The sequence below is a fragment of the Mycolicibacterium rutilum genome (assembly GCF_900108565.1).
GTDB lineage: Bacteria > Actinomycetota > Actinomycetes > Mycobacteriales > Mycobacteriaceae > Mycobacterium > Mycobacterium rutilum.
Map to the genome: position 1 here is coordinate 2,041,593 of NZ_LT629971.1, position 112,837 is coordinate 2,154,429.

The window sequence follows — 112,837 nt, forward strand, 5'->3', positions numbered from 1 at the left end:
AGGAGATGCGTCGCGGCATCAGCGGTGCTGGCGGTGGCGATGGCCGGCTGCGGCGGTAGTGGGGACCAGCCCGAGGGTCAAGGCGCACCGGCAGAGATCAACGTCAGCGAACCTGTCGTCACGACGTATGACGGCGGTGTGCTGGTGATCGACGGGGAAACTCTCGAGGTCAAGGCCGACATCTCGAAAGACGGTTTCCTGCGGGTGAATCCGGCGGGAGACACCGAACACGTGCTGGTGTCGACCCGCGACGGCTTCCAGGTTCTCGACGCAGCGGGCGGCCGATTGACCGATACCGTATTCACCGCCGACGAGCCCGGACATGTCGTTGCTCATGGGGAGAACACCGTGCTCTTCGCCGACGGCAGCGGTGAGATCACCGTCTTCGACCCGCACCAGTTGGCCGACGGCCCGCCGGAAGTGCAGACTGCGAAGACGCCGGAACCCCATCACGGTGTCGCTGTCGTGCTCAGTGACGGGACGCAGGTCCGTAGCGAGGGTAACGAGGAGACCCGCACGGGCGCAGCGGCTTTCGATGCCGGTGGTAAAGAGATCGCAAGGAGTGCAGAGTGCCCCGGCATCCACGGCGAAGCAGTGGTCGCCGGGGAGACCGCGCTGTTCGGCTGCGAGAACGGGGTACTGGCGTTCAGCGGCGGCGGGTTCCGCAAAATCGCGAGCCCGGGTGACTACGGCCGCGTCGGCACGATCAAGGCCCATCCCGACTCCACCGTCGGCCTGGGCGACTTCAAGGTCGACTCGGAGGCTGAAGTGGAACGGACAGAACAATTCTCGTTGATCAACGCCGAGACCAACCAACTGACTATCGGCCGGTTACCCGCCTCGGTGAGCTACTCGTGGCGCTCGCTGGCCCGGGGGCCGCACGCCGAGGCGCTGATCCTGGGCACCGACGGGAACCTCTACGTGATCAACCCGGATACCGGCGCGACGGTGAAGACGATCGCGGTCACGGAAAAATGGACCGAGCCGGACGACTGGCAGCAGCCACGGCCGGCGGTGTTCGCCCGCGACCACGATGTGTATGTGACCGAACCGGCGAGCAACGAGGTGCACATCGTCGACATCGACGCCGTCGAGGTGACCAAGTCGGTCACCTTGGAGCAGACGCCCAACGAGATCAGCGGTTCGGTCGGGCACGAGCACTGACGCAGGCGGACGATGTGCGAGACATAGGTGAAAACGGTTATCGTTATCGCCATGCTGCAGCAGTCCGGAACCGCCCGCGCCCTCGCCGCCTGCGCCGTGCTCGCGGTCCCGCTCGGTCTCGCCGCGTGTTCGGGCGACGCCGAGCGGGCCGCACCGCAGGGCGCGTGCCCGGTGCCGCCGGTGGACGTCGTCGTCAGCGTCGACCAGTGGGGTGACCTGGTCTCCCAGCTCGGGGGCGACTGCGCGCACGTCACCACCGTGCTCGCCAGCTCCGCGGTCGATCCGCACGACTACGAGCCGACCCCGGCGGACGCGGCGGAGTTCCAGGGCGCCCAGCTGGTCGTGATCAACGGCGGCCACTACGACGAGTGGGCGGCCAAGCTGGCGGCCAGCACCGCACCGGACGCCCCGGTCGTCGAAGCACTGGGCACCGAAGCACATGGCACCGAAGAGCATGGCACCGAAGAACACGGGGACCACGACCACGGAGACCATGACCACGGGACCAATCCCCACGCCTGGTACGACCCCGCCGCGGTGAGGGCCGTCGCCGACGCCGTGCGCGACCGGCTGCGCACGCTGGCGCCGGACGCGGCGGGCTACTTCGACGAGCGCCGCAGCGCGCTGACCACGGCCCTCGAGCCGTACGATGACCTCATCGAATCCATCCGCGCGGGCGCAGCCCAGAAGACCTACGCGGCCACCGAAACCGTCTTCGACGACATGGCCGCGGCACTCGGGCTGACCAACCGCACCCCGCCGGGATACCAGGTCGCCTCGGCCAACGAGTCCGAGCCCTCGCCCGCCGATCTCGACGCGTTCATCCGGCTGCTCGGCGACCGCGGTGTCGACGTGCTGATCTACAACGTTCAAACCGAAGGCTCTGTGCCGCAACAGATCCGGGCTGCTGCCGAGCAAGCCGGGGTGCCGGTGGTCGAGGTCACCGAAACCGTGCCGCCCGGCACCGACTCGTTCGTCACCTGGCAGGTGGACCAGTTGACCGCACTCGCCGAGGCGCTCGGTGTCCGAACCTGACACCGCGGCGCTGGCCTTCGACGACGTCAGCGCCGCCCGCGGCGGCCGCCTGATCTGGTCGGAGGCGACGTTCGAGGTCCCACCGGGCGGCATCGTCGCCGTCATCGGGTCGAATGGGGCGGGCAAGACCACCCTGCTGCAGATCATGCTCGGGCTCATCCCGCCGGCCTCCGGTCACGTCAAGGTCTTCGGGCAGCCGCCGGGAGCGCTGAACAAGGCGATCGGCTACGTGCCGCAGAACTACGCCGCGATCTCCGGCGAGGCGATCCGCGCCCGCGACGCCGTCATGCTCGGGCTGACCGGTCACCGGTGGGGGTTCGGCCGCCCGAGCCGCGAGGACAACCGGCGCGTCGACGAGGCGCTGGCCGCGGTCGACGCCACCGCTGTGGCCTGCAAACGGCTCTCGCAATTGTCCGGCGGTCAGCGGCAGCGGGTCGCGCTCGCCGAGGCGCTGGTCTCCAAGCCGCAGCTGCTGGTGCTCGACGAACCGCTCGCCGCCCTCGATCTGCGCAGCCAACGGGAGATCGTGGCCATGCTCGAGCGGATCAACACCGAGTTCGGGGTGACGATCTTCGTCGTCGCACACGACCTCAACCCGCTGCTGGGCGTACTGACAAGTGCCATCTACCTGCTCGACGGTCACGCGCACTTCGACACGCTCGACGGCGTCGTCGACGAGGAGCTGCTGAGCCACCTGTACGGCACCCGCGTGGAGGTCGTGCACACGCCGCAGGGCGAGCTGTACATGCGGAGGGCGTGATGACCACCTCCGTCGTCGCGCTGGGCTATCAGGAGAACTGGTTCGACATCCTCACATCGGTCTTCATGCGCAACGCCCTGATCGGCGGCACCATCGTCGCGCTGGCAGCAGGTCTCATCGGCTACTTCGTCATCGTGCGCAACACCGCGTTCGCCGCGCACGCGCTGGCCCACATCGGGCTGCCGGGCGCGACCGGCGCCGTGCTGGTCGGCGTGCCGGTGGCACTCGGGCTCGGCGTGTTCTGCATCGGCGGGGCGCTGGTGATCGGCGCGCTGGGACGCCGCGCGGCCGACCGGGAGGTCGCCACCGGCACGGTCCTGGCCATGGCCACCGGTCTCGGCCTGTTCTTCAACTCCCTGGCCACCAGGAGCTCGAGCACGATGACCAACGTGCTGTTCGGCAACCTGCTGGCGATCTCGCACCAGCAGATCGTGATGTTCGCGGTTCTGCTGATCGTGCTGGCGCTGTCGGTCGGGTTCATCTACCGGCCGCTGCTGTTCAGCTCGGTCAACGCCCAGGTGGCCGACGCCAAGGGAGTTCCGGTGCGGGCCCTGTCGGTGGCGTTCATGGCGCTGCTGGGGCTGGCGGTCACCATGGCCGTGCAGGCCGTCGGCACGCTGCTGTTGTTCGCGCTCGTCGTCACGCCCGCCGCGGCCGCGATCATGCTGACCCCGCGACCGTCGACCGCGATCGCGTTGTCGACGGGTTTCAGCCTGGCGTCGGTGTGGGCGGGGCTGAGCCTGTCGGCGATGTTCAACGCGCCGCCCAGTTTCGTGATCGTCACCGTCGCGTGCAGCATCTGGGCGGTGGTGTGGGCGGCCGAGCGCGGGCTGCGGCAAACCGCCGATCAGGTGCTCATCACCTGAGGGCCGCGGCGCGTCCACTACGCTGCGGGAGCATGCCGAGGAGTCCCACGCCACGACGGCGTGCCACCCTGGCCTCACTGGCCGCTGAGCTCAAGGTCTCGCGGACCACGATCTCCAACGCCTACAACCGGCCCGACCAGCTGTCGGCCGATCTGCGGGAGCGGGTGCTGGCCACCGCCAAGCGGCTCGGCTACCCCGGACCCGACCCGGTCGCGCGGTCGCTGCGCACCCGCAAGGCCGGTGCGGTCGGGCTGATGATCACCGAACCGCTGAACTACTCGTTCAGTGATCCGGCGGCGCTCGATTTCGTTGCCGGGCTGGCCGAATCGTGCGAGGAGGCCGGTCAGGGCCTGCTGCTCGTGGCCGTCGGCCCCAATCGCGACGTGAACGACGGCACGGCCGCCGTGCTGGCAGCGGGCGTGGACGGGTTCGTGGTGTACTCCGCCTCCGACGACGATCCGTATCTCGCGGTCGTCCGGCAGCGTCACCTGCCGGTGGTGGTGGTCGACCAGCCGATGGACGTGACGGGTGCGTCGCGGGTGTGCATCGACGACCGCGACGCGATGCGCCGGCTCGCCGAACACGTTGTGGGACTAGGACATCGCGAGATCGGGTTGCTGACGATGCGACTGGGCCGGGACCGCCCGGCCGGTGATGTCGGGGCCGCGGTCGCCGACCCGGAGCGGCTGCAGACACCGCACTTCCACGTGCAACGGGAACGCATCGCCGGGGTGGTCGACGCGATGACCGCGGCCGGGCTCGGTCCCGACGCGCTGACCGTGGTGGAGAGTTACGACCATTTGCCGACGTCGGGTGGCGCGGCGGCCGAGGTGGCGCTCGCCGCGAATCCGCGGTTGACCGCGCTGATGTGCACGGCCGACGTGCTGGCGCTGTCGGCGATGGACTATCTGCGGGCCCGGGGCATCTACGTGCCGGGGCAGATGACGGTCACCGGCTTCGACGGCGTGCCCGAGGCGCTGCGGCGCGGGCTGACGACGGTCGCGCAACCGAGCGTCGAGAAGGGCCGTCGCGCGGGCCGCCTGCTGCACCAGCCGCCGCGGTCGGGGTTGCCGGTCGTCGACGTGCTCGACACCGAGGTGGTCCGCGGCCGCACATCCGGACCGCCCGCCTGAGTCAGATCCGGGTGATCGGCGCGGTGTCGCGCCAGAGGTCGCGCACCGGCGCGATGCCCTCGACGAGCATCGGCAGTTCGGGGGCCATCGCCAGCGCGGCGATCGCGCCGAGCCTGCCCGCCGCCTCGGTGACCGCCAGCACCCGCGGGTCGGTCGGGCGCAGGCCCAATTCGACCGCCGCCGCGTCATAGGCGGCGATCGCCTCGGAACCGGTCATCGCGAGATCGGATTCCACCGCGCCCGTCGTCACCAACTCGAAGTCCGACCACAGCTCGCCGTCGGGGGTGGCGATCATGTTGTGGTACGGCGCGTCGCCGTGGATGGGTTGGACGCCGGCGCCGGGGAACGCTGCCTCGAAGGTCGCGCGGGACGTGAGCACCGGCGAGATGACGTTCCATTCACGTTGTGCGCGTTCGAGATCCGCTGGCGGCAACAGTTCGGGTGAGTGGCGCAGTTGCGCGAGGCCGTCGGGGATGTAGGTGCCGAACGGTACCCAGAAGCCGAGCTCGCCCCGGTACTCGCGCAGGGCGGCGTGCAGCTGTGCCACCCGGCTCATGCGGGCGATGATGTCCGGTTCGGCCGCGGGTGTCTCGTCGACGAACTGCCAAAACGTCATCGAAAACCCGTCGCGGCGAACGGGTTCGCGCGGGAGCAGCGGGCTGGGCGCGACGACCGGGAATCCGCGGTCCGCCAGCCAGGCGGTGACCGCGAGTTCCGCACGCTGCTGCGCGGTCTGGGCGTGCGGGTCGATGCGGTAGGACGGCGGTAGGACGGTGGGCACCCGCGCAACGACCGGGGCGGGGGACAGGTGCACGATGACCGAGAACACGTCATAGAGCACGCGCGGATCATCCACGCGCAGACCGAGATCGGTGCCGGCGGCGACGGCGGCCGCGACCGCGCGGTCGGTTCGCGCGCTCACGCCGACGCGCGCGCCCGCAACAGGTACTCCAGCGCGGCGGCGACGTCCTCGGGGCTGTCGACGCGGTACCCGGCCAGCGTGTCGCCCGGCCCGACCTTAACGCCGACATCAGCTTCACGCAGCCGGCGAAACGCCTTCTCGTCGGTCACGTCGTCGCCGAAAAACACGACTGCCGTGGCGTTTTCCTGCTCGCGCAGAATCTCGACGGCTTCGCCCTTGTCGGTCTGGATCACGGCGAACTCGAGCACCGCCTTGCCGGCCGTGGCCTGTGCACCCCAGGAGGCCGACGCGTCCTTCGCGGCCGCGAGCGCGGTCTCGCCGTCGGCGGGTGAGGCGTTGCGCACGTGCAATGCGACGCTGGCCGGCTTGGTCTCCACGGTGACGCCCGGTTTGCCGGCGGCGATCTCCTCGAGTTCGGACGTGATCCGTTGCAGCAGAGCGGTATCCACCTCGTGGACGAAGCCCGACGTGAACTCCGCGCCGTGGCTCCCGACGAGGTGCACCGTCGGCGGCATCCCCGACAGCGCGCGCAACACCTCCAGCGCCCTGCCGGAGATCAGCGCGGTCGCGGTGTTCGGCAGATCGGCGAGCGCGACCAGGGCGTCGGCGGCGGCGGACAGCGGACGCGCGTCGGCCGGGTTGTTCACGATCGGCGCGAGCGTGCCGTCGAAGTCGGAGGTGATCAGCAGCCGCGGCGTAGCGGCGACCGAGGTGAGCGCGCGCTGAACGTCGGCCGGGAGCACGCCTAGATCTTAGGGTGCTCCCCGTCCCCGATCAGCAGTCGCACGGCCAGGTCGAGCCGCTTGCTGACGTCGGTGGCCGATGCGCGCCTGGTCAGCCAGGCCAGCAGGTTCGACAGCCAGACATCGGAGATGACCCGGGCGATGTGGTACTGGTCCTCGGTGGGTTCGCCGTCGCTCATCGCGCGGGCGAACATCGAATCCATCAGCTTCCCGACGTGGTCGACCTCGCCGGCCGCCGAGGCGTCGGCGAACACGAACGCGCGGGTCATGGCCTCGGTGAGCAGCGGATTGCGCTGCATCGCCCGGTTGAGCTTGCCGACCATGATGTTGAGCCGCTGGTAGGGCGTGCCGCCGGTGAGCGCGGCGCGGTCGGTCTTGGCGTCGATGCGCTCGAACTCGCGGCCCAGCGCGGAGACCAGCAGGTGCACCTTCGACGGAAAGTAGCGGTAGAGGGTGCCGACCGCGACGTCGGCGCGCTCGGCCACGGCGCGCATCTGGACGGCCTCGTAGCCGCCCTTGGAGGCGATGGCCAGCGTGGCGTCGAGGATCCGCTTGCGGCGCTCGCGCTGGGCCTCAGAGCCGAGTTCGGACTCCGAGAGCACGGCCACGTTCATCACCTGACGCGGTCGGGAGTCCGAACCCGCGTTCGGGTTGGTCGAGGCCGGGGACGGGCCAGACATGCGGCAGACAGCTCCTTCATCACGCGTTCTCGCTGAAAACGATACGCATGCCGATCCACTTTTTCCCACCTCGGCGGCTGCGGCGGCACCGATGTGTCCTGCTGTTACGGCGGTCGACTTGACGCTCGATCGCTGGCACTATTAGAACACGTTCTAGTGAGGAGCACCGCCTTCTCACCCAAACGCTAGGAGTGGACGGTGTCGGTCGCATCCCCGGGGACCATCGCTGACGAACAGTTTGCCGTGCGCGAGCTGATCCGTGACTGGGCCGCCGCGTCCAATGCCATCGCCGCCGCACGCGACGTGGAACAGGGGCAGCCCGACGCCTGGCGCAGCCCGTTCAACGGGTTAGCTCAGCTCGGCATCTTCGGAGTCGCGCTGGCCGAGGAGCACGGCGGGGCGGACGGCACCGTCGACGATCTGTGCGCGATGGTCGACGAGGCCGCGGCCGCGCTGGTGCCCGGTCCGGTCGCTACGACCGCACTGGCCACCCTGCTGGTGTCGGACCCCGGCGTGCTGGCCGCGCTGGCGGCCGGCGAGCGGGTCGCCGGGGTGGCGCTGACCGCGGACCTGCGGCTGGCCGACGGCGCGGTGACGGGCACGGCCGACTACGTGCTCGGCGCTGACGCGGCCGGCGTGCTGGTGCTGCCGGCAGGCGAGGGCTTCGTCCTGGTCGACGTGACCGCGCCCGGCGTGACGGTCGAGCCGCTGAAACCGACCGACTTCTCCCGCCCGCTGGCCCGGGTGGTGCTGGACTCCGCGCCTGCGCAGCCGGTCGGCGGATCGGCGCAGCGGGTCATCGACATCGCGGCGACGGTGATGGCCGCGGAGGCCGCCGGGTTGGCACGCTGGGCGCTGCAGACCGCCACCGAGTACGCGAAGGTGCGCGAGCAGTTCGGCAAGCCGATCGGCAGCTTCCAGGCGATCAAGCACATGTGTGCGGAGATGCTGCTGCGCTCGGAGCAGGCCTCGGTGGCGGCCGCCGATGCGGCCCGGGCCGTGTCCGAGGGCGACGACGCTCAGTTGTCGATCGCCGCCGCGGTCGCGGCCGCCGTCGGCATCGATGCCGCCAAGGCGAACGCCAAGGATTGCATCCAGGTGCTGGGCGGGATCGGGATCACCTGGGAACACGACGCGCATCTGTATCTGCGGCGCGCTTACGGTCTGGCGCGTTTCCTCGGCGGCGCAAATCGTTGGCTGCGTCGGGTGGCGGAGCTGACGCAGCAGGGCGTGCGACGCGAGCTGGGCATCGACCTGGGTTCGGTCGCCGAGCTGCGACCCGAAATCGCCTCGGCCGTCGCGGAAGTCGCGAAGTTGCCCGTCGAGCAGCGGCAGCCGGCGCTGGCCGACGCGGGGCTGCAGGCACCGCACTGGCCCAAGCCATACGGCCGAGGCGCCGGGCCCGCCGAACAGCTGCTGATCGACCAGGAACTGGCGGCCGCGGGCGTCACCCGGCCCGACCTGGTGATCGGATGGTGGGCCGCGCCGACGATCCTCGAGCACGGCACGCCCGAACAGATCGAACGGTTCGTGCCGGCGACACTGCGCGGCGAGTTGCTGTGGTGCCAGCTGTTCTCCGAGCCGGGCGCCGGTTCAGACCTGGCGGCGCTGCGGACGAAAGCCGTTCGCGTCGAAGGCGGTTGGAAGTTGACGGGCCAGAAGGTGTGGACGTCGGCGGCGCACAAGGCGCAGTGGGGGGTGTGCCTGGCGCGCACCGACGCCGACGCGCCGAAACACAAGGGCATCACGTACTTTCTGATCGACATGTCCTCGCCGGGGATCGACATCCGGCCGCTGCGCGAGATCACCGGCGACAACCTGTTCAACGAAGTGTTCTTCGACGACGTCTTCGTGCCCGACGAGATGGTCGTCGGTCAGGTCAACGACGGCTGGCGGTTGGCCCGCACCACGCTGGCCAACGAACGCGTCGCGATGGCCGCGGGCACCGCGCTGGGCAACCCGATGGAGGAGTTGCTCAAGCAGATCGCCACACTCGACTTCGACGTCGCGGGCCAGGACCAGTTGGGCGCGCTGATCGTGGCCGCCCAGGTCGGTTCGCTGCTGGACCAGAAGATCGCCGAACTCGCTGTCGGAGGCCAGGATCCGGGCCCGCAGGCCAGCGCGCGCAAGCTGATCGGGGTGCGGTACCGCCAGGCGCTCGCCGAGCTGCGCATGGAGCTGTCGGAGGGCAGCGGCGTCGTCGAGAACCAGACGGTGTTCGACTTCCTCAACACCCGGTGCCTGACGATCGCCGGCGGCACCGAGCAGATCCTGCTCACCCTCGCGGGCGAGAGGCTGCTCGGGCTGCCCCGCTAGCGCTCAGTCCTGGGTGCGGGGCTCTGGGACTCTGGGGTCCGAGCCGGCGCCGGGTGCGCTGTCGTCCTCCTCGGGGACGTCCTCGTCCCCGGCGGGCGTCTGCGGGCCGGAGCCCGAGCCACCGGAGCTGTCGCCTCCGCTGTCCGTGCCCGACGAGCCGTCGTCGGACCCAGCTCCACCGCTGCCGCCCGCGCCACCGTTTCCGCCCAATCCTCCGCTGCCACCCGCGCCGCCTCGGCTGCCGGTGAGGTCGACGACGGTCTGTTGCACGGAGCTGCCGTTGCCCGCATTCGCCAGAACGATCGCCCGGGTGCCGTCGAATCCTCCTGAGAAGGCGAATTTGTCGGAGATGATGGTGTCACCGATCTGCGCTCCGTTGTTCACATCCACGAACGCGGTCGCGCTCCCGGTTCCGCCCGCAGTACTGACGTACGAGGTGAACGTGATGAACCGGCCGTCGTCGCTGATGCCGACCTGCGGGTACTGCCCGGCGAGCGAATTGAGCGTCACGGTGGCGCCCACCTGATTGCCGGTGAGGCCGTCGAGGACCATCAGCCGCGAAGCGTTGCCCTGGTTGTAGGCGACGACGATTCGGTCACCGGTGCCGATCATGCGCACCTCCGACTCGTACGGGAGGGTGGTGCCTGGCACGATCGCGGCACCCGTCGCTGTGTTGAGCACGGTGAACTGCCTGCTCGAAGTCGCACCGGGGGCGGTGGTCTCGAACAGCAGCCGGGTACCGTCCTCGCTGAACACCGCAGGGTCATTGTGGAAGCCGGCCAGCGCGACGTCGGCGTTGAGCGCAGCACCGTTCGCCACGTCGACCAGCACCAGATGCGATGTCATGGTCACGTCGTCGTAGGTGGAGACGACCGCGCGGGTGCCGTCCTGACTGAACTGCGAGTCACGCCACCGACCCGACACGACAACGGGTGTGCCGACGAAAGCTCCGCTGTGAGTGTCGACGATCGAGACACTGATCGTGTTGCTGACCGTGTCCTGAGTGACGACGACTATCGCCGAGCCATCTGCTGTTGCCTCCGCGATACCGCTCATGTTCTGCGGACCGTTGTAACTGTCCCCGGCGACCTGCGTGCCGTCGGCGGTGTCGACGGTGACCACCCGCAATGTCCCGGTGCCGGAGGAACTGTCGAGTGGTGTGGTGACCACTGTCGCGCGTGTCCCATCCGGACTCAGGGCGACTGGGCCTGCGCGCCAACCGCTTACCACGATGTCGGCGCCCAGCTGACCGCCGGTGGCCCCGTCGATCACCTTCACCGTCGTGTCGGTGAACGTCGACCCGGTGAAGACTATCCGCGATCCGTCGGCGGTCAGCGCGATCGTCGTGTCACCCGGAACAGCGATGTCGGTGCCGATCTGCTGGCCGGTTGCGGTGTCGACGAGTGCGACAGCGGTGATGTCCGGATGCGGGCTACCCGGACGTGCCGAGATGACCGCGCGATTACCATTGGCGGAGAAGATGACCGGCTGAGGGTTTCCCCCTAGTGTGACAGTGTCACCGATCTGACCGCCATTGATCGGATCGATGAGGACCGTGCTGGTGACGCCGTAGCCCACTCCTTCGTACTCATCGTAGGAGTAGGAGTAGCCGCTCACCGCCAACCGGGTGCGGTCCGCGTTGAAGTACAGCGCCCGTTCCATCGAACCCTGCACGGCGACGGTCTCGCCCTGCTGCTCACCGGTTTCGGTGTTCACCACCACGATGCGCAGGGTGCGGTCGGTGCCGTTGTACGAGGTGACGACGTAGCGGGTCCCGTCGCCCGCGAACCGCTGCGGGTTCGGATCGTAGTAGGCCTGCGGGTCGACCGGAGCACCGGTCACATCGATTGTGGCGCCGAGCTGTTGACCGGTCTCGGTGTCGATCACGACAACGTGAGTGGTGGTCCTGCCCGCGCCCACGGTCGTCAGCACCGCGCGACTACCGTCGGCGTTGAGCCGCGCCGGTCGCTGCATGTACGGATCGGCGTAGCCGGCGACGGCGACGGTTTCGCCCACCTGCTGACCGGTCGTCGTGTCGATGACAGTGACCCACACCGTGTCGACATTGTTCGTCGTCGTGACGATCGCTCGGGTACCTTCCGGCGTGAGTTCTGTTCCGAGCTTGACGTCGTTGGTCAGACCACCGAATGTGACGGTTCCCGGCACGGTGACTGTCTCGCCGACCTGTCGTCCGGTCAGCGTGTCGGTCACGGTCACGTTGACGAACTCGACCCCGTCGACCCGGACAGTGGTGGTCACCACCGAGACGTGGGCGGATTCGGACACCGCCGGGGCGCCCCGGACGGTGCCGACGATGTCGGTCTCGGCCACGACACGGGTCGGGGCGACCTCGACGGTGACGTAGGCCTGGGTGATTCCGCCCTGCCCGTCCTCGACCGTCACGAGGAAGGTGTCGGTGTCGACTCCACTGGTGGCCGCTGCGGCCGACCGAGCGGCCGCCGTCGGGGTATAGACGAATACGCCGTTTCCGAGCGGTGAGACGGTGCCCTTGCTCGGCAAACCGGCGACGGTGTAAGTGAGTTCGTCGCCGTCCGGGTCTGCGGCTTGCAGATCGATGTTGACGACGCCGTTGACAGGCGCACTCGTGACGGGGTTGATCGACGGCGCCTCGTTGACCCGAATGACGTTGATCGTGACCGTGCCCACGGTCTGCGACGTCCCATCGGATATCACATACGTAAACGTGTCCGTGCCAACGTAATTCGTATCCGGCACGTAGGTCATGGTGCCGTCAGGGCTGTACGTGACAGTCCCGTTGAAGGGCATGGTGGTCGAGACGATGGTCAGCGGATCACCGTCGACGTCGAGGTCGTTGTCCAGGGGACTGAACGTAACCGAGTCGTTGCTGGCGACCTCGACAGCGTCTGCGACAGCTACCGGCGCGTCGTCGACGGGTGCGACGGTGATGTACACGAGCCTCATCTCGCCGGAGGCGAGGCCGTCGGTGGGTTGATAGGCGAACCCGTCCAGCCCGGAGAAGTTCGCGTTCGGGGTGTAGAGGAATCTGCCGTCGCCGAGCGGGACCAGGGTCCCGTTGGGCGGGTCGTTGTAGCCGATGTAGGTCAGGACGTCGCCGTCGGGGTCGCTGTCGTTGGCCAACGGGCTCACGATGATCGACCCGTCCTCGTCGACGGTGTAGAAGTCGTCGGCGGTGACCGGCGCCGCGTTGAACGCATCGATGGCGACGGTCACTGTGACCGGCACGATCTGCCCGCGGTTGTCGTCGACGGCGACGACGAACGTGTCGGTCAGCGAACCGGTACCGAACGCGGCGTCGTGGCGCGCCTGCGCGGTCGGCGTATAGGTGAACGTGCCGTCACCGTTGTTGGTCACCGTGCCGTGCACGGGATTCGTTGTGACGCTGTAGGAGACGACGTCGCCGTCGGGATCGGTCGCATCGAAGTCGACCACCGTCGCGCCGTCGGCGATGTCCGCGCCCCCGACGGTGTACACCACATCCGGTGCCGCGTTGCCGGTGAGCACGATGACCGTGACGGTGTTGTCCAGGCTGTTGGTGACCGTCGCCTGGGTGCCGTCGGCGTTGATCGCGACGTCCGTCGGGCCGTTGCCGACAGCGACGAAGGTGACCGTCCCGGTCGCGGTGTTGACGACCGCGACGTTGTCGGAGCCGTAGTTCGCGACGTAAAGTCGTCCGTCGCCGGTGATGTCGATGCCGCGGGGATCGTCACCGACATCGATGTAGGTCACGCTGTTGCCGTCGCTCAGATCGACGACCGCCACCCGGTCATCACCACTGACCGTGACATACACACGGTCACCGGTCGGGCTCACCACGACCCCGGAAGGCGTATCGCCGACGACGACGTCGACCTGATCGCCGGTCTGGCGGTCGATGATCGTCAGCGCGCTCTCGTCGGCGTTCGCGAGATAGACGAACCGGCCGTCGGCACTCGTGGCGATTCCCAGTGGATCGACCTCGATCGAAGTGGTCTCCCCGCTTGCCACGTCGATGATCGTCAGAGTGTCGTTGGTGTTGGTGGTGAACACGAACGCACCATCGGGGCTGACCGCGATGCCGGTCGGCTCGGCGCCGATCGCGATCGGTGCACCGACGGTCAGCGACGCGGTGTCGACCGCGACCACCGAACCGTCACCCGCGTTGGCCACGTAGAGCACCGAACCGGTCGAGTCCAGGGCGAGCGCGACCGGGCGATCCCCGACCGTGATTGTGCCGACGGTGGAATGGTCGGCGGTGTTCAGCACGGTGACCGAGTCACCGTCGGCGTTCGCGACATAGGCACGGGTGCCGTCCGGGCTGATGACCACAGCCTGCGGGCCCTCGCCCACCTCAGGCGTGGCGATGACGCTGTTCACCGCCAGTTCGGCGACCACGATATCCGAAACCGTCACGGTGACAGGGGCATTGAGGCCATCGCTGACTCGTACGGTGAACGTGTCGGTCTCGACGACGCCCGTGCTCAGCGCCGCCTGCAGTCGCGCAGCATCGGTCGGGGTGTAGGTGTACTGCCCGGTGCCGGCGTCGATCTGGACCGTGCCGCGGGTCGGGCCGGTGATCACCTGGTAGGTCAGCGCGGTGCCGTCGGGGTCGCTGACACCCAGCGAACCGGTGACGACGCCGTCGGTGGTGGGGCTGCCCACGGTGGGAGCGGTCACGACCGGTGCGCGGTCTTCCGGCGCGACAAGGACGTTGACCGGGATGCTGACGGTGGCGCCGCGGCCGTCGGTGGCAGTGACCGAGAAGGTGTCGATGTCGGTGTCCGGGGTGGTGCGTGCGTCGGCGCGGGCGTCATCGGTGGGGGTGTAGGTGAACTTGCCGTCCGAGTACACGACGACGTGGCCCTTCGGGGTGTCACCGGTGCCGCTGTACGTCACAGGGTCACGGTCGGGATCGGTGGCGGTGACGGAACCGGTCACCACGCCGGTCAGCGGATTCGGTTGCGGCGCATTGACGGTCCCGGCGACCGGCGCCCGATTGGGACTGATCGTCACCGTGACCGGCACCGCCAGGGTGCCGCCGTGTCCGTCGCTGACCGTGACCATGAAGGTGTCCTTGGCCGCCGCGCCGCCCGCGGCGGCGTTCTGCCGGGCCGGTTGCGTCGGGGTGTAGGTGAAGTCGCCGTTGCTCTGGACGACGACCGTGCCCTTGGTGGTGCTGGTCGACCCGCTGTAGGACAGGGTGTCGCGGTCGGCGTCAGTGGCGCGCACCGAGCCGGTGACGACACCGGTGATCGAGTTCGGTTGATACACCGTCGCTTTACCGGCCTGCGGCGCCTTGTTCGCCGACGCGATCGTGACCGTCACGGGGACGGCCAGCGTGCCGCCGTGCCCGTCGGTGACGGTCACGGTGAAGTTGTCGGTCACCGGGGTGCTGCTCGACGCCGCGGCGTGTCGGGCCGCGGCCGTGGGGGTGTAGGTTAAGGATCCGTTGCTCGCGACCGTCACCCTGCCCTTGGCGGTGGTGGTGGTGCCCTTGTAGGTCAGCCTGTCGTCGTCGGGATCGTCGGCGGACACGACTCCCTTGACCACGCCGGTGCTCGGGTTCGTCTGCGTGACAGCGAAACCGCCGCTGATCGGGGCGCTGTTGCTCGGGGTGATGGGAACGTTGCGGACCGTCACCACCCGCGTGCCGCCGCGGGCGTCGCGCAGCGTCACCGAGAACGACGTGACGTCCTCGCGCGCGGTGGCACTGGCGGCGTGCCGCGCCGCATCGGTGGGGGTGAAGGTGAACTGACCGGTCTCGCTGACCGTGACCCGGCCGCTGGCCGGCTGCCGCACCGTGTAGGTGATCGCGTCGCCGTTGGCGTCGGTGGCGTTGAGCCGGCCGGTCACCACGCCGGTCGAGGTGTCGACCGCCGTGATCTGCGGTGCCGCGTTGGGCGGTTTGTTGGTCAGGCCGGGCAGGATTCCGCGCAGGAAATTCCCGAGCGCGGACAACGGGTTGGGGGCCGCGGCGCGTGCGGTGGGTTCGACGCTCAAGCTGGTGAGGGTCTGTGCCTGCGGTGTGGCAGTAGGGGCCGCGACAGTCGGTTCGAGCTCGCGGCGCGCGAACGCGAGGACCGCCCACACCAGTGCGGGCGCCGCGGGGGTGCCTGGCGACGGAACCAGCAGCGGCGAGATCAGCGAGACGAGTTGTGATGCGACCGTGGTCGGTTGCGGGGGTTCCTCCACCGTGCGAGCGGCGCTGATGGTCTGAACGCTCGGGGAGTTTTCGAGCGAAGCGACCGGTTCGCTGAGTGATGCTGGCGGGGACGGCTCGGACACCGGCGGTTTCGGATCTGTTGTCGGTGGCGTGGCGGTCGGGTCGGGCGTCGGAGCGCTGCTCGTCGGCGCGGGCGGAGTCGGCGCAGCCGACGAGGGAGCCGGATCGTCGTTGCGCGGCAACGTCTCCGATGGCTTTTCGTCAACCGGTGCCGGTTCTTCTTCGGCTGGCTCGACATCTTCAGGCGAGGCGCCGTTGACGGTGGTGTTGGCGCCACCTGATCCGCTGACCGTGACGGGCGGTGAGGTGCCGTCGTTCACCGTGTCGGTCGTCTGGGACTCATTCGGCGTCTGCGCGGTGGGCGACGGCTCGACCTCGGCGGCCGGCTGCGGTTCAGGCGCGGCCTCGTTGGCGCCGGCGGGTGCATCCGTCGTATCCGCGGTGTTGGCGTCCGGAGTCGCCCACGCGGGCCCGGAGGTCACGCCGATCGCGGTGCCCACACCGAGTGCCACTGCCAGCGCACCGACGCGGCCGACGTAGCGGGCGTACGTGCCCGCGCCGATCATCTTGGTCGCCTGTGCGCGGTGCCTGCCGTGCTTTGCCCGCTGAATCATTGAAGGCCCTCTCGTGAGAATGCGTGGAGTCGACGCCGTGACTGACAGGGCGTTGGTTGGCTCGTCACACGCCGGGATGGCGTCACGAGAAGCGGTCGCGCGCAGACGCAGACCGGGTCAGCGGATGGGCGGCGGTGCCGAAGTGCGCCGACCCCTCGTGGGGCATACCTGCCCACTCGACGCACCCCATGCACTGCACGTGCCCCCCACCGCCTTTGCTGAAGCTTCCTTCAACGTACGGTTCGCAAAGAGTTGAGGAATCGGGGAAATCCCTATGTTTGACCCCCGGGGTCCCTCGAAAAGGGGTCGGATCAGCTGAAGGCGGCCTGCGCGCAGGCGTCGGGCGAGGTGATGTTCACGCCCGCGTACACCACCTGGATGTGGGAACAGACGATGAGTGGGACGTCGGTGCGCGGCGCGCCGGTGCGCGAGTCGACCGGCCAGCTGTTGCCCCGGAACTGGAACTTCTCCGGTGGCCCGCCCCCGAAGTAGATCGTCGCGAACTCGACGTCGGTCAGCGATTTGAACGACCGGGTGTTGGGCGCGTCGAACTGGAAGTTCAGGTACACGCTGCGGTCCATGGTGCGCAGCGTGGTGGTCTGGCGAGCCCACAGGTCGCCGGGAAAGCCGAGCACATCCGGGCCGCGACGCAGGTTGGCGGTCGTGTTGAACAGACAGTTCGCCTCGGCGGCAATGCAGTTCGCGGTGACGTGCATCTCGAGAAGGGTGCCGGGGTCGACCGGGACGGACGAGTCGGCGGTGTCGACCGCGGCCGTCGCCAACGGCAGGGAGACGGCGAGGGCCAGCGTCAGCCACACCGCCGAGACCGCGGCGGCGGCGCGGATCAACCGCTTTGCCATGTGTTCCCTTCCTGAGCCGGTCGTGCGGCGAATGTTAGCCCGCGCGTTATTCGTCGTAGGTGACTTCGACCGAATCCGACCGCGGGGTGGCCTGGCAGCCCAGGATCAGCCCCTCGTCGAGATCGGACTGTTCGAGCACGTCGTTGATGGCCATGTCGACGTCGCCACTCTTCTTGAGGACTGCGCAGGCGCCGCAGTGCCCCTCACGGCAGGAGAACGGCGCGTCGAGGCCCTTGTCGAGCAGCACGTCGAGCAGCTTGGCGTTGCGGGGCCAGCGCACCTCGTGCCGCTCGCCGTCGAGCGTGACGATCGCGGTGGCCGGGCCCTCGTCGCTGTCGTCCTCCTCGATCACCACGGCGGCGAACGGATCGGAGTCCAGCGACTTGAACACCTCGATGTGCAGTCGGTCGGCCGGCACCCCCGCGCCCTTGAGCGCCTCCTCGGCGGCCGCCATGAACGGACCCGGACCGCAGATGTAGGCGTCGTGGCCGGCGTACGGCGCCGCGAGCCCCGCCAGCGCCGCGGGGCCGGGCAGCCCTTGAACCGACACCAGCCAGTGCACGACGGTGAGCCGGTCGGGGTACTTGGCGGCCAACTCGCGCAGCGCCGCGCCGAAGATCACCGAGTTCTCGTCCTGGTTGGCGTAGACCAGCACCACCTTGCCGTTGCCTTCGGCCAGCGCCGACTTGCAGATCGACATCATCGGCGTGATCCCCGATCCGGCGGCCAGCAGCAGGAAGTCGGTGTCGAGGGTTTTGGGCACGAACGTGCCAGACGGTGCGAGCACGTGGACCCGCATGCCGGCGTGGGCGTTGTCGCACAGCCAGTTCGACGCGTAGCCGTCGGCGGTGCGTTTGACGGTGACGGTGAGCGGGTCGTCGGTGAACGGGGAACTGCACAGCGAGTAGCAGCGCGCCACCGAGCCGGTGCGGTCGCTGGGCACCCGCAGCGTCAGGAACTGACCGGGCGCATAGCGCAGCCGCTCGGCCGGGATCTCCGCACCGGCGGGCACCGTGAACACCAGCGACCGGGCGTCGTCGGTTTCGGTGATGACCTCGGCAAGTTCCAGCTCGAGGACGTGGCTGCCGAGCGGCTCGTCGGTCACTGTGGCGTCTACCCTTCGTGTGCAGCTTCAAAGCCGAGAATTAGAACAGGTTACAGAAATGCATGTCTGCAGGTCCAGCCGCTGCAGGAACGCGCTGCTCGACACGAATCGTAACGTGTTCTAATCTCTCACCAAGCGATCTGCGCATCGCGCAAGCGCTCATCGCTCGGTCCGTTCTCCCGGAAGGCAAAACAGTGACGTCCATTGAACAGCGTGACGCGCAGTCGGTCCTAGCCGGCATCGACGATCTGCTGCCGCTGATCGCCAAGCGCGCCCAGGCGACCGAAGATCTGCGCCGGCTGCCCGACGAGACCGTCAGCGAACTCAACGAGGTCGGCTTCTTCAAGCTGCTGCAACCCGAGCAGTGGGGCGGCCTGCAGTGCGACCCCACGCTGTTCTACGAAGCGGTGCGCCGCCTCGCCAGCGCGTGCGGATCGACCGGCTGGGTCAGCTCGATCATCGGCGTGCACAACTGGCACCTCGCCCTGTTCGACCAGCAGGCGCAGGAAGAGGTGTGGGGCGAGGATCCCTCGGTGCGGATCTCGTCGAGCTACGCGCCGATGGGCGCAGGCACCGTCGTCGACGGCGGCTACATCGTCAACGGCTCGTGGAACTGGTCGTCCGGATGTGACCACGCGACGTGGACCTTCGTCGGCGGTCCGGTGATCAAGGACGGCAAGCCGGTCGACTTCGGCAGCTTCCTGATCCCGCGCACCGAGTACGACATCGACGACGTCTGGCATGTGGTCGGGCTCAAGGGCACCGGCAGCAACACCCTGAAGGTCAAGGACGTGTTCGTGCCGCGGCACCGCTTCCTGTCGTACAAGGCGATGAACGACCGGACCGCGGGTGGCCTGCAGAACAACACCGCTGCGGTGTACAAGATGCCGTGGGGCACAGTGCATCCCACGACCATCTCGGCACCGATCGTCGGAATGGCCTACGGCGCCTACGACGCCCACGTCGAACACCAGGGCAAGCGGGTGCGTGCCGCGTTCGCCGGTGAGAAGGCCAAGGACGACCCGTTCGCCAAGATCCGCATCGCCGAGGCGGCCAGCGACATCGACGCCGCGTGGCGTCAGCTGATCGGCAACGTCGGCGACGAGTACGCGCTGCTGCAGGCGGGTCAGGAGATCCCGTTCGAGCTGCGCGCCCGCGCCCGCCGCGACCAGGTCCGGGCGACCGGCCGCGCGATCGCCTCGATCGACCGGCTGTTCGAGGCCTCCGGTGCCACCGCGTTGAACAACGACGCTCCGGTGCAGCGCTTCTGGCGTGACGCGCACGCCGGGCGGGTGCACGCCGCCAACGATCCTGAGCGGGCCTACCTGATCTTCGGCAACAACGAGTTCGGGCTGCCGCCGCAGGACACGATGGTTTAACCGGAAGGCCCGATGACCTCTTACATCCAGGAAACCGAGCAACAGGTCGAGATCACCTTCGAGTCGACCTCGCGTTACGCGCAGGTCCGCGAGGACATGCGGCTGCACTACCACGAGGCGGGCGTCGGGCACGCCGAGACCGTGGTGCTGCTGCACGGTGGCGGTCCGGGTGCGTCGAGCTGGTCGAACTTTTCGAAGAACATCGCGGTGCTGGCGCAGCGTTTTCACGTCATCGCGGTCGACCAGCCGGGCTACGGCCATTCGGACAAGCACACCGAGCACGAGCAGTACAACCGCTACAGCGCGACGGCGCTGCTCAACCTGTTCGACCATCTGGGCATCGAACGCGCTGCGCTGGTGGGCAATTCACTCGGTGGCGGAACCGCCGTGCGGTTCGCGCTGGACAACCCGAAGCGGGCGGGCCGGCTCGTGCTGATGGGCCCGGGCGGGCTGTCGGTGAACCTGTTCTCGCCGGACCCGACCGAGGGCGTCAAGCTGCTCGGGAAGTTCACCGGCGAGCCGACCCGCGAGAACATCGAGAAGTTCCTGCGGATCATGGTTTACGACCAGAGCCTGATCACCGAGGAGCTGATCGACGAGCGCTTCGCGATCGCCAGCCAGCCCGAGTCGTTGGCCGCCGCGAAGGCGATGGGCAAGTCATTCGCCGGCGCGGACTTCGAACTCGGCATGATGTGGCGCGAGGTGTACAAGCTGCGCCAGCCGGTGCTGCTGATCTGGGGCCGCGAGGACCGGGTCAACCCGTTGGACGGTGCGCTGGTCGCGCTCAAGCAGATCCCCCGGGTGCAGTTGCACGTCTTCGGGCAGTGTGGGCACTGGGCCCAGTTGGAGAAGTTCGACGAGTTCAACAAGCTCACCATCGATTTCCTGGGAGGCTCGCGATGAGCATCAAATCCCTTGGCTACCTTCGGATCGAAGCCACCGACGTCGCCGCCTGGCGCGAGTACGGCCTCAAGGTGCTCGGCATGGTCGAGGGGTCGGGGCAGACCGACGGCGCCCTGTATCTGCGCATGGACGAGTTCCCGGCGCGCCTGGTGATCGTGCCCGGTGAACACGACCGGCTGCTGCAGTCCGGCTGGGAGACGGCCAATGCCGCCGAGCTGCAGGACATCCGCAACCGGCTCGACATCGAAGGGGTGCCGTACAAGGAGGCGTCGGCTGCCGAACTGGCCGAGCGTCGCGTCGACGAGATGATCCGGTTCGATGACCCGTCGGGCAACACGCTGGAGGTGTTCCACGGCGTCGCGCTCGAGCATCGCCGCGTCGTGAGCCCCTACGGCCACAAGTTCGTCACCGAGGAACAGGGCCTGGGCCACGTGGTGCTGACCACCCGCGACGACGCCGAAACCCTGCACTTCTACCGCGACGTGCTCGGCTTCTACCTACGCGACTCGATGCGGTTGCCGCCGCAATTGGTGGGCCGACCCGCCGACGGTGCGCCGGCCTGGCTGCGCTTCCTCGGGGTGAACCCGCGTCACCACAGCCTGGCGTTCATGCCCGGTGAGACGCCGAGCGGGATCGTGCACCTGATGGTCGAGGTCGGTGAAGCAGACGACGTCGGGTTGTGCCTGGACCGCGCCCTGCGCCGCAAGGTGCCGATGTCGGCGACGCTGGGCCGCCACGTCAACGACAAGATGCTGTCGTTCTACATGAAGACGCCGGGCGGTTTCGACGTCGAATTCGGTTGCGAGGGACTGCAGGTCGAAGACGACGACTGGGTCGCGCGGGAGAGCACGGCGGTCAGCCTGTGGGGCCACGACTTCAGCGTGGGCTTCAAGTAGGTGTCTGCCGAACCCATCGACCCGCGCACCTTCCGCAGTGTGCTGGGACAGTTCTGTACCGGCATCACGGTGATCACCACGATGCACGACGACGCTCCGGTCGGGTTCGCCTGCCAGTCGTTTGCCGCGCTGTCACTGGACCCGCCGCTGGTGCTGTTCTGCCCGACGAAGATGTCGCGGTCCTGGCAGGCGATCGAGGCGAGCGGACACTTCTGCGTCAACGTGCTCCACGAGAAGCAGCAGGACGTTTCGGCCCGGTTCGGCTCACGCGAACCCGACAAGTTCGCCGGAATCCCCTGGCATGCATCGAAACTGGGCTCGCCGGTCATCGAGGGCTCGCTCGCCCACATCGACTGTTCGGTGCATTCGGTGCACGACGGCGGCGACCACTTCGTCGTGTTCGGCGCGGTGCATTCGCTGTCGGACGTGCCACACCGTAAGCCTCGGCCGCTGCTGTTCTACCGCGGCCAGTACACCGGCATCGAGCCGGACAAGAACACTCCCGCGCACTGGCGCGACGATCTCGAGGCGTTCCTCACCGCCACCACCGACGACACCTGGCTGTGACGCCGGCGCGTTAGATGCAGCCCACCGCCGCGCACGGGTCGACCGGCGGCAAGCTCTCCGGCAGCGGGGCATTCGGATCGACCGGCTGTTGCTCGGTCAGGTCGATGTTGTGGTCGAGTTCGGGTGCCATCGGGATGTATCGGCACAGGAAAGCCAGCGCCAGCTCGCAGGACGGGGGGCCGCCGGGCTGTGCGCCCGCCGGAACCGCCGCGAACAGCGTCGCACCGCACGCGACGAGCGCCGCACCCAAGAACCGCTTCACCATCACGCCGACCCTAGTGCCTTGCCTTGTACGAAGTCGATGATCGCGGCGGCCACCTCGCGGTGGGGCGAATCGTTGAGGATGTCGTGCCTGCCGCCGGGCACCTCGTAGAGCTCGAGCGCGTCGATCTGCTCGGCATAGGCGCGCACCGCGCCGATCTGCGCGATCGGATCGGCGCTCCCGTGTACGGCCAGCGTCGGCACGGTCAGTTTCGGCAGGTCGAAGCCGAACCGGTCCCAGGCCCGGTCGAGTTCACGGGTCAGCGCGGCGCCGTCGGCGTCGACGAACGCCAACGGGTCGTTGGCCATCAGGTCGAGGTAGAACGGGTCGTCGGACAGCCAGCCCGGGTCGAGTTCGAGTGAGGTGTCGTTGTCGAGCATGGCCGGGATCGGCACCAGCGGAGCTCCGGAGATGACGCCGGCGCGGTAGCGGTCCGGCTGCTCCAACAGTCGCACCAGCGTGACGATCGAGCCGAACGAGTGCCCCTGGGCGATCAGCGGAAGCTCCCCGTGCCGGCCGGCCAGGTCAGTGAGCGCCTCGGCCAGCGCGGAGCTGTCCTCGATCGAGCCGAAGTCGCCGCGTGTGCCGGGGCTGAGCCCGTGGCCGAACTGGTCGACCGCCCACAGGTCGATCCCGGCGGCGTTGAGGGTGAAGCCGTAGCGGTGGTAGACGCCGGTGTGCTCACCGAAGCCGTGCAGGAACACCACGGCGGCCCGCGGTTCGGCGGCGGGCCAGTGCCGGTAGTAGGCGCGACCCTTCGGGAGCTCGATGAACGGCATGCGACGACTGTGCCATTCCTGCCAACCGCCGATCAATTTCTGCCAGTGGAATTAATACGCTGACCTGCCGGTTTAGACAGTCAGACCGGCGCGAAGAACCACCGGCAAGACAGCAGAAGAGGACAGGAAAATGAAGAAGTTCGGAATCGCCGCCATCATCGCCAGCGCCCTGACCGCCCCCATGATCGCCCTGGCTAGCCCGGCGCAGGCGGGCGTTGACCACCACGACTGGCTGGACCGGGTTCACCCCACGGTGACCGTCCCGCAGGTCGACACCACGGTGCGCCAGAGCCGCTGAGCGAACGCGACACACACGAAGAAGGCACCCCGGCTGGGGTGCCTTTTTCGTGTGCTCTCAGCGTCGCCCCAGCAGCACGTCGTGCTGGTCCTGGACCCGCGCCCGGATCGCGTCGACGACCGCGGCGACCTCGGGCCTGCGCAGCGTCTCGGCGCGGGTGACGAGCCAGTACGTCAGCCGCACCGACACCTCGTCGGGTAACACGCGGACCAGGTCGTCGTGGCGGTCGGCCATGAAGCAAGGCAGCAGGCCGAGCCCCGCCGCCGCCCGCGTCGCCTCCACATGGACGAAAACGTTGGTGGAGGTGACCGATTCGCGCATGGCGGGGGTGTGGCTGGCGGCCACGTCGAGGTCGTCGACCTGCAGCATCGAGTCGATGAAGTACACCAGCGGGTAGCGCTCGAGTTCCGCGGTGCTGGTTGGGGTGCCCTGCTCCGCGAGGTAGGACCGGGCGCCGTAGAGGCCGAGGCAGTAGTCGCCCAGTCGGATGGCCTCGGCGCGGTGCACCTTCGGCTCGCCGACGACGATCTCCACGTCCAGGCCGGACCGCTGCTGAGTGGCGCGGCGGGTGGTGGCCACGATCTCGACGGCGACATTGGGGTGCTCACGCTGCACGCGCGCGGCGGCGGGTGCGGCGATGTAGGCCGAGAAGCCGTCGGTCGCGGAGATCCGCACGACACCTTCCAGGCTGCGCTCGCCCCCTGGGTTCAGCGACCGCACCGCCGACTCGATGGCTTCCGCGGCGGATAGCGCGTCGCGCCCGAGGTCGGTCAGTTCCCAGCCGCCGGCACCGCGCACCAGCACCCGCCCGCCGACCGCCTCTTCGAGAGCGGCGATGCGGCGCGAGATGGTGGTGTGGTTGAGGCCGAGCTCCTCGGCCGCGAGGTTGTACCGGCCGGTCCGACCGACCGCGAGCAACACGAGCAGGTCGTCGGCGCTGGGCCGCCGCCCGGTCGGAAACGACATATCTGCATTTTCGCAGACAGCCGGTGCGGTTTTGACCATTGCGGGCGTGGGGTATCTGCGTGAATACTCACAGCCGCCTGTGCCCGGCATCACAGCCGAAGGAGTTTCCGATGAGTGTCACCAACGACTCGACCGGTGGACCGATCTCGACCGGCCTCAAGCGCGTCGTGGTCGCGTCGATGGCCGGCACGGTCGTCGAATGGTACGAGTTCTTCCTCTACGCCACCGCCGCCACACTGGTCTTCAACAAGGTGTTCTTCGCCGAGGGCACCAGTGAGGCCAGCGGGCTGATCGCGGCCCTGCTGACCTACGCGGTCGGGTTCGTCGCGCGACCGCTCGGCGGGATCGTGTTCGGACACTTCGGCGACAAGTACGGCCGCAAGAAGCTGCTGCAGTTCGCGATCCTGCTCGTCGGCGCCGTCACCTTCCTGATGGGATGTCTGCCCACCTACAACCAGATCGGCGTGTGGGCGCCGATCCTGCTGGTGGTCCTGCGGTTCATGCAGGGCTTCGCGGTCGGCGGCGAGTGGGGCGGCGCGGTGCTGCTCGTCGCCGAGCACAGCCCCGACGATCGACGCGGATTCTGGGCGAGTTGGCCGCAGGCCGCGGTGCCGGTGGGCAACATGCTCGCGACCGTCGTGCTGCTGGTGCTGACCGGCGTGCTCCCCGAGGATGCGTTCATGTCCTGGGGCTGGCGCGTGGCGTTCTGGCTCTCCGCGGTCGTCGTGCTGATCGGCTACTACATCCGCACCAAGGTCACCGACGCCCCGATCTTCGTGGCGGCGCAGGAAGAGGTCGAACGCGTCAAGGCCGTGTCCTACGGCGTGTTCGAGGTGTTGCGGCGTTATCCCCGAGGCGTTTTCACCGCGATGGGGCTGCGGTTCGCCGAGAACATCATGTACTACCTCGTGGTCACGTTCTCGATCGTGTACCTCAAGACGCACGTCGGCGCCGACACCGGCGACATCCTGTGGTGGCTGCTGGCCGCGCATGCGGTGCACTTCGTGGTCATTCCGCAGGTGGGTCGCCTGTCGGATCACTTCGGTCGCAGGCCCGTCTACATCGTGGGCGCGATCCTGGCCGGCACGTGGGGGTTCTTCGCGTTCCCGATGATGAACAGCGGCTCCTACCTGCTCATCATGGCCGCGATCATCCTCGGCCTGATCATCCACGCGCTGATGTACTCGCCGCAGCCCGCGATCATGGCTGAGATGTTCCCGACGCGGATGCGTTATTCCGGTGTGTCGCTTGGCTATCAGGTGACCTCGATCGTCGCGGGGTCGCTGGCGCCCGCGATCGCGACGTGGCTGCTCGACAGGTTCGGTTCGTCGGTCCCGATTGCGCTGTACCTCGCGGGCGCTGCGGCGATCACGTTGGTGGCCGCGCTGTTCACCCGCGAGACCAAGGGACTGGACCTGGCGACCCTCGACGCCGCCGACCGTGAGCAGCTGTCCAGGGCCGGAGTCGTATGAGCGACCTCGCGGGCCGCGCGGCACTCGTCACCGGCGGCGCGAGCGGGATCGGTGCGGCCTGCGCCAGGACGCTGGCTGCGCGGGGTGCCACGGTCACCGTGGCCGACCTCGACGAGGCCGCCGCCAAGACGGTCGCCGAGGAGATCGGCGGAAAGCACTGGGCGATCGACCTTTCCGACGTGTCCGCGCTCGAGGAGCTGCGGCTCGACATCGACATCCTGGTCAACAACGCCGGCGTCCAGCACGTCAGCCCGATCGCCGAGTTCCCGCCCGAACGGTTCCGGTTCCTGCTCGCGCTGATGGTCGAGGCACCGTTCCTGTTGATCCGGGCGGCGTTACCGCACATGTACGAACAGGAGTTCGGCCGGATCGTCAACATCTCCTCGGTGCACGGCCTGCGAGCCTCGGAGTTCAAGAGCGCCTACGTCACCGCCAAGCACGGCCTCGAAGGATTGTCGAAGGTGACCGCGCTGGAGGGTGGGCCGCACGGGGTCACCAGCAACTGCGTCGACCCCGGTTATGTGCGCACTCCGCTGGTGACCAAGCAGATCGCCGATCAGGCCCGCACGCACGGCATCGACGAAGATAGGGTGATCGCGGACATCCTGCTGAAGGAGAGTGCGATCAAGCGACTTGTCGAACCCGATGAGGTGGCCTCGCTCGTCGCGTGGCTGGCCTCGCCGGCTGCCGCGATGGTCACCGGGGCGTCGTACACGATGGACGGCGGCTGGAGCGCCCGGTGAGCACCACCGCGCAGTGGACGCCGACCGACTCCGACGTCTCCGGCGCCAAGGTCACCGATTTCGCGCGGTTCGTCGGCGACCGGACCGGGCTGAGTTTCGCCGATTATCGGTCGCTGTGGCAGTGGTCGGTCGACGAGCCGGATGCGTTCTGGGCGGCGCTGTGGGACTACTTCGAGCTCGGCGACCGGCCGGACACCGTGCTCAGCTCCACCGAAATGCCCGGCGCGCAGTGGTTTCCGGGTACCCGGCTCAACTACGTCGACCAGGTGGTGCGTAACGCGCGCTCGGACCGTCCCGCCATCCTTTACGTCGCCGAGGGGGGTGCGACGACCGAGGTGTCGTGGGCAGACCTGCTCGGGCGCGCCGCCGCGTTCGCGGCCAGGCTGCGTTCGCTCGGCGTGGCCGCCGGTGACCGGGTGATCGGGTATCTGCCCAACATCCCCGAGGCGGTGATCGCGTTCCTCGGCGCCGCGAGCATCGGGGCGATTTGGAGTGCCTGCGGTCAGGACTACTCGGCCAAGGCCGCGCTCGACCGCCTCGGTCAGCTGGAGCCCACGGTGTTGGTGACTGCCGACGGCTACACCTATGGCGGAAAGTTCCGCGACAAGTCCGCCGACATCGCAGCACTGCAAGCCGGACTGCCCACACTGCGGGCGACCGTGATGGCCTCCGAGCTCGCCGAGTCGAGCACCGAGCCGCTTGCCACCACTGCCGTGGACTTCGCGCATCCGCTGTGGATCCTGTTCTCCTCGGGCACCACCGGACTGCCCAAGGGCATCATGCACGGCCACGGCGGCGTCCTGCTCGAGCATCTGAAAGCTGTTGCGCTGCAGTGCGACATCGGGTCTGACGACACCTTCTTCTGGTACACCAGCCCGAGCTGGATGATGTGGAACTTCCAAGTGGCCGGACTTCTGGTCGGCGCGACGATCGTCTGCTACGACGGCAGCCCCAACGCCCCCCAGCCGGACGCGCTGTGGGACATCGCCGCTCGTGTCAAGGCGACCGTCCTGGGCACCAGCCCCGGGTATGTGCTGGGCTGCGCGAAAGCCGGCGCGGTGCCGCGTAAAGAACACGATCTGTCGGCGCTGCGCACCGTCGGCATCACCGGTTCGTCGCTGCCGCCGTCCTCGTCGCTGTGGCTGCGGGACAACGTCGGCGAGCATGTGCAGGTCGCCTCGATCAGCGGCGGCACCGACGTGGTGTCGGCGTTCATCGGCGGCGTGCGCACCGTCCCGGTGTGGCCGGGCGAGTTGTCGGCGCCGTATCTCGGGTGCGCGCTCGACTCGTGGGACGAATCCGGCAATCCGGTCCGCGACGAGGTCGGCGAGTTGGTGGTGACCAAGCCGATGCCGTCGATGCCGGTCAGCTTCTGGAACGACGCCGACGGATCCCGATACCGCTCGGCGTATTTCGAGATGTTCGACGGAGTGTGGCGGCACGGCGACTGGATCACGATCACCGACCGCGGCAGCGTCGTCGTGCACGGCCGGTCCGATTCGACGCTGAACCGGCACGGCATCCGCATGGGCAGCGCCGACATCTATCAGGCCGTCGAACGACTGCCCGAGGTGGCCGAGGCGTTGATCATCGGCGCCGAGCAACCCGACGGCGGATACTGGATGCCGCTGTTCGTCGTGCTCGCCGACGGTGGCGAGTTGACCAACGACCTGCGTGACCGGATCAAGGACACAATCCGCACCGAGGTGTCGCCGCGGCATGTGCCCGACGAGATCATCGTCGCGCCCGGCGTACCGCACACCCGCACCGGCAAGAAGCTCGAGGTGCCGATCAAGAAGCTGTTCCAGGGCGCCGACCCCGGCAAGGTCGTCGAGCGCAGCGCCGTCGACGACCCGGCGCTGCTCGACTGGTACGTCACGCAGCGTCGAAGGTGATCAGGTCGATGCTCAGCCGGCCTTCGAGGCGGCTGACTTTGCGTACCGGCGGCCCGGGCAGTGGCGGAGCGGTGGATCGGTAGGTCGCTCGCGTGGGCGTGGTGAATTCGGCGTGGTGCACGCCGGCGCGTTCGCTGGTGACGACCGACCAGCCCGGCGCCTCTTTGGCGTAGTTGCACGCCGCGCATGCCCCGAGCCCGTTGCCGGCGCTGGTCGGCCCGCCGCGGCGCCGCGGGACGGCGTGGTCGCGGTGCCGAATCTCGGCGTCGCAGTAGGGCGTTCGACAGGTCTGATCGCGCAGGTCGATGAACGCCGCCAGTCCCTTCGGGAAGGCCCGGGCTTGTGACTCCATCGCCACCAACTGACCGCTGCCCGGATGGCGGTACAGCCGACGCAACATCGCCTTCGCCGCGGCGTCGCGCACCGCGTCACCGGTCAGCCCCCGCGCGATCGCACTGGGCAGCGGGCCGTAGCCCTGCAGCCACGCCGGCGCGTCATCGTCGCCCATCAGCGTGGTGTCGGCCATGACCACATTCAGCGTCACATCCACCGGCTGCTCAGCGGGCCGGCCGGTGACCCGCTGCACCAGCGTGTCGGCCATCACCTGCCCGCGCGAGCGGCCGTCAAAGGTGGTGTCAGCGGACCGTTTCAAGCTCGCATAGACAGCGACGCCCTGACCAACGGGCAGCAGCGCGGTCACATAGGTCATCGAGTCGGGCGCCGGGCGGATGGTGACCCGCCGATCCTCGGCCGCCTTGGCGGAACGGTCCACCACCGCGGCGACGTCGAGCTCACAGGCGATCTTTTTGGCCTCGGCCGCGATGCGTTTGTCACCCCACCCGTCGAGACGCGCGACGTCGCGGCACATCTCGGCGTCCAACCGGGCGCGGTGCTCGACACTCAAACACGCCGACTCGCGCACGATCAACGTCGCCCGCCACTCCGAAAGCGCTCCGCACTCCAGCGCGGCCAGCGTGTACGGCATCTCCTCGACCAGGGCCGTCGCGAACCCGAGATGGCGCCCGCCCGTGGCGGGGGCTTCGTGGCGCGCCAACGCCACCTCACTGGCCAACCCGCGGCCCCGCTTGCTCGCAGGCACCCCGGCCGCCTTCTCGGCGGCGTGGCGCTTGGCCCGCCACAAGGCGGTCGCCCTCGCCTGCGCCGCCGCGGCTTTCGACTTCAACCGCTCCAGGTCCTCGACCCGCTCCCGCAAGCATTCCTCGCTCGCGGACGGGTCGATCTCGAACACATGTTCGATCATGGGCCCAACGCTACACCGCGCTACCGACAAACCCTCAAAACCGACCCGGATCTGCGAGAACAGGTGCAAATGCCAACTCGGCGGCGCCGATCATCAGCGTGTCGGCGCCCAGTGTCGCCGGCACCACGCGCACCAGACCGGACGGCGCCGCCATGCTGTGCCGCCCTAACTCCTCGCGCAGCACCGGCGCCGCGAACGCGGGAAACACCCGCAGGAAACCGCCGAGCACGATCAGCTTCGGGTTCAGCATGTTCACGGCGTTGCCGAGGGCGATTGCCAACGCGCGCGCCTGCCGGGTGAGCACGTCGCGTTCGGCGGAGCTGGGCTGGGCCGGCGCATCGGTCTGGCCGTCCAGCTCGGCGAGCAGGCGCGCCAACGGCGCCTGGGTCACCTCCGTCTCGAGACAACCGATGCTGCCGCAGTGGCACTGCTCGCCACCCCCGACGAACGTGTGTCCGAGTTCGCCCGCATATCCCGCGACGCCCTCGAGCAGTCCGCCGGCGACCACGAAGCCCGCGCCGACGCCGCTGGGGCCACCGTTGACGTAGATGAGGTGGTCGGCGTCGGGATGGTTGCCGAACAGGTGCTCGGCCACGGCACCGGCGTTGGCGTCGTTGGTGGCGAACACCGTCAATCCTGTTGCTTCGCTGAGCATTTCGCCGATCTCGACATCGTGCCAATCCAAGTTGGGTGCCAGCTGCACTGCTGACTGCGGACCGTGCACCAGCCCTGGCACCGCAATGCCCACCGCGGTCACCGTCTGGTCGGGCCGCAAACTGCGCTGGATGCCGCCGATCGCCTCGGCAGCGATCGCCACGGTGTCGGCCGGTGTCGGCACCCGTTCCGTAGGGCGCCGGATCACCTCGCGCACGGCGCCGCCCATCGAGACCAGGCCGACGGTGACCGCGTCGACCTCGGGGGTGACGGCGACCGCCTGCATCCGATCGCCCGGGCGCACGATCGGGCTCGGCCGGCCGACCTGTGACACCGCGGGGCCGGGCGCCTCTTCGGCCAGCCCGCGTGCAACCAGTTCCTCGACGAGGTCCTTCGTCGTCGACCGTGACAGACCCGTGTGGCGGGTGAGCTCGGCGCGACTGATCGCCCGGTGCCGGTGAACCAATGTCAGCACGCTGGACAGGTTGCGCCGGCGGACGTCGTCGTTGCTGGTCCCCATCCGCACCGTTCGATGGTCCTGTGTGGCTTTCACCGGCGCGCGACCCCCTCCACATCCGAACCTTGACAGTGGCCCAGGCCACATCTTATGTTCGCCCGGAGAACAAATCTAAGGTATCGCAACCGGGAGCCCGCCATGACCGTGCTGGAATCCAGCCTTCCCGCCTCCGACGCACTGACCCCCAGGCGCGAGGACAAATTTTCGTTCGGACTCTGGACCATCGGATGGACGGGCATCGACCCGTTCGGTGTCGCCACCCGACCCGCGCTCGACGCCGTCGAGGCCGTCGACCGACTCGCCGACCTGGGCGCCTACGGACTGACCTTCCACGATGACGACCTGTTCGCGTTCGGCAGCACCGATGCCGAACGCCGGCGGGCGATCGACCGGCTGACCAATGCACTGGACGCGTCGGGCCTCGTAGTGCCCATGGTGACCACCAACCTGTTCTCCCAGCCGGTGTTCAAGGACGGCGGATTCACCAGCAACGACCGCGAGGTTCGCCGCTTCGCGCTGCGCAAGGTGCTGCGCAACCTCGACCTGGCATTCGAACTCGGCGCCCAGACGTTCGTGCTGTGGGGCGGCCGGGAAGGCAGCGAATACGACTCGGCCAAGGACGTCCAGGCGGCCCTGGAGCGGTACCGCGAGGCGTTGAACGTGTTGTGCCAGTATGCGATCGACCAGGGCAGCAGCATCCGCTTCGCGATCGAGCCGAAGCCCAACGAGCCGCGCGGCGACATCCTGCTACCGACCGTCGGGCACGCGCTGGCGTTCATCGAGACCCTGGCACACCCCGAGCTCGTGGGCGTCAATCCCGAGACCGGCCACGAGCAGATGTCGGGCCTGAACTTCATGCACGGAATCGCCCAAGCTCTCTACGGCGGCAAGCTCTTTCACATCGATCTGAACGGGCAGCGCGGCATCAAGTTCGACCAGGATCTCGTGTTCGGCCACGGCGACCTGATCAACGCGTTCTCCCTGGTGGACCTGCTCGAACACGGCGGGCCCGACGGCACGCCCGCCTACCAGGGGCCCCGCCACTTCGACTACAAGCCCAGTCGCACCGAGGATCTCGACGGGGTCTGGGCGTCTGCGGCGGCGAACATGCGCATGTATCTGCTGCTGCGCCAGCGGGCCGCGGCGTTCCGCGCCGACCCTCAGGTGCAGGAGGCGATGACGGCGGCCAAGGTGTCCGAACTGCGCACCCCGACGCTGGCCGACGGGGAGACGTACGCCGACCTGCTCGCGGACCGCGCCGCCTTCGAGGACTTCGACGCCGGTGCCTACTTCGGCGGGAAGGGCGGCGGCTTCGTCGCACTGCACCAACTGGCCGTGGAGCACCTGATGGGCGCCCGTTGACGATTCTCGGGCTGGCAGAGTGACCTGGATCACGTTATATGTATAAGCACGCAACAAATGCCGTAGGCGACATCTTCGGAAGGATCTCCGTGAAGCGAACCAGCAGCATGCTCATCACCGCCGTCGTCGGCGTCAGCCTGACCATGACCGCGTGCGGATCCAATTCGAGCTCGGACTCGGCGCCGAGTGCCTCCGGGACGGGCAAGGTCGGGGTCATCCTGCCGGACACCAAGTCGTCGGTGCGGTGGGAGACCAAGGACAGGCCCGCGCTCGAGCAGGCGTTCAAGAACGCCGGTGTCGACTACACCATCCAGAACGCCGAGGGTTCGGCGGACACGATGGCCACGATCGCCGACGGGATGATCGCCGACGGGGTCACGGTGCTGGCGATCGTGAACCTCGACTCCGACAGCGGCGCCTCGATCCAGGAGAAGGCCGCCGCCCAGGGCGTCAAGACCATCGACTACGACCGCCTGACGCTGGGCGGTTCCGCCGATGTCTACGTGTCGTTCGACAACACCAAGGTCGGCGAACTGCAAGGGCAGGGCCTCGTCGACTGCCTCGGCGGCCGTCCGGCGAATGTGGTGTTCCTCAACGGTTCTCCGACCGACAACAACGCGACGCTGTTCAGCACGGGCGCGCACTCGGTGGTCGACGCGACGCCGTCGGTCACCATCGTCGGTGAGCAGGCGGTGCCCGACTGGGACACCGACAAGGCGGTCACCATCTTCGAGCAGCTCTACACCGCCGCCGACGGTCGCGTCGACGGCGTATACGCCGCCAACGACGGCCTTGCCGGCTCGGTCATCTCGATCCTGGAGAAGAACAAGCGCGCCGGACAGGTCCCGGTCACCGGTCAGGACGCAACGGTCGAGGGGCTGCAGAACATCCTCGCGGGCACGCAGTGCATGACGGTCTACAAGTCGGCGACCGAGGAAGCCAACGCACTGGCGGAGGTGGCAATTGCACTCGCCAACGGCGAGCAGCCGAACACCACCAGCACGTCCCGCGATGACACCGGCGGCCGCGACGTGCCGTCGGTGCTGCTGACGCCGAAGTCGATCACCAAGGACAACATCAACGTCGTGTTCGACGACGGCGGCCAGGCCAAGGAAGAGGTGTGCTCGGGGCAGTTCGCGCAGATGTGCACAGCGGCGGGAGCCTGATGGACACCGGGGAACCGATCCTCGAACTGCGGGGCGTCAACAAGAGTTTCGGCGTCGTGCACGTCCTGCACGACGTCGACTTCCGCGTCTACCCCGGACAGGTGACGGCGCTTGTCGGCGACAACGGCGCGGGCAAGTCGACGCTGGTCAAGGCGATTGCCGGGATCCATCCCATCGACACCGGCACCTACCTCTTCGAGGGCAAACCGGTGACGGTGCGCAGCCCCAACGACGTGTCGGCCCTGGGCATCGAGGTGGTGTACCAGGACCTCGCGCTGTGCGACAACCTCGACATCGTCGAGAACATGTTCCTCGGCCGCGAACTCAAGTCCCGCGGCATGCTCGACGAGGCGCGGATGGAGACGATGGCGCGCGACGCGCTCACCTCGCTGTCGGTGCGGACGGTCAAGTCGGTGCGCCAGCCGGTGTCGAGTTTGTCAGGGGGACAACGTCAGACGGTGGCGATCGCGAAATCGGTGCTGTGGAACAGCAAGGTCGTCCTGCTCGACGAGCCCACCGCCGCGCTCGGGGTCGCGCAGACCCGTCAGGTGATCGAGTTGGTGCGCGGACTGGCGGACCGCGGCCTCGGCGTCGTGCTGATCTCGCACAACATGGTCGACGTGTTCGAGGTCGCCGACCGGATCTGCGCGCTGTACCTCGGCAGGGTAGCCGCCGACGTCAAGGCATCCGATGTCACGCACGGGCAGGTGGTGGAGCTGATCACCGCAGGCCGGTCGGGCAGCCTCGGGCTGGCGCCCGCGCAGGCCGCCGAGTCGATGTGAACGTCCGTCGTGTCTCCCCGGAACGCTGAAGAGGATCTCGAAATGACCGCTGTCCGACCAGAGTCCGACGTCACGCTGGCGGATGCGGACTTCTCCGGCGACGCACGCGCCGACGAAACATTCGGTGCTGCCGTGCGCGGTTACCTGCGCCGGGTGCGCGGCGGCGACATGGGTTCGCTACCCGCGGTGCTGGGTCTCGTCGTGCTGTTCATCGTGTTCGGCCTGGCCAACGACAGGTTCCTGTCCGCGCTGAACCTGGCCAACCTCATCACCCAGGCCGGTTCGATCTGCGTGCTGGCGATGGGTCTGGTCTTCGTGCTGCTGCTCGGTGACATCGACCTGTCCGCCGGCGTCGCAGGCGGGGTGGCGGCCTGTGCGATGGCGTTGGCCGTCGTCAACACGGGCTGGCCGTGGTGGATTGCGCTGGTGGCCGGAATTGCCTGCGGCGCAGTGATCGGCCTGGCGATCGGGCTGTTGCGCGCGAAGCTGGGTATCCCGTCGTTCGTCGTCACCCTCGCGTTCTTTCTCGGCTTGCAGGGTGTCACGCTCAAGCTCATCGGCGAGGGTGGCTCCGTGCGGGTCGATGACCCGGTGATCCGCGGCCTCACGATCGCAAACCTGCCCGTCACCATCGGCTGGGCGATCGCTGCAGCCGTCGTAATCGTGTTCGCTGCAATTGAATTCGGTCAGCACCGGCGTAAGAAGGCGCTGCAACTGGCACACCCGCCGCTGGGCGTCGTCGCCGCCCGGGTCGGCGGCGTGGGCGCGGTGGTTCTCGGCGTCACCTACATACTCAGCGTCAACCGGAGTGTCAACGTCAACGCCGAGATCCGCGGCATCCCCTATGTGTTGCCGTTGATCCTCGCGCTGCTGATCGCGATGACAGTGGTGCTCAAACGCACCTCCTACGGCAGGCACATCTACGCGGTCGGCGGCAACGCCGAGGCGGCGCGGCGGGCCGGCATCTCGGTGGACAGGATCCGGATCTCGGTGTTCGTGGTGTGTTCGTCGCTCGCGGCACTCAGCGGCATCATCGCGGCCTCCTACGCGGGCAAGGTGTCGGCGTCCTCGGGTGCGGGCAACACGTTGCTGTACGCGGTGGGGGCGGCCGTCATCGGCGGCACCAGCCTGTTCGGCGGCAAGGGCCGGGCCATCGACGCAGTGATCGGCGGTGTGGTGGTGGCGACGATCGCCAACGGGCTCGGCCTGCTCAACCAGTCGTCGTACATCAACTTCCTGGTGACCGGCGGGGTGCTGCTCCTGGCGGCCAGCGTCGACGCCATCTCGCGGCGCAGGCGCTCCTCGACGGGGCTGAGCTAGGAACGCTGAGAAGGCAGCCAGCCACCGATACGGCGCAGGGCTTCGGCGATGTCGCCTGTCGGTCCCGCGAACGACAGCCGGACGAACGAGCCGCCGCGGTGCGGATCGAAGTCAATTCCCGGTGCGATCGCGACACCGGTGTCGTTCAACAGCTTCGAGCAGAATGTCAGCGAATCTTCGGTCCAGTGTGAGACGTCGGCGTAGACGTAGAACGCGCCGTCGGTCGGGGCGAGCCGATCGATGCCGATACCGCGCAATCCGTCGAGTAGCAATCGGCGGTTGGCGGCGTAGTGGTGCAGCAGCGCGTCGGATTCGGCGATCGACTCGGGGCTGAAGGCCGCGACCGCCGCCAGTTGCGGCAGCGTCGGTGGACAGATGGTGAAGTTGCCGGTCAGCCGGTCCACTGCGCGCTGCAGCTCCTTGGGCACCAGAAGCCAACCCAGCCGCCAGCCAGTCATTGCGAAGTACTTCGAAAAGCTGTTCACCACAACGGAATCCCGCGACGTCGCCCAAGCGCAGCTGGTCGCCGGCGCGCCCTCGTAGACCAACCCGTGGTATACCTCGTCGCTGATCAGCCGCGCACCGCCGGCCGAACACCACGATGCGATCGCGGCGAGTTCCTCAGGCGGGATCACCGTCCCGGTCGGGTTGGCCGGGCTGGCCACGATGACCCCTTGGACCGGCGGGTCGAGCGCCTCGAGCATCTGCACCGTGGGCTGGAACCGGGTCTCGGGGCCGCACGGGATCTCGACGACCTCACAGCCCAACGCGGACAGGATGTTTCGGTAGCAGGGGTAGCCGGGGCTGGCTATCGCGACCCGGTCCCCGGCGTCGAAGCAAGCCAGGAATGCCAGCAGGAAGCCGCCGGAGGAGCCCGTCGTGATCACGACGTCGTCCGGATCGACCGTCAGCCCGTGCCGGTCCAGATACTGCCCGGCGATCGCCGCACGCAACTCCGGGATCCCGAGCGCGACCGTGTAGCCGAGCACGGTCGTGTCGAGTGCCTCCTTGGCTGCCGCGCGCACCGCCGCCGGTGCGCCCGCACTCGGTTGACCGGCCGACAGATTGACCAGGTCACCGTGGCTACGCTGGCGCTCCGCGGCGGCCAGCCACACGTCCATCACATAGAACGGCGGGATGCCGGACCGAAGCGAGACGTTCACCCCTCCAACGCTAGCCGGTCGCCCGGAGCACCGCGTCGAGCAGTCCGGGAAACAGGTCGTCGAGTTCTGCGCGACGAAGCCAGAGGAATTTCCTCCTGCCCTGCTCTCGCTCACCGACGACGCCGGCCGACACGAGGGTCCTGATGTGGTGGCTCGCCGTCGATTTCGTGACAGGGACGTCGAGTTCCCCGCAACCGAGTTCACCGTCGCGTGCCGCCAGTTGGCGGACGATGCCGATGCGGACCGGGTCGGCGAGCGCTTGAAGAACGGTGATGCCGTCGGACACAGACTGTACGATGATCATCGAACAATATCACCGCCTGCAGGAGTCCGGATGCCATGACCGCCGCCTACCTCATCCATGCCGATCCCGACTCCGGGTACGGCAACCCGGCAGGTATGGCCGAGTACGCCGTGCAGGTCCGCGCCATCGTCGAGGCTTTCGACGGCGTGTATCACTCGCGCCACAAACGGACTCGAGTGCTCGAGGGCGATTGGAAACCGGAATTCATCACGATGATCGAGTTCCCCTCCATGACGCGGTTGCTCGAGTTCTACGAGTCGGAGGAGTACCGCCCGTGGCTCGAGCTGCGCAAGGAGGCCGGGGACGGCAGCATCGTCGTCGTGGAAGCGGGCGGACCGGATTTCGCGACCGCCTAGAGCACCTCGGATTCCAGGCGCCGCAGGTACTCGCGCGGCGGGCCGAGCAGCTGCGCACTGCCGTGTGCACGCTTGAAATACAGCTGGATGTCGTGTTCCCAGGTGATCGCGATACCGCCGTGCATCTGGACGGCCTCGGCAGCGACCTTGGTGAACGCCTCGCTGGCGCTGAACCGGGCCAGCGCCGCCGCCGTCGGTGACGGCGCGGAGATCGCCTCGTCGACGACGGCTCGCGCCGACTGCACCGCGACGTACAGGTCGGCCATCCGGTGCTTGAGGGCCTGGAAGCTGCCGATCGGCCTGCCGAACTGCACGCGGTCCTTGGTGTACTGCACGGTGAGGTCGAGGCAGCGGGAGGCGGCGCCGATCTGCTCGGCCGCCAGTAGCAGCGCCGCGGTGTCGGCGAGGCCGGGGTCGGCGCCGATGTCGGTGGTCTCCCGGGCCTCGACGCGGGCCAGTCGGCGGGTCGGGTCCATGGCATCGAGGCGTTCGGCGGTCATGCCCGTCCACCGGGTCAGCCGCTCACCGTCGGCGCCGATCACCACGTCGGCGATGTCGCCGTTGACCACGTAGCCGGAGTCGAACACCACGGTGCCCACCTGCGTGCCCTCGGCGAGACCCTCGAGCGCTTCGGTGTCCGGCTCGTCAGCCGCCTGCAGAGCCAGCTCGGCCAGTGTGGTGCCCAGCAGCGGGGTCGGAACCAGCGCCTTGCCGAGTTCCTCGAGGACGACGGCCGCGTCGGCCAGCTCGCCGCCTGCCCCGCCGAGCTCTTCGGGCACCACCAGCGCGGCTGCACCGACCTGCTCGCACAGCAGCGACCACAGCGATTCGTCATATCCGCGTTCGGATTCCATCGCCGCGCGCACCGCGGCCGGCGATGCGTGCTTCTCCACCAGCGCCGCGACGGTCTCGCGGAGCAGTTGCCGTTCTTCGGTCATCAGAAGGCCTCCAGTACCCGCCGGCGGTGGACCGCGGGATCTCCCCACGCCGAGCGCAGCGCCTGCACCCGCAGCAGCCACAGTGACAGGTCGTGCTCCTGGGTGAATCCGATGGCGCCGTGCGTCTGCAGCGCCGAGCGCGCCGCGAGCAGTGCGGCGTCGGACGCGGCGGCCTTCGCGGCGCTGACATCGCGCGCGGTGTCCGGTGAACCGTCGGCCAGTGACAGCGCCGCCCCGTAGATCAGCGGCCTGGCCAGCTCGACGGCGATGTGCACGTCGGCGAGCTTGTGCTTGATCGCCTGGTAGGTGCCGATCGCCTTGCCGAACTGGCTGCGCTGCTTGGCGTATTCGACCGACATGTCGAGCATCGCCTGCCCGGCACCGACGAGTTGGGCCGCGGTCGTCAGCGCCCCGAACTCGTAGGCACGCGCCACGTCGGCGGGCCTGCCGTCGCCGGAGGCGCTGACGTCGAACAGCTTTCGGCTGGGGTCGACGGACTCGTGCTGGTCGCCTGCAGTACCGTCGCACACCTCGCCGTCGGTGGCGAGCAGGATCAGCCCCGCGGTGTCGGCGTCGACGGCCCTCGGCACCTGCGGCGGTGCTGCGACGGTCGCGATCAGCTCCCCGGAGGCCAGCGCAACGGCGCGGTCGTCGTCGGCCAGCAGAACAGGCGCAACCGCGATGGATTCGGCCACCGGGCCGGGTACACACCAGCGGCCGAGCCGCTCTGCGGCCACCACCAGATCTACTGGGTGGGCCTCGATCCCGTCGTACTTCTCGGGCACGGCGAGGGCGGTGACGCCGAGTTCTGCCAGTTGTGCCCACACCTTGCGCCCAGGCGCACTGTCACCGCCGGCCCAGGCTCGCACCACACTCGGCAGGTCGGCGGCGCCGAGCGCGGCGTCGATGCTGGCGGCGAAGTCGCGCTGCTGTTCGTCCAATTCGAAGTTCATGTGTCTACTTTCGGGGCAGTCCCAGCAGGCGCTCGGCGATGATGTTGCGCTGAATCTCGTTGGTGCCCGCATAGATCGGGCCGCCGAGCGCGAACAACAGCCCGTCGGTCCAGTGGTCGGCCAGTTCGGCGTCGGCACCGCGCAGATCCAACGCGGTCTGATGGATGGCGACATCGAGGTCCGACCAGAACACCTTGGTCACACTCGACTCAGCGCCCAGTTCACCACCCCCGGCCACCCGGGTCACCGTCCCGAAGGTGTGCAGGCGATAGGCCTGGGCCTTGATCCAGGCGTCGGCGACCCGGTCGGCGTACGCGGGGTCGGAGTCTTGTTTCCATTGCGCGACAAGGCGTTCTGCCGGAGCGAGGAAGCGGGCAGGGCTGCGCAGCGACATGCCGCGTTCGTTGCTCGACGTGCTCATCGCCGCGCGCCACCCGTCGTGCACCTCGCCGATCACGTCGTTGTCGGGTACGAACACGTCGTCGAGAAAGACCTCACCGAAGCCGGTGTCGCCACCCAACTGTGCGATGGGTCGCACCGTGACGCCGTCGGCCTTGAGGTCGAACATGAAGTACGTCAGGCCGCGGTGGCGCTCGGCTTCGGGGTCCGATCGGAACAGGCCGAATGCGCGCTCGCCGAACGGGGCGCGCGAACTCCAAATTTTCTGCCCGTTGAGCAGCCACCCACCGTCGGTCTTGGTGGCCGTCGAGCGCAGCGACGCCAGGTCGCTGCCGGACTCCGGCTCGGACCACGCCTGCGCCCAGATCTCCTCACCGCTGGCCATTTTCGGGAGCACGCGATCGAGTTGCTCCTCGGTGCCGTGCGCGAACAACGTCGGTGCCAGCATCGAGGTGCCGTTCGCGCTGGCGCGGCCCGGCGCCCCGGCGCGGAAGTATTCCTCTTCGTAGACCACCCACTGCAGCAGGCTGGCGTCGCGGCCGCCGTATTTCTCCGGCCAGGTGATCACCGATAGGCCGGCGTCGAAAAGCACCTTGTCCCACCGCCGGTGCTGCTCGAATCCCTCGGCGGTGTCATACGACTTGGTGGGGAAGTTGTCCTTGTTGGCGGCCAGGAACTCCCGTACCTCGGCCTGGAATTCGCGTGTCGCGTCGTCGAAACTCAAGTCCATCAGGAAGCTCCAGCCCTCTCGCGCAGTATCGGTTTGACCACCTTGCCCCCGGGGTTGCGCGGCAGTACGTCGAGGAACTCCACCGAGCGGGGTGTCTTGAAGTTCGCCAAATGCTCACGCGTGTAGGCGATCACGGTCTCCTCGTCCAGGTTCGCGCCGGGTTTGCGGACCACGAACGCCTTGCCGACCTCGCCGAGCCGTTCGTCGGGTACGCCGATCACCGCGGACTCGGCCACCCCGTCCAGGCGGGCCAGCACCTGCTCGATCTCGGCGGGGTAGACGTTGAACCCGCCGCAGATGTACATGTCCTTGAGCCTGTCCGTGATACGCAGGTTGCCGCTGTCGTCGACGGCGCCGACGTCACCGGTGTGCAACCAGCCGTCGGAGTCGATGGTCGCGGCGGTGGCGTCGGGATCGTCGAGGTAGCCGAGCATCACGTTGGGCCCGCGCAGCAGGACCTCACCGGAGCCGTCGTCGGCCGGGTTGTCGATGCGCAGTTCGAAATCCGCGATCGGGCGCCCCGACGTTGTCGCGACGGTGACAGCGTCGTCGTCGGGTCGGCACATGGTGCCGAAACCGCTGGCCTCGGTGAGGCCATAAGCGGTCAGCACGATGTCGATGTCGAGTTCGGTCTGCATCCGTTCGATCAGCACGACCGGGATCGTCGCGGCACCGGTGACCGCGAACCGCAGCGAGGTCAGGTCGTAGTCGCCGCGCTTCGGGTGGTCGAGCAGCGTCTGGTAGATCGTGGGCGGGCCGGGCAGCACCGTGATGCGATGACGCTGGACGGCCGCCATCGTCGTCTCGGGATCGAAGGTCAGCTGAGGGATGAGCGTGGCGCCGGTCTGCAGGCAGGCCAGGATGCCGGCCTTGTATCCGAAGTTGTGGAAAAACGGGTTGATGCACAGGTAGCGGTCGGCGCTGCTGAGTTGCCCGCACTCCGCCCACGCCGCCGGGGCGGCCAGCGATTGCCGGTGCGCGCACAGCACGCCCTTGCTGCGGCCGGTGGTGCCGGAGGTGAACAGGATGTCGGAGACGTCGTCCGGTTGCACTGCGGCGGCGCGGGTGTCGACGGCTTCGAGGTCGGTGCCCGCGGCGACGAATTCCTCCCAGGTGCCGTCGTCCTTCTCCACCGGGACCCGCACGATGTGGCGGAGGTCCGGGACGTCCCCGCGGTCGATGGAAGCTGCCTTGTCGGCGCCGAGGAACTCACCGGACGCGAACAGCAGGGGAGCGTTGGTGCGCGCGAGGATGTCGGTGGCCTCGCCGGCGGTGTAGCGGGTGTTCAGCGGCACCATGACCCCGCCTGCGTAATGCGTCGCCAGGCAGGCGACCACCCAGTGCCAGGTGTTCGGCGACCAGATCGCGACGCGGTCCCCGGCGCTGATGCCGAGTTCGATCATGGCGGCGGCGGCGCGCCGGACCTCGGCTCGCAGCTCGGCGAAGGTGAAGCTGCGGTCCTCGGTGATCAGGGCCGGATGGTCGCGGAACCGGTCGGCAATGTGGTCCAAGACCTGGGGAATGGTCCTTGGATCCGAACTCATCGACGCTCCCTCAACAAAGCAAGTGCTTGGTAGGTTAGCCTACAAGGGTGATAGAGGTCGAGGAGTTCCGGGCCGAGGTCCGTGACTGGCTCGCCGACAACCTCGTCGGCGAGTACGCCGCGCTCAAGGGCCTGGGCGGGCCCGGCCGCGAGCACGAGGCGTTCGAGGAACGACGCGCGTGGAATCAGCACCTGGCGGCGGCCGGGTTGACGTGCCTGGGCTGGCCGGAGGAGCACGGCGGTCGCGGGCTGTCGGTCGCGCACCGGGTGGCGTTCTACGAGGAGTACGCGATCGCCAACGCCCCAGCGAAGGTGAACCACTTCGGTGAGGAACTGCTCGGCCCGACGCTGATCGCCTACGGCACACCCGAGCAACAGCAGCGGTTCCTGCCCAAGATCCTCGACGTCACCGAGTTGTGGTGTCAGGGCTACTCCGAGCCGGGCGCCGGCAGCGACCTCGCGAATGTGTCGACCACGGCGGAGCTCGACGGTGACGCGTGGGTGATCAACGGGCAGAAGGTGTGGACGTCGCTGGCGCACTGGGCGCAGTGGTGCTTCGTCGTCGCCCGCACGGAGAAGGGCTCCAAGCGGCACGCCGGCCTGTCGTATCTGTTGGTCCCGCTGGATCAGCCCGGCGTCGAAGTGCGCCCGATCGTGCAGTTGACCGGCGACTCGGAGTTCAACGAGGTGTTCTTCGACGACGCCCGCACCGACGCGTCGCTGGTGGTCGGCGAGCCAGGTGACGGCTGGCGGGTCGCGATGGGCACGCTGACGTTCGAGCGCGGCGTGTCGACGCTGGGCCAGCAGATCGAGTACGCGCGTGAGCTCTCCGGTGTGGCGGAGTTGGCGAAACGGACTGGGGCGGCGGAGGATCCGTTGATCCGGGAGCGATTGGCCCGATCGTGGGCGGGACTGCGGACGATGCGGTCGTATGCGCTGGCGACGATGGACCTGGGGCAGCACCGGAGCCGCCTCGGCGGCGACATGGGCGGCGGTCAGGACAACGTGTCGAAGCTGTTGTGGGCCAACTGGCATCGTGAACTCGGTGAGATCGCGATGGACGTGCTCGGCCGCGACGGGCTGACGCTCACCGACGGCGACTTCGACGAATGGCAGCGGCTGTTCCTGTTCTCGCGCGCGGACACGATCTACGGCGGATCGAACGAGGTGCAGCGCAACATCATCGCCGAGCGGGTGCTCGGCCTACCGAGGGAACCAAAAGGGTGACGAAGGATCTTTCTGTAGCTCCGAAAGAGATCGAGGGCCACGGCCTGCTGACCGGCAAGGTGGTCGTCGTTACGGCCGCGGCCGGCACCGGGATCGGATCCTCGGTGGCCCGTCGGGCGCTGGCCGAGGGTGCTGACGTCGTGGTCTCCGACCATCACGAGCGGCGGTTGGGCGAAACACGCGACCAGTTGGTCGAATTGGGCCTGGGCCGGGTGGAGAGCGTGGTGTGCGACGTGACGTCGACGGCGCAGGTCGACGCTCTCATCGCCTCGACGACCGCGCGGATGGGACGGCTGGACGTACTGGTCAACAACGCGGGGCTGGGCGGGCAGACGCCGGTCGTCGACATGACCGACGAGGAGTGGGACCGCGTCCTCAATGTCACACTGACCTCGGTGATGCGTGCGACGCGGGCGGCGCTGCGGTACTTCCGGGAGGCTGACCACGGCGGCGTGATCGTCAACAACGCGAGCGTCTTGGGTTGGCGCGCACAGCATTCGCAGTCGCACTACGCCGCGGCCAAGGCCGGGGTGATGGCGTTGACGCGGTGCAGCGCGGTCGAGGCCGTTGAATACGGAGTGCGGGTCAACGCGGTCTCGCCGAGCATCGCACGGCACAAGTTCCTCGAGAAGACCAGCTCGTCGGATCTGCTGGACCGGCTTTCGGAAGGCGAGGCGTTCGGCCGCGCCGCTGAGCCGTGGGAGGTCGCGGCCACGATCGCGTTTCTGGCCAGTGAGTACTCCAGTTACCTTACCGGAGAAGTGATCTCGGTTTCCAGCCAGCGGGCGTGACGGCTACGTCCGTTTCCCATGTCGTCCGTATGCCTGGCGGTTCTGCAGTCGGCGCCTGCTTGTTTGGTAAGCGCCGAGGTACGCGAGGGTGAAGACGCCTACGGTGAGCACTGAAATGACCCCGAACTGTAGTCGTTGACCTGCGGCCACGGGCTTGTCCATCGAGGCGTCGCGGTACCCGATCGACAGGGCAGCGGAAGCTATGACTACGACCGAGGCGACCGGGGCCCACACCCAATCTCTATCGATGAAATAGGTGAGCCCTATCAGGATGGCCATCGTCACCCCGAACGTTGTGAGCCACCATGTTTTAGTCGCGGTCAGCCCGCCCCCGTAGTCCTCATCTCCATCGAGATCGGCGAACAACGAATACGTCTTTCCGCCAACGACTATCAACTCGGTGTTGATGTAGGCAGCGACGACGATGAAGAACCCGACTCCCAGCGCCATCAATAATCCGGCACCGAGATCTGGCGGGTATGCCATCAGGAACACGGAAGCGCATGTGACGGTCGTCGCCACCCAGAAGACGGTCCGACCGGTCTTCGGGTTCATCAGTCGGGCTGAAAAGACCGCCGCGAGACCGATGAACGCAATCACCATGAACAAGTCGTTCATTCAACTCCCTGCAAGCCACTTGTAGACCCGCTCTCCGGCTTCTTCACCGCCGATTGCGCCAGCGGTTCCGAGGACAAAGGCTCCGACGAACGCGCCGGGCGGTCCGGCGACGAGACCGAACTGAGCGCCGACCGCACCAAGAGCGAGCGCTCCCCCCATGCTGCCGCCAGTCTTGGCGAGGACCTCCGCCCCTGGTGTGCCGGTCTGCCATTCCTACAGGCCCACGCCGACATCAATGAGGTTACCGGCGAAGCCCAAGTTGCCGCCGATCTTCTTCAGCACTTCAACATCGTTCACCGAGAATGTCGCCACGTCGGGTTTCCAGTGTTCACCTGTGGGCAGTGACTGAGCGAAATAGTTGAAGGCTTCCTTGCCGCCCGCAATAGGCTTGCCCGCGGCCGACGCGGCCTCGGCGAGTTCCTTCGGGACCACGCCATGGGCCATGCTCGTGGTTGCAGCGGCGGCGCCTTCCGGCGACATCCCCGCCTGTACGAGTCGTTCCTGCACACGCGCGATCACCAATTCCCGCGCCCGTGCGTCACTTTGGTTGATCATCGCGGTGGCTTGGTCCGGCGGCATGGGCGCTTCCCCGAGAAGCCCCTGCTCGAGCTTGGCCTGTATTTCCAGTCGGGTGCGGGCCTGAGTACGGGCATCGCCGCCGAGGACCGGATCTCTTGGGAGCGGGCCAGGAGTGATGGCGGTGTGGTAATCATCGAGCCGCTGTCCGGCGTAGCGCATCTGTTCGAGGCTCGCCGTCGGATCGTTGATGATGTCGTAGTCCCGCAATCTCGCTGCGGCAGCCTGTTTCTCGGGTGTCCACTCTCCCGGCGAACTCACCAGCGCCTGATCGGCAGCGCGCTGACCGCTGCTGTACTGATCGGCCTCGGCCTTCGCCTCCTGCGTCGCAGGTCCGCCCTCTTCTTGCCCTTCGCTGCCCTTCGTGGCATCAGGCGAGTACCCTTCGGCCGCCATCTCGAGGCGGGACTTGTCGAGCTGCTCGGCGTAGCTGTCGCGCACCGCCTGCACCGCATCGAGTGCCTCGCGTGTTCTGTCGAAGGTCGCCTGCTTGAGTTCGGAGACGTCGGCTTCCTCGCCATTGGCGGCAGCGAGCGCGAGTTCATAGTCGATCTGGTTGTCGAGCCATTTGAGCGCCGCCTCGAGGTTGGAGATCGCGATGTCGCCGCTGCGCTGCGCTTCGGCTAGTGACGCGGAGACGTTCTGCAGATCGACGGCGATGCGGCCAATCTGCTCGTCGTTGAGTTTCAGTGACTCCGTAGCGCGTTTGACCTCGGCCGAGTCATTGATCGGATGTCCGCCGCCGTCCTGGCGGTCCCAGGCTGCCGCGAAACGCTGCTGGGCCGCGGCGAATTCGTTGCTGGTCTCGGTGGTACATGCGGCGGCGTTGTAGAACGCCGTCGCCAGCTCGCTGATCTCGCCGGGCGAGCCGCTTTGCATCGTGCGGTTCACCCGCCACGGATCGCCCCCGGCAGACCCGGTCAGCTCACCGACGTCGAGGTGTTTGAGGTCGACCGTCATGAGCGGTCAGACGATGTCGTCGCCCGCCGCGCATATCGCGGCTTCACCGGCCTCGTCCTGTCTGACGAACGCCGCGGCCCCGACATCGGCCTTGGTGGCCAAGCTGTCCAGCTTGTCGCGGTGGGACCCCATCAGCGCGGACTGTGCCTCATGCGCACGGCCCAGGGCGCTGTGGAAGTCATTGGCCGCGTCGAAGTCGCCGAAGATTCCGGAGGGCACCGTCGTCGATGCGAACTGCTCGGCGCCCCGCTTGACGATTTCGCCGGCGCTCTTCGAGAAATCGGCACCCATGCGCAGCATGTCGGTATCGACGTACATTGACCCTCCGATCTTCGGATCAGAGCCTACCTATCGCTGTTCGCTGCCCATCGCACCAATTTCGGCGTCACTGAACTTGAAAGCCGTATCGCTGCAGGGGTTGTAGCGGCGCAACGCTGTCGCCCTCGACGACCACCAGCCAGGCGTTGCCGTGGTCGTCGGTGTTTGTCGCCATACGGTGTGCGACTTTCAGGTCGGCGACGTCTTCGTCAAGCTCGGATCTGTTCCGGTACGTCCCGATGACGATCGAGGCGCCGCTCCCGGGAGCCAGGCACACCGCGTAATCCTGTGCCTGTGGCAGCGGTGAGTTCGGCAGATCCTGCAGCGTCATCGCCCCGCCGCAAGCCGCGACGATCCACGCGAGCCCGTAGGTGGTCCGCAGCGGTGACTCAGGGGCCGTCGTCGTGGTGCTGGTCGTCGAGGCGGCATCCGACGTCGACGACTTTGACCACGGATCGCCGAGGAAGATCACCGCCGCCCCGAGGACGACCGCCAGCACGACCAGGTCGACGATGATGACGATCTTGGTGCGCCGGGAGAGTCGGCGCCAGAATCCGGGGGAGTCGTCGGTCACCGCTCATGTGTACCGAAAACTCGAACCGGGCGGTCAGGACGTGGCCGAGCAAGCGCTTGGTTGATACCCTGTATCGGTGGGTGAGGTGCCACAGAAGCAATCGGTGAGCCGACGCGACGAGCTGTTGGAGCTCGCCGCGACGATGTTCGCCGAGCGTGGCCTGCGCGCGACGACGGTCCGCGACATCGCCGACTCCGCGGGCATCCTGTCCGGCAGCCTGTATCACCACTTCTCCTCCAAGGAGGAGATGGTCGACGAGGTGCTGCGCAACTTCCTGGACTGGCTGTTCGCCCGCTACCAGGAGATCGTCGACACCGAACCGAATCCGCTGGAGCGCCTCAAGGGCCTGTTCATGGCGTCGTTCGAGGCGATCGAGCACCGGCACGCCCAGGTCGTGATCTACCAGGATGAGGCCAAGCGGCTGTCGGACCAGGAGCGGTTCTCTTACGTGGACGAGCGCAATCAGCAGCAGCGCAAGATGTGGCTGGACCTGCTCGACCAGGGCGTCGAGGAAGGCTATTTCCGGCCCGACATCGACGTCGACCTGGTGTACCGCTTCATCCGCGACACCACTTGGGTTTCGGTTCGCTGGTATCAGCCCGGCGGACCGCTCACGGCCGAGGAAGTCGGCCGTCAATACCTCGCTATCGTTCTAGGTGGCATCACAAGAGAGAAGGACCGCTAATGCCTGAGGCCTATGTCATCGACGCCGTGCGCACCGCCGTCGGCAAACGCAACGGCTCGCTGGCCGGTGTCCACCCCGTCGACCTCGGCGCTGTCGGGTGGCGCGGGCTGTTCGAGCGCAACGACGTCGACCCGGGCGCGGTCGATGACGTCATCGCCGGCTGCCTCGACACGATCGGGCCGCAGGCCGGCAACATCGCCCGGCTCTCGTGGTTGGCCGCCGGCTTCCCCGAAGAGGTGCCCGGCGTCACTGTCGACCGGCAGTGCGGCTCCAGCCAGCAGGCCATTTCCTTTGGCGCACAAGCGATCATGTCCGGCACCGCCGATCTGATCGTGGCCGGCGGCATGCAGAACATGAGCCAGATCCCGATCAGCTCGGCGATGACGGTGGCCGAGCAGTTCGGGTTCACCTCGCCGACCAACGAATCCAAGAGCTGGCTGCACCGCTACGGCGACCAGGAGATCTCCCAGTTCCGCGGCGCCGAACTCATCGCCGAGAAGTGGGGTATCTCGCGCGAGGAGATGGAGCAGTTCTCGCTGACCAGCCACCAGCGTGCCCAAGAGGCCATCCGTTCGGGCTACTTCGAGAACGAGATCATTCCCGTCGAGGTCGACGGCGGCACCTTCGTCACCGACGAAGGGCCGCGCGACACGTCGCTGGAGAAGATGGCCGGGTTGAAGACGCTTTCCGAAGGTGGCCGGCTGACTGCGGCGATGGCCAGCCAAATCTCCGACGGCGCGAGCGCGGTCCTGCTCGCGTCCGAGCAGGCCGTCAAGGAACACGGCCTCAAGCCGCGCGCCCGTATCCACCACATCAGCGCCCGCGGCGCCGATCCGGTGTTCATGCTGACCGGCCCGATCCCCGCCACCGAGTACGCGCTGAAGAAGACCGGCCTGTCGATCGACGACATCGACACCGTCGAGATCAACGAGGCGTTCGCGCCCGTGGTGATGGCGTGGCTGAAGGAGACCGGTGCCGACCCCGCGAAGGTCAACCCGAACGGCGGCGCGATCGCGCTCGGCCATCCCCTCGGCGCGACCGGCGCCAAGCTGTTCGCCACGATGCTGAACACCTTGGAGCGCACCGGCGGTCGCTACGGTCTGCAGACGATGTGCGAGGGCGGCGGCACCGCCAACGTCACGATCATCGAGCGCCTCTGACCTAGTCGCTCGCGCTAGTGGTCGTGGATGATCACGCCCCGGATGTTGCGTCCCGCGAGCATGTCGTCATAGCCCTCGTTGATGTCGTTCAGCTTGTACTCGGCGGTGACTGTTTCATCGAGTAGCAGCTTGCCGTCGCGGTACAGGTTGAGCAGTCGCGGGATGTCGGCGCGCGGGTTCGCCTCGCCGTAGAGGCTGCCCAGTAGCCGTTTCTGGAACAGCGTCATCATCGCCATCGACAGCGTCGGCGTCACGTCGGCCATCGACGCGATCGCGGTCATCACCACCGCGCCGCCCTTGCGGATGATGTTGAGCGCCTCGTCGATCATCCGGCCTTCGAGCACGCCCATGGTCAGCAACGCCGAGTCGGCCATCACGCCGCGGGTGAGTTCGCCCACCAGTTCCATGGCCTCGGGCATCGACGTCACGAAATGGGTGGCGCCGAACTCGAAAGCCTTGTCGCGCTTGGCCTCCACCAGATCGACGACGACGATGTGCTCGGCGCCGGCGAGCCGCGCGCCCTGGATCGCACCGCTGCCGATACCGCCGCAGCCGATGATCACCACCGTGTCGCCGGGGCTGACATCGGCGCTGTTGACGGCCGAACCCCAGCCCGTCATCACTCCGCACCCCAGTAGGCAGGCCCGCGCCAGCGGCAGGTCGTCGTCGATCTTGACCACCGACGCCTCCGACAGCGTGCCGTACTGCGAGAAGCTGCCGACCCCGGACAATATTCCGACGTCTTTGCCCGCGACCTTGCGCCGGTAGGTCCCGTCGGCCTGCAACCCCACCAGGATCAAAGCGCCCAGGTCGCAGAGGTTCTGGTGCCCGCTCGCGCACCACCGGCAGCGTCCGCAGGCCGGCAGGAACGACGTGACCACGTGGTCACCGACTTTCAGGTCGCGCACCCCGGGACCGACGTCGGCGACCACGCCCGCACCCTCGTGGCCGCCGATGATCGGCAGCGGTACTCCGGCGAAGTCACCGGTGACGACGTGATGGTCCGAATGGCACAGCCCCGTCGCCTCGAACTGCACGAGGACCTCGCCCTCCTTGGGCCCGTCGAGGTCGATCTCCTCGATGCTCCACGGTTCGTTGAGGCCCCACAGCACTGCGGCGTTCGTCTTCATGGGCCGAGTGTAGGAAAGCGGAGGGCCGAATTTCGGGGAATGGAAAGGCTTACCGTTCAGTGTGCGAGAGCGAGCCCGCCGAGCGCGACGATCCAGCTCGCGAAGCTGCCGACCAGGAAGTACTCGGTCACGTCGTCGATGCCGATATGCCCGTTCTCTCGCGCCTTCTGGGCGTTGATCTCGGGGAAGCGGATGATGCTCTTGGCGGCGACGACGGCCGTCGCGGCCGCCAGTTGCCCGGCCAGTCCGAGGCCGAGGATCAGCACCCGCTCCATCGGCCCGAGGAGCCTGCCGCCCTTGAGCTTGTCCGACGGTTGCGGTTCACCCGCCGGCTTGACCGCGCCGACCGAGCCGAGCACCAGGCGCACCAACTGGTTGCCGGTGACCAACTGCATCAGCATCACGCCGACGATCATCAGCAGCCGGTCGGCAGACACGGCAATCCCCGTCCACTCCGGCCAGCGCGCCACCACCCCTGCCACGTCAGAACTCCACCCCGACATCACGATCAGCGCGCCGACCGCACCGCCGAACACCAGCAGCGGCGCCAGCTCCTTACCGCCCGAGCGCTCGGCACGCGCGCACAGCACCACCCACCCGACGCCCGCCGCGACTGCGACCGCCAATAACGCGACATCGCCCGGCCGCCACAATCCGGCCAGCGCGGCACAGCCGATGACGACCACCGGCACGATCGCCACCGGCAACCAGATCCGCTCGGCCACCCGGCGGGCGATGTCGGCGACCCCGACCGCGATCAGCAGCACCGCCAGCGCGCTCACGGCACCCTGCCCAACGCCTGCGAGGCGGTGATGATCAGGTCGAGCCCGTCGCGGCCCGCGCGTTGCGACACCGCCGAGGCGCTGACCCCTTCGGCCGCGGCGATGTCCTTCTTGCTCGTACCGGTCAACAGTCCCTTCACAATCCGTATCGAACGGTCATCGAGCGATCCAAGCAGATGGTCCCGACACATCAGCGCGGCGTTGATCGCGTCGACGTCGCGGCGGGTGTCGTCGCCGGACCGGAATGCTGTGCGCACGAGCGCCATCCCTGGTTGGCGCTGGGTGGCCGCCGTCCACTCGATGGCCTCGCGCGCCGCCCACCATCCCGGCCCGTCCTGGATGCCGGCGACGGGGTCGAGCATTGTCACCGCGCCCCACCCGATGCCGAACCGCACGTCGACGCCCGGCGCGACCGCCAACCGGATGGCCAGTGCGGCCTCGAGTGCTCGTCCGACGGTCGGATAGGTGCCTTGGAATTCGTCGCCCACAGTGAACGCGGGGGGATCGACGGCGGCCGAGCCGACGCCGGCCAGAGCGCGGTTGAGGTCCAGGTGGACAGCGGACCGGTCGGCGACGTGGCGGGATCCGACGACGTCACCGATCAGCGTCGCCACTGTGGATGAAGCGGACAGCTTCACTTCCGACATATGAAGATCATAGCTTCATTATGTCGAATTTAAGGTATTTCCTTTATCCGATATAGCCGGCGGCCCGCTGCAGTCGGGCAACCGCATCCGCGACGATCGAGTCGATGAGCTCAGCGCACGATGGCAGATCATCGAGGATGCCTGCGACCTGGCCCGACGCCAACACTCCGGCGTCGGTGTTGCCCTCGACCAGCCCCGCCTTCAGCAGCATCGGCGTATTGGCGGCCATCACCACCTGCGACCAGGTCAGCTCCTTGCCGTGCCGCATCTCGAGGCCGTCGCGGATCATCGACTGCCAGGTCATGCCCGACATCTTCTTGAACTTCTGGGCGTTGCGAACGGCCGCGCTGAAGCCACGCAGTCGAGATCCGCTCTCCAGCTTCTCGACCAGTCCGGTGCGCAGCACGCGGTGCGGCATGCCGTCCACGCGTGTGGAAACGACCGTCCCGTCCAGTCCCGATTCGAGGTAGCGGCGCTTGACAGCCTCGGGCACCGTCGAATCGGAGGTCAGCAGGAAACGGGTGCCCATCGCGACACCGGCGGCGCCATAGGACAGCGCGGCGGCGAGTCCGCGGCCGTCGAAGAAGCCGCCGGCCGCCACGACCGGGATGTCGACCGCGTCGAGCACCGAGGGCAGCAGCAGCGTCGTCGCGATCGGGCCGGTGTGTCCGCCACCTTCACCGCCCTGGACGATCACGGCGTCGGCGCCCCAGCCGGCCACCTTCTTGGCGTGCTTGGCCAGGCCGACCGACGGAATCACCACGACCCCGGCCTCTTTGAGCTTCGCGATCAGGTCCGGCTTCGGCGCCAACGCGAACGACGCGACCTTCACCCCTTCGCGGATGAGCAGATCGATACGTTCGTTCGCGTCACCGGCGTCGGCGCGGATGTTGATCCCGAACGGCTTGTCGGTCGCGCTCCTGACCTTCGTGACCGCGGTCTGCAGTTCCTCGAGCGTCATCGTCGCCGACGCCAGGATGCCGAGGCCGCCGGCGTTGGAGGTCGCCGAGACCAACCGCGCGCCCGCGACCCAGCCCATGCCGGTCTGGACCACCGGATGCTCGATGCCGACGAGCTCAGTCAGCGGTGTACGCAGCTTGGGCTTGGCCGGAGTACTCACCGTATTTCCTTGTCCCGCAGTCCCTTGGGATCGATGACGTCGCGGATCAGTTTCTGCTCGGCCTCGGTGGGCAGCCGGGTCTGTTCTGCCGACTCCAGCCCGTGCACCTCGAACGACGTGTTCTCGGCGACCTGCTCGGCCTCGACGCCGGGATGCAGCGACACCGCGCGCATCTGGTGGTCGGGGCCGTTGAAGTCGAACACACCGAGGTTGGTCACCACCCGGTAGACGTTGACGAACCGGTATGCCGGGTTGGCGGGATCGACCTTGTCCCAGCCGATTCCCGACACCACGTCGACCGAGTCGCCGAACACCCGCTTGGAGTGGTTGCCCACCCAGTAACTGGTGGCGTGGTTGATGGTGTTGCCGGGGGCACCGCGCACGCCGAACATCTGCCGGGTCGGTTGCTGCAACGGCCCGAACGCCGACAGGTTCTGGTTACCGTAGCGGTCGATCTGGTTGGCGCCCATGACGACATGGCGCCGGCCCCAGGCCAGCGTCTCGAACACCCGGCCGAACGGCATCCATCCCTCGATGGCACCGGCAGCACCGAGAGCCGGTGTGTCGGCGAGCAGCCGCGCCTCACCGTCGGTCAGCAGGATGTCGGGGGAAAACGTCAGCCGGGCCAGCCTTGCGCCGATCGACACCATGGTCGCCATCGGGCTGACCATGATCTCCCCGGCGTCGCGGAACAGTTCGGCACATGCGACAGCGCACACCTCGGCGCGGGACACGGACATCACTGCTGCTCTCCAAACTTGCGAACGGCCGCTTGGTAATCCGCCTCGGTTCCGGACAGATAGGTCTGGACGAACTCCTGCCACGTCGCGTCGTCCTTGGCCGCCTCTGCGTAGTGGCGCTGAAACTTCTCGTCACGGCGGTAGTCGGGTTCGGCGGTGGTGAAGTGCGCGCCACCCGGGGCCTCGACGACGCTGTCGACCATCATCCGGTTGATCAGAAGGGCCTGCGGGGGCACCGATTTGACCAGTTCCTCGGTGGAGACCACCTTCTCCACCGACAGGAACCGCTGTTCGGCGGCCATCAGGTAGAGGTCGTCGAAGTAGGGATCGATGCCGGTGTAGGCGGCGTTGCCGCGCTCGTCGCCGAGGTTCATGTGCACGAATGCCGCGTCCAGGTTCAGTGCCGGCATGGCGACGAGTTCCTGGTCGTCGTACGGGGATTTGACCGTCTTGAGCTCGTCGCCCCAGAACGCGCGCACGTCGCTGCCGAGCCCGGCGCGGATCGGCAGGAACGGCAACCGCTGGGCGGCCGCCTGCAGGCCGCACCGCAGCATGCCCTCGTCCATCTCGCGGGCCTCGAGCGCGCCGCTGGTCCGGGCCTTGGCAAACCACGGGTCGTAGAACGGCGGAGAGTCCAGCGACACGAAGCCGTAGTAGACGCGCTTGACCTTGCCCGCCGAGCACAACAGCCCGAGGTCGGGCCCGCCGTAGGTGACGACGGTCAGGTCGGTGACGTCGGTACGCAGCAGGGCCCGTACGAACGCCATCGGTTTGCGTCGCGAACCCCAGCCACCGATGCCGATGGTCATGCCGCTGCGGATCGAGGCGACCGCCTCGTCCAGAGTTGTTCGCTTGTCGCTCACTGCTTTCCCTTCTCCGTCCCGGCGAACGCGTCACGGTGCTCATCGGACACGCCCGCGAGGTTCAGTTCGAACGTGAAGCCCTGCTCCATGCGGTACCGCGCGTTGACGGGCTGCACGTCGATGAAGTTCAGTGCCTCCTTCGCGGCGCGGATGACCCGCGTGTCCTTGGCGGCGATGTCGCGGGCGACACGCAACGCCGCCTCGTCGAGTTCGGCGCGCGGGACCACCTCGTGCACCGAACCGAAGTGGTGCAGGGTGTCGGCGGAGACGGTGGCCGCGGTGAAGAACAGCCGTCGCATCATGTGCTGCGGCACCAGCCGGGACAGGTGGGTGGCCGCACCGAGCGCGCCGCGTTCGACCTCGGGCAGCCCGAACTTCGCGTCGTCGGAGGCGACGATCACGTCGGCGTTGCCGACCAGCCCGATACCGCCGCCGACGCAGAAGCCGTTCACCGCCGCGACGACGGGCACCGCGCACTCATACACCGCGCGGAACGCCTCGAAGCAGCCGCGGTTGGCGTCGATGAGCGCGGTGAAGCCCTCGGTGTTCTGCATCTCCTTGATGTCGACGCCGGCGTTGAAGCCGCGGCCCTCGGCCCGCAAGATCACCACGTGGGTGCTGTAGTCGCGCCCGGCGGCGGTGATCGCGTCGGCCAGTTCGAACCAGCCGCGCGACGGAATCGCGTTGACCGGCGGATAGTCCACGGTGACCGAGACGATGCCCGGTTCGGTGACGGCAGAGGTGATGGTCATGGCACTTCCTGGGTCCGGTAGGAAAGCAAGCACTTGCTTGGTACGCTAGCACAGTGACCGACACCCCAGAGATAAACCTCGCGCTCAAGGACCGGGTGGTTCTGGTGACCGGCGGGGTCCGCGGCGTCGGCGCGGGCATCAGTGCGGTGTTCGCCGATCAGGGCGCCACCGTCGTGACGTGCGCCCGCAGGCCGGTCGACGGGCTGCCCTACGAGTTCCACTCCTGCGATGTGCGCGACGACGACGCGGTGGCCGCGATGATCAACGCCGTCACCGAACGCCACGGTCGCCTGGACGTCGTCGTCAACAATGCGGGCGGCTCGCCCTACGTTCTGGCCGCGGAGTCGTCGGCGAAGTTCAGCCGCAAGATCGTCGAGTTGAATCTGCTCGGTCCGCTGTCGGTGTCGACGCATGCCAACGCGGTGATGCAGCAGCAGGACCGGGGCGGGTCGATCATCAACATCGCCAGCGTCAGCGGTCGCAGGCCGACACCGGGCACGGCGCCCTACGGCGCGGCGAAGGCCGGGATCGAAAGCCTCACATCGACGTTGGCCGTCGAGTGGGCACCCAAGGTGCGGATCAACTCGGTCGTGGTCGGCATGGTCGAGACCGAGCAGTCCGAACTGTTCTACGGCGACGCCGACTCGATCGCCGCGATCTCGAAGAACGTGCCGCTGGGCCGACTGGCCAATCCGGCCGACGTCGGCTGGGCAGCAGCGTTTCTGGCGTCGGACGCGGCGTCCTACATCAGCGGGGCGTCGCTCGAGGTACACGGCGGCGGCGAACCACCGCACTACCTGGCCACCACCACCGCCGACATCAAATAGCGCGCGAACTCAAACAACCGAGGAGACAACGGATATGGGACTGCTCGACGGCCGTGTGGTCATCGTGACGGGATCGGGCGGCGGCATCGGCCGCGCTCATGCGCTGGCCTTCGCCGCCGAAGGCGCCCGCGTCGTCGTCAACGACATCGGCGTCGGCCTGGACGGATCACCGGCCGGTGGCGGCAGCGCCGCGCAGAGCGTCGTCGACGAAATCACCGCTGCCGGTGGCGAGGCCGTCGCCAACGGCGCCAACGTCGCCGACTGGGCCCAGGCCGAGGGCCTGATCCAAGCCGCGGTCGACACGTTCGGCGGGCTCGACGTGCTGGTGAACAACGCCGGCATCGTGCGCGACCGGATGTTCGCCAACACCAGCGAAGAGGAGTTCGACGCCGTCATCGCCGTGCACCTCAAAGGGCACTTCGCGACCATGCGGCACGCGGCGGCGTACTGGCGGGCCCAGTCCAAGGCGGGCAACACGGTCGACGCGCGGATCATCAACACCAGTTCCGGAGCGGGCCTGCAAGGCAGTGTGGGACAGGCGAATTACAGCGCCGCCAAGGCCGGCATCGCGGCGATGACGTTGGTGGCGGCCGCCGAGATGGGCCGCTACGGCGTCACGGTCAACGCGATCGCCCCGTCGGCGCGGACCCGGATGACCGAGACGGTGTTCGCCGAGATGATGTCGACCCAGGGCCAGGACTTCGACGCGATGGCGCCGCAGAACATCTCACCGCTGGTGGTGTGGTTGGGCAGCGTCGAGTCCCGCGAGATTACCGGCCGGGTGTTCGAGGTCGAAGGCGGCATCATCCGGGTCGCCGAGGGCTGGGCACGCGGTGCCGAAGCCGACAAGGGCGCGCGCTGGGACCCGGCCGAACTGGGCCCGGTCGTCAGCGACCTGCTCGAAAAGTCGCGGACCCCGTTGCCGGTCTTCGGGGCCTGAGCTATTCGCGGCACGCGCTCAGGTACGTCTTGCCGTCCTGTTCGGCGGCCTGCGCAAGATCGAGCCAGCCGGCGCCCTGGAAGTAGTACATGTCGGCGGGGTGCTCCGCAGAACCCCTGATCACCTCGGCCAGGTCGACGCGCGTGTCCCGGTGGTAGTCGGGCCGATGGATCGACAGTTGGACCGATTCCATGCTGTGCCAGTCGAATCCGTCCGGCAACGGTCGGTCGATCCTCATGCCCGGCGGAATTTCGCCGAGCCTGAGGCGGTCGAAGTCGACCGGCGGCGAACCGTGGGGGACGAACATCCGCAGCTGGATGTCGCTGCGGTTGGGATCCGTCGGGCGGAAGAACAGCGACACCCCGTTGGTCTCGGCACACGGCGTGCCCGTCGCGATCTCGAGTGTTCCATCGGTCACCCGCGCCCCGAAGGTCGCCGGCAGCTCGGGCTCGGATGCGGGGTCCGTGGTGCAGATCGTGAGCAGTGACTTGCCATTCTGTTCGGTGACCTGTTCGGGGTTGAGCCAGCCGACGCCCTCGAAGTAGTAGCTGTCGTCGGGGTGCTGCGCCGACCCGTCGACGATTTCGGCGATATCGGCCGCCGTGGTGCCCGCCCCCTCGGAGGGCTCCACCGTCAACGAGACGGTTTTGGCTGCGCGCCAGTCGAATCCATCTGCAAGCGGTTCGGTGACGGCCAGGCCGCCGGGATACGGGCCGTCGAGCGTCAGGAACTCGAATTCGGTGGCCCGGTCGGGTGGAGCCGTCAACTGCAGCCTGCCGCCAGGGCCGGGGGAGAACCGCACCATCACTTGTTCGACGCGCCGGCACGGTGTTCCGGTCCACAGGCGCAACTGGCCATCGGTCACCCGTGCCCCGAACACCACTGGCAGCGACGGCTCGTCGGGCACCGGCGCGCTGGGCACGAGGCAGCCGGAGACGCCGAAGACCGCCAGGATGACCAGCACCAGGCGGATCACTGATACCCCCCGTCGGACAGACCGGCGTCCTTCTCCATCGGATGGTCGGTGAAGATCTCGACGAGCTTGCCGGTGAGGTAGGCGTCGATGAAACCGAGATAGCCCTTCTGCTGCCACTGCTGCGAGTGGATCTCCTCGTGGTGCAGGATGCGGTCGAGGTCGAGGCGATTGTTGCCCGGCGCGCCCTCACCGCCTTCGGTCGGATACCACATCACACCGTCGTCGACCATGTCGCGCAGGGTCTGGGCCGGGTCGCTCGGGTCGTCGATGTTGACCATGAAGATGTCGCCCCACGTACTGCCGCCGCCCTCGCTGAACATGTCTTGATACTGGTTGCCGCCCAACCCCATCAGCATTCCGTTCGGTGTCGTCATCAGGCGCCCGCCGTTGTCGTGCACGAAGTCGACATCGCGGTTGTAGCTCCAGGCGTTCGCGTTCTGGCGGTCGATGATGCGCTGCACCTCGTCGGCCGAGTACGGCGTCTCCGGGAAGTCGGTCTGCGGGTTCTCGCCGTAGTCGGTGCCGCAGTTGAGGATGTACGTCATCAACGCCGCCTTGCGGGCGTCCTCACCGCTGGTGCCCGGAGGCATCAGGAAGTACGACTTCCCGTCCGGGTCGGTGACCTTCTCCATGCCGTCGAGCACGGTGAAACTGTCCGGGGTGATGTTGTGCCTACGGGCGATGTCGACGATGGTCTCCGGTGGAACACCCTGACGCTCAGCGTTTTCCAGCCACTCACGGTAGTAGCCGGTGGGCGGCGGCCCGTCGAGCAGTCCGGCGTCGCGTAGAGCCTGTTCGTACTCGTTGTCCGGCTCGCCTTTGCCATCGCCGTCCTCGGGCCCGATGAACTGCGGTCCGCCCTCCCGGCCGAACTTCTGATCGCTCAGCGTCCGGTATTCCTCGCCGAGGCGGCCGATCTGGGCGCCGATCGCATTGAGCTCGCTGTTGGATGCCGTGACGACGTCGATGATGTCGCCGACGCCCTTTTGCACGATCGGCACCAGCATCCGCTCGCCGGCGGCGTTCTGCGGCACGCTGGCCGCGGCGGCGAGCACCCACTGGCGGACCGCGTCGAGCCGGTCGCGCCCGGCGGTGACGACCTCGGCGGACCGGTCGACTTGCGCGCCGAGCCGCTGGTCCAATTCGGCGATGCGCCCGATGACGCGGCGATGCTCGGTGTTGACCGTGTCGTAGGCGGACGCGGCGGTGCCCGTCCACCTGCTGCCGGGCGCGGCCGAACCCAGGTCGGACTGCAGCTGCAGGAGAGTACCGCTGTTGTCGTACTGTGCGCCCGGCTGCGGGGCGTTCTGGCCGAATGTCGCGCGCGCGTTCGACCACGTCGACAGGAACGCCGCGAGCACACTCACCTCGCTATTTTCCCACGCGTAGCCGGCACCTCATGGCGCGAATTTCGCGCCTATGCCGCTTCCGGCTCGGAGGCGGTATCGGTGTCGGTGTCCTCGTCGGCCGGTGCGTCGACGTCGCCAGCGGCGGGCGCGTCGTCCTCCGCCGGCTCCGCATCTTCGGCCGGCTCCGCTTCCTCGACCAGTTCCGCGTCGGCCGCCTCGTCTTCCGCGTCCGCGGATGCCGCGGCATCGGTCACCTTGTCGCCAGGGACAACCTTGTTTCCGTCGGTGAGATCGCTTGCACCGTCGCGTTTTCCGCGCTTGGCGAGCGGTGCGACGTCGGGCGCTTCCGCAGTGTCGGGTGCGACGTCAGCCGTCGTGGTATCGGGTTCTTGGGTTAGTGCCGGCGCGGACCCGCCGAACGAGTCGACGATGTCGTGAACCGTGTCCGGGACGAACCGCACCACTGCCCGGGTGACGTCGAAGATGCCGTCGCGCACCGCATTTGCCAACGCCGCGACATCACCTGAGGCCAATGCCCGCCCGACGTTGTAGAGCGCGGTCTGCGGCGCCACCACCAGGTCCCGAACGTTTACGAACAGCTTGGTGGGCAGCGAGGGGTCGGCGGCGACCGGTCGTCCGGCCCAGCTGACCAGTGTCCAACCCTCCTCCGGACTACCCTCGATGACGACCGCCTCGGTGTTGTTCAACTGGTGGCTGAGCAGCAGGCCCAGATCGGGGTTGTCGACGTTCATCATCACCCAGAACATGATCGTGGCGCCGTGGGAGAACGCGACGGCGTTCTCGTCGCCGTTGTCGGCGATCTGCTTGATCGCGCCATCGACCCTGGCGTCGAACGCGTTTCCGTCTTCACCGCCGAGCACCGGCAGGAAGCGGGCGCCCAACATCCATGCGGCCGGCGCGAGCGCGTAGCCGAGGCGGCCCAGCCCTTCGTCCTCGGAAGCACCCTCGAAGATGCCCGCGTTGATCTCGCGCAGCCCGGGCAGGACCTGGTAGGCCGAACCGGGCAACAGGTCGAGCAGCGGTTGCGCGGTCTGCTGGGTGCGCAGCATCGACGAGACGTAGATGCCGTCGTAGCCATTGCCGACGAGTGCGGCGGCCGCGTCCAGGGCCTGCTGCTCGCCGAGCGGGCTCAGACCCGGCCCGGGCACCGACGTGTCGATGACGCCGGCGGCGTTGGCCAACGATTCGGCGTGCCGCACGAACGTCAGCGTCATCGCCCACGACGGCACCGCGCCGACGAGGACAAGGAGCACCGCGCTGACCGCGGCGATGGTGATCCGCAGAATTCGCTGCGTCGAAGAACTGCGCATCGCCACTCCGTCCGTCGCCCCGATGCGTGCCCGCCCACGGTACGACGCAGACCGGACGAAGTGGGTGAAAACGCCGATGCGGCAGCGCGCGGCCCTCCATGATGGAGCCGTGAAACGGCACGGGATCGGCGCCGTACTCGGCGCAATGTTGTTGGTGCTGGCCGGTTGTGGCGGTCAACGAGGCGGAGACGACGGGCCGGCGGCGGCCGAGCCGACCTCCTGCGAGGTCACCTCCGACGCCAGGATCAGCATCGCCACCGGCAACACCACCGGGGTGTACTACGTGCTCGGCGGCGCGTACGGCGAAGCGATCAGTCAGCAGAGCGGAGGCAAGTTGCGGGCCACCGCCGCCGAGACGTCGGCGTCGCTGCAGAACATCCAGCAACTCGTCGCAGGCACCCACCAGGTCGCGTTCTCGCTCGCCGACACGGCAGCCGACGCCGTCAACGGTATGGGCTCCTTCGACGGCAAGCAGCCGATCGCCGCGCTCACCCGGCTCTACCCGAACTACACCCAGGTCATCGCCCGCGCGGACGCCGGGATCAACTCGATCGCCGAGATGCGCGGTAAGCGGGTCTCCACGGGCTCGCCGAACTCGGGCACGGAGGTCATCGCCAACCGCATGCTCGAGGCGGCCGGTCTCGACCCAGCCACCGACATCGCGGCGCAGCGCACCGAACTCGGCAAGACCGTCGAGGGCATGAAGGACGGCTCGATCGATGCGATGTTCTGGTCTGGCGGCCTGCCCACCGGCGGCGTCACCGACCTGTTCGTCAGCCAGCGCGGCAACGTCAAGTTCCTCGACGTGACCGACACGCTGACCAAACTCCAGCAGATCAACCCGATCTACGAACGCGGCGTCATCCCGGCCAACATCTATCAGACGCCGGCCGACGTGCCGACTGTCGTGGTGCCGAATCTCCTTCTCGTCAAGGACGATATGGACGGCAACACCGCCTGCGTGCTCACCAAGGCGCTCTACGACCACAAGGACGCGCTCGTCAAGGCCAACAAGGCGGCCGAGGGGATCACGCTGGAGAACGCCCGCCAGACGGACCCGGTGCCGCTGCATCCCGGCGCGCAGAAGGCGCTCGACGAACTCGGCGCGGCGAGCTGACCGGGACGCAACGCGAGGACGACCGGGAAATCCCGGTCGCCCAGGCGTCGGCGACCTACGAGGATGAGAAGCCGGCCCGCCAACTGAGCGGCTGGGTTGCCGTGCTGGTCCGCGCGTGCTGCGTCGCGATCGCGGTGTTCGCGATCTATCAGGTGTTCTTCCCGCTCGCGCAGGGCAACCAGGTCTCGCTGATCCTGTTCCTGGCGGCGGTGTTGCCGTTGACACTGCTGTGTTACCGGTCCGGGCTGCGGCTGCGCCGCAACTCCGCCGAACCGCGGCCGAACCCGGGACCGGTCGACTGGTTGCTGGCCGCGGTCGCGTTGCTGGCCTGCCTGTATCCGGTTCTTCCGCTCGAAATCGGCGACGGCGGAGGCGGATTCGACGAGTTCCTGAGCAGGCAGGCCACGCCGGGGATGGTCGACATCGTCGTCGGGACGATCGTGCTGCTGCTCGTCCTCGAGGCGTGCCGACGGACCACCGGGGCCGCGCTGCCGTTGGTCCTGCTGCTCGCGCTGGCCTACGCCTACTACGGCGGATACCTCCCGCAGGGCGCGGCGATCGCGCATGCCGGGGTGGACTGGGACCAGATCATCAGCGCGTCGTTCCTTCAGTCGACGGGACTGTACGGTGTGCCGCTCGACGTGGCCGCCACATACATCGTGTTGTTCACCATCTACGGAGCCGTGCTCGATGCGTCGGGCGCCAGCAAGTTCTTCATCGACCTGTCGTTCGCGGCGTTCCGCCGGTCCCGTGCGGCACCCGGAAGGACGGTCACCCTCGCGGGTTTCCTGCTCGGCAGCGTGTCGGGTTCGGGCACCGCCACCACGGTGAGCCTCGGCACCGTCACCTGGCCGGTGCTGCGCCGCGCCGGGTACCCGAGCGAGAACGCGGGCGGCATGCTGGCCGCCGCGGGCATCGGCGCGATCCTGTCGCCGCCGACGCTGGGCGCCGCGGCGTTCATCATCGCGGAGTACCTCGGCGTGCCGTACCTGACCGTGCTGGTGTGGGCGGTCGTCCCGACGATCCTGTACTACTTGGGAATTCTGCTGGCGGTGGAGATCGACGCCCGCCGTTACGCCACGTCCGAGGTCGAGCCCGACACGTCGCGATCCGCGTGGCGCCTGCTCGGCAGGTTCGGCTACCACCTGATCTCGTTGGCGACGATCGTGGTGTTCCTGGCGATGGACGTGTCGGCGATGCGGGCGGTCGTGTACGCCACCGCTGTCCAGATCGTGTTGTCCTACCTCGATTCCGAGCACCGCCTCACCCCCGCGAAGCTCTACAACGCGTTGGCCACCGGGGTCCGCGGCGTGTTGTCGGTGGCCGCGGTGTGCGCGGCGGCCGGTGTCATTGCGGCGATGATCACCCGCACCGGGCTGGGCTTGCAACTCAACTCGATACTCGTGAACACCGCCCGGTCGATCAGCGAAAACCCAACAGCTGTGCTGATTTTCACCGCGATCTTCGCTGCGGTCGCGGTATCGGTGCTCGGGCTGGCGGTCCCCGTCACGGCTTCGTTCGTGATCGCCTGGGTGATCGTCGGGCCGGCGCTCCAGGATCTCGGCGTCGCCGCGCCCGCCGCGGCGATGTTCGTGTTCTACTTCGCAGTGCTTTCGGAGGTGACGCCTCCGACGGCGCTGGCGGCGGTCGCCGCATCGGCGATCACCGGTGGGCGGGTGGTCGCGACGATGTGGCAGACGTGGAAGTACACCCTGCCGGCCTTCCTGGTCCCATTTGCGTTCGTGCTCACCGAGTCCGGGGAAGGGCTGCTCGGCCTGCGCTCGTTCGGGGACATGGTGTGGACGGCTGCGGTCGGAGCGCTCGCGGTCGCGGCGCTGGCCGTGGTGACGGGCGGCTGGATGACCCGCAGGGCTGGATGGCCCGAGCGGCTGTTGTGCGCTCCCGCGGCCGCTTGCCTGCTCTATTTGAGTCCAGCGACGATCGCGGTGGGGGCGGGGCTGTTCGCGGCGGCCGCGGCTGTGCACCTCGTCACGGCTCGCAGACGACCAGCGCTTCCGGATTCGCGCCCGAACAACGCGAAAGTGGCGCCTCCCGATTGACGGGAGACGCCACTTCCTACTGGCGTTCGATCAGTTCATCTCACCAACTGCGCTGTCCTAGAAGGGCAGGAAGCTGGTGAACGCCTCGATCAGTGCGGCGAACGGGTTGGTGGACCCGCCGCCGGTGTTGCCACCCTCGGCGCTGGCGCCGCTGTCGCCACCACCGAAGCCGAAGAGGCTGAAGAACCCGTTGAGGAAGTTCGACAACAGGTTCGACGACGACGCGCTGTTCGAATTGCTGTTGGCCGAACCACCATTGGAGGTGCCACCGGCGTTGCCGGCATTGGTGTCCCCGCCGGTCCCGGTTCCGGTGCCGTTGCCACCGTCGCCGTCACCACCGGCACCCGATCCACCGGCGCCGTTGCCGCCGGAGCCGTCGCCGCCGGTGGCGCCACCGCTGGTGCCGTCGCCACCGGTGGCGTCGCCGCCGGTCGCTCCGCCACCCGCGCCGCCGTCGCCGGTGTCGCCACCGTCACCGCCGTTGGTGTTGCCACCTGCACCGCCCGCGCCCGCGGTGGGATTCCCACCCGCGCCGCCTGCGCCGCCGCTGGCGTCACCGCTGGTCGCCGCCCCGGTCGTGACGTCGCCGCCCGCACCGCCGGTGCCCGCGCCGCCGTTGGCGTCGCCGCCGGCGCCGCCGTTGGATGAGGCATTACCGCCCGCACCACCCGGGCCGCCCGAGCCGCCCGCACCGCCGGCGCCGCCGGGGCTGCCGTTGCCGCCGCCGCCGTTACCGCCCGCGCCGCCGGCGCCGCCGTTACCGGCGTTGCCGCCCGCACCGCCGGTGGCCGGTCCACCGGCACCACCGATGCTGTTTCCGCCTGCGCCACCCGTTCCGGCGCCGCCGGTGCTGGAGCCGGAACCGCTGGTTGCATCGCCGCTGGTGCCGCCGGCCCCGCCCGCGCCGCCGTTGGCATTGCCGGCGCTGCCGCCGTCGCCGCCGTTGGCATTGCCGCTACTGCCGCCGGCGCTGCTGCCGCTGGAGCCGCCGGCGCCACCCGCCGCGCCGCCACCGGCCGCTGCGCCGCCGGTGCCGCCACCGCTTGTGGCATCGCCTCCGGCACCGGCCCCGCCGGCACCGGTGCCGCCGGCCCCGCCGCCGCCGGTACCCGGTCCACCGGCGCCTGCACCGGTGCCGGCTCCGCCGTTACCGCTGCTGCCGCCGGTGCCGCCGCCGCCGCCGCTGTTGTTGCCGTTGTCGCCGCCGTCGCCGCCCTGCAGGGGCAGGTCGCCCCAGGCGCCGCTGACGCTGGACGGTGCGGCCAGCAGCTGCGAGGCAGCGTCGTTTGGCACCACCGTCAGTCCGCCGAACGACAGTGCCAGCGCACCGGCGAATGCCGCCGCGACGGCGCGCTTGGCCGTCGGCGAGTATGTCTTGCGTTCCATTCTTGTTCCCTCACTTGGTTTTTGGAGGCATCGGATGCCTCTGGTGATTTGAGTTCGTGTGATTGGCGGTTCCGGTGCCGGGCCACCGACGTGAGGTCGGCGACCCGGCCCGGAACTCAGTTCACCGGTGTCCCTCAGAACGGCAGGAAGCTGGTGAACGCCTCGATCAACGCGGCGAACGGGTTGGTGGACCCGCCGCCGGAGTCGCCGCCCTCGGCGCTGGCGCCGCCGTCGCTTCCCCCGAAGCCGAAGATGCTCAGCACCCCGTTGAGGAAATTCGACAGCAGCGACGACGACGATGCGCTGGTGCTCGAGGTGTCACCCGAGCCCCCGTTCGCCGTTCCGCCGGCGTCACCGGCGTTCGTGTCGCCACCGGTCCCGGTGCCGCTGCCGCTGCCACCGGATCCGTCCCCGCCGGCACCGCCGCCGCCAGAGCCGTTGCCGCCGTCACCAGCGCCGCCCGTGGCGTCACCCGAGCTCGCGTCGCCGCCGGTCGCACCGCCGCCGGTGGCCGCGCCACCCGCGCCGCCGTCGCCGGTATCGCCACCCGCGCCGCCGGTGCTCGTGCCGCCGTCGCCGCCGGCACCGCCGGTGGGCGTGCCGCCATCGCCGCCGGCGCCACCGCTGGCGTCACCGCTGGTGGCCGCGCCCGTCGTGACCGCGCCACCCGCGCCGCCGGTCCCGGCGCCGCCGCTGGTATCGCCGGCAGCGCCACCGTTGGCCGATGCAGTGCCGCCGTTGCCGGCGCTGGCGTTGCCGCCGTTGCCGCCAGCGCCGCCGCCACTGTTGTCACCGCCGCCGCCGACGCCGCCTGCGCCACCCGCGCCGCCGCCACCGGTGTTGCCGCCCGCACCTCCGACTGCAGCGCCGCCGGGTCCGCCGGCGCTGGCGCCGCCGGGCCCGCCCGCTCCGATACCGCCGGCACTGACCCCGCCGCCGCTGGTTGCGGCGCCGCTGGCGCCGCCCGTGCCGCCGTCACCGCCGTTGGCGTTGCCGGCGCTGCCGCCGGTGCCGCCGTTGGCGTTACCGCTGCCGCCGCCGACGCTGCTGCCGCTGCTGCCGCCGGATCCGCCTACCGCGGCGCCGCCGGTCGCACCGCCGCCTCCCGCGGCGCCGCTGCCGGCGCTGCCGCCGGTGCCACCGCCGCCGGTGCCGCCGCCACCCACACCGGCGCCGCCGGTGCCACCCGCGCCGGTGCCTGTACCGCTGCCCGTGCCGCCGTCACCGCTGCTGCCGCCGGTGCCGCCACCGCCGCCGCTGTTGTTGCCGTTACTGCCGCCGTCGCCGCCCTGCAGGGGCAGGTCGCCCCAGGCGCCGCTGACGCTCGACGGTGCGGCCAGCAGCTGCGAGGCAGCGTCATCCGGCACCACCGTCAGTCCGCCAAACGACAGCGCCAGCGCACCGGCAAACGCCGCCGCGACGGCGCGCTTGGCCGTCGGTGAGTATGTCTTGCGTTCCATTCCTATGTCCTTACTGATCAGAAGACGCTCGTCGCGTCCCGGAATAGTTGATGGCAAAAGTTCTCTGCCTGTCGTCACTCGATTCGCCGTGACGTGGTCCCCGAACCCCCTTTTTTCGTGCACTTTTATCCGACCGCTTATCGACTGGGTGAAACCGGACATCGCCGGAAACGCTGCCGGTATCGCAGACCGAACAGCGGCGGAGCGCGAGAGATTTCGTCGCGTCGAATGGGCCGCGTCGAGACGTCACCCGAGCCGTCATCGGAGGACACGCCCCGTCCCCCCGGCCGGTTACCGGCAATTCGCTGGCTCGACACTATTTCGCAGCCTCCCCCCACCGCCGGACGCAACGCTGAGTACCTGCTGAGCAGTGGCGCGGTAACTGTATGACTTTGCTGAGATTTGCGTCAAGGTTTTTGCCGATTCGGCTCAGGCGAATTTTTTCGCCCGCGTTCGAAGGCTTCGATCAGTGCGCGGCGCGTCCACGCATAGCGGCACCACCACCTCGGCCTGCGCGCCTTCGCGGCGCCAGGCGGGCGTCCTGAACTGCAGGTTATTAGACATTCTCAGTGCAGGTCAGGCGCTTGCACATGCAAATAGATCGTGTCGTCGCCAACGTCGCCGGCGGGATCGCGGACGTGCTTGGCAACGCCGCTCGGTGCGTCTCGGGCAACGGCAGTCGAGATAGCAGGAGGGCGGTAGTGACGTGCGTGCAACGTTGCTTATGCAAGAAGAATGACCACAGGATTGTTTGCTGAATCAGATAACCGGCGTGCTTGTCCATCGGTCTCGGCTGATCGCGGACGGCCCGGCGGTCGGGATGCATCGCAGCCCAACCGAATCCTTGCCTTCGCTATAAACGCTGTGGTGTGGGACTTCCGGTGCGGCTCAGGACAGCTTTGGCGATGGCAGGTCCAGGCTTTCGTTGGCGCGTGGGTGTCACGTTGACGCGAATATCTATTTGCGTTGCCGGTCAGAAAATCAAGATCTAATTAACGTGTTAGTTACACGCTTATCTCATATGTTGCCCTGGCGCGTCGGCCCATAGACGGGCGAGTGCAGGGGGTGATGATCTCTCGTTGCGAACGGCAATGCCGACCAAGAATTATCGTTGATTATGCAAATTACTGCTCCAATAGACCTTTCCTGCACGCTTAATGAATTCAATCGCTGACACCGCGATCGCGGCTTAGATTTAACTGGACCGTCGTTTTCAGCAAACGAACTGAGGCGGCCGCCATCCGCAGCGGTTGACCGCACCCTATGCTCGGGCGGTGGCATCAAACCCCGATTCCTCCGCCGGCTCAGAAGTCTCCGACGCCGACCGCATCGCGGCCGCAGACGCCTACATCGACGCCCTCGCCAGTCACCGGGCGGACGCGGTGCCGTTCGCGCCCGGCTGCGTACGCGTGGAACAGGGCGTGAAGACCGGATTCTCCGGCGACCATCTCCGGCGCAGCCTCAACAACGGCCCGCAGTACCGCATCATCGCGGCGACAACCGACCGGAAGTTCACGGTCGACGGCGACCACGTGCACGCGACGTTCACCGTCGTCACCAAGGCCAAGATCGCCGGACGCCGGGTCGTCGCGCCGGTCCGCGAAACGTTCCTCATCCCCGCCGCGGACGGCAGGATCCATCACATCCGCGCGCGGTTCAGTCCCGCCATCCGGCGCGACCAGACGTAAAGTGCCCCCGATCGGCGAGGATCGGGGGCACTTTGCGGCTGTTCGCGCGACAGGGGCGCGCGGGGATTAGATGCGCTCGATGATCGTGCCGGTGGACAACGCGCCGCCGGCGCACATCGTGATCAATGCCGTGCTCTGATCGGTGCGCTCCAACTCGTGCAGCGCGGTGGTGATCAGCCGGCTGCCGGTGCTCCCGACTGGGTGCCCGAGCGCGATCGCACCGCCATTGACGTTCACCCGGTCCATGTCGGGCTCGTGCACCCGCGCCCAGGACAACACGACCGAGGCGAAGGCCTCGTTGATCTCGACGATGTCGATGTCGCCCATCTTCATGCCGGCCTTCTCGAGCACCTTCGATGTGGACTGCACCGGACCGTCGAGGTGGTAGTACGGCTCCGCGCCCACGAGCGCCTGGCTGACGATGCGCGCCCGCGGCTTGAGGCCGAGCGCGCGGGCCTTGTCCTCGTCCATCCACAGCACGGCCGCGGCGCCATCGGAGATCTGCGACGAGGTGCCCGCGGTGTGGATGCCGTCGTCGAGCACGGGCTTGAGCGACGCCAGCCCCTCGAGGGTGGTGTCGCGCAGCCCCTGGTCGCGCGTGACGACGTGGCGCTCGCTGGTCGGCTGCTTCTGCTCGTCGAGCACCGGCGCCTCGATGCCGCTGATCTCGCGGTCGAACCGGCCCTCGGCCCACGCTAGCTTGGCCTTTCGCTGCGAGTCGAACCCGAACTGGTCGATCTCCTCGCGAGTGATGCCGCGGCGCTTGGCGATTCGCTCGGCGGCGGTGAACTGATCGGGCAGATCGATGTCCCACGACGCGGGGCGCAGGATGCTGCGATCGGGTCCGGCGTTGGCCCCCAACCCGACTCGGCTCATCGCCTCGATGCCGCAGGCGATGCCGATGTCGATGGCGCCCGCGGCGATCAGGCCGGCGACGAGGCCGTTGGCCTGCTGACCGCTGCCGCACTGGCAGTCAACGGTCATCGCGCCGACGTGATCGGGCAGTCCGGCCACCAGCCAGCTCACCCGGGTGATGTTGTTGGACTGCTCGCCGAACTGCGTGACGCAGCCGCCGATGACCTGCTCCACGTCGGCGGCGTCGATGCCCGCCTTCTCGACGAGAGCCTTCTGCGTGGCACCCAGCAGTTCGGTGGCGTGCAGGCCGGAGAGCCAGCCGTTGCGCTTACCGATGGGGCTGCGAGTGGCTTCAACGATGACAGGGTTACCCATTCCGTCAGGCTAGAACACGTTTCATTACTCTGACAAGCAAGGATGGTGACCTGCCTTTTATCTGCGCAGAAGGCATGTTTTACTGGCACTAGAACACGTTGCAATTGAGGAGTTCATACACATGCCAAGCCTGATCCCAGCTGACTTCGACTTCCTCGACGCGACCCTTAATCTCGAGCGTCTGCCGGTTGCCGAACTCGCCGAGCTGCGCAAGTCGGAGCCTATCCACTGGGTCGACGTGCCCGGCGGTACGGGTGGCTTCGGCGACAAGGGCTATTGGCTGGTCACCAAGCATGCCGACGTCAAAGAGGTGTCCAAGCGCAACGACATCTTCGGCAGTTCACCGGACGGCGCCATCCCGGTCTGGCCGCAGGACATGACCCGCGACGCCATCGACCTGCAGCGCGCCGTGCTGTTGAACATGGATGCGCCGCAGCACACCCGGCTGCGCAAGATCATCTCGCGTGGTTTCACACCGCGCGCGATCGGCAGGCTCGAGGACGAGCTGCGATCGCGTGCGCAGCGCATCGCCCAGACGGCCGCCGCCGAGGGCTCCGGCGACTTCGTCGAGCAGGTGTCGTGCGAGCTGCCGCTGCAGGCCATCGCCGAACTGCTCGGCGTGCCGCAGGACGACCGCGACAAGATCTTCCGCTGGTCCAATGAGATGACGGCGGGCGAGGACCCGGAGTACGCCGACGTCGACCCCGCGATGTCGTCGTTCGAGCTGATCCAGTACGCGATGAAGATGGCCGAGGAGCGGGCCAAGAACCCCACCGAGGACATCGTCACCAAGCTGATCGAGGCCGACATCGACGGTGAGAAGCTCTCCGACGACGAGTTCGGCTTCTTCGTGATCATGCTCGCGGTGGCGGGCAACGAGACCACCCGCAACTCCATCACCCACGGCATGGTCGCGTTCACCCAGAACCCCGAGCAGTGGGAGCTGTACAAGCGAGAGCGCCCGGCGACCGCCGCCGACGAGATCATCCGTTGGGCCACGCCGGTTTCGGCGTTTCAGCGCACCGCGCTCGAGGACACCGAGCTGTCCGGGGTGAAGATCAAGAAGGGCGATCGGGTGGTGATGAGCTATCGGTCGGCCAACTTCGACGAAGAGGTCTTCGAGGACCCGCACAGCTTCAACATCCTGCGCGACCCGAACCCGCACGTGGGCTTCGGCGGCACCGGCGCGCACTACTGCATCGGCGCGAACCTGGCGCGCATGACGATCAACCTGATCTTCAACGCGGTCGCCGACAACATGCCCGACATCAAGCCGATCGGCGAGCCCGAGCGGCTGAAGTCTGGTTGGCTGAACGGCATCAAACACTGGCAGGTCGACTACACCGGTAAGAGCGCGTAGTCCGGATCGCCGCTCGCGCAGCGCAATCGAATCAAGGAGGATTCGGGTGGACTTCAGTCCCGATGAAGGGCAGTTGGCTGTCGCCGATGTGGTCACCTCGGTGCTCAGCAGGGACAATAGTTGGGACGCCCTGGTGTCCGGCGGCGTGACCGCGCTGGCGGTCCCGGAGCGCCTCGGTGGCGACGGCGTCGGGTTGCCCGAGGTGGCCACGGCGCTCACCGAGATCGGCAGGCACGGCACCGTCAGCCCCGCGCTGGCGACACTGGGCTTCGGGCTGCTGCCGCTGCTCGAGTCGGCGACCGAGGAGCAGCAGGACCGCTATCTGGGCGCGGTGGCGAAGGGTGCTGTGCTCTCGGCCGCGCTCAACGAACCCGGCGCGCCACTGCCGGATCGGCCGACGACAACCTTCGCCAACGGCAGGCTCAGCGGTACCAAGGTCGCTGTTCCGTATGCCGGACAGGCGGATTGGCTGGTCGTGACCACGGACAACGCGGTCGTTGTGGTCTCGCCGAAGGCCGACGGTGTGTCGGTGACCAAGACCCCCACGTCCAACCACGGCGACGAGTACACCGTGACGTTCGCCGACGCCGAGGTCGACGGCGTGCTCGACGGTGCCACCGCGCGACGGGTCAATCAGCTGGCGGTCGCGGCGATCGGCGCGTTCGCGGCGGGACTGGTGGCAGGCGCGCTGCGGCTCACCGCCGACTACGTCGCGAACCGCGAGCAGTTCGGCAAGCCGCTGTCGACGTTCCAGACCGTCGCCGCTCAGCTGGCGGAGGTATACATCGCCTCGCGCACATTGACATTGGCTTCCAACGCGGTGACGTGGCGACTGTCGGAGGGCCGCGACGCGGACGACGACATCGACATCCTCGGCTACTGGCTGGCCTCGCAGGCGCCGCCCGCGATGCAGCTCTGCCACCACCTGCACGGCGGCATGGGAATGGACATCACCTATCCGATGGACCGCTACTACTCATCGATCAAAGACCTGGCGCGCCTGGTGGGCGGACAAGCACACCGGCTCGAGTTGGTGGGAGCGCAATGTTCATCGAACTGACCCCGGAGCAGAAGCAGCTGCAAGCCGAACTGCGGGAGTACTTCTCGAATCTCATCTCGCCCGAAGAGGCCGAGGAGATGGCCAAGGACCGCCACGGCAAGGCCTACCGCACGGTCATCAAGCGGATGGGCTCGGACGGCAAGCTCGGCGTGGGCTGGCCCAAGGAATTCGGCGGGCTGGGCTTCGGCCCGATCGAGCAGTCGATCTTCGTCAACGAGGCACAGCGCGCGGACGTGCCGCTGCCCGCCGTGACGCTGCAGACCGTCGGACCCACCCTGCAGCAGTACGGCACCGAGGCGCAGAAGAAGAAGTTCCTGCCCGCGATCCTCGCCGGCGAGGTGCACTTCGCGATCGGCTACACCGAACCGGAGGCGGGCACCGACCTGGCGTCGCTGCGCACGACCGCGGTGCGGCAGGGCGACGAGTACATCGTCAACGGGCAGAAGGTGTTCACCACCGGCGGGCACGACGCTGATTACATCTGGCTGGCGTGCCGCACCGACCCCGAAGCGGTCAAGCACAAGGGCATCTCGATCCTCATCGTCGATACCAAGGATCCGGGCTACTCGTGGACGCCAATGATCCTGTCCGACGGCGCGCACCACACCAACGCCACCTATTACAACGACGTGCGGGTCCCCGCCGACATGTTGGTCGGCGAGGAGAACGGCGGCTGGAAGCTGATCACCACCCAGCTGAACAACGAGCGGGTGATGCTCGGGCCGGCCGGCCGGTTCGCCGCACTCTACGATCGGGTGCACGCGTGGGCGTCGAAACCCGGTGCCAACGGCGACATCCCGCTCGAGCACGCCGACGTCAAGCGTTCGCTCGGCGAGCTCAAGGCGATGTGGCGGATCAACGAGCTGCTCAACTGGCAGGTCGCCGCGGCGGGAGAGACCATCGACGTCGCGGATGCGGCCGCCACCAAGGTGTTCGGCACCGAGCGCATCCAATACGCCGGCCGGCTGGCCGAGGAGATCGTCGGCAAGTACGGCAACCCCGCCGAACCAGAGACGGCGGAACTGCTGGAATGGCTTGACTCGCAGACGAAGCGAAACCTGGTGATCACGTTCGGCGGAGGTGTCAACGAGGTGATGCGGGAGATGATCGCGGCCGCGGGGCTGAAGGTGCCGAGGGTTCCGCGGTGAGCGCAGTCGAGGATATCCAGGCCGCGGCCGAACGGGTCAAGGCGGAGGGCAAGAGCAAGCCACGCGTCGGCAGGCACCCGGTCAACCAGCCGATGATCGACCACTGGCTCGATGCCATGGGCGACAAGAACCCCATCTACGTCGACGACGCCGCGGCCAGGGCCGCCGGGCATCCCGGCGCGGTCGCTCCGCCGGCGATGATCCAGGTGTGGACGATGATGGGCCTGGGCGGGGTCCGCCCCGACGACGACCCCCTCGGCAAGATCCTCGACCTGTTCGACGAAGCAGGCTACATCGGTGTGGTCGCGACGAACTGCGAACAGACCTACCACCGGTATCTGCGCACGGGTGAAGAGATCAGCGTGACCGCCGAACTGACCGACGTCGTCGGGCCGAAGAACACCGCGCTCGGCGAGGGCTTCTTCATCACGCAGAAGATCACCTGGTCGGTGGGCGATGAAGACGTGGCCGAGATGCTATGGCGCATCATGAAATTCAAGCCCGCCGACAGCAGCGCAGGCACCTCGGTGCCCGACGACCTGGATGCGGGCATGATGATGCGGCCCGCGTCGTCGCGGGACACCAAATTCTTCTGGGACGGTGTCAACGCCCACGAGCTGCGGATCCAGAAGCGCGGCGACGGCACGCTGGTGCACCCGCCGGTGCCCGCACTGTGGTTGGACAAGGACCAGCCGACCGACTACGTCGTGTCCAGCGGCAAGGGCACCGTGTTCAGCTTCGTCGTCCACCACGCGCCGAAGGTGCCCGGACGCACGCTGCCGTTCGTCATCGCGCTCGTCGAACTCGAAGAAGGCGTGCGGATGCTCGGTGAGCTCCGCAACGTCGACCCTGCCACCGTGGAGATCGGAATGCCGGTTCGCGCAACGTATATCGACTTCCCGGAGGGCGACTCCGGTCCGGCGTGGACGCTGTACGCGTGGGAGCCGGAGGCATGAGCGCCCCTGCCGTGCCGGTCGGCACCAAACTGCCCGAACTCGCGCTGTATGGCGACCCCACCTTCATCGTGTCGACGGCCATCGCCACCCGCGACTACCAGGACGTGCACCATGACCGGGACAAGGCGCAGGCGAAGGGGTCCAAGGACATCTTCGTCAACATCCTCACCGACACCGGTCTGGTGCAGCGCTACATCACCGACTGGGCCGGGCCGACCGCGCTCATCAAGTCGATCTCACTGCGCCTGGGCGTGCCGTGGTACGCCTACGACACCGTGACGTTCACAGGCGAGGTGACCGCCATCGACGGTGAGGTGATCACGCTGAAAATTGTTGGCAGCAACAGCCTCGGCGATCACGTGATCGCCACCGCGACGCTCACGATCGGCGGAGGTGCCTGATGGCGGGTGAGTTCTCCGGCAAGGCGGCGATCGTCGGGATCGGCGCCACCGACTTCTCCAAGAACTCGGGCCGCAGCGAACTACGGCTCGCCTCGGAGGCGGTCCTCGACGCGCTCGACGATGCGGGCCTGACGCCCGCCGACGTCGACGGCATGGTCACGTTCACGATGGACTCCAACACCGAGGTCGCGATCGCGCGGGCGACGGGCATCGGTGATCTGAAGTTCTTCTCGAAGATCCACCACGGCGGCGGCGCGGCGTGCGCCACGGTCCAGCAGGCGGCCATCGCCGTCGCGACCGGTGTCGCCGATTGCGTTGTGGCGTACCGCGCGTTCAACGAGCGGTCGGGGGTGCGGTTCGGCCAGGTGCAGATGCGGCTGGTGGAGAACGCCGACTCGACCGGTGTCGACAACTCGTTCTCCTATCCGCACGGGCTGTCCACGCCGGCGGCGCAGGTCGCCATGATCGCCAGGCGCTACATGCACCAGTCGGGCGCGACGAGCCGTGACTTCGGCGCCATCTCGGTCGCCGACCGCAAACACGCGGCCAAGAACCCGAAGGCGTACTTCTACGAGAAGCCGATCACCATTGAGGATCACCAGAATTCACGCTGGATCGCCGAGCCGCTGCGGTTGCTGGATTGTTGCCAGGAAACCGATGGCGGCGTGGCGCTCGTGGTGACGTCCGCGGAGCGGGCCAAGGACCTCAAGCACCGGCCGGCGATCATCGAGGCGGCGTCGCAGGGGTCGAGCCCGGACCAGTACTCGATGACCAGCTACTACCGCGCCGAACTCGGCCTGCCCGAGATGGGGCTGGTCGGACAGCAGCTGTGGTCGCAGTCCGGCCTGACGCCGCAGGACATCCAGACCGCGATCCTCTACGACCACTTCACGCCGTTCACGCTGATCCAGTTGGAAGAACTCGGTTTCTGCGACCGCGGTGACGCCAAGGACTTCATCGCCGACGGCGCGATCGAGGTCGGTGGCCGGCTTCCGATCAACACCCACGGCGGGCAGTTGGGCGAGGCCTACATCCACGGCATGAACGGAATCGCCGAAGGCGTGCGGCAACTGCGCGGTACCTCGGTCAACCCGGTGCCCGACGTCGAGCATGTCCTCGTCACCGCGGGCACCGGCGTGCCGACCTCGGGCTTGATCCTGGGCTGAGCCCTCGGCACCCACTACCCTCTGTGGGGTGAGTTCGTCGACCCCACCGGACCCCTGGCAGGAGCAACCAGACGCCCCGGATGAGACGGACACCGGTCCGCTGGAGAGGGTTGCGCCCGAACCCGATCCGGACGGCTGGGGGCCGCAGTGGGACGATCCCGGCCCACCGCAGCCGAGCACCTGGGCGGAACGGTTCGAGGCGCCGCTGACGGTGAGTCCCCGCACCCTGCAGCGTCAGCGCAACACCAAGCCATTCGTCATCGGTGCCGCCGTGGTCGGGGCGGTCGCGGTGGTCGGCGGCCTGATCTTCTGGTGGACGACGCGGCCGTCGTCGGAGGAGGCCGAAGCGCCCAGCGCCCCACCGGCGACGTCGACGTCGACGCAGCCCGCCAAGGCTGAGGAGGCGGCGCAACTCCTGAAGCAGTTACCGAAGGGCTACCCGGCCGGTACGTGCGAACCGGCTGACTCGTCGGAAAACGCTGTCGCACAAGTGGTTTGCGAGCGAAACGCCGACCCCGGCGGCCCGGTGTCGGCGACCTACACGCTGGTCGCCGACCGCGCGGCGCTGGACAGCGAGTTCGGAGCGGCGATGGCCACCGCGACGCGGGTCAACTGCCCCGGCAACATCCAGTCGCCCGGACCCTGGCGGCGCAACGCGACACCGGACCGGATCAGCGGCCAGTTGTTCTGCGGACTGCGCGACGGTCAGCCGACCGTGGTTTGGACCGACGACGTCAAGATGACAGTCAGCGCCGTCCGAGCGGGGCCCGACGGCCCGACCTTCCCACAGCTGTACGCGTGGTGGTCTTCCCACTCGTGACGGCGCTGACCGACTGACTACTTAGGGGGTCAGGGCGCCGGCGCGTAGATGACCGGCGTCGGCACCTCGTCACCCGCGGGCACCGGCGTGCCCTGGCTGCCCGCGGGCAGCGGCGCGCCCTCGGTGCCTGCCGGAGCCGGCGCGGCCGGAGCCGGCGCGGCCGGAGCCGGGGCCGGAGCGGGTGCACCCGCCGGAACGGGCGTTCCGGCGGCGGCGGGAACCGGCGCACCAGCGATCGCCGGGGCAGGCGCACCCTCGACGATCGGGGTGCCCTGGCTGCCCTCGGGCAACGGCGTGCCCTGGCTGCCCTCCGGCAACGGCGTGCCCTGGCTGCCCTCCGGCAGCGCTTCAGTGGCCGCCGGCGTGGCGGCGGTGCCCTCGGGTGCCTCGGTCGCGGGAGCAGCCTCGGCCGGAGCGGCGGTCGCCGGGCGCTGCGCGGGGTAGCCGCTGTACGACGACGATGACGGCGACGAACTCGTGCTCGAGGCCGGCGGTTCGGTCCAGACCAACAGGTCCTGGCCACCGGCGTTGTAGACCACGCTGTCCGGCGTGGGGCCGGTGACGTCGAAGTAGACCTTGCCGGAGGTTTCCTGGCCCTGCGCGATGGTCGCGGGGTTCACGCCCTGCGGTGTGGCGGCGCCCCACAGCGCGCGGTAGGTGGTTCCGTCAGCGGCCCGGGCGTTGAAGTTGGACACGATCGGCGTCACCGAGCCCTGGATCGCCTGGTCGGTCGCGGTGGCTTCCCACAGCGTTCCGGCCACCGGATGCGGAATGGTGTCGCTGCTCTGTTTGAGGTCGGTGACGGTCCAACCCTGAATTACCGTGCCGTCGACCAACTTGCCCTGGCTGCCCAGTGTCGTGGTCTCGACTGCTGCCGGCTCGGCTTCGGCGAGCGCCAGCGGCGCGCCGATCATTCCGGCCGTCGCGGTTGCGGCCAACATGCTGGTGAACTTGCTGATCTTCACGATGTGCTCCAGACTCGTCCGATTGGTCACCTCTGTTGGGAAACTATCAGGTCATCTGGGGGTTGTGGACCGCGGATCGGTTGCGGCCGTTCACAATCGACCGCTCGCGAATTGCAGCGGGCAATTTCACCTTCGCCGACGCAAAGCGCCTGGCGTTGCAGTTCAGCCCATTACGGGCATAACGGCAAACCCGATTGCCGTCAGGCCGGCACGAACTCCACACCGGCGAGCGCGACCGCGTCCTCACGCTCCGGCGCGGTCACCGTCGCAACGAAGCCGTCGCCGTTCTTCCAGATGCTGGCCTTGAGGGTTTCACCCGGGAACACCACTCCGGCGAAGCGCGCACCGTAACTGGCCAGCCGCGCGGTGTCACCGTCGAGCAGCAGGTCCACCATCGCCTTGCACGTCATGCCGTAGGTACACAGGCCGTGCAGGATCGGGCGCGGAAAACCGGCGGCCGCGGCGAAATCGGGATCCGAGTGCAGCGGATTGCGGTCGCCGCACATCCGGTACAGCAGGGCCTGCTGCGGCGACGTCGGGATCGCGATCTCGAAATCCGGTGCGCGCTGCGGCGGTTCCGATGAGGTGGACGGGCCACGTTCACCGCCGAAGCCGCCTTCACCGCGGGCGAAGATCGAGCGCCGCTGCGTCCACAGCACTGTGCCGTTCGGATCGGTCACCGTCGTCTCCGACCAGATCACCGCGGCCTTGCCCTTGTCCCAGATGTCGGTGAAGCGGGTGACCGCGATTCCGGTGCCCGACGGCGGGATCGGTCCCGGCGCCGACACGGCCTCGCTGGCGTGCAGCACCTTGGACAGCTCGATGTCGATGCCCGGGAACTTCACGGTCGGCGGTTCGGTCATGTGAAAGCTCTGCGCGACGTTGCCGAACGTCGGCAGCACCTGGGGGGTGTCGTCGGTCAGGTAACGGAGCTCGCGCTTGTCCATCGGATCGCCGCCTGCGCCGAGCCCGAGGTGATAGAGCTGGATATCGCTGCTGGTCCAAGAGAACTCGGCGGCGGGGAGCTCAGCGCCGAGCGCCTCGTCAAGATTGATGGGCATGCGTCAACTCTTTCCGGCGATGTCGAGTGCTGCGAGGTAACCGAACGTCATCGCCGGGCCGATCGTGCCTCCGGGGCCGGGATAGGTGTGGCCCATCACCGGTGCGCTGACATTGCCTGCGGCATAGAGCCCTTCGATCACCGAGCCGTCGTCGCGCAGCGCGCGGCCGCGCACGTCGGTGACGATGCCGCCCTTGGTGCCCAGGTCGCCGGGCACCATCTTGGCCGCGTAGTACGGCGCATGGCTGAGCTCACCGAGGTTCGGGTTCGGCTTGTTGGTCGGGTCGCCGTAGTACCGGTCGTAGGCGCTCTCGCCGCGTTTGAAGTCCTCGTCGACGCCCGAGCGCGCGAAGCCGTTGAACCGCTCGACCGTCGCCTTGAACGCGTCGACGGGCAGCCCGGTCTTCTCGGCCAACTCCTCGAGGGTGTCCGCCTTGACGATCACGCCCGATTCCAGCCACTTACTCGGGATCCGCTGTCCCGGTTGCAGTCCGGCGAAGATGTAGCGGTCGCGGTACTGCTGGTCGAACACCAGCCAGGCGGGGATGTTCTCGCCCGGCCCCGGGCCCTGGCCGTACTTGCCGCCGTACATGTGATGGCACGCCTCGACGTACGGCATCGACTCGTTCATGAACCGCTTGCCCGCCATGTTCACGATGATCGAACCGGGGGAGTTGCGCTCGGACAACGCGAACCACGGGGCGCCGGGCAGCGGCACCGTCGGGCCCCACCATGCGTCCTCCATGACGTCGAGGGCCGCGCCCAGTTTCTCGGCGGCCAGGATGCCGTCGCCGGTGTTGGCCTTCGCGCCGACCGTCCACTCGGTGGTGATCGGGGCGCGCTGGTACTTCACTCGCATCTGCTCGTTGTGCTCGAATCCGCCGCTGCCCAGGATCACGCCCCGGCGCGCCCGGATCAGTTCGGGCTCAACGCTTTCCGGCGAATTGGTGTCGCGCACGTAGATCCCGCGCACCACACCGTCCTCGATATAGAGGTCGGTCAGCGCGGTGTTCAGCCGCACCGGCACACCGGCCTCGCGCAACCCGATGCGCAGCGGCGCGATCAACGCGCGGCCCATGCCGACGAGGTTCTTGCCCGCGACCTTGCCCCACGTCGCGCGCACACCGACCTTGAGGCTGCGCAACACTCCGCGCGGGTGGCGCTTGAGCTGGTTGAGCCGGACGTAGTCCTGCTGCATCACCACCATGTTCATCGGCACCTTGCCGTACGGCGGCTCCAGGCCGGGCAGATCGGAGCCCAGCTTCTTTGCGTTGAACGGTTTGGGCTCCACGGAACGGCCGGTCGGCTTGCCGCCCGCGGTCTCCGGGTAGTAGTCCGAGTAGCCCGGCACCCAGCACAGCTTCAGCGGCGAGTGCTTGAGCACGAACGACAGCATCTCCGGGCCACGCTCCAGATAGGTGTCGATCTTCTCGGCAGGCACCACGTCGCCGATGATCGCGTGCAGATATGTGCGGGCGGCCTCGGCCGTGTCCTTGACCCCGTCGCGCTTGAGCACCTCGTTGTTCGGGATCCACACGCCGCCACCTGACCGCGCAGTGGAACCGCCATAGTGCGGAGCCTTCTCAACGACTATCGTCGAGAGGCCCTGGTGAGCTGCGGTAAGGGCGGCGACCATGCCGGCTGCACCGCTGCCGACCACGACGACGTCATACTCCTGTCCGGTCATGTAGAACACGTTATAGAATTGCCCGGCCGACCCACAACTGGGCCGGTCGACGAAACGAGGGGACTTCACCCAAGATGCTCAGTTCCGAGGTGCGTGAACAGCTGGCCGCCGACCTCGCCCAGGCCGAACGCAGCCGCGTCCCGATCTCGCCGCTGACCGACGCTCAACCGGACATCGACGTCGTCGACGCCTACGAGATCCAGCTGATCAACATCCGCCAGCGTGTCGCCGAGGGCGCCAAGGTCATCGGGCACAAGGTCGGGCTGTCGTCGAAGGCGATGCAGCAGATGATGAACGTCGACGAACCCGACTACGGTCATCTGCTCGACGAGATGCAGGTCTACGAGGACCGGCCGGTGAAGTCGGCGGGCTACCTCTATCCGCGCGTCGAGGTCGAGGTCGGGTTCATCCTCGCCGACGACCTGCCCGGCGAGGGGTGCACCGAGGACGACGTGCTCGCGGCGACGGCCGCGTTCGCGCCCGCCATCGAGTTGATCGACACCCGGATCACCAACTGGCAGATCAAATTGTGCGACACCATCGCCGACAACGCGTCCTCGGCGGGCTGGGTGCTCGGCGAGGCGCGGGTCTCGCCGAAGGACGTGGATATCCGAGCCATCAATGCCACTTTGACCAACAACGGTGAGGTCGTCGCCGAGGGCCGCAGCGATGCGGTGCTGGGCAACCCGGTGACGGCGGTCGCCTGGCTGGCCCGGAAGGTGGACAGCTTCGGTGTGCGGCTCAAGGCCGGCGACATCGTGCTGCCCGGCTCCTGCACCCGTGCGATAGATGCACCTCCCGGCAGCCATTTCGTCGCAGACTTCACCGGGTTAGGTTCAGTACGACTGGATTTCGAATAGGAGCCGTCTCATGGCCGACAAACTTTCTGTCGCGATCGTCGGATCGGGCAACATCAGCACCGACCTGCTCTACAAACTGCTGCGTTCGGAGTGGCTGGAACCGCGCTGGATGATCGGCATCGACCCGGAAAGCGAGGGGCTGGCCCGGGCGCGCAAGCTGGGCTTGGAAACCTCCCACGAGGGTGTGGACTGGCTGCTGGCGCAGAGCGAGAAGCCCGACATGGTGTTCGAGGCCACCAGCGCCTACGTGCACCGCGACGCGGCGCCGCGCTACGCCAAGGCCGGCATCCGTGCGATCGACCTCACGCCCGCGGCCATCGGGCCCGGCGTGATCCCGCCGGCCAATCTGCGCGAGCACCTCGACGCGCCGAACGTCAACATGGTCACCTGCGGTGGCCAGGCCACCATCCCGATCGTGTACGCGGTCAGCCGCGCGGTCGAGGTGCCCTACGCCGAAATCGTGGCGTCGGTGTCGTCGGCGTCGGCCGGTCCGGGCACGCGCGCCAACATCGACGAGTTCACCAAGACCACCAGCGCCGGTGTGCAGAACATCGGCGGCGCGCAGCGCGGCAAGGCGATCATCATCCTCAACCCGGCCGAGCCGCCGATGATCATGCGCGACACCATCTTCTGCGCGATTCCCGACGACGCCGACCACGACGCGATCACCCAGTCCATCAAGGACGTGGTCGCCGAGGTGCAGACCTACGTGCCGGGTTACCGGCTGCTCAACGAACCGCAGTTCGATGAGCCGTCGGTGGTCAACGGTGGCCAGCATGTCGTCACCACGTTCATCGAAGTGGAGGGTGCGGGCGACTACTTGCCGCCCTACGCTGGAAACCTGGACATCATGACCGCCGCAGCGGCCAAGGTGGGCGAGGAAATCGCCAAGGAGTCGTTCAGCAAGGCAGGGGCACAGGCATGAGCGTCAGCGAGGAGCGCAGCGGATCGCGCGTCGGCACCGCGGACATCTACTTCAACCCGATCTGGGATGTCCGGATGACGGACACCTCACTGCGCGACGGCAGCCACCACAAACGTCACCAGTTCACCAAGGACGAGGTGCAGGCGATCGTCGCGGCCCTCGACGCCGCCGGCGTGCCGGTCATCGAGGTCACCCACGGCGACGGTCTCGGCGGGTCGAGCTTCAACTACGGGTTCTCCAAGACACCCGAACAGGAGCTGATCAAGTTGGCCGCCGAAACGGCCACCGAATCCAAGATCGCCTTCCTGATGCTGCCCGGCGTGGGCACCAAGGAGGACATCAAGGAGGCGCAGAACAACGGCGGCTCAATCTGCCGGATCGCCACCCACTGCACCGAGGCCGACGTGTCGATCCAGCACTTCGGTCTGGCGCGGGAACTCGGTCTGGAAACCGTTGGCTTCCTGATGATGAGCCACACCATCCCGCCGGAGAAGCTTGCCAAGCAGGCCCGCATCATGGCCGACGCCGGCTGCCAGTGCGTGTACGTCGTCGACTCGGCGGGCGCGCTGGTGCTCGAAGGTGTCCGCGACCGGGTGGCCGCGCTGGTCGCCGAGTTGGGGTCGGATGCCCAAGTCGGTTTTCATGGCCACGAGAACCTTGGGCTCGGCGTCGCCAACTCGATCGAGGCCGTGCGTGCCGGTGCCAAGCAGATCGACGGCTCGTGCCGCCGCTTCGGGGCGGGCGCGGGCAACGCGCCGGTCGAGGCGCTCATCGGCGTCTTCGACAAGATCGGCGTGAAGACCGGCATCGACTTCTTCGACATCGCCGACGCCGCCGAGGAGGTCGTCGCTCCCGCGATGCCCGCCGAGTGCCTGCTCGACCGCAACGCGCTGATCATGGGCTACTCGGGTGTGTACTCGAGCTTCCTCAAGCACGCGATCCGCCAGTCCGAACGCTACGGGGTGCCCGCGCACCAGCTGCTGCACCGCGCGGGCCAGCGCAAGCTGATCGGCGGCCAGGAGGACCAGCTGATCGACATCGCGCTGGAGATCAAGCGCGAGCAGGACGCGGCGGCGAGCTAACCGGCCCGGCTTCGCCGCCTGCGGACCAGCCACACGGCGATCAGCACGCCGGCGACCGCGAACAGGCCGTACTGGTAGCGCGACGTCCAGGTGGACACGACTTCCCAGTTGTCGCCGAGTTGGTAGCCGGCCAGCACCAGCAAGCCGTTCCACGTCGCGCTGCCGACCGCCGTCAGCACGACGAACCGTCCGAAGGGCATGCAGTACATCCCGGCGGGTATCGAAACGAGGCTCCGGACAACGGGAATCATGCGGCCGATCAACACCGCCGCCGATCCGTAGCGACGGAACCAGGCCTCGCTCTTGGCGAGATCGTCGGCGGAGAACAGCGGTAGCCGCCCGACCAACCGGTGCACGCGGTCGCGTCCCAGGCGCGCGCCGATCAGGTACAGCACCATGGCCCCCACCACGGATCCTGCGGTCGTCCCCGCGATGGCTTCCCACAGCGACATCTCGCCGCGGGCGGCGGACAACCCCGCCAGCGGCAGGATGATCTCGCTCGGCAGCGGCGGGAAGATGCTCTCGAGGGCGATGGCCGCGCCGGCGCCCACGCCGCCGAGCCGGTTCATCAACGACACCGCCCAGCCGGCAGCACCACCGATGTCCGGCGAGCTCGCCACGACCGCGGTGTCCATGACCCCGACGGTAGACGAGGGCTACGGCAGTCGCTGTTGCGCTGGTGTCGGCGCGGCCGGGCACGATGGAGCCATGATGACCCGCGACGACGCGCAGCAGATCCTCGAGCAGCTGGCAGGCCCGCAGGCCGTGTTGCGCGACGACCAGTGGGCCGCCATCGAGGCGCTGGTCGTGCACCGCCGTCGGGCGTTGGTCGTGCAACGCACCGGCTGGGGCAAGTCCGCGGTGTACTTCATCGCCGCCAAGCTGTTGCGCGCCGCCGGGCACGGGCCGACGGTGATCGTCTCGCCGCTGCTGGCGCTCATGCGCAACCAGGTCGCGGCCGCCGACCGGGCGGGGGTGCACGCGGCGACCATCAACTCGAGCAACGTCGCGGACTGGGACGGCATTCAGGACCGCGTGCGGCGCGGGGAGCTCGACGTTCTGCTGGTCAGCCCAGAACGGTTGAACAATCCCGACTTTCGCGACGCGGTGCTGCCCGCGCTGGCCCACGACGCCGGGCTGGTCGTGGTGGACGAGGCGCATTGCGTCTCGGACTGGGGCCACGACTTCCGACCGGATTACCGGCGCATCCGCACCCTGATCGGCGAGCTCGGCGCCGGCATCCCGGTGCTGGCCACCACGGCGACCGCCAACGACCGGGTGGTCGCCGATGTGGCCGCGCAGCTCGGCGTCGGCGGTGGTGACACGATGGTGCTGCGCGGCGGGCTGGACCGCGAATCCCTGCGGCTGTCGGTGGTCCGAGCGGGCAACCCGGCACAACGCGCGGCTTGGCTTGCCGCACATATTGATTCGCTGCCCGGGTCGGGCATCGTCTACACGCTGACCGTCGCGCAGGCACACGACATCGCCGCGCTGCTGCGCGAGCAGGGACACCCGGTCGCGGCCTACACCGGTTCGACCGAAGCCGCTGAACGCGAGCAACTCGAGGCCGACCTGCTGGCCAACCGGGTCAAGGCGCTGATCGCGACGTCGGCGCTCGGCATGGGTTTCGACAAACCCGACCTCGGGTTCGTCGTGCACCTGGGCGCCCCGTCCTCGCCGATCGCCTACTACCAGCAGGTCGGCCGCGCGGGCCGCTCGACGGCCAGCGCCGAGGTGATCCTGCTGCCCGGCCACGAGGACCAGGACGTCTGGCGGTACTTCTCCTCGGTCGCCTTCCCCTCTGAAGCCATGGTGCGCAACGTTATTCGAGAGTTGGATCCCGAACGCCCGCAGTCGACGGCCGCGCTCGAGCCGCTCGTCGACCTGAACCGGACCCGGCTGGAGATGGTGCTCAAGGTGCTCGACGTCGACGGCGCCGTGCGGCGGGTGAAGGGCGGCTGGATCGGCACCGGGCAGGAGTGGACCTACGACGAGCAGCGCTACCGCACGCTCGACGAGGCCCGCAAGCGCGAGCAGCAGGCGATGCTCGACTATCAGGACACCGACGGCTGCCGAATGGCCTTCCTGCGCAGGCAACTCGACGATCCCGACCTGACCGAGGGGGAGCGGTGCGGCCGGTGCGACAACTGCGCCGGATCGCGCTACGACGGCGCCGTCGACGCCGCGGCGGTGGCCGACACCAGATCCCGGCTCATGCGACCCGGCGTCGAGATCACCCCGCGCAAGCAGTGGCCGTCGGGGCTGGCCACACTCGGACTCGACCTGCGAGGCCGCATCGCCGACGGTCCGCAACCCGGCCGGGTGATCGGGCGGCTCACCGACCTCGGCTGGGGCGCGCGACTGCGCCGACTGCTCGACGAACCGGACGCCGAGGTGCCCGACGACGTCGTCGACGCCGCGGTGCAGGTGCTGGCGTCGTGGGACTGGGTGGTCCGGCCGGCCGCGGTGCTCGCCATGGACTCCGCCACCCACCCCGTCCTGATCGGCTCGCTGGCCCGCTCGCTCGCCCGCCTCGGCCGGCTCACCGATCTCGGTGCGCTGCGCTACGCGCCGACCCGACGGCCGGTGACAGCGGCGAACTCGGCGTACCGGGTCGCCGCGCTGCACGGCGCGTGGGAGGCCCCGGATCTGCCCGCGGTCCCGGGCCCGGTGCTGCTGGTCGACGACTTCACCGACAGCGGGTGGACGCTGACCATGGCTTCCCGTGTGGTGCGCGATGCCGGAGTGGCCGATGTGCTGCCGTTCGCCATCGCGGCGGTCAGCTGAACAGGCAGTTGTTTAGCCCGCCGGGGGCACCGGTTACGCCTTTTCGTGAGCGGCCACCAGGTCGCGACGAAGGAGTGATTTCTCGATGAAGATGTCCGCAACGACCGTGCGACGCGGCCTGTACGGCATGTTCGCCGGCGGCCTTCTTGCTTTCGGCTCCGCCGCGATCGTCACGCCGGTCGTCAACGCCCAGCCGGCGCCGTCGCAGGACACCTCGTGCAGTGTGAGCGCGATCGCGACCACCTCGAGCACGGTGTCGGCGTCCACCAGCAGCTATCTGGCCTCCAACCCGGAAGCCAACGAGGCGTTGACGCAGATCGCGACACAGCCCCAGGAGCAGGCCACCGAGGCGTTCCGCGCCTACTTTGCGCAGAACCCGCAGGTCGAGTCCGAGCTCAAGGCGATCAACCAGCCGGTGACGGAGATCTCGAGCCAGTGCGGCGTCGAGCTGACCCCGACACCGATCTCCGCTGCGTTGACTGACGCGTAATCCGTTTCCGATCAACAACAGCCGCCCCGCCGTGAGGTGGGGCGGCTGCTGTGTGTGACGGCTGATCAGGCCGGGAGCGGGACGAACCAGTTCGGGTTCACCCAGACGCCCCAGGCTGCCGGACCCGGGTTCCAGACGACGTTGAGCGGGGCCGTCACCCCGGGAATGCCCGGCGGAAGCCAGACCACGGGCAACCCGAAGTAGGCCGGGTCATTCCAGTGCTCACCAGGATCGCCCCAGTGTCCCGGGGGAGTGTTGAGCGGATCCCACTTCTTGACCTGCCCCGGCGGGCCGAACGGGTTGTGCCCGGGCGGGTCGCCCGGCACCCAGATGTCGTCGTGTCCCGGCGGGTTCGGGCCGGGGAACTTCGGGTCGGCCTGCGCCAACCCGCTACCCAGGCCGAAAACGGACAATCCCAGCGCACCGGCCATGGCCGTGGTGGCTGCGAGCTTGGTGATCTTCACGGTGAACTCCTTGTTCAGTGTTCTTCTGAAGACCCCCCGACCATCGTTCGGAGTACCCGTTGCGGTGGGCGTGAAAACTCAGGGCTTGGCCCCGCCGAGTTGCCCGGTGACCGCGTCGGCGGTCGCCACCAGCGCCTGGGCTCGTTCGGTGATCTCGTTGTCGGTCAACGACTTCCCGATGTGCAGCGAGGCGACCATCACCTGGCGTCGGTAGTGGTCGAAGACCGGCGCGGAGATGACGCTGATGTCGTGACGCCGTCGGCCACCGGCGTTTTCGTCGCGCACATAGACCCGCTCACCGATGTCGGAGACCAGTTCGCCGAGCAGCGCGCGGAGTTCGTCGGGCAGATCGGTCGACATGCCCGCCATCAGCGAGTACAGCCGCCGTCCACCCGGAGTGAGGCGTTCGACCAGGTATCCGTCGGCGCGGCATGCCGCGATCACCCGGTTCAGCCGCTCGGTGTTGGTGCGCAGCGGCAGCGTCGGCTCCTTGGCCAACCAGTCGCGCTCGGCTTCGTCGTCCCACAGCACGAACATCAGCCCGACCGGCGGCGCGAACGGGTAGCTCTGACCGACCTCCACGCCCGGGCGGGCGCCGGGTGGTGCCACGAGGTCGAGCACGGTGATCCGGTCGTCGATCACCCCGGACAGCGCCGCGGTGACACCGAAGCGCGACGACAACCGGCGCAGGTGCTCGCGGGCGGCCGGGCTGACCCGCATCGACTCCTGGGCCCGGTGTCCGAGCGTGATCAAGGACGGACCGAGCCGATAGGTCTTGTCGGACGGATCGCGCACCAGGTAGCCCGCCTCGCTCAGCGAGGTGACGATGCCCAGGCAGGTCGGCTTGCTCAGTCCGATGCGGCGGGCCAGTTCTGAGACGCCGAAGCGCTGGCCCGGGTTTCCCGCCAGGAAGTCCAGGATGCGCACGACGCGCTCGGTGGGCGGCGAAGCCCGACCCGACGGCTCAGTGGGCGGCACCGCGACAGACTAACTCGCGTTCCATATTTGGACCACAGCGGTCAGTATATTGACTCTGTTTGGAACAGGTTCTAGTTTCGGCAGGGTGTACTCGCAGCCACTGACCGAGGCGATCACGGAGGCCGAACGCCTGGTCGCCGAAGCGCCGTTCATCGAATCCGAGGCCGATCTGCTCGAAGGCCTGCAATATCTGGCCGGATGCGTCGCTGCCTGCACGCATCTGGCGTTCGACTACGACCGCGACCATCCGTTCATCCAGTCCGGCACCGGACCGTTCACCAAGATGGGCCTGGACAATCCGGATGCGCTGTACTTCGGCGCCCGGGTGCAGCCGGGTCACGAGTACGTCGTCACCGGCAAGCGCGGCACCACGACCGATCTGGCGTTCCAACTGCTCGGCGGTGAGTACACCGACGACAACGTCCCGCCGAGCCAGGCCGCGTTCGACGACCGGGAACTCGACATCGCCGAGGACGGCACGTTCGAGTGGCGCGTCAGTCCGACCAGCCCGTCGCAGTTGGTCATCCGCGAGGTCTACAACGACTGGTCGGCGCAGCGCGGCTACGTCAACATCGCGCGTATCGACACCGCGGGCACCGCACCGCCGCCGCTGACCAAGGCGCAGATCGAGAAGCGCTACGCGGTGGCCGGAAAGCAACTGGTGCAACGGGTCAAGACCTGGCTGCAGTTCCCGCAGTGGTTCTACAACACCCTGCCGGTGAACACGATGGTGGCGCCGCGGCTCACCCCGGGCGGACTGGCGACGCAGTACTCCTCGGTCGGGCATTTCGACCTGACGCCCGAGCAGGCGATGGTCATCACGCTGCCGGTGAGCGACGCGCCCTACCTAGGCTTCCAACTGGGCAGCCTGTGGTACATCTCCCTGGACTACATCAACCACCAGACGTCGCTGAACGGCACTCAGGCGCAGGCGGATCCGGACGGCAAGATCCGGATCGTGGTGTCCGACGCCAACCCCGGCGTGACGAACTGGTGCGAGACGCTCGGCCACCGCAAGGGCTATCTGCAGTTCCGGTGGCAGCGGCTGTCACGGGAACTCACCGAGGCCGACGGGCCGACCGTCGAGGTCGTCGACATCGACAAGGTCGCGGGCGCACTGCCGTACCACGACAGCAACAAGATCTCCGAGGCCGACTGGCAGGACCGAATCGCGTTGCGGCAACAGCAGATCCAGAACAGGATGGTGGGCTGATCATGGGACTGCTCCAGGACAAGGTCATCGTCATCAGCGGGGTCGGTCCCGCGCTGGGCACCACGCTCGCGCGGCGGTGCGCCGAAGAGGGCGCGGACCTGGTGCTCGCCGCGCGGACCGTCGAGCGGCTCGAGGACGTCGCCAAGCAGGTCACCGATCTGGGCAGGCGGGCGCTGTCGGTGGGCACCGACATCACCGACGAAGCGCAGGTCGCCAACCTCGTCGACGAGGCGATGACGGCATACGGCAAGGTCGACGTGCTGATCAACAACGCGTTCCGGGTGCCGTCGATGAAACCGTTCGCCAACACCACGTTCGAGCACATGCGCGACGCGATCGAGTTGACGGTGTTCGGGGCGCTGCGGCTGATCCAGGGGTTCACGCCGGCGCTGGCCGAGGCGAAGGGATCCGTCGTCAACGTGAACTCCATGGTGGTGCGCCACTCGCAGGCCAAGTACGGCGCCTACAAGATGGCCAAGTCGGCGCTGCTGGCGATGTCGCAGACACTCGCCACCGAACTCGGCGATCAAGGCATCCGCGTGAATTCGGTTCTGCCGGGCTATATCTGGGGCGGCACCCTGAAGAGCTACTTCGAACACCAGGCCGGCAAGTACGGCACCAGCGTCGACGACATCTACAACGCGGCGGCCGCGGGCTCGGACCTCAAGCGGCTGCCCACCGAGGACGAGGTGGCCTCGGCGATCCTGTTCATGGCCAGCGACCTGTCCAGCGGCATCACCGGGCAGGCGTTGGACGTCAACTGCGGGGAGTTCAAGGCATGAGAACCGATGTCGGCACCGTCGAGGATCTGCACGCCTCGGCGACCAAGGCGTGCGGTCTCGACGACTTCGGCAGCGACGACGACAACTACCGCGAGGCGCTCGGCGTGCTGCTCGAGTCCTACCGCCGCGACGCCGATCTCACCGAGTTCGGCAGCAAGATGCAGCGGTTCTTCGTGCGCAACGCGCTGGTTGCCCGGCTGGTGAGCGAGGCAGCCTGGAAGCAGCACCCGCAGCACGCCGACGTCGCGATCGAGAAGCCGATCTTCGTGACAGGTCTGCCCCGCACGGGTACCACCGCGATCCACCGGCTGCTGGCCGCCGATCCGCGCCACCAAGGCCTCGAGCTCTGGCTCGCGGAGTTCCCGCAGCCCCGTCCGCCCCGCGAAACCTGGCCCGACAACCCGGTTTTCGCCCAGCTCGACGCCCAGTTCAGCAAGGCGCACGCAGAGAACCCGGACTACACAGGCCTGCACTACATGACCGCCGACGAGGTCGAGGAATGCTGGCAGCTGCTGCGCCAGTCGCTGCACTCGGTGTCCTACGAGACGCTGGCCCACATTCCGACGTACTCGCAGTGGCTGGCCAAGCAGGACTGGACGAAGCCGTATCAGCGGCATCGCAAGAACCTGCAGCTGATCGGGCTCAACGAACCCGAGAAGCGGTGGGTGCTGAAGAACCCCAGCCATCTGTTCGCGCTCGACGCGCTGTTCAACACCTACCCCGACGCGCTGGTGATCCAGTGCCACCGGCCGGCGGAGACGATCATGGCGTCCATGTGCTCGCTCGCCCAGCACACCACCGAGGGCTGGTCGAACACCTTCGTCGGCGACGTGATCGGTCAAGACTCGCTGGAGACCTGGTCGCGCGGGCTCGAACTGTTCAATGCCGAACGCGCCAAACACAATCCGGCCCAGTTCTACGATCTGGACTACTTCGCGCTGATCAAGGATCCGATCGGCGTCGTCGAGGACGTCTACCAGTCCTTCGGCATCGAGTTCACCGACGCCGCCCGCGAGGCGATGACCGCCACGCACGAGGCCAGCAAGCAGGGCCCGCGGGCACCCAAGCACACCTACTCGCTGGCCGACTACGGCCTGACCGGCGAGCAGGTCAAGGAGCGCTTCCGCGGGCTGTGAAGTCCGGCCGGTTCAGGCGGTGGTGTTGGCCAGCGTCTTGATACGTTCGAGTGCGTCCTCGGCCAGCGTCCGCACGTCGTAGCCGTTGGCGCGCCCGCACGTCGAGATCTCGATGGCCGCGTTGTATGCGGCGACGAACGCGCTGTCGCACGCCCAGTCCTGGCTGCTGAACGACCACAGCAGGATTTCGGGCGAACCGGATTCGACGGGCGCGTGCAGCTCGAAGGCGTACTCGCGTTCGGCCATGCTGGTGACCCAGATGGTCCGGCCGCGACACGCCTCGATCGTGCGCTGCGCCTGTGCCAGAGCATCTTTGGCGTTGTAGTCGGAGCGGTAGACGCCGACCATCTCCTCGACGTAGACCTCGCGGCCGTCGAAGTCGGTCATCCAGTGACCACCGTCGTAGGCCGCGGGGTTCAAGTCGGCGATGAACGGCGGGTCGGCCTCGCGGGCGACACCGGCGCAGTCGTCGGGTTCGACGGTGACGAACAGGTTGCCGTCGGTCTTGTCCACCTTCGGGCTCAGCAGGTCACCGATCTGTCCGGTGGTGATCGGCGCGACCGGCGGCTCGGCCTGCGGTGTGGGGGCGTCCACCACGCGGGTGCAGCCCGCGGCACTCATCGCGAGCAGACACAAAGTGACCAGAAAACGGCGCATTTGCGGGCACTTTACGTCTTCTGGCGGGAAGACGGCTACCCGTCGCCGGGGGAGGGGGCCGAGGAGATCTCCTCCAGGCAGCCCTCGGCGACAGCGTGTTTGATGCTGTCGGCCAGCCGGGGGCAGCCCTTTTCGCGGGCGGGGTCCCCGCCGGAGTCCCGGATCTCGGCGAAGTACGCGCACCGCCGGGTCGCCTCGGTGCTCCACTGCACCGAGGTGTGCGCGGGGCCGAGTTTCTTCACCTCGACCGCGACGTGGCAGAACCGGCAGTCGACCGACACCAGCCCGGAGCGCAGGTAGCGGTCGCGGTCGCGCTGGGTGGCCTCGCGCAGTGCAGCCGAGCGCTCCCCGCCGAAAGACCGTGCCTTGAGGGTGGATCCGGCGCTGGAGTCGTGCGAGTGCTCGTCGTCGTCGTGTCCGCCGTGCAGGAGCAACATCGCCCGGGCCAGCCGGTCCACATCGGGTGCTTCCTCGCGCGGGTCCATCAGGAGGGCTGCTCGGCCGTCTCTTTCTCGTCGGCTTCGGCTTCCTGCCGCTTGAGGTTCTCCTGCACCTCGACGTTCCACTTCTCGTTGGCCGCCGTGGTGTCGACCTCGATCTCGAAGCGGTCGGTCATCTCGGGCGTGACATCGGCGACGTCGACATAGAACTGCTGATACCACCGGCGCATCTGGTACACCGCGCCGTCTTCCTCGACCAGCAGCGGATTGTCGATGCGGGTCTTGTGCTTCCAGATCTCGACGTCCTGCAGGAAGCCCTTGCTGACACCCTCGGTGAACACGTCGGCCAGCCGTTCGGTGGTCTTCTCGTCGAGGCCCTTGGGCTTCTCGACGATGACGCCCCACTGCAGCACGAACGAGTTCTGCGTGACGGGATAGTGGCAGTTGATCAGGATCGACTCGGCCTTGTAACCGCCGTAGTTGTTGTGCAGCCAGTTGATCATGAACGACGGGCCGAAGTACGACGCCTCCGAATCCAGGTGCGCCTCACCGTAAGTCGTGCCCATGTCGTTGACGTCGGCCCTGCCGACGTTGTGCAGGTACTGCGACGCGATGTGTCCTTCGAAGACGTTCTTGAAGTACGTCGGCAGCCCGTAGTGGATGTAGAAGAAGTGCGCCATGTCGGTGACGTTGTCGATGATCTCCCGGCAGTTGGCGTTCTCGATCAGGATCGAGTTCCACTTCCAGTCGGTCCAGTCGTCGCTTTCGACCTCGGGAATCTCGGGGATGCGCACCTCGGGCTGCGGCGGGTTGCCCTCGTGGTCGTGCCAGACGAACAGCAGGCCGCCGCGCACGTCGGTCTCCCAGGCGCGGGTGCGGGCCAGTCGCGGGGTGCGCTTGGCGTAGGGCACCAGCTTGCACTTGCCGTCGCCGCCCCAGCGCCAGTCGTGGAACGGGCAGGCGACCTCGTCGCCCTTGATCGTGCCCTGCGCCAGGTTGCCGCCCATGTGCCGGCAGTAGCCGTCGAGGACCTTCACGTCGCCCTTGGAGTCGGCGAACACGACCAGCATGGTGCCGAAGATCTCGATGCCGTGCGGCTTGCCGTCCAGGAAGTTCTGCACGGGGCCGAGGCAGTGCCAGCCCCGGGCGTACCGGTCCGGCAGCGCGCCGGTGTCGATCTCGCGAATCCCGGCTGTATCGGTAGTCACGGTGGGCCTCCCGGTTCTGTGTCTCTAACTAGAACACGTTACAGTTTTTCCCGCTGGACGCGCAATCTATGCAGGTAATTCGCTTCTTCGCGTGGGCTCTAACGCGAGTCAACTGCTGTATAACCGAACAATGCCGTTGTACTCCTTCGAGGGCCGCGCACCGTCCATCGATCCGACCGCGTTCGTCGCCCCGACGGCGACGCTGGTCGGCGATGTCCACGTGGAGGCCGGCGCCTCGGTGTGGTTCAACGCGGTGCTGCGCGCCGACTTCGCCCCGATCGTGGTCCGCGAGGGCGCCAACGTCCAGGACTGCTGTGTGCTGCACGCCCCGCCGGGCATACCGGTGGACGTGGGTCCCGGCGCCACCATTGCGCACGGGTGCGTCGTGCACGGGGTGCACATCGGTGCGGCCGCGGTGCTGGCCAACCACTGCACGGTGCTCGACGGCGCGGTCATCGGCAGGCGCAGCCTGATCGCGGCGCATTCGCTGGTCGTCGGTGGCACCAAGATTCCCGACGAGGTGCTGGTCACCGGTGCGCCGGCGAAGGTCCGCGGCCCGATCGCCGGGACGGGCGCCGAGATGTGGGTGAACACCAACCCCGCCGCCTACCAGGAACTTGCCCGCCGCTACACGGCCGGGCTACAAGAGGTCGAGGAGTAACCCGCTACGGCGACGGCAGGCCCGTGCGCAGCGCGATCTCCTGCATCTTGCCGATCGTGATCACGAACTGGTCGGTGGTCGCGTCGCCCAGTGCGCTCTGGAACTCCAGCCGCACCAGCGCCGGACCCTGGGTGAACAGCAACAGCGTGGCCGCCGTGCTGTCGTCGGGCGAGGTCCCGACGGCCAGGGTGCCGTCGGTGCCCACCGGAGCGGGCCGCGGCGAGGCGCCCTTGACCACCGAGCCGATGCTGGGCAGCGCGTCGCGCAGGGTTCTGCTCGCGGTCTCGGCGTCCGGGTAGATCACGATCGTGTCCGAGATCGCGCGGGTGTCGTCCTGGTTGACGAACAGCGCGCTGGCCCCCGGCAACCCGGCCGGACCGGGATTCGTCGACTGCACCGTGAAGGTGTCTTCCTCGTCGCTGATGTCGGCGGCCGTGAGCAGCAGGCGGCTGTAGTCCGCGGCCGGGTCGGCGGTGCCGGTGGTGGTGGTCGGCGCAGCCTGCTTCGACGAGGCCGACGACGTCGCCGACGGCGCACTGATGCCTGCATCGGGGCTCGAGGGATCGCAGCCCACGACGGCTGCGCAGATCAGCGCCGCGGCGGCGGCGCCCAGCGATTTCGAAGTCAGACGGGTCAAAGCGATCGGTTCCAGTTTCGTGGCTCGGTGGCGGTCATCAAACAACGTACTGATCGGGCCGTAGCCGCTGGACAACGCGCGGTTGGCGGTACCTTTGTCGGCATGACAATCGGCCGAGTCGCCGAACTGTGGCGTTATCCGGTCAAATCGCTGGGCGGCGAACGCGTCGAGCACGTCGACGTCGGCCCGCGGGGAATCCTCGGTGATCGGCTGTGGGCGGTGCGCGACCTCGAACGCGACGTGACCGCGTCGGCGCGCCGGATCCCGGCCCTGCTCGGCGCGTCCGCGCGCTACGTCGGCCCGGTCGGGGCGGACGCCGGCCCGGGCAACGCGCCCGAGGTGGCGATCACCTTCCCCGACGGCAGCACGGTGTTCAGCGGTGATCCCGCGGTGGACGCCAAGCTCTCTGAACTGGCCGGCCGCGCGGTGCGCCTGACGGCGCTGCCGCCGGCCGACGACACCAGCCTGCACCGGCTGAGCAAGCACGAGCGCGACAACGCGTCGATCGCCGCGCTGCGTACCGATCTCGGCGTCGACGCGCACGAGAAGATGCCCGACGTGTCGATGTTCCGGATCGCCGACCTCGCGATGTTCGCCCGGTTCTCCACGCCGCCGGGCATGTTCGTCGACTTGGCGCCGGTGCACGTGCTCACCCAGACCAGCCTGGCCACCATCGGCGCGGAGATCGGCGCCGACGTCGACGTGCGCAGGTTCCGGCCCAACATCCTGCTCGCCCTCGACGACCCGGCCGCCGACCTGCCCGAAACGCACTGGACCGGTGGACATCTCATGCTCGGCGGGGCGGTGCTCGAGGTGACGATGCCGACGATCCGCTGCGTGGTACCCAGTCGGGCTCAGCCGGGCTTCGAGGTCGACCGCCGGATCACCAAGGCGGTGGCCAACCGCGGCGAACGCTGCCTGGGCAGCTACTGCTGGGTCGACACCGCGGGCACCGTGCGAACCGGCGACGCCGTTTCGCTGCGTCCGGCCGCGGCGCCCAAACGTGTCCTGGGCGACGCCGCCAGGCGCGCCAAACGCTTCACGCTCGGGCTGGCCACCGCGGCCGCGGACCGGTTGACCCGCTAGAGTTTTCGCGCGCTCGCCGTCGCGCGGTCCAGTTCCCAGTAGGCGCGCAGCGCGACCAGCTTGCCGTCGTCGTCGACGCGGTAGGTGAACACGCCCTCGGCGGTCACCTCGTAGCCGGCGGAGCGGATGACGATGCTGCCGACGTTGGCTTCCTCGTTGCCGCACTGGTAGGTCTCGACGAAGTTGAACTGCAACTCGCTGGGCGCGATCGCCTTGTCCCAGAAGGCCGCGATGGCTTCCTTGCCGCGGTGTCCCTTGCCTTCGGGGTCGAAGTGCGACGGGCCGATCGGGTCCTCGACGACCGCGTCGTCGGCGAAGTTGTCCAGCCACGCCTGCTTGTCGCGCGCGATGGCCGCCTCGCGGGACCGCTTGCCCGCCAGGTGGACCGCGGCGTTCGGGTCGGTGACCGTCACTGCTGCCAGCCCGAGTGGATGTAGGTGTCGGCGAAGCGCTTCATCGAGTCCTTCTTTGCCTCCACCGGCGCGTCGAAGCCCAAACCGTCGAACACCCACGGGATCACGATATTGTCGGTGACACCGGCCTCGGCGAGCTCGCGGTGCCCGTCGACGCCGAACTTGTCGATGCACACCGCCTGGAACTCGAACGGCGCATCGGCGCGGCCATTTTCGGCCAGCAGCGACTTGAGCTTGGCGATCGTCTCGGCCAGCTGCGCGCCGGTCATCATCGCGCTGGTCCAGCCGTCACCGACGTGGGCCGCGCGCCGCAGCGCCACGTCGGTGTGCCCGCCCACGTAGAACGGCACCGGTTCGGTGGGCGCCGGGCTCACTTGCAGCCGGTCGAAGTCGTAGAACTCGCCGTGGTACTCGACCATGCCGCCGGCCAACACGAGCTTGATCACCTCGATCATCTCGTCGACCCGCTTGCCGCGCTTGGCGTACGGCTGGCCGCACCACTCGAATTCCTCCGGCGCCCAGCCGATCCCGACGCCGAAACCGAACCGGTTGTTGGTCAGGTTGGCCACGGACCCGACCTGGCGGGCCATCAGCAGCGGATTGCGCGAACCGAGCTTCATCACGTTGGTGTAGAAGCGCAGCGTCGACGTCACCGCCCCCAATGCGGCCGCGGCGATCAGCGGATCGACCCAGGGCGAATTCTCATCGAACATCCGCTTGCCGTCGGCAGTGTAGGGATAGTCGACGGACTGCTTCTCGAAGTAGAAGATCGAGTCCGGCAGTGCGATGCTGTCGAAGCCGAGTTCTTCTGCCGCTTTGGCGATCTCGATCAGCTGGTCGAGTGGACTGAACGCGATGCTGATCGTGTACTTCACGGCTTGTCGCTCGCGACGACCCACATCGAGTAGTACTGCGAGCCACCGCCGTACGCGTGCCCGAGCGCCTTGCGGGCCCCCTGCACCTGATGGTCACCGGCCTTGCCCATCACCTGGATCGCGGCCTCGGCGAAGCGGATCATGCCCGACGCGCCGATCGGGTTGCTCGAGAGCACACCGCCGGAGGCGTTGAGCGGGATGCGGCCGCCGATCGCGGTCTCACCCGCCTCGGTGAGTTTCCAGCCCTCACCCTCCGGCGCGAAGCCCAGGTTCTCCAGCCACATCGGCTCGAACCAGGAGAACGGCACATACACCTCGGCGACGTCGATCTCGTCGATCGGGCTTGTGATGCCCGCCGCGGCCCACAGCGCCTTGGCGGCGTCGCGGCCGGCCTGCGGATTGACCTGGTCGCGCCCGGAGTAGGCCAGCGGTTCGGTGCGCAGCGCGGTGGCGTGGATCCAGGCGACCGGATTGCCGTCGGCCACTTGCTTGTCCGCGATCTCCTCGTTGCCGATCACCATCGCGCAGGCACCGTCGGACGACGGGCAGGTCTCGTCGAAGCGGATCGGGTCCCACAGCATCTGCGAAGCCATCACCTTCTCCAGCGTGATGTCGGGTTGGTGCAGATGCGCCAGCGGATTCTTCGCCCCGTTGAGCCGATCCTTGACCGCGACCATCGCGCCGATGTGGTTCGGCGCGCCCGAGCGCCGGATGTAAGCCCGCACGTGCGGTGCGAAGTAGCCGCCCGCGCCGGCGCCGACCGGCTTGGTGAAGGGCACCGGAATACTCAGCGCCCACATGGCATTCGACTCGGACTGCTTCTCCCACGCCATCGCCAGCACGCGCCGGTACTTGCCGGACTGCACCAGCGACGCCGCCACCACACCCGTCGACCCGCCGACCGAACCGGCGGTGTGCACGCGGATCAGCGGCTTGTTCGTGGCGCCCACCGCGTCGGCCATGAACAGCTCGGGCATCATCACGCCCTCGAAGAAGTCGGGGGCCTTGCCGACGACCACGGCATCGATGTCGTCCATCGTCGACCCCGAGTCCGCCAGCGCCTTGTCGATGGCCTCACGCACCAGGCCGTTCATCGACACGTCCTGGCGCTTGGCGACGTACTTCGTCTGCCCGGTGCCCAGCACCGCAGCGAGCTTCTTTGCCATCAGTCGCGTCCCTCCAGAACGGCCACCAGATTCTGTTGCAGCGCAGGCCCGCTCGTCGCGTGCGCGAGCACCCGCTGCGCCGAGCCGTTCCAGATGTGCTCGGCGGCGAAGCCGATGCGCTCCAGGCCGGCCGAGAACATCGGGTTGGCGGCGAGCGCACCGCCCGACGGGTTCACCTTCGTCGTGTCGGTGAGGCCGATCGCCTCGGTGAGGATCAACTGCTGGTGGGTGAACGGGGCGTAGACCTCGGCCACTTCGATGGAACCGGCGTCGCCGCCCGTCGCCGCCTGCGCCGACGCCGCCGTCGACGGTGAGGTGGTCAGATCACGCGCGCCCAGCACCGGCGTCTCGATGCGGTGCTCGATGCCGGTGATCCACGCGGGATTCTCGCGCAGCTCGCGTGCGCGGTCCCCGGCGGCCAGCACGATCGCCGACGCGCCGTCGGTGATCGGCGCGATGTCGTGGCGGCGCAACGGATCCGCGAAGTAGGGCCGCTCGAGCAGTTCGTCGATCGACTTGGCCGGTTTCTCGTTGTCGGTGCGTCCGGCGGCCGCCATCGACTCGAGCGCCACCTGCGCCATCTGCTCGGCGGTCCACTTGCCCGAGTCCAGGCCGAGCCGGGCCTGCAGGCCCGCGATCGACACCGAGTCCGGCCAGAGCGGCGCGACGCTGTACGGGTCGGTCTGCAGCGCCAGCACCCGGCGCAGCGTGCCCGCGCTGGACTTGCCGAAGCCGTACACCAGCGCCGTCTCGACCTCGCCGGTCAGCACCTTGATGTAGGCCTCATACAGCGCCCACGCCGCGTCCATCTCGACGTGCGACTCGTTGATCGGTGGCACCGCGCCGATCGAGTCGATCGCCGAGATGAACGAAAACGCCCGGCCGGCAAGGTAGTCCGAGGACCCCGAGCACCAGAACCCGATGTCGGTCTGCTGCAGGCCGAGCTCGTCGTAGAGCCGGTGGAAACACGGCATCAACATCTCGACGCCGTTGGTGGTCCCGTCGGTACGGCGCACATGCGGCGCATGCGCGAAACCGACGACCGCTACTCCGTTTTCGGAAGTCATCAGTGCCCTTTACAGGTGGTGCTTGTAGGAGTCGTAGTCGGCGTCGGGTTCACCCGTCGGCCGGAAGTGGTCGATGTTGTCGATGCCCAGGCCCCACTCCTCGCGGGGCTTCCACACCGCCTCGACCCGCATGCCCATCCGCACGTCGGCCGCCTCGATCTCGGTGACCAAATGCAGGAACGGGATGTCGGCGCCGTCGAGCAGCACGTAGGCGGCCACGTACGGCGGTTTGATGCGCTGCCCGGCGAACGGGATGTTGATCACCGCGAACGTGGTGACCGTGCCTTTGTCCGGCAGTTCGACGAACTCGTCGAGTTCCAGGCCGGTGGCCGGGTCGGCCTCCTTCGGCGGGAAGTACACCTTGCCGGGCTTGCCGTCGCGGCCCTTCTTGCTCCGCGCGCCCAGCAGCTTGCCCTCCTCCAGGGCGCGCAGGAACACGCTCTCGGGAAGCGATGCGGTGTGCTGGATTTCGATCGATGACGGCGTCACCTGCACGGTCACCGGGTCGCGATCGTCGGAGGCGCCCTCGGGTTCAGCCTCGTCGCCGAGCGTGAAGTAGGCGATGTCGGTGATCGCCCCGACCGGTTCGTCCACCCAGTGCGCAGCGACCCGGGCGCCGGTGCTGATGGCGTCGGCGGAGCCCGCGTCCACCGCGTGCAGCAGCGGGGTGTCGGCGCCGTCGAGTTTGATCAGCGCCCACGCGAACGGACGGTCCAGCGGCTGGCCCTCCAACGGCGCAGGCTGCCACGTCCACGACACCACGGTGCCGACGCCTGCCACCGGTACGATCTCCGTCAATCGCTCGTAGGTGACCGGATCGAACTCGGCAGGTGGCACGTGCACCCGTCCGTCCGACCCTCGCACGCCGAGAATGCGTCGTTCGCGCAGGGCGGTGAAGAACTGCGACAGGAGTGGTCCGACTGAACGGGTGTAGTCGAATGACAGCTTCAGCGGCGCCGAAAGTGGCGGCTGATGGGGATCGATCTGCACCGGGCTGCTTTGGCTGGTGGTCACGGCATCGAGTAGAACAGGTTCTAACAATGGTTTCAAGACACCGTTATGAGGTCTGCCGATGAAGCTCGGACTGCAGTTGGGTTATTGGGGCGCCACGGCGCCCGAGAACCACGCGGAACTGGTCGCCGCCGCCGAGGAGGCCGGCTTCGACACGGTGTTCACCGCCGAGGCGTGGGGGTCGGACGCGTACACGCCGCTGGCCTGGTGGGGACGCGAAACCAAGCGGATGCGGTTGGGCACGTCGGTCATCCAGCTGTCGGCTCGCACCCCTACGGCATGCGCGATGGCGGCGCTGACGCTCGACCACCTCTCCGGCGGGCGGCACATCCTCGGGCTCGGGGTGTCGGGACCGCAGGTCGTGGAGGGCTGGTACGGCCAGCGGTTCCCCAAACCGCTCGCCCGCACCCGCGAGTACATCGACATCCTGCGGCAGGTGTGGGCCCGCGAGGCCCCGGTGCACAGCGACGGCCCGCACTATCCGCTGCCGCTGACCGGTGAGGGCACGACCGGTCTCGGCAAGAACCTCAAGCCGATCACCCATCCGCTGCGCGCCGACATCCCGGTGATGCTCGGCGCCGAGGGGCCGAAGAACGTCGCGCTGGCCGCCGAGATCTGCGACGGCTGGCTGCCCATCTTCTACTCGCCGCGCATCGCGGGCATGTACAACGAGTGGCTCGACGAGGGCTTCGCCCGCCCGGGTGCGCGCCGCAGCCGTGAGGACTTCGAGATCTGCGCGACGGCGCAGGTGGTGGTCACCGACGACCGCGCAGGTGTGCTGGAGCTGATCAAGCCGCACCTGGCGCTCTACATGGGCGGAATGGGCGCCGAGGACACCAACTTCCACGCCGACGTGTACCGCCGGATGGGCTACGCCGAGGTCGTCGACGACGTCACCAAGCTGTTCCGCTCCGACCGCAAAGACGAGGCCGCCAAGATCATCCCTGACGAGTTGGTCGACGACTCGGCGATCGTCGGCGACCTGGCCTATGTCCAGGAGCAGATCAAGGCCTGGGAGGCCGCGGGCGTGACGATGATGGTCGTCGGCGCTCGCTCGCCCGAGCAGATCCGCGACCTGGCCGGCCTCGTCGGCGCGCACGGGTAGACACTTCCTTGCTAGTTGTTTACCCGGCGTTCTAGATTGGCGCGGTGACTCAGCACACAATCGCCGGCACCGTGCTCACGATGCCGGTACAGGTCCGCACCGCCAGCCAACACACCGCGATGTTCGCCGTCGACGCCGATGCCGCTCAGCGGATGATCGACTACAGCGGCCTGCAGGTGTACCGCCCGCTGCCGGGGCGCGCGATCGCGACGCTGATCATGACTCACTTCATCGACAGCGATCTCGGTGCCTACTACGAGTACAGCACCTGCGTGAGTGTGACTCCGCCCGGGTTGAAGCCGGGTCTGCGTTCTCTGCAGACAGCGTTCGTCCACCACATGTTCGTCGACCAGTCATTCACCCTCGAGGCCGGCCGGACAATTTGGGGTTTTCCAAAAATCATGGCCGACTACACCATTCGCGATGGCGCGCGGTTCGGTTTCGATGCCAGGATCGACGGCCAATTCGTGATCGGTATGGAGTTCTCGCCGGGATTCAAGATTCCTGCGGCCTCGCGCAAACAGGAGCTCCTGTCGTATTCGTGTCTGGACGGCGTCCCGCGCGAAAGCCAGTTCGAGATGTTGCCGGCCGACGTCCGTTACCGATTCGGCGGTGTGCGTGTACGACTCGGGGACCATCCCATCGCGCAGGAACTCGCGTCGCTGGGCTTACCCAAACGGGCGCTTGTCTCGATGTCCGCCGGCAACGTGGAGATGTCGTTCGCAGACGCGCAGGAGGTCCGGCCATGACGATGACGACGCCGCAGACCAAACCCGACGTCGACCTCACCGACGGCGCGTTCTACGCCGGCGACTCACGGTCGGCCTACAAGTGGATGCGCCAGCACGAGCCGGTCTTCCGCGACCGCAACGGCCTGGCCGGGGCGGCGAGCTACGCCGCGGTCATCGAGGCCGAACGCCATCCCGAGCTGTTCTCCAACGCGGGCGGCATCCGGCCCGATCAGCCCGGCGTCGAGATGATGATCGAGATGGACGACCCGCAGCACCTGTTGCGGCGCAAGCTGGTCAACTCCGGCTTCACCCGCAAGCGGGTCAAGGATCTCGAGGGATCCATTGAGACGCTGTGTGATTCGCTGATCGACGCGGTCTGCGAGCGGGGCGAGTGCGACTTCGTCTGGGACCTGGCCGCTCCGCTGCCGATGGCGGTGATCGGTGACATGCTCGGCGTGCGGCCCGAGGAACGCGAGATGTTCCTCAAGTGGTCCGACGATCTGGTCGGTGCGCTGAGCAGCACCGCGGACCCGGAGAAGTTCCAGCTGACGATGGACGCGTTCGCGGCCTACACCGAGTACATGATGGGCATGATCGCCGCCCGCAAGGAGCAGCCGACCGACGACCTGGTCAGCGTGCTCGTGCACGCCGAGGTCGAGGGTTCCAAACTCGAGGACCACCAGATCGTCACCGAGGTGCTGCTGCTGCTGATCGGCGGCGACGAGACCACCCGCCACACGCTGTCCGGCGGGACGCGGCAGTTGCTGCGCCACACCGACCAGCACCAGCGACTGCTGAACGATTTGTCGTTGCTGCCCAACGCAATCGAGGAGATGCTGCGCTGGACCGCGCCGGTGAAGAACATGGCGCGCACCGTCACCGCCGACACCGAGTTCCACGGCACCGCCCTCAAGAAGGGCGAGAAGATGATCCTGCTGTTCGAGTCCGCCAACTTCGACGAGACGGTCTTCGAGAACCCCGAGACGTTCGACATCGAGCGCTACCCGAACAACCACCTGGCGTTCGGCTTCGGCACGCACTTCTGCCTGGGGAACCAGCTGGCGCGACTGGAGCTGTCGATCATGCAGACCAAGCTGCTCCAGCGGCTGCCGGATCTGCGGCTGGCCTCCGACGATGAACTCCCGCTGCGGCCGGCGAACTTCGTCTCGGGTCTGGAGAAAATGCCGGTGGTGTTCACCCCGACCGCGAAGGTGCTCGGCTGACGACGGGCGCAGCCGGCCGCACCCGCGGCCGCAGCGCCATGCTCATGGCCAGCGAGACGACCCCGATTCCGACGCAGATCCACAGCGCCAGAGCAAAACTCGCCTGAGTGCCGGAGCCGACGACGGGCCCGGCCCAGGCGAAGCCCAGCGACGATCCGATGCCGTACGCGGCGTTGGCGATGCCTGGGAGCGCGCCCGGCTCGTCGTCGGGCGCCTGCACCACGCCCAGGATGCTCATCGCCGTCATCGCCACACCCATGTACGCGAATCCCAGCAGCGCGACGAAGATCGCCAGCAGCATCCGGTCGTGGGAGAACATCGCGATCAGCGCGCCGACGACCACGCCGCCCACCTGCCCGATGCGCAGCAGCGTCACGTAGCCGATCCGCACCGCCAGCCTGCCGGCCAGCGGGGCGGTCGCCAGCTGGATCATCGCGGCCGGTGTGATGAACAGCAGCGCCGTGGTCAGCCCGTCGAGCCCGAATCCTGAGTCCGTGTCCTCGGCGATGTACGGAACGATGAAGCCGAGGATGACGAGGTACGAACCCATGTTCAGGATGGTCAGCACGATCAACGGCCAGGCCTCGCGGCTGCGCAGCGCATCGATGTTGACCAGGGGGTGAGCCGTGCGGCGCTCGACGACGACGAGCGCGGCGAGTGCGGCCATCGCGGCCAGGATCAATCCCAGCGCCAGCGGCGACGCCCATCCCGATCCGCTGCCCGCGGAGAAGAACAGGTTGATGCCCGCCACGCCGGTGGCGATCAGCGCGGCGCCCTTCCAGTCCATCCGCCCGGGTGCGGTGCGCTGGGTGTCGTCCGCGGGCAGCGCCGCCGCGCACAGCGCGATGCCGACGATCCCGACGACGCCGATGAGCACGAAGATCGAGCGGTAGCCGAAGTGGTCCGACAGATATCCGCCGACCAACCCGTCCACGCCCGCCACACCGCCGGTCATCGCCGTCACGATCCCGCTACACAGGCCGAACGTCTTGTCCTCCAGGCGTTCCCGCATGATCAGGAACGCCAGTCCGAACGTCACGTTGCTGACACCCTGCAGCAGCCTGCCGACCAGCACGACCGGCAGCGAGGTGCTGACGATGCACAGCGCCGTGCCGATCGTGAGCACCGTCAGCACGATGAACATCATCCGTTTGCGGCCGATGAAGTCGCTCCACCGCACCAGGACAACGTTGCCGACGGCGCCGGCGAGGTAGAAGTACGTCGACATCGCGGCGAACGCGCCGTCACCCAGTTGGGTCTCGATGTCGCGGATCGCCGGCGCCAGCATCGTGGCGTTCAACTCGAACGACATGACCGCGACCAGCAGCGCAGCAACCAGGAACGCCACCTGTCTCGGCGCAAGGGGGCGAGTCATAGCGCTGCACTCTAGCGCCAGAGCGGCCGCCATCTCAGCAAAATTGACGCCAACGTATGTAGTGAATTGTGTCGAGTTTGCTAAAGATGCTTGGCGCGGTCGGCATAATCGGCGGCTATGAGCGATCCGCGCGCCGATGTCGTCTCGCGTCAGTACGAGAAGTGGACCTACCCTTTCCCGGTCGGGGACCTCGACCACTGGAAGACCGTGGACTGGGACCGGATGGACCCGAGCCACGCGCACCGGCTGCTGTGGCCCGACCGTCCCTATCGGCCGGACCTCGACATCCTCATCGCCGGATGCGGCACGAACCAGGCCGCGCAGATCGCCTACATGAACCCGCAGGCGACCGTCGTCGGCGTCGACGTCAGCGACGCGTCGCTGGACCATCAGCGCTATCTCAAGGATCGGCACAAGCTGGCCAACCTGCACGTGCAGCGGCTGCCGATCGAGGAACTGCCCTCGCTCGGGCGCGATTTCGACCTGATCCTGTCCACGGGCGTGCTGCACCACATGGCCGATCCGCTCGTCGGCCTGCGCGCGCTGGCCGGCTGCCTGCGCCCCGACGGAGTCATCGGGCTGATGCTGTACGCGCACTGGGGCCGCACCGGGGTCAAGGCGTTGCAGTCGGCGTTCCACGACATGGGGCTGCAGCAGGACGACGACGGACTAGCGGTCGTCAAGGACGCGCTGGACTGGTTGCCCGCAAACCATCTGGTGCGCAATTACCTCAACATCGCCCACGACCTCGTCTTCGACGCCGGCGTCGTCGACACCTTCCTGCACGGGCGCGACCGCGACTACCGCGTCGAGGACTGCCTGGAGTTCGTCGAGTCGGCCGGACTGGTGTTCCAGCAGTGGCTCGTCAACGCGCCCTACTACCACCACGAGATCCTCGACCGGCCCCGCCCGCTCTACGACGCGCTCAACCGGCTCCCGGAGCGGGTGATGTGGTCGGTCAACGACCGGCTACGCACCACCAACGGGTGCCACTACTTCTTGGCCTGCAAGCCCGAGCGGCCCGTGCAGAGCTACCGCATCGACTTCACCACGCTCGACTGCCTGGCCTACGTACCGCAACTGCGCCATGGGTGCGGCGTCGCGGACCACGCGATCTATCGCTCGGATTACCGAATGACGCTGGACGACAACCAGTTCGCCGTCGTGCAGCAGATCGACGGGCGGCGCACGATCCGGGAAATCAGCGCGGCGGCACGGGCGGTGCCGACCGGGCCGCAGGGCAATGCCCCGACCGTCGAGAAATACACCAGGAAGCTCTTCGAGTCGCTGTGGCGACTGGACTTCCTGGCGATGGCCATCCCGGCCGCGGCCTGAGGCCGCTCAGCGCATCTTGAAGTTCGGCGCCCGCTTCTCCTTGAACGCGCGCGGCCCCTCCTTGGCGTCCTCGCTGAGGAACACCGGGATGCCGTTGGCGGTGTCCGGCTTGAACGCCTCCTCCTCGTGCATCCCCTCGGTCTCGCGGATGGTCTTGAGGATCGCCTGAACGGCCAACGGCCCGTTGTTGTTGATCACCTCGGCGATCTCGAGCGCCTTGTCCAGCGCGGTGCCGTCGGGCACCACGTAACCGATCAACCCGTACTCCTTGGCCTCGGCCGCGGTGATGTGGCGGCCGGTGAGCAGCAGATCACAGGCGATGGTGTAGGGGATCTGGCGGACCAGGCGCACCGCCGACCCACCCATCGGGTACAGGCTCCACTTGGCCTCGGAGATGCCGAACTTCGCGCTCTCGCCGGCGATGCGGATGTCGGTGCCCTGCAGGATCTCGGTGCCGCCCGCGATGGCGGGGCCCTCGACCGCGGCGATCAGCGGCTTGGTGAGGCGACGCCCCTTGAGCAGACCGTCGATGCGCGACGGGTCGTAGCTTCCGTCGGCGAACGAGTCACCCGGTGGCTTGGCGGTGGCGGCCTTGAGGTCCATGCCGGCGCAGAAGTAGCCGCCGGCGCCGGTGAGGATGCAGGTGCGGATCTCCGGATCGTTGTCCACCCGGTCCCAGGCCGCGACCATGATCGAGAGCATCTCGGTGGAAAGCGCGTTGCGTGCCTCCGGCCGGTTCAGCGTCAGGATCAGGGTGTGTCCGCGCTGCTCGATGAGGGCGTCGGGGCCCTTCTGGGGGTCAGTCACTGATGTCCGCCTTCCAGCGTCGATGCCACAGACTTGTCTGGAAATGTAACACGTTCTAGTTTAGGTTCCGTGGCCCTGAACATCGCTGATCTTGCCGAGCACGCCATCGACGCCGTGCCAGACCGTGTCGCCCTGATCTGCGGCGACGACCAGCTCACCTACGCCCAGTTGGAGGAGCAGGCCAACCGGCTGGCTCACTACCTCATCGATCAGGGCGTCAAGAAGGACGACAAGGTCGGCCTGTACTGCCGCAATCGCAACGAGATCGTCGTTGCGATGCTCGGCATCGTCAAGGCCGGCGCCATCCTGGTCAACGTCAACTTCCGCTACGTCGAGGGCGAGCTGAAGTACCTGTTCGACAACTCCGACATGGTGGCGCTGGTACACGAGCGCCGCTACGCCGACCGCGTCGCGAACGTGCTGCCGGAGACGCCTCTGGTCAAGACGGTCCTGGTGGTCGAGGACGGAAGCGATGACGACTACCAGCGCTACGGCGGTGTCGAGTTCTACTCGGCGCTCGAACAGGGTTCGCCCGAACGCGATTTCGGCCCGCGCAGCGAGGACGACATCTATCTGCTCTACACCGGCGGCACGACAGGTTTCCCGAAGGGCGTGATGTGGCGCCACGAGGACATCTATCGGGTGCTGTTCGGCGGCACCGACTTCGCCACCGGCGAGTTCGTCAAGGACGAGCACGACCTGTCCAAGGCCGCCGCGGAGAACCCGCCGATGATCCGCTACCCGATCCCGCCGATGATCCACGGCGCGACGCAGTCGGCGACCTGGATGTCGCTGTTCTCCGGCCAGACCACCGTGCTGGCACCGGAATTCGACGCCGACGAGGTCTGGCAGACCATCGAGAAGCACAAGGTGAACCTGCTGTTCTTCACCGGCGACGCGATGGCGCGCCCCCTGCTCGACGCGCTGACCAAACTGCACGACTCGGGCCACGAACCCGACCTGTCGTCGCTGTTCCTGCTGGCGAGCACGGCGGCGCTGTTCTCGACCAGCATCAAGGAGAAGTTCCTCGAACTGCTGCCCAACCGGGTGATCACCGACTCGATCGGATCTTCGGAGACCGGTTTCGGCGGGACCAGCATCGTCGCCAAGGGGCAGTCGCACACCGGCGGCCCGCGGGTGACGATCGACCATCGCACGGTCGTGCTCGACGAGGACGGCAACGAGGTCAAGCCGGGTTCGGGGGTGCGCGGCCTGATCGCGAAGAAAGGCAACATCCCGGTCGGCTACTACAAGGACGAGAAGAAGACCGCCGAGACGTTCAAGACGTTCAACGGTGTGCGGTACGCGATTCCGGGCGACTACGCCGAGGTGGAGGCCGACGGCACGGTCACCATGCTCGGCCGCGGGTCGCAGTCCATCAACAGCGGCGGCGAGAAGATCTACCCCGAGGAGGTCGAGGCCGCGCTCAAGGGACACCCGGACGTGTTCGACGCGCTCGTGGTCGGTGTGCCCGACGAGCGCTACGGCCAATGCGTGGCGGCCGTCGTGCACCGTCGTCCCGGCACCAACCCGACGCTGGCCGACCTCGACGGTTTCGTGCGTCAGGAGATCGCGGGATACAAAGTGCCGCGGAAAGTTTGGTGGGTCGACGAGATCCACCGCACGCCGGCCGGTAAGCCGGACTACCGCTGGGCCAAGGACACCACCGAGGAACGGCCGGCCGACGACGTGCACGCCAACCACGTGGGGAGCGCGTCGTGATCCGTACCGAGCTGTGTGACCGCTTCGGGATCGAGTACCCGATCTTCGTCTTCACACCGTCGGAGAAGGTGGCCGCGGCGGTCAGCAAGGCCGGCGGGCTCGGCGTGCTGGGCTGCGTCCGGTTCAACGACGCCGACGACCTCGAGCAGGTCCTGTGCTGGATGGACGAGAACACCGACGGCAAGCCGTACGGCGTCGACGTGGTGATGCCCGCCAAGGTGCCGCAGGAGGGCACGGCGGTCGACATCAACAAGCTGATCCCGCAGAGCCATCGCGACTTCGTCGACAAAACCCTTGCCGACCTCGGTGTTCCGCCGCTGCCCGAGGACGGGGACCGCAACGAGGGTGTGCTCGGGTGGCTGCACTCGGTGGCGCGCTCGCACGTCGAGGTGGCGCTCAAGCATCCGATCAAGTTGATCGCCAACGCGCTCGGATCGCCGCCGAAGGACGTGATCGATCAGGTGCATGCGGCCGGGGTGCCGGTCGCGGCGTTGGCCGGCAGCGCGAAACATGCTCAGCGGCATGTGGACAACGGCGTCGACATCGTCGTCGCCCAAGGCCATGAGGCCGGCGGGCACACCGGCGAGATCGGCTCGATGGTGCTCTGGCCGGAGATCGTCGATGCGCTCGGCGGCAAGGCGCCGGTGCTGGCCGCCGGCGGTATCGGCACCGGCCGCCAGCTGGCCGCGGCGCTGGCCCTCGGTGCGTCCGGGGTGTGGATGGGCTCGGCGTTCCTGACCGCCGCCGAGTACGACCTCGGTCACCGCAGGCCGGGCGGCACCTCGACGATCCAGGAGGGCCTGTTGAGGGCGACCTCCGCCGACACCGTGCGCCGCCGCATCTACACCGGTAAGCCCGCGCGGCTGCTCAAGACGAAGTGGACCGACGCGTGGGATGCGCCCGACGCGCCCGAGCCGCTGCCGATGCCGCTGCAGAACATCCTGGTCAGCGAGGCGCATCAGCGGATGAACGAGTCGGACAACCCCGACACCGTCGCGATGCCGGTGGGCCAGATCGTCGGCCGGATGAACGAGATCCGCCCGGTCGCCGACATCATCGCCGAGCTGGTGTCGGGCTTCGAGGAGGCCTCGCGCCGCCTCGACGACATCCGCGGCAACTGAGCCTTTTTCCGCCGAACGTTGATTACCGCGCGAGTTTCTCGCCGATTCTCGAGCGGTAATCAACGTTCGCGTGAGGACGGTCAGGGCGTGATCGTGGTCTGCTCGTCGATGGTCATGGTCGCCGGGCCGATGAGGTCCATCTGATCCTCGAGCGCGTCGGCGTTGAGCTGAAGCACGTAAAGCCCGTCGGAGCCCGGGATCACCACCGTCTTCTGCGCGACGATCTTGGTCACGCCCTCGGAGTTCCACGTGCCGCCCAGCTGGTAGGCCGGATAGTCGCCGAGAGTGCTGACCTCGCCGTCGTTCATCGCGCTCCACCCCGGCAGGTTCTGCAGTTCGCCGGGCGCCAGGTCGATGATGGCCTGCGGGTCGACGTTGCCGGTCAGCTTGGACACCAGCGCCACGATGCTCGGGGTGTACTCGGCGGCCTCGGGTCCGGTGTAGACGATCGCGCCGTACGCCCACTCCGGGGTGTCCTCACCGGCGGGCTCCCAGCCCTCGGGGATCGGCAGGTCGATGGTGGGCGAACCGGGGTCGCCGCGGTTGACCGGGGTCTCCTGGATGTTGTTCTCGGCGATGTAACTCGCGATGGTCGGGTTGGGCCCGGCCGCATCCTCGTCGCGCGGAGCCACTTTCGCGGTCGACGGCGCCGCCTTGGCGCTCGTACCGGTGGCCTCCGCGGCCACCGAGGTGGCGCTGGGTTCGGTCTTCGTGTCCGAGCCGCAGCCCGTCAGCACGAAGGCAAGGGCCGCCGCCAACGCGGCTCCGCCCGAGATCGCTGTGGTCTTCATCGAGAACTCCTGTCTGCTCAAGATTGTTCTCAGCGAAGAGTAATCGAGAACAGGAGTTAGGGAAGCCGAGTAGTTTTACTCGGATAGTTCGATTCTGGCAAACATCGATCAGCGCGGGATCGGATACACCGGGTCCGCGCAGTCGGTGCCCTCGGCGGCCAGTTGCCGCTTGATCACCTTGAACGTCTCGGTGCGCGGCAGCGCGCTGCTCACCCGCACATACGACGGCCATTGCTTGGGGCCGAGATCGGTTTGTGCCGAGAGGAACTCGCGGAACTCCTCGGCGTCGAACGCGGCGCCGTCGCTCAGTGTCACCGCCGCCATCACCTGATCGCCGATGTCGGGCGCCGGGATCCCGTACACCGCGACCTCGACGATGTCGGGGTGCCCCAACAACACCCGCTCGATCGGCGCCGACCCGAGGTTCTCCCCGTCGACGCGCATCCAGTCGCCGAGCCGACCGGCGAAGTACGCATAGCCGTCCGCGTCGCGGTAAGCCAGGTCGCCGCTGTGGTAGACGCCGCCACGCATCCGGTCGGCGTCGGCGGCCGCGTCGTTGTAGTACCCCTCGAACCGCCCCGCGTCCGAACGACCCACGAGCTCGCCGGTCACGCCGGGAGGGCACGGCTCACCGGTCTCGACGTCGACGATCTCGGTACCCGGCGGCAGCGGACCCAGCGACCCCGGCGGGGTATCAGGGGTGCGGGCGATCGCGATGCCGCCCTCGGTCGAACCGAAACCGTCCATCACCACGGTGCCGAACCGCTTCGCAAACCGCTCGATGTCGGCGGGCGCGCCCTCGTTGCCGTACACCGCGCGCAACGGATTGTCGGCGTCGTCCGGCCGCTCCGGTGTAGCGAGCACATAGGACAGCGGCTTGCCGACGTAGTTCGCATACGTCGCGCCGAAGCGCCGCACGTCGGGCAGGAACTGCGACGCGGAAAACTTGCGCCGCAACGCCAGTGAGCTCCGCGACGCCAGCGCCACCGCCCACCCGACCAGGACGGCGTTCGAGTGGAACAGCGGCATCGACACGTAACACACGTCTGCCGGTCCGAGGTCGAAGCGCTGGGCCATCGTGGTCCCGGCCACTGCGACCTTGCCCTGACTGCACTTGACGGCCTTCGGATCACCGCTGGTGCCCGAGGTGTAGATCAGCATGAACAGATCACCCGGGTCGGCGGTACGGGCGACGACGGCTTCGTCGGCGTAGCCTGCCACCTCGGCAGCCCACTCCGGCGAGTCGACGTCGATGTGCGCGATGTCGCCGAGCGCCGATGCCGAAGCCGAATCGGCAAGCACCACCTGACAATCGGCATGGGTTATGTCGCGTTGCAGGGCAGCCCCACGGCGCACCGGGTTGAGCCCGACGGGCACGATGCCGGTCAAGCCCGCGGCCACCAGCACCGCCGAGAAGAACGGCGTGTTCTGCAGCAGCACCCCGACGTGCGGCGGGCGGTCCGGGTCGAGGCGGGCTCGCAGCGCGGCACCGACCGCGGTGGCGTGGCGCAGGTGCTCACGCCAGGTGGTGTACGTGTCCTCGAAGTAGACCCCGCGGTCGTCGACCTCGGCCAGCGGCTCCAACAGCCCTGAGACGGTCGGCAACTCGGTCACTAGGCGGGGGTGTCGGCCAACTCCCGGCCGATGCGCAGCAGTTGTCCGGTGGCGCTGCCGACCGCGAACTCGTTCTGCTTGGCCACCAGGAAGTACCGGTGCACCGGGTGGTCGACGTCGATGCCGACGCCGCCGTGCACGTGGACGGCGGTGTGCGCGACCCGGTGGCCGGCGTCGGCCGCCCAGAACGCCGCGGTGTTGACGTCGACGTCGGCCGGCAGGCCCTCCGAAAGCCGCCACGCCGCCTGGGTGAGCGTCAGGCGCAGCGCCTTGACGTCGATGTACCCGTCGGCCAGCCGTGACGACACCGCCTGGAAGCTGCCGATCGGCCGGTCGAACTGTTCGCGTTCGCGCGCGTACTCGGCGGTGAGCTCCAGCGCCCGTTCCAGCACGCCGAGCTGAAATGCGCTGCGGCCCAGAGCGGCCCGCGTGGCCAACCACGAGACGACGTCACCGTCGCCGACGACGCGGCCGGCGTCGAGCTCGACGCCTTGCAACTCCAGATGACCGACGCTGCCGTGGCCGGTGGTGCTCAGCGGTTCGACGGTCACCCCGGCGTCGGAGGCCGCCACGACGAAAACCTTTGTGTCCCCATCAACTTCAGCCGGAACCAGGAACGCGTCGGCGAGCGGGCCGTAGGCGACCTGGGTGCGCGAGCCGGTGAGCCGGTAGCCCGACCCGGAGGACTGCGCCTGCACCGGGCCCTGGGCCATCTCACCGTCGAGCGCGATGGTGAGGATCTTGTCGCCCTGGACCGCGGGCACCGCCCACTGCTGCTGCAGCGCCTCGGACCCGAACGTGCCGAGGGCGCCCGCACCCAGCACAACCGAATCCAGGTACGGCACCGCCGACAGCTGCCTGCCGAGCGCGACCAGGATAGCCACCTGCTCCAGCACGCCGAAACCGCCGCCGCCCAGAACTTCCGGGGCGGCGGCCGAGAGCACATCAGCCTCGACGAGCTTGCCCCACAGCGTCTTGTCGAACCTGTGCTCCAACCCGTCGAGTTCTCGCTGTCGCTCGGGCGTCACGACGGAGTCGACGATCGTGCGGACCAGCCCGCCGAGATCCTCGGACGCTTCGGTTGTCTTGAAGTCCATGTCGAGTCCTATCGGTTCACTCGGGGCAGGCCGAGCGCGA

The 112,837-nt window shown here is 68.0% G+C and carries 106 protein-coding genes (2 of these 106 only partly in view); 51 read left to right on the forward strand and 55 right to left on the reverse strand.

Going from position 1 to position 112,837, the window contains the following annotated elements; all coding sequences use genetic code 11:
• The 5 genes in view from aztD to BLW81_RS09960 are tightly spaced (at most 51 nt apart) and all read left to right on the forward strand, a layout consistent with a single transcriptional unit that may run on beyond the window.
• Positions 1-1,164, forward strand: partial view of a zinc metallochaperone AztD gene (gene aztD / locus BLW81_RS09940; RefSeq protein WP_197680363.1) — the 3' portion only. 9 nt of this gene lie to the left of the window's left edge; 1,164 of the gene's 1,173 nt are visible here — the last part of the coding sequence; its start codon lies beyond the left edge, outside the window; it ends in the stop codon at positions 1,162-1,164.
• Positions 1,165-1,215: 51 nt separating this feature from the next.
• On the forward strand, positions 1,216-2,199 hold the full coding sequence (locus tag BLW81_RS09945; RefSeq protein ID WP_083407013.1) for a metal ABC transporter solute-binding protein, Zn/Mn family: 984 nt from the start codon (positions 1,216-1,218) through the stop codon (positions 2,197-2,199).
• A complete protein-coding gene (locus tag BLW81_RS09950) occupies positions 2,186-2,959 on the forward strand; it encodes a metal ABC transporter ATP-binding protein (protein ID WP_083407014.1) in 774 nt (257 codons plus the stop codon). Before BLW81_RS09945 ends, BLW81_RS09950 begins: the two co-directional genes overlap by 14 nt.
• Positions 2,959-3,825: a metal ABC transporter permease gene (locus BLW81_RS09955; RefSeq protein ID WP_083407015.1), complete on the forward strand. Its 867-nt coding sequence runs from the start codon at positions 2,959-2,961 to the stop codon at positions 3,823-3,825. Before BLW81_RS09950 ends, BLW81_RS09955 begins: the two co-directional genes overlap by 1 nt.
• Before the next feature lie 32 nt (positions 3,826-3,857).
• Entirely contained in the window at positions 3,858-4,958 is a 1,101-nt protein-coding gene (locus BLW81_RS09960) for an Rv3575c family transcriptional regulator (RefSeq protein WP_083407016.1), read from the forward strand.
• A gap of 1 nt (position 4,959) precedes the next feature.
• On the opposite strand, the gene BLW81_RS09965 is transcribed toward BLW81_RS09960, so the two are convergent.
• From BLW81_RS09965 to kstR, 3 genes are read right to left on the reverse strand one after another with little or no spacing between them, the layout of a single operon-like run.
• Positions 4,960-5,880, reverse strand: a complete 921-nt coding sequence (locus BLW81_RS09965) for an aminoglycoside phosphotransferase/kinase family protein (RefSeq protein ID WP_083407017.1) — start codon at positions 5,878-5,880, stop codon at positions 4,960-4,962.
• The gene (gene otsB / locus BLW81_RS09970) at positions 5,877-6,623 is read right to left on the reverse strand and encodes a trehalose-phosphatase (protein WP_083407018.1); all 747 of its coding nucleotides are present in this window, start codon (positions 6,621-6,623) and stop codon (positions 5,877-5,879) included. Before otsB ends, BLW81_RS09965 begins: the two co-directional genes overlap by 4 nt.
• Positions 6,624-6,625: 2 nt before the next feature.
• Positions 6,626-7,303 carry a cholesterol catabolism transcriptional regulator KstR gene (kstR, locus tag BLW81_RS09975; RefSeq protein WP_083407019.1) on the reverse strand — a complete coding sequence of 226 codons (678 nt, stop codon included), beginning with the start codon at positions 7,301-7,303 and terminating at the stop codon, positions 6,626-6,628.
• Between the two features lie 198 nt (positions 7,304-7,501).
• Here kstR and BLW81_RS09980 point away from each other — a divergent pair, with 198 nt between their 5' ends.
• Positions 7,502-9,619 carry an acyl-CoA dehydrogenase family protein gene (locus BLW81_RS09980; protein ID WP_083407020.1) on the forward strand — a complete coding sequence of 706 codons (2,118 nt, stop codon included), beginning with the start codon at positions 7,502-7,504 and terminating at the stop codon, positions 9,617-9,619.
• A gap of 3 nt (positions 9,620-9,622) precedes the next feature.
• Here the strand turns inward: BLW81_RS09980 and BLW81_RS09985 are convergent, their stop codons facing one another.
• The 3 genes from BLW81_RS09985 to BLW81_RS09995 form a co-directional block, all read right to left on the reverse strand.
• Positions 9,623-16,435 carry a cadherin-like domain-containing protein gene (locus BLW81_RS09985; protein ID WP_083407021.1) on the reverse strand — a complete coding sequence of 2,271 codons (6,813 nt, stop codon included), beginning with the start codon at positions 16,433-16,435 and terminating at the stop codon, positions 9,623-9,625.
• Positions 16,436-16,746: 311 nt separating this feature from the next.
• Positions 16,747-17,295 (reverse strand): hypothetical protein, encoded by a 549-nt coding sequence (locus BLW81_RS09990; RefSeq protein ID WP_083407022.1) that lies wholly within the window; start codon positions 17,293-17,295, stop codon positions 16,747-16,749.
• Positions 17,296-17,341: 46 nt separating this feature from the next.
• Positions 17,342-18,400, reverse strand: a complete 1,059-nt coding sequence (locus BLW81_RS09995) for a ferredoxin--NADP reductase (protein WP_083407023.1) — start codon at positions 18,398-18,400, stop codon at positions 17,342-17,344.
• A 194-nt stretch (positions 18,401-18,594) separates the two neighbouring features.
• On the opposite strand from BLW81_RS09995, the gene hsaA reads away from it, so the two are divergent.
• Genes hsaA through hsaB form a run of 4 tightly spaced genes read left to right on the forward strand, consistent with a single transcriptional unit; the run spans position 18,595 to position 22,145 of the window.
• Positions 18,595-19,779, forward strand: a complete 1,185-nt coding sequence (gene hsaA, locus BLW81_RS10000) for a 3-hydroxy-9,10-secoandrosta-1,3,5(10)-triene-9,17-dione monooxygenase oxygenase subunit (RefSeq protein ID WP_083407024.1) — start codon at positions 18,595-18,597, stop codon at positions 19,777-19,779.
• A gap of 12 nt (positions 19,780-19,791) precedes the next feature.
• Positions 19,792-20,682, forward strand: a complete 891-nt coding sequence (gene hsaD / locus BLW81_RS10005; protein ID WP_083407025.1) for a 4,5:9,10-diseco-3-hydroxy-5,9,17-trioxoandrosta-1(10),2-diene-4-oate hydrolase — start codon at positions 19,792-19,794, stop codon at positions 20,680-20,682.
• Positions 20,679-21,578, forward strand: a complete 900-nt coding sequence (hsaC, locus tag BLW81_RS10010; protein WP_083407026.1) for an iron-dependent extradiol dioxygenase HsaC — start codon at positions 20,679-20,681, stop codon at positions 21,576-21,578. Before hsaD ends, hsaC begins: the two co-directional genes overlap by 4 nt.
• A complete protein-coding gene (gene hsaB, locus BLW81_RS10015) occupies positions 21,579-22,145 on the forward strand; it encodes a 3-hydroxy-9,10-secoandrosta-1,3,5(10)-triene-9,17-dione monooxygenase reductase subunit (RefSeq protein WP_083407027.1) in 567 nt (188 codons plus the stop codon).
• A gap of 10 nt (positions 22,146-22,155) precedes the next feature.
• Here the strand turns inward: hsaB and BLW81_RS10020 are convergent, their stop codons facing one another.
• The gene (locus BLW81_RS10020) at positions 22,156-22,410 is read right to left on the reverse strand and encodes a fibronectin-binding protein (protein WP_157897646.1); all 255 of its coding nucleotides are present in this window, start codon (positions 22,408-22,410) and stop codon (positions 22,156-22,158) included.
• Positions 22,410-23,186 carry an alpha/beta fold hydrolase gene (locus tag BLW81_RS10025; protein WP_083407029.1) on the reverse strand — a complete coding sequence of 259 codons (777 nt, stop codon included), beginning with the start codon at positions 23,184-23,186 and terminating at the stop codon, positions 22,410-22,412. Before BLW81_RS10025 ends, BLW81_RS10020 begins: the two co-directional genes overlap by 1 nt.
• 130 nt (positions 23,187-23,316) lie before the next feature.
• On the opposite strand from BLW81_RS10025, the gene BLW81_RS29600 reads away from it, so the two are divergent.
• Entirely contained in the window at positions 23,317-23,484 is a 168-nt protein-coding gene (locus tag BLW81_RS29600) for a hypothetical protein (protein WP_173839598.1), read from the forward strand.
• 57 nt (positions 23,485-23,541) lie between these two features.
• Here BLW81_RS29600 and BLW81_RS10030 read toward each other — a convergent pair whose 3' ends face one another.
• The gene (locus tag BLW81_RS10030) at positions 23,542-24,450 is read right to left on the reverse strand and encodes a LysR family transcriptional regulator (protein WP_235632231.1); all 909 of its coding nucleotides are present in this window, start codon (positions 24,448-24,450) and stop codon (positions 23,542-23,544) included.
• A 110-nt stretch (positions 24,451-24,560) separates the two neighbouring features.
• Between BLW81_RS10030 and BLW81_RS10035 the strand changes: the two genes are divergently transcribed.
• The 3 genes from BLW81_RS10035 to BLW81_RS10045 are packed head-to-tail and all read left to right on the forward strand — an operon-like array spanning position 24,561 to position 28,560.
• A complete protein-coding gene (locus BLW81_RS10035; RefSeq protein ID WP_083407031.1) occupies positions 24,561-25,922 on the forward strand; it encodes an MFS transporter in 1,362 nt (453 codons plus the stop codon).
• Positions 25,919-26,665 carry a 3-hydroxybutyrate dehydrogenase gene (locus BLW81_RS10040; protein WP_083407032.1) on the forward strand — a complete coding sequence of 249 codons (747 nt, stop codon included), beginning with the start codon at positions 25,919-25,921 and terminating at the stop codon, positions 26,663-26,665. The genes BLW81_RS10035 and BLW81_RS10040 overlap by 4 nt, the downstream gene beginning before the upstream one ends.
• The gene (locus BLW81_RS10045; protein ID WP_157897647.1) at positions 26,662-28,560 is read left to right on the forward strand and encodes an acetoacetate--CoA ligase; all 1,899 of its coding nucleotides are present in this window, start codon (positions 26,662-26,664) and stop codon (positions 28,558-28,560) included. The genes BLW81_RS10040 and BLW81_RS10045 overlap by 4 nt, the downstream gene beginning before the upstream one ends.
• Here the strand turns inward: BLW81_RS10045 and BLW81_RS10050 are convergent.
• Both BLW81_RS10050 and BLW81_RS10055 read right to left on the reverse strand, forming a co-directional pair.
• Positions 28,541-29,821 (reverse strand): HNH endonuclease, encoded by a 1,281-nt coding sequence (locus BLW81_RS10050; RefSeq protein ID WP_083407033.1) that lies wholly within the window; start codon positions 29,819-29,821, stop codon positions 28,541-28,543. The genes BLW81_RS10045 and BLW81_RS10050 overlap by 20 nt on opposite strands.
• Before the next feature lie 34 nt (positions 29,822-29,855).
• A complete protein-coding gene (locus tag BLW81_RS10055; RefSeq protein WP_235632308.1) occupies positions 29,856-30,995 on the reverse strand; it encodes an ROK family transcriptional regulator in 1,140 nt (379 codons plus the stop codon).
• A gap of 135 nt (positions 30,996-31,130) precedes the next feature.
• Between BLW81_RS10055 and xylA the strand changes: the two genes are divergently transcribed.
• The 4 genes from xylA to BLW81_RS10075 all read left to right on the forward strand — a co-directional run bounded on the left by xylA (position 31,131) and on the right by BLW81_RS10075 (position 35,622).
• Complete coding sequence (xylA, locus tag BLW81_RS10060; protein WP_083407035.1) at positions 31,131-32,354, forward strand: xylose isomerase; 1,224 nt, start codon at positions 31,131-31,133, stop codon at positions 32,352-32,354.
• Positions 32,355-32,443: 89 nt separating this feature from the next.
• Complete coding sequence (locus tag BLW81_RS10065; protein ID WP_083407036.1) at positions 32,444-33,520, forward strand: sugar ABC transporter substrate-binding protein; 1,077 nt, start codon at positions 32,444-32,446, stop codon at positions 33,518-33,520.
• Positions 33,520-34,302 carry an ATP-binding cassette domain-containing protein gene (locus tag BLW81_RS10070; RefSeq protein WP_083407037.1) on the forward strand — a complete coding sequence of 261 codons (783 nt, stop codon included), beginning with the start codon at positions 33,520-33,522 and terminating at the stop codon, positions 34,300-34,302. Before BLW81_RS10065 ends, BLW81_RS10070 begins: the two co-directional genes overlap by 1 nt.
• Before the next feature lie 42 nt (positions 34,303-34,344).
• On the forward strand, positions 34,345-35,622 hold the full coding sequence (locus tag BLW81_RS10075) for a sugar ABC transporter permease (RefSeq protein WP_083407038.1): 1,278 nt from the start codon (positions 34,345-34,347) through the stop codon (positions 35,620-35,622).
• Here BLW81_RS10075 and BLW81_RS10080 read toward each other — a convergent pair.
• Together BLW81_RS10080 and BLW81_RS10085 are read right to left on the reverse strand one after the other, a co-directional pair.
• Positions 35,619-36,785 carry a pyridoxal phosphate-dependent aminotransferase gene (locus tag BLW81_RS10080; protein ID WP_157897648.1) on the reverse strand — a complete coding sequence of 389 codons (1,167 nt, stop codon included), beginning with the start codon at positions 36,783-36,785 and terminating at the stop codon, positions 35,619-35,621. The two genes, BLW81_RS10075 and BLW81_RS10080, sit on opposite strands and share 4 nt — an antisense overlap.
• A 10-nt stretch (positions 36,786-36,795) precedes the next feature.
• Positions 36,796-37,089, reverse strand: a complete 294-nt coding sequence (locus tag BLW81_RS10085; RefSeq protein WP_083407039.1) for an ArsR/SmtB family transcription factor — start codon at positions 37,087-37,089, stop codon at positions 36,796-36,798.
• A 35-nt stretch (positions 37,090-37,124) separates the two neighbouring features.
• On the opposite strand from BLW81_RS10085, the gene BLW81_RS10090 reads away from it, so the two are divergent.
• Complete coding sequence (locus BLW81_RS10090) at positions 37,125-37,445, forward strand: DUF1330 domain-containing protein (RefSeq protein WP_083407040.1); 321 nt, start codon at positions 37,125-37,127, stop codon at positions 37,443-37,445.
• On the opposite strand, the gene ipdE2 is transcribed toward BLW81_RS10090, so the two are convergent.
• The 4 genes from ipdE2 to fadD3 are packed head-to-tail and all read right to left on the reverse strand — an operon-like array spanning position 37,442 to position 42,009.
• The gene (gene ipdE2, locus BLW81_RS10095) at positions 37,442-38,383 is read right to left on the reverse strand and encodes an acyl-CoA dehydrogenase IpdE2 (RefSeq protein WP_083407041.1); all 942 of its coding nucleotides are present in this window, start codon (positions 38,381-38,383) and stop codon (positions 37,442-37,444) included. The two genes, BLW81_RS10090 and ipdE2, sit on opposite strands and share 4 nt — an antisense overlap.
• The gene (locus tag BLW81_RS10100) at positions 38,383-39,336 is read right to left on the reverse strand and encodes an acyl-CoA dehydrogenase family protein (RefSeq protein ID WP_083407042.1); all 954 of its coding nucleotides are present in this window, start codon (positions 39,334-39,336) and stop codon (positions 38,383-38,385) included. Before BLW81_RS10100 ends, ipdE2 begins: the two co-directional genes overlap by 1 nt.
• A 4-nt stretch (positions 39,337-39,340) precedes the next feature.
• Positions 39,341-40,465: an acyl-CoA dehydrogenase family protein gene (locus BLW81_RS10105; RefSeq protein WP_083407043.1), complete on the reverse strand. Its 1,125-nt coding sequence runs from the start codon at positions 40,463-40,465 to the stop codon at positions 39,341-39,343.
• Positions 40,465-42,009, reverse strand: coding sequence for a 3-((3aS,4S,7aS)-7a-methyl-1,5-dioxo-octahydro-1H-inden-4-yl)propanoate--CoA ligase FadD3 (gene fadD3, locus BLW81_RS10110; RefSeq protein WP_083407044.1), 1,545 nt, complete (start codon positions 42,007-42,009; stop codon positions 40,465-40,467). Before fadD3 ends, BLW81_RS10105 begins: the two co-directional genes overlap by 1 nt.
• 47 nt (positions 42,010-42,056) lie before the next feature.
• Between fadD3 and ipdE1 the strand changes: the two genes are divergently transcribed.
• Positions 42,057-43,235 (forward strand): acyl-CoA dehydrogenase IpdE1, encoded by a 1,179-nt coding sequence (gene ipdE1, locus BLW81_RS10115; RefSeq protein ID WP_083407045.1) that lies wholly within the window; start codon positions 42,057-42,059, stop codon positions 43,233-43,235.
• The gene (ipdF, locus tag BLW81_RS10120) at positions 43,232-44,026 is read left to right on the forward strand and encodes a (5R,7aS)-5-hydroxy-7a-methyl-1-oxo-2,3,5,6,7,7a-hexahydro-1H-indene-carboxyl-CoA reductase (RefSeq protein ID WP_083407046.1); all 795 of its coding nucleotides are present in this window, start codon (positions 43,232-43,234) and stop codon (positions 44,024-44,026) included. Before ipdE1 ends, ipdF begins: the two co-directional genes overlap by 4 nt.
• Before the next feature lie 3 nt (positions 44,027-44,029).
• Here ipdF and BLW81_RS10125 read toward each other — a convergent pair whose 3' ends face one another.
• From BLW81_RS10125 to BLW81_RS10140, 4 genes are all read right to left on the reverse strand, one after another.
• Entirely contained in the window at positions 44,030-44,644 is a 615-nt protein-coding gene (locus BLW81_RS10125; protein ID WP_083407047.1) for a hypothetical protein, read from the reverse strand.
• A gap of 213 nt (positions 44,645-44,857) precedes the next feature.
• Positions 44,858-46,180, reverse strand: coding sequence for a putative alpha/beta hydrolase (locus tag BLW81_RS10130; protein WP_083407048.1), 1,323 nt, complete (start codon positions 46,178-46,180; stop codon positions 44,858-44,860).
• Positions 46,181-46,186: 6 nt separating this feature from the next.
• Positions 46,187-46,498, reverse strand: coding sequence for a DUF2563 family protein (locus BLW81_RS10135; RefSeq protein ID WP_083407049.1), 312 nt, complete (start codon positions 46,496-46,498; stop codon positions 46,187-46,189).
• Positions 46,499-46,565: 67 nt separating this feature from the next.
• Positions 46,566-47,072, reverse strand: coding sequence for a hypothetical protein (locus BLW81_RS10140; RefSeq protein ID WP_083407050.1), 507 nt, complete (start codon positions 47,070-47,072; stop codon positions 46,566-46,568).
• A gap of 85 nt (positions 47,073-47,157) precedes the next feature.
• Between BLW81_RS10140 and kstR2 the strand changes: the two genes are divergently transcribed.
• Positions 47,158-47,757, forward strand: a complete 600-nt coding sequence (gene kstR2, locus BLW81_RS10145) for a TetR family transcriptional regulator KstR2 (RefSeq protein WP_157897918.1) — start codon at positions 47,158-47,160, stop codon at positions 47,755-47,757.
• Positions 47,757-48,917: a steroid 3-ketoacyl-CoA thiolase FadA6 gene (fadA6, locus tag BLW81_RS10150; protein WP_083407051.1), complete on the forward strand. Its 1,161-nt coding sequence runs from the start codon at positions 47,757-47,759 to the stop codon at positions 48,915-48,917. The genes kstR2 and fadA6 overlap by 1 nt, the downstream gene beginning before the upstream one ends.
• A 14-nt stretch (positions 48,918-48,931) precedes the next feature.
• Here fadA6 and BLW81_RS10155 read toward each other — a convergent pair whose 3' ends face one another.
• Genes BLW81_RS10155 through echA20 form a run of 7 tightly spaced genes read right to left on the reverse strand, consistent with a single transcriptional unit; the run spans position 48,932 to position 54,951 of the window.
• Positions 48,932-50,047 (reverse strand): NDMA-dependent alcohol dehydrogenase, encoded by a 1,116-nt coding sequence (locus BLW81_RS10155; protein WP_083407052.1) that lies wholly within the window; start codon positions 50,045-50,047, stop codon positions 48,932-48,934.
• 56 nt (positions 50,048-50,103) lie between these two features.
• Positions 50,104-50,829 carry a hypothetical protein gene (locus BLW81_RS10160; RefSeq protein ID WP_083407053.1) on the reverse strand — a complete coding sequence of 242 codons (726 nt, stop codon included), beginning with the start codon at positions 50,827-50,829 and terminating at the stop codon, positions 50,104-50,106.
• Complete coding sequence (locus tag BLW81_RS10165) at positions 50,826-51,476, reverse strand: SatD family protein (RefSeq protein ID WP_083407054.1); 651 nt, start codon at positions 51,474-51,476, stop codon at positions 50,826-50,828. Before BLW81_RS10165 ends, BLW81_RS10160 begins: the two co-directional genes overlap by 4 nt.
• 43 nt (positions 51,477-51,519) lie before the next feature.
• Positions 51,520-52,596 carry a (3aS,4S,5R,7aS)-5-hydroxy-7a-methyl-1-oxo-octahydro-1H-indene-4-carboxyl-CoA dehydrogenase gene (ipdC, locus tag BLW81_RS10170; protein ID WP_083407055.1) on the reverse strand — a complete coding sequence of 359 codons (1,077 nt, stop codon included), beginning with the start codon at positions 52,594-52,596 and terminating at the stop codon, positions 51,520-51,522.
• A complete protein-coding gene (gene ipdB / locus BLW81_RS10175; protein WP_083407056.1) occupies positions 52,593-53,339 on the reverse strand; it encodes a cholesterol ring-cleaving hydrolase subunit IpdB in 747 nt (248 codons plus the stop codon). Before ipdB ends, ipdC begins: the two co-directional genes overlap by 4 nt.
• Positions 53,336-54,199 carry a cholesterol ring-cleaving hydrolase subunit IpdA gene (gene ipdA / locus BLW81_RS10180; RefSeq protein ID WP_083407057.1) on the reverse strand — a complete coding sequence of 288 codons (864 nt, stop codon included), beginning with the start codon at positions 54,197-54,199 and terminating at the stop codon, positions 53,336-53,338. Before ipdA ends, ipdB begins: the two co-directional genes overlap by 4 nt.
• A complete protein-coding gene (gene echA20, locus BLW81_RS10185) occupies positions 54,196-54,951 on the reverse strand; it encodes a (7aS)-7a-methyl-1,5-dioxo-2,3,5,6,7,7a-hexahydro-1H-indene-carboxyl-CoA hydrolase (RefSeq protein WP_083407058.1) in 756 nt (251 codons plus the stop codon). The genes ipdA and echA20 overlap by 4 nt, the downstream gene beginning before the upstream one ends.
• A gap of 53 nt (positions 54,952-55,004) precedes the next feature.
• On the opposite strand from echA20, the gene BLW81_RS10190 reads away from it, so the two are divergent.
• Complete coding sequence (locus tag BLW81_RS10190; protein ID WP_083407059.1) at positions 55,005-55,778, forward strand: SDR family oxidoreductase; 774 nt, start codon at positions 55,005-55,007, stop codon at positions 55,776-55,778.
• 34 nt (positions 55,779-55,812) lie between these two features.
• Entirely contained in the window at positions 55,813-56,718 is a 906-nt protein-coding gene (locus BLW81_RS10195) for an SDR family oxidoreductase (RefSeq protein ID WP_083407060.1), read from the forward strand.
• Position 56,719: 1 nt separating this feature from the next.
• On the opposite strand, the gene BLW81_RS10200 is transcribed toward BLW81_RS10195, so the two are convergent.
• From BLW81_RS10200 to BLW81_RS10215, 3 genes are read right to left on the reverse strand one after another with little or no spacing between them, the layout of a single operon-like run.
• Positions 56,720-57,694 carry a hypothetical protein gene (locus tag BLW81_RS10200; protein ID WP_235632232.1) on the reverse strand — a complete coding sequence of 325 codons (975 nt, stop codon included), beginning with the start codon at positions 57,692-57,694 and terminating at the stop codon, positions 56,720-56,722.
• The gene (locus tag BLW81_RS29925; protein WP_235632233.1) at positions 57,691-59,061 is read right to left on the reverse strand and encodes an EspA/EspE family type VII secretion system effector; all 1,371 of its coding nucleotides are present in this window, start codon (positions 59,059-59,061) and stop codon (positions 57,691-57,693) included. The genes BLW81_RS10200 and BLW81_RS29925 overlap by 4 nt, the downstream gene beginning before the upstream one ends.
• A 50-nt stretch (positions 59,062-59,111) precedes the next feature.
• Positions 59,112-60,374: a histidine phosphatase family protein gene (locus tag BLW81_RS10215; RefSeq protein ID WP_083410446.1), complete on the reverse strand. Its 1,263-nt coding sequence runs from the start codon at positions 60,372-60,374 to the stop codon at positions 59,112-59,114.
• A 76-nt stretch (positions 60,375-60,450) separates the two neighbouring features.
• Between BLW81_RS10215 and BLW81_RS10220 the strand changes: the two genes are divergently transcribed.
• On the forward strand, positions 60,451-61,491 hold the full coding sequence (locus BLW81_RS10220; RefSeq protein ID WP_083407061.1) for a TAXI family TRAP transporter solute-binding subunit: 1,041 nt from the start codon (positions 60,451-60,453) through the stop codon (positions 61,489-61,491).
• Between the two features lie 83 nt (positions 61,492-61,574).
• Entirely contained in the window at positions 61,575-63,551 is a 1,977-nt protein-coding gene (locus BLW81_RS10225) for a TRAP transporter permease (protein ID WP_407662337.1), read from the forward strand.
• A gap of 57 nt (positions 63,552-63,608) precedes the next feature.
• Here BLW81_RS10225 and BLW81_RS30215 read toward each other — a convergent pair whose 3' ends face one another.
• Together BLW81_RS30215 and BLW81_RS10235 are read right to left on the reverse strand one after the other, a co-directional pair.
• A complete protein-coding gene (locus tag BLW81_RS30215; RefSeq protein WP_083407063.1) occupies positions 63,609-64,937 on the reverse strand; it encodes a hypothetical protein in 1,329 nt (442 codons plus the stop codon).
• A 134-nt stretch (positions 64,938-65,071) separates the two neighbouring features.
• Positions 65,072-66,397 (reverse strand): hypothetical protein, encoded by a 1,326-nt coding sequence (locus tag BLW81_RS10235; RefSeq protein ID WP_083407064.1) that lies wholly within the window; start codon positions 66,395-66,397, stop codon positions 65,072-65,074.
• A gap of 1,274 nt (positions 66,398-67,671) precedes the next feature.
• On the opposite strand from BLW81_RS10235, the gene BLW81_RS10240 reads away from it, so the two are divergent.
• Complete coding sequence (locus BLW81_RS10240) at positions 67,672-68,085, forward strand: DUF8021 domain-containing protein (RefSeq protein ID WP_083407065.1); 414 nt, start codon at positions 67,672-67,674, stop codon at positions 68,083-68,085.
• Positions 68,086-68,151: 66 nt separating this feature from the next.
• On the opposite strand, the gene BLW81_RS10245 is transcribed toward BLW81_RS10240, so the two are convergent.
• Positions 68,152-69,315, reverse strand: a complete 1,164-nt coding sequence (locus BLW81_RS10245; protein WP_083407066.1) for a steroid 3-ketoacyl-CoA thiolase — start codon at positions 69,313-69,315, stop codon at positions 68,152-68,154.
• Positions 69,316-69,436: 121 nt separating this feature from the next.
• Here BLW81_RS10245 and BLW81_RS10250 point away from each other — a divergent pair, with 121 nt between their 5' ends.
• From BLW81_RS10250 to BLW81_RS10280, 7 genes are read left to right on the forward strand one after another with little or no spacing between them, the layout of a single operon-like run.
• On the forward strand, positions 69,437-70,675 hold the full coding sequence (locus BLW81_RS10250; protein ID WP_083407067.1) for a cytochrome P450: 1,239 nt from the start codon (positions 69,437-69,439) through the stop codon (positions 70,673-70,675).
• Between the two features lie 46 nt (positions 70,676-70,721).
• Positions 70,722-71,735, forward strand: a complete 1,014-nt coding sequence (locus BLW81_RS10255; RefSeq protein ID WP_083407068.1) for an acyl-CoA dehydrogenase family protein — start codon at positions 70,722-70,724, stop codon at positions 71,733-71,735.
• The gene (gene fadE29 / locus BLW81_RS10260) at positions 71,720-72,883 is read left to right on the forward strand and encodes an acyl-CoA dehydrogenase FadE29 (protein ID WP_083407069.1); all 1,164 of its coding nucleotides are present in this window, start codon (positions 71,720-71,722) and stop codon (positions 72,881-72,883) included. The genes BLW81_RS10255 and fadE29 overlap by 16 nt, the downstream gene beginning before the upstream one ends.
• Positions 72,880-73,839, forward strand: coding sequence for a bifunctional MaoC family dehydratase N-terminal/OB-fold nucleic acid binding domain-containing protein (locus tag BLW81_RS10265; protein ID WP_083407070.1), 960 nt, complete (start codon positions 72,880-72,882; stop codon positions 73,837-73,839). Before fadE29 ends, BLW81_RS10265 begins: the two co-directional genes overlap by 4 nt.
• A complete protein-coding gene (locus tag BLW81_RS10270; protein ID WP_083407071.1) occupies positions 73,836-74,240 on the forward strand; it encodes a MaoC family dehydratase in 405 nt (134 codons plus the stop codon). Before BLW81_RS10265 ends, BLW81_RS10270 begins: the two co-directional genes overlap by 4 nt.
• Positions 74,240-75,406 (forward strand): 17-hydroxy-3-oxo-4-pregnene-20-carboxyl-CoA lyase, encoded by a 1,167-nt coding sequence (locus BLW81_RS10275; protein WP_083407072.1) that lies wholly within the window; start codon positions 74,240-74,242, stop codon positions 75,404-75,406. The genes BLW81_RS10270 and BLW81_RS10275 overlap by 1 nt, the downstream gene beginning before the upstream one ends.
• A 28-nt stretch (positions 75,407-75,434) precedes the next feature.
• Positions 75,435-76,226: a hypothetical protein gene (locus tag BLW81_RS10280; RefSeq protein ID WP_083407073.1), complete on the forward strand. Its 792-nt coding sequence runs from the start codon at positions 75,435-75,437 to the stop codon at positions 76,224-76,226.
• 29 nt (positions 76,227-76,255) lie between these two features.
• On the opposite strand, the gene BLW81_RS10285 is transcribed toward BLW81_RS10280, so the two are convergent.
• The 3 genes from BLW81_RS10285 to kstD all read right to left on the reverse strand — a co-directional run bounded on the left by BLW81_RS10285 (position 76,256) and on the right by kstD (position 79,938).
• Positions 76,256-77,191 (reverse strand): MPT63 family protein, encoded by a 936-nt coding sequence (locus BLW81_RS10285; RefSeq protein WP_235632234.1) that lies wholly within the window; start codon positions 77,189-77,191, stop codon positions 76,256-76,258.
• A gap of 200 nt (positions 77,192-77,391) precedes the next feature.
• A complete protein-coding gene (locus BLW81_RS10290; RefSeq protein ID WP_083407074.1) occupies positions 77,392-78,252 on the reverse strand; it encodes an enoyl-CoA hydratase ChsH3 in 861 nt (286 codons plus the stop codon).
• 3 nt (positions 78,253-78,255) lie between these two features.
• Positions 78,256-79,938: a 3-oxosteroid 1-dehydrogenase gene (kstD, locus tag BLW81_RS10295; protein WP_083410448.1), complete on the reverse strand. Its 1,683-nt coding sequence runs from the start codon at positions 79,936-79,938 to the stop codon at positions 78,256-78,258.
• Positions 79,939-80,012: 74 nt separating this feature from the next.
• Between kstD and BLW81_RS10300 the strand changes: the two genes are divergently transcribed.
• From BLW81_RS10300 to dmpG, 3 genes are read left to right on the forward strand one after another with little or no spacing between them, the layout of a single operon-like run.
• The gene (locus tag BLW81_RS10300) at positions 80,013-80,798 is read left to right on the forward strand and encodes a 2-keto-4-pentenoate hydratase (protein ID WP_083407075.1); all 786 of its coding nucleotides are present in this window, start codon (positions 80,013-80,015) and stop codon (positions 80,796-80,798) included.
• 10 nt (positions 80,799-80,808) lie between these two features.
• Positions 80,809-81,723 (forward strand): acetaldehyde dehydrogenase (acetylating), encoded by a 915-nt coding sequence (locus BLW81_RS10305; protein WP_083407076.1) that lies wholly within the window; start codon positions 80,809-80,811, stop codon positions 81,721-81,723.
• Complete coding sequence (gene dmpG, locus BLW81_RS10310) at positions 81,720-82,805, forward strand: 4-hydroxy-2-oxovalerate aldolase (RefSeq protein ID WP_083407077.1); 1,086 nt, start codon at positions 81,720-81,722, stop codon at positions 82,803-82,805. The genes BLW81_RS10305 and dmpG overlap by 4 nt, the downstream gene beginning before the upstream one ends.
• Here the strand turns inward: dmpG and BLW81_RS10315 are convergent.
• Positions 82,802-83,440: a DedA family protein gene (locus BLW81_RS10315; RefSeq protein ID WP_083407078.1), complete on the reverse strand. Its 639-nt coding sequence runs from the start codon at positions 83,438-83,440 to the stop codon at positions 82,802-82,804. The two genes, dmpG and BLW81_RS10315, sit on opposite strands and share 4 nt — an antisense overlap.
• 73 nt (positions 83,441-83,513) lie before the next feature.
• On the opposite strand from BLW81_RS10315, the gene BLW81_RS10320 reads away from it, so the two are divergent.
• The gene (locus BLW81_RS10320; RefSeq protein WP_083410449.1) at positions 83,514-85,592 is read left to right on the forward strand and encodes a RecQ family ATP-dependent DNA helicase; all 2,079 of its coding nucleotides are present in this window, start codon (positions 83,514-83,516) and stop codon (positions 85,590-85,592) included.
• Between the two features lie 85 nt (positions 85,593-85,677).
• On the forward strand, positions 85,678-86,082 hold the full coding sequence (locus tag BLW81_RS10325) for a hemophore-related protein (protein WP_083407079.1): 405 nt from the start codon (positions 85,678-85,680) through the stop codon (positions 86,080-86,082).
• A 65-nt stretch (positions 86,083-86,147) separates the two neighbouring features.
• Here the strand turns inward: BLW81_RS10325 and BLW81_RS10330 are convergent, their stop codons facing one another.
• Complete coding sequence (locus tag BLW81_RS10330) at positions 86,148-86,546, reverse strand: hypothetical protein (protein ID WP_083407080.1); 399 nt, start codon at positions 86,544-86,546, stop codon at positions 86,148-86,150.
• 78 nt (positions 86,547-86,624) lie between these two features.
• On the reverse strand, positions 86,625-87,524 hold the full coding sequence (locus tag BLW81_RS10335; RefSeq protein WP_083407081.1) for an IclR family transcriptional regulator: 900 nt from the start codon (positions 87,522-87,524) through the stop codon (positions 86,625-86,627).
• Positions 87,525-87,609: 85 nt separating this feature from the next.
• Here BLW81_RS10335 and BLW81_RS10340 point away from each other — a divergent pair, with 85 nt between their 5' ends.
• From BLW81_RS10340 to BLW81_RS10350, 3 genes are read left to right on the forward strand one after another with little or no spacing between them, the layout of a single operon-like run.
• On the forward strand, positions 87,610-88,737 hold the full coding sequence (locus BLW81_RS10340) for a hypothetical protein (protein WP_083407082.1): 1,128 nt from the start codon (positions 87,610-87,612) through the stop codon (positions 88,735-88,737).
• Between the two features lie 2 nt (positions 88,738-88,739).
• The gene (locus BLW81_RS10345; protein WP_083407083.1) at positions 88,740-89,519 is read left to right on the forward strand and encodes an SDR family oxidoreductase; all 780 of its coding nucleotides are present in this window, start codon (positions 88,740-88,742) and stop codon (positions 89,517-89,519) included.
• Positions 89,516-90,655, forward strand: a complete 1,140-nt coding sequence (locus BLW81_RS10350; RefSeq protein WP_083407084.1) for a sulfotransferase family protein — start codon at positions 89,516-89,518, stop codon at positions 90,653-90,655. The genes BLW81_RS10345 and BLW81_RS10350 overlap by 4 nt, the downstream gene beginning before the upstream one ends.
• Before the next feature lie 12 nt (positions 90,656-90,667).
• Here BLW81_RS10350 and BLW81_RS10355 read toward each other — a convergent pair whose 3' ends face one another.
• From BLW81_RS10355 to BLW81_RS10365, 3 genes are read right to left on the reverse strand one after another with little or no spacing between them, the layout of a single operon-like run.
• Positions 90,668-91,312 carry a sensor domain-containing protein gene (locus tag BLW81_RS10355; RefSeq protein ID WP_083407085.1) on the reverse strand — a complete coding sequence of 215 codons (645 nt, stop codon included), beginning with the start codon at positions 91,310-91,312 and terminating at the stop codon, positions 90,668-90,670.
• 35 nt (positions 91,313-91,347) lie between these two features.
• The gene (locus BLW81_RS10360; RefSeq protein ID WP_083407086.1) at positions 91,348-91,797 is read right to left on the reverse strand and encodes a hypothetical protein; all 450 of its coding nucleotides are present in this window, start codon (positions 91,795-91,797) and stop codon (positions 91,348-91,350) included.
• Positions 91,797-92,960: a 3-ketosteroid-9-alpha-monooxygenase, oxygenase component gene (locus tag BLW81_RS10365; RefSeq protein ID WP_083407087.1), complete on the reverse strand. Its 1,164-nt coding sequence runs from the start codon at positions 92,958-92,960 to the stop codon at positions 91,797-91,799. The genes BLW81_RS10360 and BLW81_RS10365 overlap by 1 nt, the downstream gene beginning before the upstream one ends.
• A gap of 130 nt (positions 92,961-93,090) precedes the next feature.
• On the opposite strand from BLW81_RS10365, the gene BLW81_RS10370 reads away from it, so the two are divergent.
• Positions 93,091-93,621 carry a gamma carbonic anhydrase family protein gene (locus BLW81_RS10370; protein ID WP_083407088.1) on the forward strand — a complete coding sequence of 177 codons (531 nt, stop codon included), beginning with the start codon at positions 93,091-93,093 and terminating at the stop codon, positions 93,619-93,621.
• Between the two features lie 4 nt (positions 93,622-93,625).
• On the opposite strand, the gene BLW81_RS10375 is transcribed toward BLW81_RS10370, so the two are convergent.
• A complete protein-coding gene (locus BLW81_RS10375; RefSeq protein WP_157897649.1) occupies positions 93,626-94,258 on the reverse strand; it encodes a hypothetical protein in 633 nt (210 codons plus the stop codon).
• A 102-nt stretch (positions 94,259-94,360) separates the two neighbouring features.
• Between BLW81_RS10375 and BLW81_RS10380 the strand changes: the two genes are divergently transcribed.
• Positions 94,361-95,344 carry an MOSC domain-containing protein gene (locus BLW81_RS10380; protein ID WP_173839599.1) on the forward strand — a complete coding sequence of 328 codons (984 nt, stop codon included), beginning with the start codon at positions 94,361-94,363 and terminating at the stop codon, positions 95,342-95,344.
• Here BLW81_RS10380 and BLW81_RS10385 read toward each other — a convergent pair.
• From BLW81_RS10385 to BLW81_RS10405, 5 genes are read right to left on the reverse strand one after another with little or no spacing between them, the layout of a single operon-like run.
• Positions 95,341-95,757 (reverse strand): nuclear transport factor 2 family protein, encoded by a 417-nt coding sequence (locus BLW81_RS10385; protein ID WP_083407089.1) that lies wholly within the window; start codon positions 95,755-95,757, stop codon positions 95,341-95,343. The genes BLW81_RS10380 and BLW81_RS10385 overlap by 4 nt on opposite strands.
• Positions 95,754-96,632, reverse strand: a complete 879-nt coding sequence (locus BLW81_RS10390; RefSeq protein ID WP_083407090.1) for a TIGR03619 family F420-dependent LLM class oxidoreductase — start codon at positions 96,630-96,632, stop codon at positions 95,754-95,756. The genes BLW81_RS10385 and BLW81_RS10390 overlap by 4 nt, the downstream gene beginning before the upstream one ends.
• Positions 96,629-97,798, reverse strand: a complete 1,170-nt coding sequence (locus tag BLW81_RS10395; RefSeq protein WP_083407091.1) for a thiolase family protein — start codon at positions 97,796-97,798, stop codon at positions 96,629-96,631. Before BLW81_RS10395 ends, BLW81_RS10390 begins: the two co-directional genes overlap by 4 nt.
• Positions 97,798-98,865 carry a thiolase family protein gene (locus BLW81_RS10400; protein ID WP_083407092.1) on the reverse strand — a complete coding sequence of 356 codons (1,068 nt, stop codon included), beginning with the start codon at positions 98,863-98,865 and terminating at the stop codon, positions 97,798-97,800. The genes BLW81_RS10395 and BLW81_RS10400 overlap by 1 nt, the downstream gene beginning before the upstream one ends.
• A gap of 9 nt (positions 98,866-98,874) precedes the next feature.
• A complete protein-coding gene (locus tag BLW81_RS10405) occupies positions 98,875-99,879 on the reverse strand; it encodes a Zn-ribbon domain-containing OB-fold protein (protein ID WP_083407093.1) in 1,005 nt (334 codons plus the stop codon).
• A 58-nt stretch (positions 99,880-99,937) separates the two neighbouring features.
• Between BLW81_RS10405 and BLW81_RS10410 the strand changes: the two genes are divergently transcribed.
• Genes BLW81_RS10410 through BLW81_RS10420 form a run of 3 tightly spaced genes read left to right on the forward strand, consistent with a single transcriptional unit; the run spans position 99,938 to position 102,935 of the window.
• Entirely contained in the window at positions 99,938-100,981 is a 1,044-nt protein-coding gene (locus BLW81_RS10410; protein WP_083407094.1) for an LLM class F420-dependent oxidoreductase, read from the forward strand.
• 44 nt (positions 100,982-101,025) lie between these two features.
• A complete protein-coding gene (locus BLW81_RS10415; RefSeq protein WP_083407095.1) occupies positions 101,026-101,730 on the forward strand; it encodes an acetoacetate decarboxylase family protein in 705 nt (234 codons plus the stop codon).
• The gene (locus tag BLW81_RS10420; protein ID WP_083407096.1) at positions 101,727-102,935 is read left to right on the forward strand and encodes a cytochrome P450; all 1,209 of its coding nucleotides are present in this window, start codon (positions 101,727-101,729) and stop codon (positions 102,933-102,935) included. The genes BLW81_RS10415 and BLW81_RS10420 overlap by 4 nt, the downstream gene beginning before the upstream one ends.
• On the opposite strand, the gene BLW81_RS10425 is transcribed toward BLW81_RS10420, so the two are convergent.
• Positions 102,907-104,310, reverse strand: coding sequence for an MFS transporter (locus BLW81_RS10425; protein ID WP_083407097.1), 1,404 nt, complete (start codon positions 104,308-104,310; stop codon positions 102,907-102,909). The two genes, BLW81_RS10420 and BLW81_RS10425, sit on opposite strands and share 29 nt — an antisense overlap.
• Positions 104,311-104,427: 117 nt before the next feature.
• Here BLW81_RS10425 and BLW81_RS10430 point away from each other — a divergent pair, with 117 nt between their 5' ends.
• Entirely contained in the window at positions 104,428-105,645 is a 1,218-nt protein-coding gene (locus BLW81_RS10430) for a class I SAM-dependent methyltransferase (RefSeq protein WP_083407098.1), read from the forward strand.
• 6 nt (positions 105,646-105,651) lie between these two features.
• Here the strand turns inward: BLW81_RS10430 and BLW81_RS10435 are convergent, their stop codons facing one another.
• A complete protein-coding gene (locus tag BLW81_RS10435; RefSeq protein WP_083407099.1) occupies positions 105,652-106,452 on the reverse strand; it encodes a crotonase/enoyl-CoA hydratase family protein in 801 nt (266 codons plus the stop codon).
• Between the two features lie 33 nt (positions 106,453-106,485).
• Here BLW81_RS10435 and BLW81_RS10440 point away from each other — a divergent pair, with 33 nt between their 5' ends.
• Positions 106,486-108,174, forward strand: coding sequence for a medium/long-chain-fatty-acid--CoA/3-oxocholest-4-en-26-oate--CoA ligase (locus BLW81_RS10440; protein ID WP_173839600.1), 1,689 nt, complete (start codon positions 106,486-106,488; stop codon positions 108,172-108,174).
• Positions 108,174-109,295: an NAD(P)H-dependent flavin oxidoreductase gene (locus BLW81_RS10445; protein ID WP_083410452.1), complete on the forward strand. Its 1,122-nt coding sequence runs from the start codon at positions 108,174-108,176 to the stop codon at positions 109,293-109,295. The genes BLW81_RS10440 and BLW81_RS10445 overlap by 1 nt, the downstream gene beginning before the upstream one ends.
• An 80-nt stretch (positions 109,296-109,375) precedes the next feature.
• Here BLW81_RS10445 and BLW81_RS10450 read toward each other — a convergent pair whose 3' ends face one another.
• The 4 genes from BLW81_RS10450 to BLW81_RS10465 form a co-directional block, all read right to left on the reverse strand.
• Complete coding sequence (locus BLW81_RS10450; RefSeq protein ID WP_083407101.1) at positions 109,376-110,086, reverse strand: envelope biogenesis lipoprotein LpqN; 711 nt, start codon at positions 110,084-110,086, stop codon at positions 109,376-109,378.
• Positions 110,087-110,194: 108 nt separating this feature from the next.
• Entirely contained in the window at positions 110,195-111,700 is a 1,506-nt protein-coding gene (gene fadD17 / locus BLW81_RS10455; RefSeq protein WP_083407102.1) for a long-chain-fatty-acid--CoA ligase FadD17, read from the reverse strand.
• Entirely contained in the window at positions 111,700-112,797 is a 1,098-nt protein-coding gene (locus BLW81_RS10460) for an acyl-CoA dehydrogenase family protein (RefSeq protein WP_083407103.1), read from the reverse strand. Before BLW81_RS10460 ends, fadD17 begins: the two co-directional genes overlap by 1 nt.
• An 8-nt stretch (positions 112,798-112,805) precedes the next feature.
• A protein-coding gene (locus BLW81_RS10465; protein ID WP_083407104.1) for an acyl-CoA dehydrogenase family protein crosses the window boundary here: on the reverse strand, positions 112,806-112,837 show its final stretch. The gene runs 1,150 nt beyond the window's last position; only the last 32 of its 1,182 coding nucleotides appear in the window; the start codon falls outside the window, past its right edge — the gene reads right to left on this strand; the stop codon is at positions 112,806-112,808.

Excerpts from the sequence above, each read along its gene's own strand:
- BLW81_RS09945 (WP_083407013.1), top strand. The coding sequence starts at position 1,216 with ATGCTGCAGCAGTCCGGAACCGCCCGCGCCCTCGCCGCCTGCGCCGTG.
- BLW81_RS09955 (WP_083407015.1), top strand. The coding sequence starts at position 2,959 with ATGACCACCTCCGTCGTCGCGCTGGGCTATCAGGAGAACTGGTTCGAC.
- BLW81_RS09960 (WP_083407016.1), top strand. The coding sequence starts at position 3,858 with ATGCCGAGGAGTCCCACGCCACGACGGCGTGCCACCCTGGCCTCACTG.
- kstR (WP_083407019.1), bottom strand. The coding sequence starts at position 7,303 with ATGTCTGGCCCGTCCCCGGCCTCGACCAACCCGAACGCGGGTTCGGAC.
- BLW81_RS09985 (WP_083407021.1), bottom strand. The coding sequence starts at position 16,435 with ATGATTCAGCGGGCAAAGCACGGCAGGCACCGCGCACAGGCGACCAAG.
- BLW81_RS09990 (WP_083407022.1), bottom strand. The coding sequence starts at position 17,295 with ATGGCAAAGCGGTTGATCCGCGCCGCCGCCGCGGTCTCGGCGGTGTGG.
- hsaD (WP_083407025.1), top strand. The coding sequence starts at position 19,792 with ATGACCTCTTACATCCAGGAAACCGAGCAACAGGTCGAGATCACCTTC.
- hsaC (WP_083407026.1), top strand. The coding sequence starts at position 20,679 with ATGAGCATCAAATCCCTTGGCTACCTTCGGATCGAAGCCACCGACGTC.
- BLW81_RS10020 (WP_157897646.1), bottom strand. The coding sequence starts at position 22,410 with ATGGTGAAGCGGTTCTTGGGTGCGGCGCTCGTCGCGTGCGGTGCGACG.
- BLW81_RS10025 (WP_083407029.1), bottom strand. The coding sequence starts at position 23,186 with ATGCCGTTCATCGAGCTCCCGAAGGGTCGCGCCTACTACCGGCACTGG.
- BLW81_RS29600 (WP_173839598.1), top strand. The coding sequence starts at position 23,317 with ATGAAGAAGTTCGGAATCGCCGCCATCATCGCCAGCGCCCTGACCGCC.
- BLW81_RS10030 (WP_235632231.1), bottom strand. The coding sequence starts at position 24,450 with ATGTCGTTTCCGACCGGGCGGCGGCCCAGCGCCGACGACCTGCTCGTG.
- BLW81_RS10035 (WP_083407031.1), top strand. The coding sequence starts at position 24,561 with ATGAGTGTCACCAACGACTCGACCGGTGGACCGATCTCGACCGGCCTC.
- BLW81_RS10040 (WP_083407032.1), top strand. The coding sequence starts at position 25,919 with ATGAGCGACCTCGCGGGCCGCGCGGCACTCGTCACCGGCGGCGCGAGC.
- BLW81_RS10050 (WP_083407033.1), bottom strand. The coding sequence starts at position 29,821 with ATGATCGAACATGTGTTCGAGATCGACCCGTCCGCGAGCGAGGAATGC.
- BLW81_RS10055 (WP_235632308.1), bottom strand. The coding sequence starts at position 30,995 with ATGGGGACCAGCAACGACGACGTCCGCCGGCGCAACCTGTCCAGCGTG.
- xylA (WP_083407035.1), top strand. The coding sequence starts at position 31,131 with ATGACCGTGCTGGAATCCAGCCTTCCCGCCTCCGACGCACTGACCCCC.
- BLW81_RS10070 (WP_083407037.1), top strand. The coding sequence starts at position 33,520 with ATGGACACCGGGGAACCGATCCTCGAACTGCGGGGCGTCAACAAGAGT.
- BLW81_RS10075 (WP_083407038.1), top strand. The coding sequence starts at position 34,345 with ATGACCGCTGTCCGACCAGAGTCCGACGTCACGCTGGCGGATGCGGAC.
- BLW81_RS10085 (WP_083407039.1), bottom strand. The coding sequence starts at position 37,089 with ATGATCATCGTACAGTCTGTGTCCGACGGCATCACCGTTCTTCAAGCG.
- BLW81_RS10090 (WP_083407040.1), top strand. The coding sequence starts at position 37,125 with ATGACCGCCGCCTACCTCATCCATGCCGATCCCGACTCCGGGTACGGC.
- ipdE2 (WP_083407041.1), bottom strand. The coding sequence starts at position 38,383 with ATGACCGAAGAACGGCAACTGCTCCGCGAGACCGTCGCGGCGCTGGTG.
- BLW81_RS10100 (WP_083407042.1), bottom strand. The coding sequence starts at position 39,336 with ATGAACTTCGAATTGGACGAACAGCAGCGCGACTTCGCCGCCAGCATC.
- BLW81_RS10105 (WP_083407043.1), bottom strand. The coding sequence starts at position 40,465 with ATGGACTTGAGTTTCGACGACGCGACACGCGAATTCCAGGCCGAGGTA.
- fadD3 (WP_083407044.1), bottom strand. The coding sequence starts at position 42,009 with ATGAGTTCGGATCCAAGGACCATTCCCCAGGTCTTGGACCACATTGCC.
- BLW81_RS10125 (WP_083407047.1), bottom strand. The coding sequence starts at position 44,644 with ATGAACGACTTGTTCATGGTGATTGCGTTCATCGGTCTCGCGGCGGTC.
- BLW81_RS10130 (WP_083407048.1), bottom strand. The coding sequence starts at position 46,180 with ATGACGGTCGACCTCAAACACCTCGACGTCGGTGAGCTGACCGGGTCT.
- BLW81_RS10135 (WP_083407049.1), bottom strand. The coding sequence starts at position 46,498 with ATGTACGTCGATACCGACATGCTGCGCATGGGTGCCGATTTCTCGAAG.
- fadA6 (WP_083407051.1), top strand. The coding sequence starts at position 47,757 with ATGCCTGAGGCCTATGTCATCGACGCCGTGCGCACCGCCGTCGGCAAA.
- BLW81_RS10155 (WP_083407052.1), bottom strand. The coding sequence starts at position 50,047 with ATGAAGACGAACGCCGCAGTGCTGTGGGGCCTCAACGAACCGTGGAGC.
- BLW81_RS10165 (WP_083407054.1), bottom strand. The coding sequence starts at position 51,476 with ATGTCGGAAGTGAAGCTGTCCGCTTCATCCACAGTGGCGACGCTGATC.
- echA20 (WP_083407058.1), bottom strand. The coding sequence starts at position 54,951 with ATGACCATCACCTCTGCCGTCACCGAACCGGGCATCGTCTCGGTCACC.
- BLW81_RS10195 (WP_083407060.1), top strand. The coding sequence starts at position 55,813 with ATGGGACTGCTCGACGGCCGTGTGGTCATCGTGACGGGATCGGGCGGC.
- BLW81_RS10215 (WP_083410446.1), bottom strand. The coding sequence starts at position 60,374 with ATGCGCAGTTCTTCGACGCAGCGAATTCTGCGGATCACCATCGCCGCG.
- BLW81_RS10220 (WP_083407061.1), top strand. The coding sequence starts at position 60,451 with ATGCGGCAGCGCGCGGCCCTCCATGATGGAGCCGTGAAACGGCACGGG.
- BLW81_RS30215 (WP_083407063.1), bottom strand. The coding sequence starts at position 64,937 with ATGGAACGCAAGACATACTCGCCGACGGCCAAGCGCGCCGTCGCGGCG.
- BLW81_RS10235 (WP_083407064.1), bottom strand. The coding sequence starts at position 66,397 with ATGGAACGCAAGACATACTCACCGACGGCCAAGCGCGCCGTCGCGGCG.
- BLW81_RS10245 (WP_083407066.1), bottom strand. The coding sequence starts at position 69,315 with ATGGGTAACCCTGTCATCGTTGAAGCCACTCGCAGCCCCATCGGTAAG.
- BLW81_RS10250 (WP_083407067.1), top strand. The coding sequence starts at position 69,437 with ATGCCAAGCCTGATCCCAGCTGACTTCGACTTCCTCGACGCGACCCTT.
- fadE29 (WP_083407069.1), top strand. The coding sequence starts at position 71,720 with ATGTTCATCGAACTGACCCCGGAGCAGAAGCAGCTGCAAGCCGAACTG.
- BLW81_RS10270 (WP_083407071.1), top strand. The coding sequence starts at position 73,836 with ATGAGCGCCCCTGCCGTGCCGGTCGGCACCAAACTGCCCGAACTCGCG.
- BLW81_RS10275 (WP_083407072.1), top strand. The coding sequence starts at position 74,240 with ATGGCGGGTGAGTTCTCCGGCAAGGCGGCGATCGTCGGGATCGGCGCC.
- BLW81_RS10290 (WP_083407074.1), bottom strand. The coding sequence starts at position 78,252 with ATGCCCATCAATCTTGACGAGGCGCTCGGCGCTGAGCTCCCCGCCGCC.
- kstD (WP_083410448.1), bottom strand. The coding sequence starts at position 79,938 with ATGACCGGACAGGAGTATGACGTCGTCGTGGTCGGCAGCGGTGCAGCC.
- BLW81_RS10300 (WP_083407075.1), top strand. The coding sequence starts at position 80,013 with ATGCTCAGTTCCGAGGTGCGTGAACAGCTGGCCGCCGACCTCGCCCAG.
- BLW81_RS10305 (WP_083407076.1), top strand. The coding sequence starts at position 80,809 with ATGGCCGACAAACTTTCTGTCGCGATCGTCGGATCGGGCAACATCAGC.
- dmpG (WP_083407077.1), top strand. The coding sequence starts at position 81,720 with ATGAGCGTCAGCGAGGAGCGCAGCGGATCGCGCGTCGGCACCGCGGAC.
- BLW81_RS10315 (WP_083407078.1), bottom strand. The coding sequence starts at position 83,440 with ATGGACACCGCGGTCGTGGCGAGCTCGCCGGACATCGGTGGTGCTGCC.
- BLW81_RS10320 (WP_083410449.1), top strand. The coding sequence starts at position 83,514 with ATGATGACCCGCGACGACGCGCAGCAGATCCTCGAGCAGCTGGCAGGC.
- BLW81_RS10325 (WP_083407079.1), top strand. The coding sequence starts at position 85,678 with ATGAAGATGTCCGCAACGACCGTGCGACGCGGCCTGTACGGCATGTTC.
- BLW81_RS10345 (WP_083407083.1), top strand. The coding sequence starts at position 88,740 with ATGGGACTGCTCCAGGACAAGGTCATCGTCATCAGCGGGGTCGGTCCC.
- BLW81_RS10350 (WP_083407084.1), top strand. The coding sequence starts at position 89,516 with ATGAGAACCGATGTCGGCACCGTCGAGGATCTGCACGCCTCGGCGACC.
- BLW81_RS10355 (WP_083407085.1), bottom strand. The coding sequence starts at position 91,312 with ATGCGCCGTTTTCTGGTCACTTTGTGTCTGCTCGCGATGAGTGCCGCG.
- BLW81_RS10360 (WP_083407086.1), bottom strand. The coding sequence starts at position 91,797 with ATGGACCCGCGCGAGGAAGCACCCGATGTGGACCGGCTGGCCCGGGCG.
- BLW81_RS10370 (WP_083407088.1), top strand. The coding sequence starts at position 93,091 with ATGCCGTTGTACTCCTTCGAGGGCCGCGCACCGTCCATCGATCCGACC.
- BLW81_RS10380 (WP_173839599.1), top strand. The coding sequence starts at position 94,361 with ATGACAATCGGCCGAGTCGCCGAACTGTGGCGTTATCCGGTCAAATCG.
- BLW81_RS10395 (WP_083407091.1), bottom strand. The coding sequence starts at position 97,798 with ATGGCAAAGAAGCTCGCTGCGGTGCTGGGCACCGGGCAGACGAAGTAC.
- BLW81_RS10400 (WP_083407092.1), bottom strand. The coding sequence starts at position 98,865 with ATGACTTCCGAAAACGGAGTAGCGGTCGTCGGTTTCGCGCATGCGCCG.
- BLW81_RS10410 (WP_083407094.1), top strand. The coding sequence starts at position 99,938 with ATGAAGCTCGGACTGCAGTTGGGTTATTGGGGCGCCACGGCGCCCGAG.
- BLW81_RS10420 (WP_083407096.1), top strand. The coding sequence starts at position 101,727 with ATGACGATGACGACGCCGCAGACCAAACCCGACGTCGACCTCACCGAC.
- BLW81_RS10425 (WP_083407097.1), bottom strand. The coding sequence starts at position 104,310 with ATGACTCGCCCCCTTGCGCCGAGACAGGTGGCGTTCCTGGTTGCTGCG.
- BLW81_RS10430 (WP_083407098.1), top strand. The coding sequence starts at position 104,428 with ATGAGCGATCCGCGCGCCGATGTCGTCTCGCGTCAGTACGAGAAGTGG.
- BLW81_RS10450 (WP_083407101.1), bottom strand. The coding sequence starts at position 110,086 with ATGAAGACCACAGCGATCTCGGGCGGAGCCGCGTTGGCGGCGGCCCTT.
- BLW81_RS10460 (WP_083407103.1), bottom strand. The coding sequence starts at position 112,797 with ATGGACTTCAAGACAACCGAAGCGTCCGAGGATCTCGGCGGGCTGGTC.